Source organism: Bacillus salipaludis (assembly GCF_030938565.1).
GTDB classification, from domain to species: Bacteria; Bacillota; Bacilli; order Bacillales; family Cytobacillaceae; genus Neobacillus; species Neobacillus salipaludis_A.
In genome coordinates this window covers 5,070,297-5,185,177 of sequence record NZ_JAVGVR010000001.1, presented here as the reverse complement: position 1 = coordinate 5,185,177, position 114,881 = coordinate 5,070,297, and the positions used below count along the sequence as shown (strand labels likewise).

Genomic DNA, 114,881 nt, shown 5'->3' with positions numbered 1-114,881 from the left:
GACACTTGCAGGTACCAATATGTTTATGTTGTCTAGCGAAATGGATAAACTGGCCTTATACGCCCAAGATGAAAAAATGATTCATGCTGATTTGGTAGAAAAGCTGGTGTCGAGAACATTAGAACAAAATATTTTTACCTTGATTGAAAAAGTAGTGTCCCGGAAATTGGATGAAGCTCTAAGAATTTATTTTGATTTACTAAAACAAAATGAAGAGCCGATTAAAATTTTGGCTTTACTTTCCGGACAGTTTCGCTTGATTTATCAAGTGAAGGAGCTTTCAAGAAGAGGCTACGGACAGCAGCAGATTGCCGGTTTTTTAAAGACTCACCCCTTTAGGGTTAAATTGGCTGCCGGTCAGGCAGATAAATTTACGGATGAGGAATTGACAAACTTAATGAATTTGCTTGCCGAGGCAGATTATCAGATGAAGACCGGCGGGATGAATAAATCGCTGCTGATTGAAATGCTGCTATTCCGCCTGAATAAGTAAGTGAATATAAGAAAAAAACGATTCCAAGGAGGAATCGTTTTTTTTGGCTAATTATAGAGCGTTCGCTTTTTTAGCAAGGCGAGATTTTTTACGAGCAGCAGCGTTCTTATGGATAAGACCTTTTGCAGCAGCCTTGTCTAATTTACTTGCAGCAGTAACGAAAGCTTCCTTTGCAGCAGCAGCATCATTCGTTGTAACAGCAGCTTCTACTTTTTTAACAGCAGTACGCATTGCAGATTTTGCAGTTGTATTTTGAGCGTTACGTGCTTCGCTTGTTTTCACACGCTTAATAGCAGATTTAATGTTAGGCATTACATTCACCTCCTAAAGAGAATCGAGACTATATGAACTCGACTTTAACATTCATTCACAATTATTCAGAACAAGAGATATTTTATCAAACGAACGCTTATATTGCAATACTAGAATTATCGCTTGCATGTTTTTAAGTAAAAGGGGAAAAAATAGGAAATAGTATTTTTGGATGGGAGCGTTGTCTACTATGAAGGAGCAATCAATTGATCTTAGTAAATACTCTATTCGAACAGACCTGGCTATTGAGGCACGGGAGATGGTACTTGCCGGACGAGGGGACTCAGTTCAGCAGGAGGAAAATCTATCCCAAATTGAAGGCGTCATAATAAAAGAAAAAGATGTGGATGATATAAAAGTTTCATTAGTAGAAGTTACCAAAGAAGGAGAAAAACAATTAGGAAAAAAAGCTGGGAGATATTTAACACTCGAAGTGCAAGGAATACGTGGGCAGGACACAGAGCTGCAGAAAAAAGTAGAAGAGATTTTCGCGCATGAATTTGCCCATTTTTTAGAAGGGACAGGCATTAAAAAAACACACTCCTGTCTTGTGGTAGGGCTCGGGAATTGGAATGTTACTCCTGATGCACTTGGGCCGATGGTTTGTGAAAATTTGCTGGTAACCAGACATTTATTTCAGCTTCAGCCTGAGAATGTGGAAGAAGGATATCGCTCTGTTAGTGCATTGTCACCAGGTGTTATGGGCTTAACGGGGATTGAGACAAGTGACATCATTTTCGGTGTGGTTGAAAAAACAAAACCTGATTTTGTCATTGCCATTGATGCCTTAGCCTCTCGATCGATTGAGCGTGTAAATTCGACGATTCAAATTTCTGATACAGGTATTCATCCCGGGTCAGGGGTTGGTAATAAAAGAAAGGAATTAAGTAAAGAAACTTTGGGAATTCCTGTCTTTGCAATTGGGGTGCCAACCGTTGTGGATGCGGTTTCGATTACGAGTGATACGATTGATTTTATCCTTAAACATTTCGGAAAAGAATTGAAGGAAGGAAATCGTCCGTCGAGATCGCTTGCACCCGCCGGTATGAGCTTTGGGGAAAAACGAAAGTTGACGGAAGAGGATTTACCGGAAGAAAAGCATCGAAAAACCTTTTTAGGGATCATTGGGACATTATCGGATGAAGAAAAGAGAAAATTAATTTATGAGGTTCTATCGCCGATTGGCCATAATTTGATGGTCACACCAAAGGAAGTGGATGTTTTTATTGAAGACATGGCGAATTTAATTGCCAATGGTTTGAATGCATCGCTTCACGGGGCAGTCAATCAGGAAAATGCCGGGTATTATACGAGGTAGTTTTACTTTAGGCTTCCTACTTCTACTAAGAGCCCTTTTGGTGTCTAGTTAATAAATCGGTTCTATTAACTCTAGCATCGACATAATATTTAGTAGAAAAGTCTATGGGGAATCTTGTCTGTTGATTTGCGCTTCAGGCGCTTCGCTTTCCGCGGGCGGGTTCGGGGAGCCTCCTCGGCGCTAAAGCGCCTGTGGGGTCTCCCCTGTCCCGTGCTCCCGCAGGAGTCTCGCGCCTTCCGCTCCGATCAGCACAGAGTTTTAACACTGGTAAAGAATTTATAGAAAGAAAGGAAGCGGCTGTATGAAGTTGTTTATGCTTAAAAGTTTAGGGATTGCAGCTTTAATGTTTATCTCTGTTTTAGCGGGAATGCAGCTGGCGAATGACGGGATTCATCGAATGAAGGGCTATAATGATCCTAATTTTCAAAAGGCTGTTACGATAAATGATAAAGGGAATGACTTACATGCCTCGGTAATGGGAAATCAAATTACCAGCCATGATATCGAAACAAAAAAGAAAAAGCTAGAAGAGATGAATGCATTTAATTTATTTTCTTCAATGGGCAAAAAAATGTCCGAAGGAATTTCCGGTGCGTCTAAAAAATTAGTGGAAAGCATTTCTAAGTAACGCGAGTACGGTACCAGACGGCGTGTTGCCTTTTCTATTTTCACTTTTCATTGAATCTTGATTATCCTACTGCTATAATCAAAAATAGTGTACTTGTGTGAGTATAGTAGGAGTGAACGACCATGAACAGAGAAGACAAGCTCAAACGACAATCAAAGATTAGAAATTTTTCAATTATTGCCCATATTGACCATGGGAAATCAACGTTAGCAGACCGAATTTTAGAAAAAACGAATGCATTATCATCCCGCGAGATGAAAGATCAGCTTTTAGATTCAATGGACCTCGAGCGTGAGCGCGGAATTACGATAAAGTTAAATGCTGTACAATTAAAATACAAAGCAAAAGATGGAGAAGAATATATTTTCCATTTGATTGATACACCGGGACACGTCGACTTTACCTATGAGGTATCAAGAAGCCTTGCTGCCTGTGAAGGCGCGGTATTAGTCGTTGATGCTGCTCAGGGAATTGAAGCACAGACACTTGCAAACGTATACCTTGCTTTGGATAACAATCTTGAAATTTTACCTGTTATTAATAAAATTGACTTACCGAGTGCTGAACCTGAAAGAGTTCGTAATGAAATTGAAGAAGTCATTGGCTTAGATGCATCTGAGGCTGTTTTAGCTTCTGCAAAAGCAGGAATCGGAATCGAAGAAATCCTCGAACAAGTGGTAAAAACAGTACCAGCACCAACTGGAGACCCTGAAGCGCCATTAAAAGCCCTGATTTTTGACTCTCTTTACGATGCCTATCGCGGCGTTGTTGCCTATATTCGTGTGGTAGAAGGATCCGTCAAGGTTGGCGATAAAATTAAAATGATGGCTACTGGAAAAGAATTTGAAGTAAATGAAGTAGGCGTGTTTACTCCAAAGGCTACGATGCTGGACGAATTAAACGTTGGTGATGTCGGCTTTTTGACTGCATCTATTAAAAATGTTGGCGACACCCGTGTCGGAGATACCATTACAAATGCAAAAAATGGCGCTGTTGAGCCGCTGCCAGGTTATCGTAAACTAAATCCAATGGTGTATTGTGGACTTTATCCAATTGATACTGCCAGATTTAATGATCTAAGGGAAGCACTTGAAAAACTTCAATTGAATGACTCTGCCCTTCAATTCGAACCTGAAACCTCACAGGCACTGGGCTTTGGCTTCCGTTGCGGTTTTTTAGGACTCCTTCATATGGAAATCATTCAGGAACGGATTGAACGTGAATTTAAAATCGATTTGATCACAACTGCACCGAGTGTTATCTATCATGTTTATATGACAGATGGAACACAATTAAATGTAGATAATCCGTCCAACATGCCGGAACCGCAAAAACTTGACCGTGTTGAGGAGCCGTATGTAAAAGCAACGATGATGGCTCCTAACGATTATGTTGGTGCGATTATGGAACTTTGCCAGTTAAAGCGCGGAATTTTCGTCGATATGCAATACCAGGGAGAAAATCGGGTAAGCATCATTTATGAAATTCCATTGGCCGAAATTGTTTACGATTTCTTTGACCAGTTGAAATCAAGTACCCGGGGTTATGCATCTTTCGATTATGAACTGATTGGCTATAAACCATCCAGTCTGGTAAAAATGGACATATTATTAAATACGGAAAAAGTCGATGCATTAAGCTTTATCGTCCATAAAGATTTTGCCTATGAACGTGGGAAAGTCATTGTTGAAAAGCTGAAGGAGTTAATTCCAAGACAGCAATTTGAAGTGCCTATTCAAGCGGCAATTGGTCAAAAAATTGTTGCACGTTCCACGATCAAAGCGATGCGTAAAAACGTATTAGCAAAATGTTATGGCGGCGACATTTCTCGTAAACGTAAGCTGTTAGAGAAACAAAAAGAAGGTAAAAAACGAATGAAACAGGTTGGATCTGTTGAAGTACCGCAGGAAGCCTTTATGGCGGTATTAAAAATGGATGACAACAATACAAAAAAATAAATGAAAGGGAGGTTAGGATCTGTCTGATATCAGGCAAGTCTAACCTCTTTTTGTTACTGAAATAGAAGGTGAAAAAATGATTAATGCAGCCTATCTTCATATCCCATTTTGTGAGCATATCTGTCATTATTGTGATTTTAATAAAGTGTTTTTAAAAGGCCAGCCGGTAGATGAATATTTGGACGCCCTGAATAAAGAAATGATTTTGACAGTAAAACAATTTCCATCCAAACAAATAGATACGATTTTTGTTGGAGGAGGAACACCCACTTCATTAAACGAGCAGCAGCTTTACCGGTTTTGTGAAAATATAAATCAGAACCTGCCAAAAAGCGAAAATTACGAGTTCACCTTTGAGGCGAATCCAGGGGACTTAACAAGGGAAAAATTAAAAATATTAAAGGATGCGGGTGTAAATCGAATCAGCCTTGGTGTGCAAACCTTTAATAATGAGCTTTTAAAAAAAATCGGCAGAGTACACCAGGCGAAGGATGTTTTTCAATCAGTTGCAAATGCAAAAGAGGTTGGTTTTGAGAATATTAGCATTGACCTAATCTTTAGCTTACCGACACAGACTATTACGGATTTAAAAGAAACTTTAACAGAGGCATTTTCTCTAGATATTACCCATTACTCAGCCTATTCTTTAATCATTGAACCTAAAACTGTTTTTTACAACCTATTGAAAAAAGGCAAGCTGCCAACTCCAGGCGAAGATACAGAAGCTGTGATGTATGAATTGATGATGGAAGAAATGGACAAACATGGTTTTAAACAATATGAAATCAGCAATTTTTCAATTCCGGGCTATGAGAGCAGGCACAATCTAACCTATTGGAATAACGACCATTATTATGGATTTGGAGCAGGAGCACACAGTTATGTAAATGGGGTCAGACGATCCAACCTAGGCCCCTTAAAAAAATATATCGATCAAATAAACAATGGAAATCTTCCAGTCCTTGATGAACATCCTGTATCGTTTGCGGAACAAATGGAAGAGGAAATGTTTTTAGGTTTAAGGAAAACAGAAGGTGTTTCCATATCTAAATTTACATCTAAGTTTGGAAAAAATCCTTTTGAGTTGTTTCGGAAAGAATTAGAGGATTTAATAAATAAAAAGTGGCTGGAAATCAACGATGAATATATCTTTTTAACGAAAGAGGGACGCTTTTTAGGGAATGAAGTTTTTCAATCATTCTTGGGAGTTGTTTAGCCCTAAGGTTATTCTTCTTTTCGATTACAAATGATTGACACCTTCCCCCCTTTTTGATAATTTATTAGTAGAATTAGCACTCGATGGTTATGAGTGCTAACAGAGGTGATGCGTGTGTTAACAGATCGTCAATTGTTAATTCTTAAGGTGATTGTTGATGACTTTATTCGATCTGCGCAACCTGTTGGCTCAAGAAGTTTATCGAAGAAGGAAGAAATTTCGTTTAGTTCGGCAACGATTCGGAATGAAATGGCTGACCTTGAGGATTTAGGCTTTCTAGAAAAAACTCACACTTCATCAGGCAGAGTTCCATCAGAATTAGGTTATCGTTATTATGTTGATCATTTGCTTTCACCACAAAAGCTAAATCAGCATGATGTTTCCATTATTCAATCGCTTTTTGCAGAAAGAATTTTTGAGTTTGAAAAGATTATTCAAAAATCTGCAAAAATCCTATCTGAATTAACGAATTATACATCGATTGTCCTAGGACCAGCTGCAAGTATTAATAAACTTAGGAAGATTCAAATTATCCCATTAAATAAAGAAACAGCTGTTGCCATCTTTGTTACGGATACAGGACATGTAGAAAATCGTACTTTTTATTTGCCGCCTTCTGTTGATGCGAGCGATTTAGAAAAAACCGTTAACATTCTAAATGAACGGCTGACAAATGTTCCCCTTGAGGAATTAACCGGTAAAATTTATAAAGAAGTTGCCCTGTTACTTAAACAGCATATTCATAATTACGATTTTATGATGAAGACCATCACTGAATCCCTGAAAATGCCTGTGAATGAAAAACTTTTCTTGGGCGGTAAAACCAATATGTTAAGTCAGCCTGAATTTCACGATCTATCCAAAATTCGCGGCTTGTTAACAATGATTGATCAGGAGGATTGGCTTTATAACCTAATCAGAAAAGAATCGGAAGGGCTAAATGTTAAAATCGGCCGTGAAAATGAAAATAGTGCAATGGAGAATTGCAGCCTGATAACGGCTACCTACTCTGTTGGGGCTGAAAAATTAGGGACGATTGCCATCCTCGGCCCGACCCGCATGGAATACTCTCGTGTCATTAGTTTACTTCAGTTAGTTAGTAAGGATTTAAGTTCAGTCCTTACGAAACTGTATCAAAACAATTAGCACTGGTAATATTGAGTAAGGGTGAAATGTCCTAGTGTTTCGCCCCTCTTACCATGAATTGGGATATTTTAATAAATGATGATAAATGCTTTAAGGGAGGTGAGTAAGTTGACGAACGAGAATCAAAATACGATTAATGAAGAAATGGCTGAACAGACACAAGAAGCAAATCAAAAGGTAGAACTTACTGAGGAAAATACAGCAGAGACTGTATTTGCTGAGGAAGGGACAACAGGTGAATCAACCGTTCAGGACCTTTTAAAAGAAATAGAGGGATTGAAAAGCAAATTAGATGAAGCTGATAACCGTTATCTAAGGCTTCAAGCTGATTTTGATAATTTCCGCCGTCGTTCTAGATTGGATCAAGAAGCGAGCGAAAAATATAGAGCACAAAAGCTAATCACAGATTTATTGCCTGCATTGGATAATTTTGAAAGAGCCATGAAAGTGGAAGTGGACAATGAACAGGCAAAGTCACTGCTTCAAGGTATGGATATGATTTACCGCGGTATAGTGGACGCCTTGAAAAAAGAAGGCGTGGAACCAATTGAAACAGTTGAAAAAGAGTTCAATCCACATTTGCATCAGGCTGTGATGCAGGAATCAAACGAAAACTATGGTTCAAATATTATCATTGAGGAGTTCCAAAAAGGTTATTTATTAAAAGACCGAGTGATTCGCGCATCAATGGTAAAGGTAAATCAATAAGCCTACATATTATTTTAGGAGGAAAAGGCAATGAGTAAAATTATTGGTATTGACCTTGGTACAACAAACTCATGTGTTGCTGTACTTGAAGGCGGCGAGCCAAAAGTTATTCCAAATCCAGAAGGAAACCGTACGACTCCATCTGTTGTGGCATTTAAAAATGGTGAACGCCAAGTAGGGGAAGTGGCAAAACGCCAAGCAATTACAAACCCTAATACGATTATTTCAATTAAACGCCATATGGGTACTACTCATAAAGAGGATGTGGAAGGAAAGAGCTATACTCCACAAGAAATTTCAGCCATCATCCTTCAATATTTAAAATCTTATGCAGAAGATTATCTTGGCGAGCCGGTAACAAAAGCGGTTATTACTGTTCCTGCATACTTTAATGATGCAGAGCGCCAAGCAACAAAGGATGCAGGGAAAATTGCCGGTCTTGAAGTTGAACGTATTATCAACGAACCAACTGCTGCCGCTTTAGCGTACGGCTTAGACAAAACGGATCAAGATCAAACGATTCTTGTTTATGACCTTGGCGGCGGTACTTTTGACGTTTCCATTCTTGAACTCGGAGACGGTGTATTTGAAGTTAAAGCAACGGCTGGTGATAATCGCCTCGGCGGTGATGATTTTGACCAAGTCATTATTGATTATCTTGTAGAACAATTCAAAAAAGAAAACGGAATTGATCTTTCTCAAGATAAAATGGCTCTTCAGCGCCTTAAAGATGCTGCTGAAAAAGCAAAGAAAGATTTATCAGGTGTTACTTCAACACAAATTTCCCTGCCATTTATTACGGCTGGTGCTGCTGGACCACTTCATTTAGAAGTAACGATGTCTAGAGCGAAATTTGAAGAATTGTCTGCATCACTTGTAGAACGTACAATGGGACCTACTCGTCAGGCACTAAGTGACGCTGGCCTTTCTCCATCTGAAATTGATAAGGTCATCCTAGTTGGGGGTTCAACAAGAATTCCAGCTGTTCAGGAAGCGATTAAGAAAGCAACTGGAAAAGAGCCGCACCGCGGTGTTAACCCTGATGAAGTTGTGGCAATGGGGGCTGCTATTCAAGGCGGTGTTATTACTGGGGATGTAAAAGACGTAGTATTACTAGACGTAACTCCTTTATCCCTTGGTATTGAAACAATGGGCGGGGTGTTTACCAAGTTAATCGACCGTAACACAACAATCCCAACATCTAAATCTCAAGTATTCTCTACTGCAGCTGACAATCAAACAGCTGTTGACATTCATGTTCTTCAAGGTGAGCGTCCAATGGCAGCGAATAATAAAACATTGGGCAGATTCCAGTTATCCGATATTCCACCAGCACCACGTGGAATTCCGCAAATCGAGGTAACATTCGATATCGATAAAAACGGTATTGTTAATGTCCGCGCTAAAGATCTTGGTACTAATAAGGAACAGCAAATTACGATTAAATCTTCTACCGGCCTTTCTGATGAAGAAATTCAAAAAATGGTGAGAGAAGCAGAAGAAAACGCTGAAGCGGATAAGACACGAAAAGAAGAAGTAGAGCTACGCAATGAAGCAGACCAGCTTGTCTTTACAACGGAAAAAACGTTAAAAGACCTTGAAGGCAAAGTCGATGCAGCTGAAGTGGCAAAAGCAAATGATGCCAAGGATGCATTGAAACAAGCCATTGAAAAAAATGATTTGGATGAAATCCGCAGCAAAAAAGATGCATTACAAGAAATTGTTCAGGCTTTATCTGTTAAGCTTTACGAAGAAGCTGCGAAGCAAGCACAGGCACAGCAAGGAGCAGAAGGTGCTAGCGCTGGCGGTAAAGATGACAATGTAGTAGATGCAGAATTTGAAGAAGTAAAAGACGATAAGTAATAAATGAAAGAGAACATATGGAAAAGGTCAAAGTCAGTCTAGCGGCTTTGGCTTTTTCTTTGATTATTTATTATAAGGACATTAAGCTTTTTATTCTTGCAATATAAATCTTTAGAGTGTTAAAATAATCTTTATGTGAATGATTCGGGAGTGGTAATCATGAGTAAACGGGATTACTATGAGGTGCTGGGAGTTAGTAAGAGCGCTTCAAAGGATGAAATAAAAAAAGCTTACCGTAAGCTCTCCAAAAAATATCATCCAGATATTAATAAAGAGCCGGATGCAGCGGATAAATTTAAGGAAATAGCTGAAGCTTATGAAGTATTAAGTGATGATCAAAAAAAGGCCCACTATGATCAATTCGGCCATACTGATCCAAATCAAGGATTTGGCGGCGGAGCTGATTTCGGAGGCGGCTTTGGCGGATTTGAGGATATCTTTAATACGTTCTTTGGCGGCGGCGGTTCTAGAAGAAGAGATCCAAATGCTCCAAGGCAGGGTGCTGACCTTCAGTACACGATGACGGTAACTTTTGAGGAAGCAGCGTTTGGTAAAGAAACCGATATTGAAATTCCCCGCGAGGAAACGTGTGGAACCTGCAGCGGTTCCGGTGCTAAGCCGGGAACAAAGCCGGAGACATGTAACCATTGTCATGGAACAGGTCAATTAAATGTTGAACAGAATACTCCGTTCGGTCGGATTGTTAATCGCCGGACATGTCATTATTGTAATGGAACAGGGAAAGAAATTAAAAATAAATGTTCAACCTGCGGCGGAACAGGAAAAGTGAAAAAACGGAAAAAAATCCATGTAAAAATTCCTGCTGGTATTGATGATGGCCAACAATTAAGGATGGCTGGTCAAGGAGAAGCAGGTATTAATGGAGGTCCAGCAGGAGATCTTTATGTAGTTTTCCATGTGCGTGACCATGAGTTTTTTGAAAGAGATGGCGATGACATTTATTGTGAAATGCCAATCACTTTTGTTCAAGCGACATTGGGGGATGAAATTGAAGTACCTACCCTGCATGGAAAGGTTAAGCTAAAAGTGCCTGCAGGAACTCAAACAGGAACCCAGTTCCGCTTAAAAGGAAAAGGTGTTCCAAATGTTCGCGGCTATGGTGTCGGTGATCAACATATCATTGTCAAAATCATTACGCCGACCAAGTTGAATGATAAGCAAAAGCAGCTTCTTCGTGAGTTTGCTGATATTAGTGGAAATGCACCAATTGGTGAACATGAAGAAAGTTTTTTCTCTAAAGTAAAACGTGCCTTTAAAGGTGAGTAAGGATTGGAGTTGGTAGTATGAAATGGTCCGAAATTAGTATCCATACAACAAATGAGGCAGTCGAACCTATTTCTCATATATTGCATGAGGCTGGAGCAAGCGGTGTAGTCATTGAAGATCCATTTGAGCTGACAAAGGAGAGGGAAGACCAATTCGGGGAAATCTACCAACTTAATCCCGACGATTATCCGGAGGAAGGGGTAATTGTCAAAGCGTATTTACCTGTAAATAGTTTTTTAGGGGAAACGGTGGATGCCATTAAGGAATCAATCAATAATTTGATTATTTATAATATTGATATTGGCCTAAATAAGGTGACCATCAGTGAAGTGAATGAAGAAGAATGGGCAACCGCCTGGAAGAAGTATTATAATCCAGTAAAAATTTCTGAGAAATTCACGATTGTTCCAACATGGGAAATTTACACTCCGGTGAGCAGTGATGAACTAATCATTGAATTGGACCCTGGGATGGCATTTGGAACTGGAACACACCCGACAACCGTTATGTGTATACAGGCTCTAGAAAGAACCGTTAAGCACGGCGACAGAGTAATTGATGTTGGTACAGGTTCTGGCGTATTAAGTATCGCAGCAGCCATGCTTGGTGCTCTTGACGTGAGAGCCTATGATCTTGATGAAGTCGCAGTTACCCAAGCTAAATTGAATATCAAGCTGAATAAGGTAAGTGAGTCTGTCTCTATTTCGCAAAATAATTTGCTTGATGGTGTAGAAGAGACTTCTGCGGATGTCGTTGTGGCTAATATTTTAGCTGAAGTGATATTAAGGTTTACCGATGATGTGGCGAAGGTCTTAAAACCAGGTGGGTGCTTTATCGCATCCGGCATCATTCAGCAAAAGAAAGACCAGGTCAAAGAGGCTCTTGTTGAGTCTGGCTTTGAAATAACAGAAACGATTTTAATGGAAGATTGGGTTGCGCTAATTGCTAGAAGGGTATAATGGATAAAAAAGGAGCTTAGACTCCTTTTTTTAATTTCATGGCTTTAATAATCAATATTTTTTTAGTAAAATAAAGAGTAAAATGTTTTTAAAGAGGGTGCATCGTGTGCAACGCTACTTTGTTAAAGACCGAGCAAACGGAAATCGTTTTATGATTGATTCCGAAGATCGACATCATATTTTAAAGGTCATGCGCATGCATATTGGTGATCAACTCATGTGTGTGGACCCGCAGGGGAAAACGGCTGTATGTGAAATTGCAGAAATTACCGATGAACAAGTCGTTGCAGACGTTGTACAATGGAAAGAAGAAAATTCTGAGCTTCCGATTTCTATTACAATCGCCAGCGGTCTGCCAAAAGGAGACAAGCTGGAGTGGATTATTCAAAAGGGGACTGAGCTTGGTGCCCATGGATTTATGCCCTTTTCAGCGGCAAGGTCCGTTGTAAAATGGGATGACAAAAAAGCAGCGAAAAAAATAGAGAGATGGCAAAAGATTGCCAAAGAAGCTGCGGAACAATCCCATCGTGCTATTTTACCAGAAGTGTCCAACTTGGTAAGCTTTAAAAATTTGCTTGCGGAAAGCAAAAACTTTGACTATAAATTAGTTGCATATGAAGAAGAAAGCCGAAGCGGGGAAACTTCGATTTTTTCCTCCACTCTTCAAAAAATGGAAAATGGTCAATCACTTTTATTCGTTTTTGGACCGGAAGGTGGATTAACGGAGGAAGAGGTTCGGCTTTTAAAAGAAAATGGTTTTTCTATTTGCGGATTGGGTCCGCGGATTTTACGAACGGAAACGGCGCCTTTATATTCACTTGCGGCGATTTCCTATCATTTTGAATTAATGAGGTGAGTTCTAATGGCAACAGTCGCGTTTCATACACTTGGATGTAAGGTAAATCATTATGAAACTGAGGCCATTTGGCAGTTATTTAAACAAGAAGGTTACGAACGGGTCGATTTCGAAGCGATTTCCGATGTATATGTGATTAACACTTGTACGGTAACAAACACGGGTGACAAAAAAAGCCGACAAGTGATTAGAAGAGCTGTAAGGAAAAATCCGGATGCTGTTATATGTGTCACCGGTTGTTATGCACAAACATCCCCGGCAGAAATTATGGCCATTCCCGGGGTGGATATTGTAGTGGGAACACAGGATCGGATTAAAATGCTTGGTTATATCGAGCAGTATAAAAAAGAGCGTCAGCCAATTAATGGCGTAGGGAACATTATGAAAAGCCGTGTTTATGAGGAACTGGATGTACCTTCATTCACAGATCGAACGCGCGCTTCATTAAAAATCCAAGAAGGCTGCAATAATTTTTGTACCTTCTGTATTATTCCATGGGCACGCGGCTTAATGAGATCACGTGATCCAAAAGAAGTCATTCATCAGGCACAGCAGCTTGTGGATGCCGGCTATAAAGAAATCGTGTTGACAGGTATTCATACCGGCGGTTATGGAGAGGACATGAAGGATTATAACCTTGCAGCGCTCCTTCGTGATTTAGAAGCGCAGGTGAAAGGGTTAAAACGCCTTCGTATTTCATCGATTGAGGCAAGTCAGATCACTGACGAAGTCATTGAAGTCATTAAATATTCAAATATTATTGTCCGCCATTTGCATATTCCGATTCAGTCCGGATCGAATACGGTCTTAAAGCGGATGCGCCGGAAATATACAATGGAATTTTTCGCTGAAAGATTGGATCGTTTAAAGGAAGTACTTCCAGGTCTAGCTGTTACATCCGATGTAATTGTTGGTTTCCCGGGTGAAACAGAAGAAGAGTTTATGGAAACTTATCATTTTATTAAGGAGCATAAATTCTCTGAACTCCATGTCTTCCCGTATTCTAAAAGGACTGGTACTCCTGCTGCACGAATGGAAGATCAAATTGATGAGGAAGTTAAAAATGAGCGGGTTCACCGTCTCATTACTCTTTCCGATCAATTGGCGAAAGAATATGCTTCACAATTTGAAGACGATGTTCTTGAAGTTATACCGGAAGAAGAATATAAAGAGGAACCAAATTCCGGTTTATATGTTGGATATACAGATAATTATTTAAAAGTTGTACTTTCGGCAACAGAAGAAATGGTTGGGAAAATTGTAAAAGTGAAAATTACGAAAGCCGGATACCCTTATAATCAAGGGCAATTCGTTCGGATTGTTGAGGATACTACAGTAAAAGAATTGTTTATAGAAGAAGAAGCTGCCATGTAAGGACCCTATATTCGGGTCCTTTTTTCTTTGAAAGGGGTATCCTATATTCAGCAGCAGATTTCATTTTACTTCGCCATATCCATTGAATCGTGAAGGGAGCAAACAAATGACAACTGTCAAGATTGCTGCAATGATTGATCATACTTTGTTAAAACCGGATGCAACCAGGCAACAAATTGAAACCCTTTGCCAAGAGGCAATAGAGTATAAATTCTTTTCCGTTTGCGTGAATCCTGCATGGGTAAAAACTTGTAGTGATTTATTAAATGGAAGTGATGTTAAGGTTTGTACGGTTATTGGTTTTCCATTAGGAGCGACAACATCCGAAACAAAGGCATTTGAAACAAAAAATGCGATTGACAACGGTGCTGATGAAGTTGATATGGTTATTAATATTGGGGCATTAAAGGACCGTAATGACCAATTAGTGGAAAGTGATATTCGGGCTGTTGTGGATGCTGCAGAAACAAGGGCGTTAACGAAAGTAATCATTGAAACAAGTCTTTTAACTCAGGAAGAGAAGATTCGTGCCTGCCAGCTTGCCGTTCAAGCTGGTGCTGACTTTGTAAAAACCTCTACAGGTTTTTCTTCCGGTGGGGCTACAATAGAGGATATTTCGTTGATGAGACAGGCTGTGGGTCCGGAACTGGGTGTAAAAGCATCCGGCGGGGTTAGAAGCACTGAGGATGCACTTAAAATGATTGAGGCAGGCGCAACAAGAATTGGAGCAAGCTCAGGTGTTGCCATTCTTAAAGGGCTAACCGTTACAAGCTCCTATTAAAAAAGACGGCCTTCATGGCCGTCTTTTTAAGCTTTTTTTCCATGTAAATATAAAATCATTTCTCCAAATTTTGTCGCAAACGGCAAAACAATAATGGAAGTAGCCACATTAAAGATCACGCTAATATGTGCAAGTTGTACATCTTTATGGCTGGCCAGCAGATCTGCATGTTCGGTTAGATAGGGGATGAGCGGGATAAACAGTGCAACCCCAAAGACGTTCAGCCAAACATGGGCATATGCCGCAAGCCTGGACTCTTTACCACCGCCGATAGAAGCAATAATAGCTGTAATACATGTCCCAATATTGGCTCCAAGCATGATGGCAATTCCGGCGTCGAGTTGAAGGAGCCCGGCTGTTAAAAATCCCATTGCAATCCCAGTCATGGCGGTGCTGGATTGAATTATTGCAGTAATGAATGTTCCTGTAAGCAAACTAAGGAAAATATGATCATTAATTAAGAGAATATATTTATTTATATAGCTCAGCGATGTTAAAGGATGTGCTAATAATTCAAATCCTTTCATTGCCGTGAAAACAGAGGCAATTCCAAATAAAAGCATTCCTATGCTTCTCGCCTTTCGATTTTTAAGGATGATTAGAAAGGCGCCCAAAATAGCTAATGGTGCTAAAATAGCATCTATATCAAAAGTAATTAACTCAGTCTTAAAGGTTGTTCCAATATTTGTTCCTAAGATAATCCCAATCGATTGCGGGAAGGTCATAATCCTTGCTGAAATCAATCCAATTGTGATGACCATTACGGCGGAACTGCTTTGGAGCAGTGCTGTGATAAATGTCCCTGTTACCATCCCTTTTAAAGGGGTCCTCGTTAATTTAATCAGCCATGTCCTCAATTTTTCTGCAGATAAATTAAATAATCCAAACCTTATAATGGTCATTCCAAATATAAATAATAAAATACAAAGAACAAATAATATGATGTATAGCATGTCTTTAGGCCCCCTCGCTTCATTCTATGGCCTATATTGTTAGGACATGCCACTTTTAGGGGAAAATTAGACATATTTTCATTAATTATTCTTGTCAATTATGAATAAAAAATTAAAAAGCTTGGATAAGCACCTGTAATTAATATTGACCTTGTTTCAAGGTTATATTATAATTGCAAGGTACATGGATTGAATGTAAGTGTGTTGTGTTTCGGAGGGAGGGAAAGAGAATGTCTAAAACCGTCGTTCGTAAAAACGAATCGCTTGAAGATGCTCTTCGTCGCTTCAAACGTACTGTATCAAAAACAGGTACTTTGCAAGAGGCAAGAAAGCGCGAATTCTACGAAAAACCAAGTGTAAGACGTAAGAAAAAGTCTGAAGCAGCAAGAAAACGTAAGTTCTAAGAGAGGGTGTAATTTATGAGTCTTCTCGAGCGTTTAAATAATGAAATGAAACAAGCAATGAAAAACAAGGAAAAAGACAAACTCAGTGTGATTCGGATGGTGAAAGCTTCACTGCAAAATGAAGCGATTAAGCTTGGTTCAAGTGAGCTGTCTGAAGAACAAGAGTTAACAGTACTTTCTCGCGAAGTAAAACAACGCAAAGACTCCCTCCATGAATTTGATAAAGCAGGTCGCGAAGACCTTGTTGATAAATTGCGCACGGAACTCTCGATCGTTGAGTTGTATATGCCAAAACAGCTTACTGACGAAGAGGTATCGGATATTGTAAAAGAGACAATCGCTGAAACCGGTGCAACATCAAAAGCGGATATGGGAAAAGTGATGGCTGCGATTATGCCGAAGGTAAAAGGTAAAGCAGATGGATCACTTGTAAATAAACTTGTACAACAACACCTTTCATAATTATTCTGACATCAAAGCCGCAGGCATATAATGCCTGCGGTTTTTATTTTTAATAATTATGCTATGTTAAAGGAGAATGTTGATTTTTGAACAGTGTTGATTGGAGTGGAAGGCACGAAGACTCCTCGAAAATGCTAACGCATTTTCTTCGTGCGTGGGCGGATTCAAGGAAGCAATTCAGTGTCCTGGGGGAGTACGGGTACAGGGGAGACCCGCAGGAGCGAAGCGACGAGGAGGCTCCCCGAACCGCTTGTGGTTGGAGTGGAAATCAACAACTAAGTTTAACAGCCAATAATTTATGCATTCTGGTTTTAAATATCCAAGAAGGTGAAACTTTAACCAATGTCGAACGTAAATATAGCAATAGATAGAGAAGGGGGGATTTAATTGGTTGCTTTTCTTACGGATCCAATTGTCATAACCGTTCTATTAACCATCGCTGGTGTTGGTATTGTCATGGAACTTTTTTCTCCCAAATTTGGGATACCTGGGTTTATTGGTGTGTTTGCCCTCCTATTATTTTTTTACGGACATTATCTCGCCGGACTTGCTGGGGTTGGTTCATTTGTCCTTTTTGTTGCCGGAATCATCCTCATATTTTTAGAACTATTTCTGCCGGGGGCAATCTCCGGGACCCTTGGTTTGGCAGCGCTTATCTTCAGTCTCTTCTTAGCTGGTGGAGACACCCTGCAAATGGGCATCTCCATATTAATCGCTTTATTTTTTTCGATTTTGATGTTTTTTATTATGATCAAAATTTTTGGTAAAAAACTTGTTCTCTTTAATAAAATGATACTCTTTGATTCAGCAAGAAAAGAGGATGGGTATGTCTCAAATATCAATCGAACAGATCTTTTGGGCATGGAAGGGACAGCTCTCACCATTTTACGCCCGGCTGGTACTGCCATTTTTAACACTGAACGGGTGGATGTGGTCAGCGAAGGAGGCTTTATTGATCAAAATGCAAAAATAAAGGTCATTAAGGTTGAGGGAGCACGTATAGTTGTGAGAGAAATTAAATAATTAGGAGGTTGTTTCATTATGCCAAGCGGAACGATTTTTGTCATTGCAATTATCATTGTCGCACTCATTTTCTTAGGGATCTTATTATCCTTTGTTCCTGTGATGCTTTGGATTTCAGCACTTGCTGCCGGTGTACGTGTAAGCATCTTTACACTGGTTGGAATGAGACTTAGAAGGGTAACGCCAAGCAAGGTAATTAATCCGTTAATAAAGGCTCACAAAGCGGGGTTAAACGTAACGACCAATCAGCTTGAAAGCCATTACCTGGCCGGAGGTAACGTTGACAGGGTTGTAAACGCCCTTATTGCCGCACACAGGGCAAATATTGAATTATCGTTTGAACGCTGCGCAGCCATCGATCTTGCGGGCCGTGATGTGTTAGAGGCTGTTCAAATGAGTGTCAATCCTAAAGTGATTGAGACCCCCTTTATCGCGGGTGTTGCAATGAATGGGATTGAAGTTAAAGCCAAAGCAAGAATTACCGTTCGGGCCAATATAGAGCGCCTTGTCGGGGGGGCAGGTGAGGCAACCGTCGTGGCTCGTGTAGGAGAAGGGGTTGTATCAACCATTGGTTCCTCTGAAAGCCATAGTAAAGTGTTAGAAAACCCTGATTCCATTTCGCAAACCGTTTTATCTAAAGGACTAGATGCTGGAACAGCTTTCGAAATTCTTTCCATTGATATTGCGGATGTTGATATTGGTAAAAATATTGGTGCGGAACTTCAGATGGAGCAAGCGGAAGCGGATAAGAAAATTGCCCAGGCAAAAGCGGAAGAACGCCGGGCTATGGCTGTAGCCCAAGAACAGGAAATGAAGGCAAAAGTCCAGGAAATGAGGGCCAAGGTGGTCGAGGCTGAAGCAGAAGTACCGCTTGCTATGGCCGAAGCGCTTAAGTCTGGAAATATTGGGGTTATGGACTATATGAATATTAAAAATATCTCAGCGGATACGGATATGAGAGGATCGATAGGCAAGATAACGGGTGATAAAAAAGACGATCTCTAAAACGGCCGCCATCCATAAGGAATAATCTAAGGAGGATCGGTCATGGAAACCATTATTTTTTTAATTATTATCGGTGTTCTTTCATCTGTTTTTGGAAAGGCAAAAGCAAATAGGACACCATCAAAGAATAAATCTTTCACGTTTAATCAATTTGATGAATTTCGTGAAATTTTTTCGGAAAAAGTTACGCCAAAACAAGTAAAATCTATTAACAGAATAGAAGAACCTACTGTCACTCCGCGGAATATCGAAATCAACTATGACCAAATTAAGCAGGAAGCTGAATCTATCACCACCGGGGTCAGCAGGGTGCATGAGAGGCAAAGGGTTGAAGATCTGAAGCCCCAAGCATTGGATAAAGAAGATCATAATGAATTAATTTCGGATAGTCCTGATGCGCAAACCCTAATTAATGGAATCATCTGGTCAGAGATCTTGGGTGCTCCTAGAGCAAAAAGACCGTTTTATTCAAGAAGACGCTAAAATAATAAACCTGGTTTTGAAAAGGAAAAAGATGTGCTAGAACTTCCTTACATTTCATAAATATGAGATGAAAGGGGGTTCTTTTTTTATGGCAAAAAAATGGGGGCAACTTGTCCGGAATTGGATGACAAAGAATATGGATCTTCCTCAAGATGTCATGATGGATTTACCCCGTATCACGATGATTGGCCAGATTCATATCTATATCGAGAACCATAAAGGTTTATTGACCTTTACTGATAAAGAACTCCGCCTGCTTTTAAAACAAGGGCAGCTTTTGATAAAAGGTAAGTCCTTCGTGATTAAAACCATTTTACCTGAAGAGATTTTATTGGAAGGAAGAATTGATCAGGTCATCTATATAACTGAAAATCCGGGAGGAACAAAATGAAAAACCAGTGGATTGAATTTTTATTTGGCAGGGTAACAGTAAAAGTTACGGGGAGAGGAATTGAAAGATTCTTAAATGTACTAAGCAGAAATGGCCTGCTCGTTTGGAATGTTAAAAGGCATGGAACTGAAACGATTACGTTTAAAATGAGGCTGCAGGATGCACTGAAAATAAGACGGTTTGCCCGAAAAAGTGAATGTTCCATCAGCTTCTTACAGCGGAGCGGTGTTCCGTTTTTATTTAAAAGATTATTAAAAAACAGCGGCTTTTTGGCAGGAGCTGCTTTGTTCTTACTTATCATTTTAGTGTTATCCAATGTTATCTGGGGAATTGAAATAAAAGGAGCTAAGCCTGCAACAGAGCACAAAATTCGCAAAGAATTGGACAAGATGGGGGTGAAAATTGGCAAACTACAGTTCTTTGTTGATAACGTGGAGGGTATTCAAAGAAGGCTGACAAACAATATCAACGACCTTACATGGGTCGGTGTGGAGTTGAACGGGACAACCTATCACTTTCAAGTGGTTGAAAAAAACGAGCCAAAGAAGCCTAAAAAATTTGCTCCCAGGAATTTAGTCGCAAAGAAGAAAGCCATAATTGCTAAAATGTATGTTGAAGATGGACAACAAGTCGTTAATATCAATGATCATGTTGAGCCAGGTCAATTACTGGTTTCAGGGGAAATCGGGATGGAAGGCAAAACAAAAGCGATTGCTGCAAAAGGAGAGGTATGGGGAGAGACGTGGTATAAAAGTCACGTAGAACTCCCCTTTGAAACCAATTTTACTGTATTCAACGGTAAGGAAAAGGAGAAACATTTTGTAAAGGTAGGAAATTTTGAAATTCCTGTATGGGGGTTTGGAAAACCGGAATTTAAGGAATATGAAACAGAAACGAATGAACACAAAATTCACTTTTTAAAATGGGAATTGCCTGTTTCCTTTGTTAACAAAACTCTCCGTGAACGTGAAGAAATTAAAAGAAGTTATACTGTAAAACAAGCTGAACAAATTGCACTTGAGATGGCTAAAAAAGAAATAAAAAGTCATTTAGATGAAGATGCTATTATTAAGGATGAAAAAATTTTACACAAGTCAATTAAGAATGGTAAAGTTATACTAGATATCCATTTTAAGATAATCGAAAATATAGCAATCGGACAACCAATAACCAAGGAGATACATGAATGACAGTAAACCTAAAAACAATCAATATGCAGCTGGAAAATCCAAATGAGGCGATTGCGCTTTTAGGAAATGCAGATGCTAATATTAAAATTATCGAACAAGAGTTAAATGTTTCAGTCGTCACTAGAGGGGAATCTGTTAGCTTATCCGGGGATGAAGAAAAGGTTATTCTTGCGGGACAGGTTCTTGACAAACTAGTTGTATTAATTCGTAAAGGAATAAACATTAACCAAAGGGATGTTCTTTATGCCCTTCGAATGGCTGAAAAAGGAACACTAGAGTACTTCGTCAATATTTATGATGAAGAAATTGCCAGGACAGTAAAAGGAAAATCTATTCGGATTAAAACAATTGGTCAAATGCAGTATGTAACAGCAATCAAGAAGAATGACCTTGTGTTTGGAATTGGTCCGGCAGGTACCGGTAAAACCTACCTAGCGGTTGTCATGGCTGTCAACGCGCTAAAAAATGGTCAAGTAAATAAAATTATTTTAACCAGGCCTGCTGTTGAAGCGGGTGAAAGCTTAGGATTTTTACCCGGTGATTTAAAGGAAAAAGTTGATCCGTATTTAAGGCCGCTGTATGATGCGCTTCATGATGTTTTGGGAGCAGAGCATACCGGTAGGCTGATAGAGCGTGGTACAATTGAAATCGCCCCGCTTGCATATATGAGGGGACGGACATTAGAAGATGCATTCGTTATTTTAGATGAAGCCCAAAATACAACGAATGCCCAAATGAAAATGTTTATAACCCGTCTCGGATTTGGTTCGAAAATGGTTATTACAGGAGATCAAACACAGGTTGACCTTCCAAAAGGGGTTAAATCGGGTTTAATTGTTGCAGAGGAAATTTTATTAAATGTTAAGGGCATTTCATTTATTTTCTTAGAACAAAGTGATGTTGTCCGTCATCCATTGGTAGGCAGGATCATTGAAGCGTATGAAAAGAAAACAGTAAAACATTAAAAATGGGGATAGACCTTAAAAAATGGGTTTATCCCTTTTTTTTATTTTGTTATAATGATTAATCCATTCTATTTTGCAGATGAAACTTATCTTAAAAACTGTTATCATTTTACATAAAGCTTGCATCAAGAAAAACAGCTAGTTATTGATAAATTTTTATCCGATTAAAATGAAACGTACATAACGATTTGATTTTTATGGTTTTAAAAACCCATAATAATGGTGAAGGAACCTTGCATTTGGGTCTTTTAGGGAGGATAAAGATGGAAAAAATGCAGCAACATTTTATTCGAATACGTAAGCTGTTAGATTATACGTTTTTTCGTGTATTATTTTTTCTTGTTTTAGGATTAGCTTTATATGCTTCAATGTACAGTAATGTAAAACCTGAAAAATTGGACTTAAGTTTGTTTTCTGTTGCTGAAAAAACTATACGCTCGCCTGCGACCATTGAGGATAAGAAAAGTACAGAAATTAAGAGGCAAGAAGCTGTAGACCAAGTTCAGGATGTCTATACTCTAAAGAAGGAATATACGCAAAACAGAGTGGATTTAATTACTTCCATTTTTGATACGGCTTCAGAAATTAATGATGAGGAAAGTAAGAGCACAAAAAAAGAGAATGACGTAAAAACCACTCATGACGAGGAGCCTAGTGTATCTGAAAAGGTATCGAAGTTAAAAGATAATTTAACTGAAAATGTTACAAAGGATTTACCTGATTCTGTTTTTACTGCACTTGTACAGGCTGATAAAGATGAACTCTCTATCACCAAGGATCTAACCGTTACCGCGATTAATAATGTTATGACGAAAAGAATTTCTACGAATGATGTGGAGAATGCCAAAAAAAGGGTGGAAGAGGAATTAAAATATTCGACATTGAATGATGACCTTAAAAGTGCAGCCATAGAACTCGGCAGATATGCAGTTGTGCAGAATGAATTTTACGATCCAGTGGCAACGGAGGATTTAAGAAAGCAGGCTGCAGAAGGTGTGGAATCTGTGAAAATCCTTCAAGGGCAAATTATCGTGGAGGAAGGGGAATTAATTAATCAGGAAATTTATCGGCAGTTAAAGCTTGTCGGTTTATTAGATAATGAAAAATCCTATAAACCATTCCTGGGATTATTTATTCTGATTACCATTATTCTTTTAGCTGTTAACTATTATTTTTATCAAACAAAAACCCAGCAGGAAAAACGTCAGACAAATCTGCTTTTGTTTGGGATTATTTTTGTCCTGTCCATCTTTATTTTAAAGGTCATTAGCATGCTGCAAATCTTTAATTATTCAGGGATTGGCTATTTATTCCCGGCAGCAATGGGCGGGATGCTGATTAAGATTTTAATTGATGAAAAGCTTGCGATTCTAACATCGATCATTATGGCGGTTTGCGGCAGTATTGTCTTCAATGAAGGTGTAACTGGAACCCTGAATTTTTCAGAAGGAATTTATATTCTTTTTAGTTCACTTGCAGGGATTTTGTTCTTAAGTTCCCATAACCAGAGGTCAAAAATATTACAGGCCGGTTCGATTACAGCAGGTGTCAATCTTATAACGATTTGGGCGTTAATGTTCCTTCCAAATGGCCAATTTTCTGGTCTGGAATATGGGTATTACTTTTTAACTGCACTCGTTTCAGGCATTGCCTCTGCTGTTTTAACCATTGGTTTGCTTCCTTTATTTGAAGCTAGTTTTGGGATTCTTACAACCATGAAGCTGATAGAATTATCAAATCCGAATCATCCGCTTTTAAGAAAAATATTAATGGAAGCACCAGGTACTTATCATCATAGTGTCATGGTTGCTAACCTTTCAGAATCAGCCTGTGAAGCGATTGGGGCAAATGGTTTGTTAGCACGGGTCGGTAGTTATTATCATGATATTGGGAAAACACGGAGGCCAAACTTTTTTATTGAAAATCAAATGCATCTTGAAAACCCGCATGACAAACTGCCGCCGGAAAAAAGTGCGAATATCATTATTGCCCATGTGACGGATGGGGCCAATGAATTAAAGAAATATCATATGCCAAAAGAAATTATCGATATTGCAGAACAACATCATGGAACCTCTTTACTAAAGTTCTTTTACCATAAGGCACTGCAAAATGAAGAGGAACCTAAGGAAGAGGATTTTCGCTATCCTGGTCCAAAAGCACAAACAAAGGAATCGGCTGTCGTTGGAATCGCCGATAGTGTCGAGGCCGCTGTCCGCTCTCTTACACAGCCTACTCCGCTATTAATCGAATCCCTTGTTAAAAAAATTGTCGCGGATCGTCTCCAGGATGGGCAGTTAAATGAATGTGATTTAACTTTAAAAGAACTTGAAGCGGTAACCCATACTCTATGTGAAACATTGAAGGGGATTTTTCACTCGAGAATTGAGTATCCAGAAATGACTAAGAAGGTGAAGCAAGCATGAATTTAGTGATTGATTTTTTAGATGAAACGAATGAATTGTCTGATGAACAAATCAAAGAGATTGAAAATCTGTTAACCTTTGCTGCTGATAAACAGAAGATTGAAGATGGAAGCGAAGTTTCTCTAACATTTGTTTTGAATGACAGGATACAAGAAATAAATCGTGAATATCGCCATAAAGATTCCCCAACAGATGTCATATCCTTTGCAATGGAGGAGCCTGGGGAAGGGGAAATTGAATTAGCAGGTATGGAAATGCCGCGCGTTTTGGGTGATATTATCATCTCGATTCCAAAAGCGAAGGAACAAGCCGAGGAATATGGGCATTCTTTTTTACGGGAGCTTGGTTTCCTCTCCGTTCATGGATTTTTGCATTTATTAGGCTATGATCATATGACGGAGGAAGATGAAAAGGAAATGTTTACGCTGCAAAAGGAAATTTTAGATGAATATGGACTCACGAGGTAAGGGTAAGACGATTCCATTACTACGTTCCTTTGCCTATGCAATAGAAGGGATTAGGACAGCTATAATAGCTGAAAGAAATATGCGGATTCATCTCCTTTTTTCTTTCCTTGTAATCGGAGGATCATTTTTCTTTTCGATAACAAGAATGGAGTGGCTGTTTATCATTTTAGCAATTAGCGGCATGTTTGCCTTAGAGCTAATCAATTCAGCAATTGAGCGTGTTGTTGACCTTGTGACGGAGGAATATCACCCGCTTGCCAAACAAGCTAAGGACCTTGCTGCGGGTGCTGTCTTCCTTTACGCCATTTTTTCGGTTATCATTGGAATCATTGTATTTTTTCCATATATCCGAGAGTTATTTTCGTAAACTTTTTCAACCATTCTTAAAAAATATTGGAAATTGTGAAGTTGTTTACAAATAATTGACTTTTGGGAAAATTCTAAATTTTTTTATTACGTTTTTGCTACAAGTAATGATTTTATTTGGAAAATGAGGTAAAATAAAGTAAGCAGAAATTTCCTGCTTGAAAGGAAGAAGATTTGTGAACATTCAGCAACTAATTGAAGAAGCAAAAAAAGCAAGAGAAAAAGCCTATGTTCCTTATTCAAAATTTGGTGTTGGTGCTGCACTGCTGACAACTGATGGAAAAGTTTATCATGGCTGTAATATCGAAAACGCTGCATATAGCATGTGTAATTGCGCTGAACGAACGGCCCTTTTTAGTGCCTATGCGTTAGGAGATCGTGATTTTCAACTGCTGGCAGTTGTTGCAGATACCGACCGTCCTTGCTCTCCTTGTGGTGCATGCCGCCAAGTTATTTCTGAGCTATGCCCTAGGGACATGAAAGTCGTATTAACGAATCTAAAAGGTGATACTTTAGAAATTACAGTGGAAGACTTACTTCCTGGTGCTTTTTCACAGGAGGATCTGCATGCTGAATAATTGGAACGAAAACAAAGGCTATAAATCAGGGTTTATTTCCATCATAGGAAGGCCAAATGTAGGGAAATCAACATTTCTAAATCGAGTTATTGGTCAAAAAATTGCCATTATGAGTGACAAACCGCAAACGACTCGAAATAAAATTCAAGGTGTGCTCACACTCGATGATACCCAGATGGTTTTTATCGATACACCTGGAATTCATAAACCAAAACACAAATTAGGCGACTTTATGATGAAGGTTGCTCAAAATACACTAAAAGAAGTGGATTTAGTTTTATTTATGGTAAATGCAGAAGAAGGATTTGGCCGTGGCGAGGAATTTATTCTTGAAAAATTCCAAACTGTCAACACACCGATTTTTCTTGTGATTAATAAAATTGATCAAATTCACCCTGATGATCTATTGCCGATTATTGAGTCTTATAAAGAAAAATATCCGTTTAAAGAGATTGTTCCAATCTCAGCCCTTGAAGGAAACAATGTCGAGCGTCTTTTAGATCAAATAAAGACATATTTGCCGGAAGGACCGCAATATTATCCAGCGGATCAAGTAACTGACCATCCGGAAAGGTTTATTATTACAGAGTTGATAAGAGAGAAAGCGCTTCATTTAACAAGAGAAGAAATCCCTCATTCCATCGCAGTCGTTCTTGATAAAATTGAACGTCCAGCGGGGAAAGATATTATTAATGTAATGGCGACCGTTATAGTTGAAAGAGACTCGCAAAAAGGGATTATTATTGGAAAACAAGGCAGTATGCTCAAGGAAATTGGTAAACGTGCCCGTGTGGATATTGAAAATCTCCTTGGGTCAAAGGTGTTTTTAGAGTTATGGGTAAAAGTCCAAAAAGATTGGCGGAATAAAATGTCCCAGCTTCGCGATTTTGGCTTTAATGAAGATGAATATTGAACGAATCACCCTAACTAAAATATTATCCTTTCAATCAAATTATGCATGGACAACATTAACAAATTTTTCGTCTTATGATTTTGGCAAAGGCAGGCTATGATAAGTGTAAGGTTTGGGATATTTAAGGCTAGTCTAAATAATGAAAGGTGGGGTTTTCGATGATGGATTTTACGTGGAAAGTATTTACCCAAACAGGTAATATTGACACATATCTTCTCTTTAAAGAGCTTGAGAAGGAAAACCAAGAAATACCCGGAAATCAGAATGAAGATCTAGCGGAACTTGATTTTCCCATTTCATAAGCACGTCTTTCGCATCCATTGGATGGTGATATCATGCTTCAGAAATGTGAAGGCATCATCATTAGAACGACTGATTACAGTGAAACAAATAAAATTGTAACCATATATACCAGGGAATGGGGGAAGGTTGGCGTTATGGCTCGAGGAGCAAAAAAGCCTAACAGCCGGCTATCCTCCATTACCCAGCTTTTTACACATGGATATTTTCTTATCCAAAAGGGTACTGGCCTAGGGAGTTTACAGCAGGGCGAGTTGGTTACTTCAATGCGTTCAATTGGTGAAGATATATTTTTAACCGCATATGCGAGTTATATTGTTGAATTAACGGATAAATGTACAGAGGACCGAAAGCCAAATCCTTATCATTTTGAATTGTTATTTCAAACATTAAATTATTTAAATGAAGGTTACGACCCTGATGTTCTAATGAATATTTATGAGATGAAAATGTTAAATGTATTGGGATTGTATCCAACATTAAATCAATGTTCCGTTTGTGGCAGTACAGACGGGCATTTTTCTTTTTCTATTCGAGAAGGCGGGTTAATCTGCCATCGTTGCTTGGAAAAAGATCCCTATCATTTAAAAATTTCACAGGCTACAGTAAAATTACTGCGCTTATTTTATTATTTCGACTTATCAAGGTTAGGCAATATTTCAGTAAAACCAGAAACAAAAGCGGAGTTAAAAAAGGTCATTTCAACATATTATGATGAATATTCCGGACTTCATTTAAAAACAAAAAAGTTTTTAAGTTCTATGGATCAATTTCGAAATCTTTTATGATTGTTGTGTTGACTTTTTACCTTGTTTTAGGTAATATTTTCTTTAAAATAAATAATTGCCATGATGGAAAAGAGTACTTAGAAACTTCTATAAAAGCGAACCTAGGATGGTGGAAGCTAGGTTATAGAACTCCAAGGAAGGGCGTTCCTGAGCAATCATGTGCTGAAATGCACATTTAAAGAGGCTGACTTTATTTTCAGCAAATAGGGTGGAACCGCGGGTTAACTCTCGTCCCTATGCTTATTCAAGAGCATAGAGACGGGAGTTTTTTATTTTATTGGCTTTGTTAAAGAACAATGATGATTTTTAAACAAAGTTGATTGGAGCGGAAGGTGCGAGACTCCAGCGGGAGCAGCGGGACAGGTGAGACCCCACAGGCGCTTTTAGCGCCGAGGATGCTCACCGCCCGCCCCGCGGAAAGAGAGCATCCTGGAGTGTAAATCAACAACCAGTATAACACAGCCATTTTATTAAAAAAGGAGACGAAAAAAATGAGTGTAACAATGGACCAAATTGTATCCCACGCTAAACATAGAGGCTTTATTTTTCCGGGATCTGAAATTTACGGAGGACTTGCAAATACATGGGATTACGGCCCATTAGGTGTTGAATTTAAAAACAATATTAAACAAGCTTGGTGGAAAAAATTTGTACAGGAATCTCCCTATAACGTAGGTTTAGATGCAAGTATTTTAATGAACCCTAGAACATGGGAAGCTTCCGGCCATATCGGTAATTTTAATGACCCAATGATTGACTGTAAGAATTGTAAAGCTAGACACCGCGCCGATAAATTAATTGAAAATGCTCTTGAAGAAAAGGGTATTGAGATGATTGTAGACGGTCTATCTTTTGATAAAATGGAAGAGCTCATTAAAGAGCATAACATTGCCTGTCCTGACTGTGGAAGCCACGATTTCACTGGCATCCGTCAATTTAATTTAATGTTTAAAACTTTCCAAGGGGTAACCGAAACAAGTACGAATGAAATTTTCCTTCGTCCTGAAACAGCCCAAGGAATTTTTGTTAACTTTAAAAATGTGCAAAGAACGATGAGGAAGAAACTTCCATTTGGTATTGCGCAAATTGGCAAGAGTTTCCGTAATGAAATTACACCGGGTAATTTCACCTTCCGTACAAGGGAATTTGAACAAATGGAATTAGAGTTCTTCTGTAAACCGGGAGAAGAGTTGGAGTGGTTTAATTATTGGAAGGGATTTGCTGAAAAATGGCTGCATTCATTAGGTTTAACTAGAGAAAACTTGCGTCTTCGCGATCATTCGGAAGATGAACTTTCACATTATAGTAATGCAACCACTGATTTTGAATATAAATTCCCGTTTGGCTGGGGAGAACTATGGGGCGTAGCTTCAAGAACTGATTATGATTTGAAACAACATATGCAATTTTCCGGTGAAGACTTTAATTATATTGATCCGGAAACAAATGAAAGATATATTCCGTTTTGTATTGAGCCTTCATTGGGAGCGGACCGTGTAACCCTTGCATTCCTTATTGATGCTTACGATGAGGAACAGCTTGAAGATGGAACATCACGTACAGTGATGCATTTCCATCCTGCTTTAGCTCCAATCAAGGCTGCAGTTCTTCCGTTATCGAAAAAACTTTCTGAAGAAGCAAAAGAAGTGTTTGGCACATTATCTAAATATTTTACTGTGGATTATGACGAAGCAGGTTCAATTGGTAAAAGGTATCGTCGCCATGATGAAATTGGTACGCCTTACTGCATTACCTATGACTTTGACTCAAAAGAAGATCAGATGGTTACAGTAAGAGATCGGGATACTATGGAACAAACACGTATTCCAATTGCTGAACTTGTAAGCTTTTTACAAGAAAAGATGGTGTTTTAAGAAATTTAAAAAGGTGCGGGATTCCGCACCTTTTTGAAATGTTATCTTTTTAACTTAAGATAAAAATCGTATATAATATTGCTAAAGAAGATTAATTGTCGCTATATTCATGAGCGAGTAAGGCGGTGAGGAAAATCGAACTGACAAAAAGGCAAGAGCACATTTTACAAATTGTTCAGGATAATGGTCCGATAACGGGAGAACATATTGCTGAACAATTAAATCTGACAAGGGCCACACTTAGACCAGACTTAGCGATTCTTACGATGGCCGGGTATTTAGACGCACGGCCTCGCGTTGGCTATTTTTATACAGGCAAATCTGGAACTCAGCTTTTAACGGAAAACTTGAAAAATTTTTTAGTAAAGGATTATCAGTCTATTCCCGTTGTAGTGAATGAGAATGTTTCAGTATATGATGCGATTTGTACTATGTTCCTTGAGGATGTAGGTACATTATTTGTGGTGGACCAAAACACCCTTTTGGTAGGGGTTTTGTCCCGAAAGGATTTATTGCGAGCGAGTATAGGAAAGCAAGAGCTGACATCCATACCCGTTAACATCATCATGACAAGAATGCCCAATATTACAATGTGTGAAAAAGAGGACCTATTAATTGATATTGCCCAAAAATTAATTGATAAACAAATTGACGCTTTACCGGTGGTAAGAAAGACTGACAAAGGTTTCGAAGTAATTGGCAGAGTTACGAAAACAAATATTGCAAAAGCTTTTGTTGCTCTTGGGAATGAATAAGGTAAAGAATTTGCAGAGGAGCTGTTTAAGGGGAATGAATATACCGATTATTTACGTTGTATCTGATTCAGTGGGGGAAACAGCTGAATTGGTAACCAAAGCAGCAATTAGCCAATTTAATGGATCAGGGATGGTTTTAAAAAGATATCCCTATGTTGAAGATAAGGAACATATTGATGAAGTGATTTCGCTGGTATTAATGGATCAAGCGATGATTGCCTTCACGTTGGTAAAACCTGAAATGCGTACATATATGATGGAAAAGGCAAATGAATCGGGAATCCATACGGTTGATTTAATGGGTCCATTGATGGATCAAATTCAGGTTTTTAGCGGGAAAACACCTTTATGTGAACCAGGGTTAGTAAGAAAACTAGATGAAGATTATTTTAAAAAGGTTGAGGCTATTGAATTTGCTGTAAAGTACGATGATGGAAGGGACCCGCGCGGAATTCTCAAGGCGGATATCGTGTTAATTGGGGTATCAAGAACTTCAAAAACGCCTTTATCGCAGTATCTTGCTCATAAACGGTTAAAGGTTGCCAATGTTCCTTTAGTACCGGAAGTAGACCCTCCTGAAGAATTATATAAGGTTCCCGCCGAGAAATGCTTTGGACTAAAAATCAGCCCTGAAAAATTGAATAATATCAGAAGAGAACGCTTGATTGCCTTAGGGTTAAATGATAGCGCCAGCTATGCGAACATTGAGCGGATTAAGGAAGAATTATCTTTCTTTGATCAAGTTGTACAGAAAATCAGCTGTCCGGTAATTGATGTAACCAATAAGGCAGTAGAAGAAACCGCGAATGTCATTTTAAATTATTTTCATAAAAATAGACGGTGACACATAATCTCTTTTGATTATGTGTTTTTTCTGTAAACAATTGGCTTGAAAAAAAGAAAATAAAATGATGGTAAAATCAAAATGAATATACTATAATAAAAAATTGTGATAAAAATGAATCTTTTAGGTTTAGACTTGCATGTGAACGAATAAACTATTTATTGTTAGATGTCAAGGAAACTCTCCTAAAAAAAATTCGACATAATTCCTTTTATAAAAGTTACCGGCTAAAGAAGGAATATGTGGGTTGATGTAGAATTATTACTACTATTAACGGCAGTCCGACTATTTTTGTCGATGCGACTCTTGCCCAGTAAAAGAGGAATTTGTCGAAATTGCTTCTGGTTTTTCTGATAAAGTTCTTTTTGTCACTTCCTATGACTCATCATAGAATAAAGGTTTCTACATACTCAGTTTGGAAATATGTTGATTCTAGGATAGAAACCGCTGATTTGGGAAAGGACAAAACCTTTTAGTTCACAAGACCGGGCAAAATTTATCATGCATTAAGAAAAAAATGTCGAAAATTGCAGGAATTTAATTATTCTTTGTAGAATAATTGTTTGAACAAATGGAGTTGTTTTTCATGGCTGACCGAATTGCAGATGAAAAAATAGACCAAATTCGTCAGGCTGTTGATATTGTTGAAGTAATCAGTGATTATGTTCAACTTAAAAAACAGGGTAGAAATTATTTTGGATTATGCCCATTCCATGGAGAAAATACCCCATCATTTTCCGTTTCATCCGATAAACAAATTTTTCATTGCTTTGGATGTGGCGCGGGCGGAAATGCTTTTACATTTTTAATGGAGCTTGAAGGTATTTCTTTTCAGGAAGCTGCTGTGAAGTTGGCAGAAAAGGCGAATATTGAGCTTCAAGTGAATTTCTCCCATGATGGAAAAGAGAAACGAATTTCAAAAGATCTTCAATCCATGCAAGATGCTCATGAACTTTTACGTAAATTTTATCATCACTTGCTTGTAAACACAAAAGAGGGTCAGCATGCATTAGAATATTTGCTTAAAAGAGGCTTTACCAGGGAATCGATTGATAAGTTTCAAATAGGCTATTCTTTAAATTCTTGGGATTTTGTTTATAAATTTCTTACAAAAAGAGATTTTCCACCGGAATGGATGGAGAAAGCCGGTTTGATTATCAAGCGTGAAAAGGACGGAACCTATTTCGACAGATTTAGGGATCGTGTCATGTTTCCAATTTTTGATCGAAATGGTAAAACGATTGCTTTTTCAGGGAGATCTCTAGGGGCTGACGAGCCCAAATATTTAAATAGTCCCGAAACAGCAATCTTTAATAAGAGTAAAATTTTATATAATTTTCATTTGGCAAGGCCAAGTATGAAAAAAGCTCAGCAGGCTGTTTTATTTGAAGGCTTTGCAGATGTTATTGCTGCAGACCGGGCCGAAGTTGAAAATGGGATTGCTACCATGGGTACGGCGCTGACAGAGGAGCATATATCCTTGTTAAGGCAAAATGTTCAATCTGTTTTGATTTGCTACGATTCCGATAAGGCTGGAATTGAAGCAGCCTATCGTGCAGGGAGATTGCTTGGCGATACGGGTCTTCAGCTTAAAGTAGCAATGATGCCCGAAAACAAAGACCCAGATGAATATATTAATAAATTTGGCCCTGAAAAGTTCCGCAATGAAGTAATAAGCGCAAGCTTAACCTGGATGTCTTTTAAGTTCCTTTATTTTCGAAGAGGAAAAAATCTTCAGCTTGAAGGAGATAGGCTAACCTATATCGAAGAAATAATTAAGGAAATAAGTAAATTACAAATGGCTGTTGAAAGGGATCATTACCTAAGACAGCTTGCGGCTGAATTTTCGTTATCGCTCGATGCTTTAAAGCAACAGCAAAAACAAATCTTTTTTGCAGAAAAAAAGAAATCAAATGCGACCAATGTACCGCTTAATAAAACAATTATTAAGCCGGTGAAAGTGAATGATTTAAAACCTGCACACATCAATGCAGAACGGTACTTAATTGCCCATATGCTTAAAAATAGAGATGTTGCCTACAAGGTACAGGAATTATTGCAGGGGCAAACGTTTAATGTGGATGAACATCAGGCAATAATAACCTATCTGTTTGGATTTTATGAAGAACATCTCCAGCCTGACTCAAGTGCTTTTTTATCCTATATCCAAGATGATAATCTCAGAAGTTTGGTTGCAAACATTGAAATGATGTCCATTAATGATGAATTAAGCAGCCAAGAATTAAATGATTATATCAAACAGGTGTTGAATTATCAAAAAATGTTAAAGATAAAAGAAAAAGAACTTGAAGAAAGAGAAGCTGATCGAAATAAGGATTACAAGAAGGCAGCTGCAATTGCAATGGAAATTATTCAATTACGAAAATCACTTTAGTACTCATTATAGTGTCTTTGATTTCTGGAAGGAGGGGGACATATGGCTGAAAAATCTGCCCGTTCAAAAGAGGTTGAAAATGAATTAACCCTTGAACAAGTAAAAGACCAGATTACCGAGCTGGGAAAAAAAATTGGTGTCCTTGCCTACGATGATATTGCTGAAAAAATGGCTAATTTTGATCTGGAATCTGATCAAATGGATGAATTTTATGAATTCCTAGGTGATCAAGGAATAGAATTAGTCGGAGAAAGTGACGAGGAAGACCCAAATGCTAATCAATTAGCAAAAGAAGATGATGATGAATTTGATTTAAATGATCTTAGCGTGCCTCCTGGAGTTAAGATTAATGACCCTGTCCGTATGTACTTGAAGGAAATTGGCCGAGTTGATTTACTTTCAGCTGAAGAGGAAATTTCCTTGGCAAACCGGATTGAACAAGGTGATGAAGAAGCGAAACGACGTCTTGCAGAAGCAAACCTGCGACTTGTTGTTAGTATTGCCAAACGTTATGTTGGCCGTGGAATGCTATTCCTTGATTTAATTCAAGAAGGAAATATGGGTCTTATTAAAGCGGTAGAAAAATTTGACTATCGCAAAGGCTTTAAGTTTAGTACGTATGCCACTTGGTGGATTCGTCAGGCTATTACACGCGCGATTGCCGACCAAGCTCGTACAATCCGTATTCCGGTTCACATGGTTGAAACCATTAATAAATTAATTCGAGTTCAGCGACAATTACTACAGGATCTTGGCCGCGAACCAACTCCTGAAGAAATTGGTGAGGATATGGATTTAACTCCTGATAAGGTAAGAGAAATCCTTAAAATTGCGCAGGAACCCGTTTCCCTCGAAACTCCAATTGGAGAGGAAGACGATTCGCATCTTGGCGATTTTATCGAGGATCAGGACGCAACCTCTCCTTCTGAGCATGCAGCATATGAATTGCTTAAAGAGCAGCTAGAGGACGTTTTAGATACATTAACCGACCGCGAAGAAAATGTTCTTCGTTTGCGTTTCGGCTTAGATGATGGACGTACCCGTACTCTAGAAGAGGTAGGTAAGGTTTTCGGTGTAACTAGAGAACGTATCCGCCAAATTGAAGCAAAAGCATTGCGTAAATTGCGACATCCTAGCCGCAGTAAGCGTCTTAAAGACTTTTTAGAATAAAACCCCTCTAAATAGTTTACTTCTTTATTGAAGTAAACTATTTTTTTTACTTAAAAGACTTTTGTTTTTTATTTTACTGAATTGTCTTTCATTTTGCAAATAGACGCCAAAATACTTTTTTGCCTTAAATGAGTTAAATGTTTTTCTGGAAAAGGAATTATTTGGGTTTTTGCGAACGAAGAGTAGGTTTACACTTCTAATTTCACGTATACCTATATAATAATATTTGTATAAAATTTTTAAATATTGGAAAAAAAGTCCTTGCGTAATATAATTAGAAAGCGCTTATAAAAGATTCCTTAAAGTGGATTAAAATTACCAGAAAAATTGGTTGTTAAAAAGAAAATAGGGAAAAATAGAAAGAGGCTGAGTGGGGATAAAATTTCGGTCTCTTTTATCTTTTTTATAAAGAATATTGGACAAAGTAAGATTAGGACTTTTCCTTCTGTCAATTTTCAAGTAAAATAGTAGTTGTTTGTAGACGTTCTATTATTTAACAGCAGTACTTACATAAGGGAGGTTATAGCATGAAGCGAAATCCGGTTATTCCTTACATTTTGATCTTTGTTTTTGGAATCGGATTAACATTCTTATTATCCTTTAAAGGCCTCGGCGATATGAAAGAGGTTGCGAAGGATAAAAATGGAGGTAAAGGCGCCGAAAAGACAGAAACGGTCGCTTCTAAACCTGAAGACATTTATAAACAAACATGTATTGGCTGCCATGGTGATCAATACCAAGGTGTGGTAGGTCCTTCATTAAAAGGTATCGGCAGTAAGATATCTAAGGATGAGATTATTCACATCATCACAAAAGGTAAAGGCAACATGCCGCCAAACTTAGTTCCACAAGAACAAGCTGAAGCAATGGCAGAGTGGGTATCAAAGATTAAATAAAAAATGTAATTTAAAGAAAGTCCTTTGCATCTGTAAAGGACTTTTTTTATACTTAGAAAAGCGGATAGGTGCTTAGCTTTAAGCGACAATCGAGACAATGGCGCCTAGAGCTGGACAATTCTCGAAGTAGAATGTCTTATTCAGATTATTTATAAGATGGAATTCTAAAAGGTGTGGTGAAGATTTTTGAACACAGATAAATTATCTAACCGTTTGGCGACGGTTGCAAAATATGTTCCAAATGGAGCAAGGCTTGCCGATATCGGCTCAGATCATGCCTATTTACCTTGCTTCCTTGCAAAAAACGAAGCAATTTTATTCGCTATAGCTGGTGAAGTGGTGGAGGGACCATTTAAATCCGCCGTCGGAAATGTACAATCAGAGGGTCTGTCGGAGATTGTTTCGGTTCGTTTCGGTAACGGCTTAGAAGTCATCGAGGTTGGTGAAGTCGATTGCATAACCATTGCGGGGATGGGCGGAGCCCTGATTGCAAATATATTAGAAAATGGGAAAGAGAAGCTACAGACCGTTAGGCGGCTTATTTTACAACCGAATATAAGTGCTGCTTCCATACGAAAATGGCTTATCGAGCACCAATGGGAGCTTATTGCGGAAGAAATTCTAGAGGAAGATGGAAAAATATACGAGGTTTTGGTAGCTGAAAATGGCGACACTTTTAAACCATATAAAAACACCCAATTAGAACTTGGGCTTTTAGTAGGTCCCTTTTTATTAAATAAAAAAGATGAAGCATTTAAAAAGAAATGGCATTTGGAAATGGAAAATTGGAAAAGAATTTATTCCCAGCTTGAAGGGGCGGCAACTACCGAAGAAACTGAGCTGAAAAAACAGGAACTTTTAGAGAAAATTAAAATGGTAGAGGAGGCGCTAGGGGATGAAGATAGCGAACGGTCATGAAATTATCCAATTATTTGAACGATTTTCTCCAAAAGGTTTAGCAATGGAGGGCGATAAAATTGGTCTGCAGATTGGCAGGCTCAACAAAAAAATAGACCGAATTATGATTGCCCTTGATGTTCTGGAAGAAGTCATTGACGAAGCGATTGAAAAAAATGTTCAGCTCATTATTGCTCATCATCCTCCTATTTTTCGGCCGCTAAAAAATCTGCTTACAGATACAACTCAGGGAAGAATGATTGAAAAACTGTTAAAACATGATATTGCTGTTTATGCAGCTCATACCAATCTTGATGTGGCTAAGGGGGGGGTTAATGATTTACTTGCAGCAGCTCTTGGCTTGGAAAATTCAAAAGTCCTTGTCCCTACTTATGAAACCCCATTAAAGAAAATGGTTGTTTTTGTACCGAAAAGCCATGAGGAGCAAGTTAGAAAGGCACTTGGAAATGCAGGTGCAGGCTTTATCGGAAATTATAGCCATTGTTCCTTTTCAACAGATGGTACAGGAAGGTTTTTACCTGGTGAAGATACAAAACCATACTTGGGAGTACCCGGACAATTAGAAGAAGCAGTGGAGGTACGGATTGAAACCATTATTCCGGAGCCGTTGCTTAAAAAAGCCATTTCGGGGATGATTAAAGCCCATCCATATGAAGAGGTTGCCTATGATGTCTATCCGGTTGAAAATACAGGTGAAGTACTTGGATTGGGCAGAATTGGAACAGTTCAAGAGATGACATTAAGGGAATTTACCGAGAAAGTAAAAAACGCTCTTGAGGTAGATCAGGTAAGAGTGGTTGGTGATTTAACCGCTAAGATTAAAAAGGTTGCTGTGTTGGGCGGCGACGGAAATAAATATTTTACACAGGCAAAGTTTAGCGGAGCAGATGTCTATGTTACCGGGGATATTTATTATCACACAGCACATGATGCAATGATGTTGGGATTGAATATGATTGACCCAGGTCATAATGTTGAAAAGGTAATGAAAAAAGGAGTTACCGCCGTACTTCAAAAAATGTGTGAAGAATCCGGCTACCAAGTAGAGATATTTCCTTCTGAAATCAATACTGATCCATTTACTTTTGTTTAAGAGTAAAGTTCATGGAAACCGATAATTTATATAAAGCGAAAACCGGTCCATGACCGGTTTTTGTTAACTTTTTTTCACTTTAGGAAGAATCTTGTTCAATGGGACGTTTTTTCTTCGTTCCCATGTGGCTTCATTATTTGGGTCAAATTGTTCAAGAAAACTAATTACTTCTTTGGTGATTGGTGTTGGTGTGGAAGCACCGGCTGTTACAGCCACTGTTTTAGCGTCCTTAATCCATTCAATTTCCAGCTCTTCGATATTCGCAATACGATATGCTTTTGTTCCGGCAATTTCCTCTGAAACCTGTGCAAGACGATTTGAATTATTACTTTTTGGATCGCCAACAACAATTGTCACGTCCGCTTCAGTTGCTTGACCAGCCACCGCCTCTTGACGGATTTGTGTAGCATGACAAATTTCATTATGGACCTCTACATGCGGATACTTTTCCTGAACCTTCTTCATTGTATCTGCGACATCCCATTGGCTCATCGTAGTTTGATTTGTAACGATCAGTTTGTTACTATCGATGTTTAATGCTTCTACATCCTCAGGAGTCTGAACTAAGTGGACAAATCCCGGAGCAACGCCAACAGCACCTTCTGGTTCTGGATGTCCTTTTTTTCCAATATAGATTGTTTGGTAACCCTGACTAGCTTTTTCATGTATTAAATCATGGGTCCTTGTTACGTCCGGGCATGTAGCATCAATCGTAACAAGCCCTTTTTCTTTAGCAATCTGACGAACCTCTGGAGAAATACCGTGGGCTGTAAAAATTACGGTACCTGATTCCACTTTATCAAGGATGTCCTTGCGATTTTCTCCGTCAAGGGTAATAATCCCTTCCTCGGCAAAAGCATCTGTGACATGCTTATTATGAACGAGCATTCCGAGAATATAAATCGGACGTGGTAATGTTTTATCTAATGCGGCATTTCTAGCGATGACCATGGCATCGACAACGCCATAACAATAACCGCGTGGTGATATTTTTATTATTTCCATATAAGTAAGTCCTCCCAAAAAGAACATGAAATTCACAATCTATGTATTTATTATATAAAACTAATAGAAATAAAACAAAGATACATTTTTCCTTTATTTTTATTAACGCCAATAAGGACGTGGCTTCACTGTCCTTTTTTCGACAATAAAAATAAAAAGAATGCTGTTCCCAGCATTCCTGGTTTAAATATAGAGTTTAGGAACTGAAGTTCCTTTCTGACGCTTTGTTTCCTGGTGGTCTGGGCGTTTTCTTGATTCTGATTTTTGACTGCTGGAATGTTTCCTCGTTGTGTGCTGTTTTTTTGGCTGAGTCCGTTTTTTACCTTCTTTAGTAGTGTTAGAGGTAGTTTTTGAACTCGATTCATCCTTGTCTGTGCTTTCGTCAACTTTTGCTGATTCTTCCGTGTGGTCAGGTGCATTTTTTAAACCCCTGTATAATTTCCACATAGCCGGCAAATTTTTGACGAGCGGGCCATACTGCTGGATCATCGGGCCAATGGTTTGCGCCGTTTTTAACACTTGCTGGGTGTTATTTAATAAGCCGTTAATACTACCTGGATTACTTAAGGACTGCAGTAGACCTCCACCACCGGAAGCTGCTCTACCGGCGCCCTGTATAGCTCCAAGTCCATTCATTCCGCCTGCTGGATTGCCTCTTCCTAAAATCCTTGAAAGCAGTCCTCCGCCTCCACCTCTTCCCATTTGTCCGGCCCCGCCCATCATAGGGTTTCCGCCGCCGAACATATTAGTGCCTGGTCCAGCCATCGGATTTCTGCCGCCAAACATACTTGCACCTGGTCCGCCCATTGGGCTTCTGCCGGCAAACGGGTTCATCATTGGTCCGCCTCCGCCAAATGGACTTGATCCTGGTCCCATCATTCGGGGGCCCATTCCCCCTTGCATTCCGTTCATAGGTCCTGGTTGCATCTCTATACCTCCCCCCAAAAAACGTCTTCATGCTTTAAAATATGCATATAACCAATTTTGGTTTAGGTCTAATGCACAGGACAACAGGAATTTTTCTGATTTAAAATGTGATAAAAGGTAAATGATGTAAATAGAAAAAAGATTACTGGAGTTTTGGATGATTATTTACTATAATTGCATGATGGACGAAAAGCGGAAACTCTTGTAAATGCAAGAAAACCATTCCTAAAACAGATTAATTTAATGAGGAGCAATTAAATGAAGGAAAATCAATTTGATCGTTTTAAATTTCAACCTTTTATCATAGAAGCACTAAATCAACAAGGTTTTTATCAGCCAACTGAAATTCAAGAAAAGATGATTCCACTGGTTTTAAAATCAGAAAGCGCCATTGGGCAATCACAAACCGGAACAGGTAAAACACATGCTTTTGTTTTGCCTATTCTTGAAAAAATTAAACCGGAGGTTCAGCAGGTTCAAGCAGTCATTACCGCCCCAACAAGGGAACTAGCCTCGCAAATTTATCATCAAATTTTAAAAATGACAGAACATTGCAGCGCAGAACAAGCGATCATGACTAGATGTTATATTGGTGGAACGGACAAGCAGCGGACAATTGATAAATTAAAGGTGCAGCCTCATATTGTGGTAGGGACACCTGGAAGAATTAAGGATCTTATGACAGAGCAAGCCTTATTTGTGCATACTGCGGATACTCTCGTTGTCGATGAAGCAGATATGATGCTCGATATGGGATTTATTGAAGATTTGGATCAAGTTGCGGCGAAAATGCCGGAAAAATTACAAATGTTAGTTTTTTCTGCAACCATTCCCGAAAAGCTGAAACCGTTTCTTAAAAAATATATGGAAAACCCAAAAATTATCCAAATTGATTCAAAACAAAGGGCAGCAGTTAATTTAGAGCATATTCTTTTACCATCAAGACATCGAAATAAAAAACAATTGGTTCATGATGCATTACTAGCTTACAATCCTTATTTGGCTATTGTTTTTACGAATACCAAAAAAATGGCGGAAGAAGTCGCTGGTTTTTTAATTGAAAAAGGGTTAAAGGTTGGTAGAGTCCATGGGGATTTAAATCCGCGTGAACGTAAGAAAATGATGAAACAAATTCAAGACCTTGAATTCCAATATATTGTTGCCACCGATTTGGCTGCAAGAGGAATTGATATTGAAGGGGTCAGCCACGTCATTAACTATGAATTGCCGACGGATTTAGATTTTTATGTTCATCGGGTAGGGAGAACGGCAAGAGCCGGAAATTCGGGGATTGCTCTTACCATCTACGATCTTTCCGATGAAGATGCCCTTAACCGTTTAGAAAAAATGGGGATCCAATTTAAATATGTAGATCTTAAAAATGAAGAATTTGTTGAGATAGAGGACCGAAATAGGCGTAAAACAAGGGTTAAGCAAGAAGACGAGGCGGATAAAATTGCTAAGTCAATGATTAAAAAACCGCAAAAGGTTAAACCGGGCTATAAAAAGAAAATGCAATGGGAAATGGATAAAATTAAAAAACGGCAGCGAAAATTAAACCAGAGAAAAAAATAACGAGTGAATGGAGAGGGACAAATGTTGAAAATTGGATCTCACGTTTCCATGAGCGGCAAGAACATGCTTCTGGCTGCAAGTGAAGAAGCTGTATCATATGGTGCAAATACGTTCATGATTTATACCGGCGCTCCACAAAACACACGAAGAAAAAAGATTGAGGATTTGAACATCGAAGCCGGAAGAAGACATATGGAAGAGAACGGGATTTCTGAAATTGTTGTTCATGCCCCCTATATTATTAATATTGGGAATACAACAAATCCGGATACCTTTGAATTAGGTGTAAGATTCCTTCGGTCAGAAATTGAGCGGACAGAAGCACTCGGAGCAAAGCAAATTGTTCTCCATCCCGGTGCACATGTCGGTGAGGGAACAGAAGCAGGTATTAAAAAAATTATTGAAGGATTAAATGAAGTCTTAACTGGAAAAGAAAATTTGCAAATAGCATTGGAAACAATGGCGGGGAAAGGCTCGGAATGCGGGAAATCCTTTGAGGAACTTGCGATGATAATCGATGGAGTTACCTATAGTGATAAGCTTTCAGTTTGTTTTGATACCTGCCATACCCACGATGCCGGCTATAATATTGTCGAAGATTTTGATGGTGTATTAAATGAATTTGATAAAATAATTGGAATTGACCGCTTAAAGGTTCTGCATATTAATGATAGTAAGAATGCTGTCGGAATGAGAAAGGACCGTCATGAAAATATTGGATTTGGGCATATTGGTTTTACTGCCCTGAACTATATTATTCACCATCCGCAGCTTACGGACATTCCTAAAATTTTAGAAACTCCATTTGTCGGCGAGGATAAAAATAATAAAAAGGCTCCTTATAAATTTGAAATTGCTATGCTTCTTGAACAGAAGTTCAATGACAATCTACTTGATGAAATCATGCAATCATAATCAAAAAAGCTGTGCGACTTTGCACAGCTTTTTTGAATCCTAATTAGCTTTTGTTAATTGCATAAATAGTTTATTTACTTCACGTGCTGTTTCCGGTCCGGCGGCTTTGGCTATTTCTTTTACTAATGCAGCGCGTTCACGGTCATCAAAAATATTAATATTTTTTCCTCGTAAGTATTCAGCGATTTTTTTCGCTTGGGTTCGGTTTACCGAAATATTAAATTGCATGGCATACTTTAATAATTCTTCGGCAGTAATGGTATTAATTTTATGATTAATGATGTTTTCAAATATCCTCACCTTCATCACTCCTCTGTGCTAATGTATGAAAAAGGAGGAAGAATGTGACTCATCCTAAAGAATTTTATGGGCGTATTTTGAATTACTTTACAACTGGGAAGACCTATTGTATACTACATGATATTAAATCGGAATGATTCTTAAAATTAAAGGTGAGAGTTCAGCATATGCAATCAATCATTGAAATTAAGCATCTTTTTTATCGTTATGAAAAAGATACGGTCCTTGAGGACATTAATCTTTCAGTTCCAGACGGCTCTTTTTTAGCGATTGTCGGACCAAACGGTTCAGGAAAGTCAACGCTTTTAAAGCTAATCCTAGGTCTTTTGAAACCGCAAAAAGGCGATATTTATTTATTCAACCAAGAGCTAAGTAAATTTAAAGATTGGCAAAAAATTGGTTATGTCTCCCAAAAGGCCAATTCTTTTAATACCGGATTCCCGGCAACTGTATTCGAAGTCGTCTCGAGCGGCCTAACAAAAAAAATAGGGATGTTCCGGTTCTTTAAGAAAGAACATTCACAAAGGGTAATGGAGGCACTCGAGGCAGTCGGAATGGATAAATTCAGCAGGCGGAATATTGGTGAGCTTTCAGGTGGTCAACAGCAGAGAGTATTCATAGCACGTGCACTTGTCAGCGAACCGAAGCTCTTAATCCTAGATGAACCGACGGTCGGAGTAGACGCACAAAATGTAAATTCGTTTTATCAAATGCTGGGAAATTTAAATCACAAGAGGGGAATTACCCTTTTACTGGTGACCCATGATATTGGCACGATATCAGAAAAGGTAACACAAGTCGCCTGCCTAAATAAACATATGCATTTTCACGGGGATACAGAGGAATTTGAGAGGTATAGAACAGAAGGTATCTCGGATTTCTATGGGCATGGTGTTCACATGCTATCCCATCAACATGATCATGGAGGCGAGTCAGATTGATTCAAGGAATTTTTCATTATGAATTTTTACAAAATGCCTTTTTAACCGGAATCATGATTGGCTTCCTCGCTCCTTTATTAGGTGTATTCATTGTTGTAAGAAGACTTTCCTTAATTGCCGATGCCTTAAGCCATGTTACGCTGGCAGGAATTGCAGCAAGTCTTTTAATCGAAAAATACTTCACGGTGATGGCGGGGTTAAATCCACTTTATTTGGGGATGGCCTTTTCAGTGGGCGGCTCCTTATTTATTGAAAAGCTAAGAGGAGTTTATAAACATTACCAAGAATTAGCGATTCCGATTATCCTTTCAAGCGGGATTGGACTTGGAGTTATCTTTATTTCACTTGCCAATGGATTCAACACTGATTTATTTAGTTATTTGTTTGGCAGTGTATCGGCGGTTAGCCGTACTGATTTATGGGTTATTTTTATTATTTGTCTTTTAGTCGTTCTTGCAATTATTTTATTGTATAAAGAATTGTTTTTATTATCATTTGATGAAGAGCATGCCAAGGCATCTGGAATTGCAGCCAAAAGTATTCATTTTATTTTTATCGTAATGGTCGCACTTGTCATAGCGGCTTCGATGCGGATTGTCGGAATTCTATTGGTTTCCTCGTTAATGACTTTACCTGTTGCTGCAAGTATCCGAATTGCCAAGGGGTTTAAACAGACTATTTTCTTTTCAGTGCTCTTTGGGGAAATCGCTGTAATGGGAGGACTCTTTACTGCTTATTATTTAGATTTGGCACCAGGTGGAACGATTGTCATGATTGCAGTTCTTATTTTAATTTTTTCCATTCTTTCTAAAAAAATGACCGTTCATAAACAGGTGCAATAGAGGTGAAACACGTGAACGTTAATGATGCAATACAATATTTAAAAGAAAAGGGTTTTAAGCACACAGGGAAAAGGGAAGAAATGCTGCAGCTATTTGCGGATAGTGATAAATATTTAACGGCTAAGGATGTGTTAGACCGATTAAAAGAAGGGTATCCTGGATTGAGTTTTGATACCATCTACCGCAATCTTTCTTTATTTGTAAAAATGGGAATCCTGGAAATGACTGAATTGTCGGGGGAAAAGCATTTTCGTTTTACCTGCTCCCATCATAGCCACCACCATCATTTTATTTGCCTTGACTGCGGAAAGACAAAAGAGATTGAAACTTGTCCCATGAATGAGTTAAGTGAGGATTTAATCGGGTATGATATATCGGGCCATAAATTTGAGATTTACGGAAGATGCCCGGACTGTATCCAATAAAGATAATAAAAAAACAGTTTGTTTAAATAAGCTGTTAGGCTGTCGAAAATCTTTCGATAGCCTTTTATTTTATTTGTTACTTTAATAATTCACAGCGTTAATTTATTCTAATTTTAGAGTTTTGTCGTGCAACAAGTTTGTTGATTTCCCCTCCAGGACCTCCCCGTGGAAAGCGAGTGACCGGAGCGGAAATCAACAGGCCCTTTTGCAGGGACAATCAATAAATTTGACAAAGTAAAAAATTGAAAATACCCTTTCTGTAAAAAAAACAGCTTGTCATTGATCTGCCCCCCCTAAGTTGGATTATTAGTCCAACCTAAGGGGGTCACTTCATCATAACAAGATGTTTTTTTTGTAATTAAACGGTTAGTATCGCTTTTTTTTCTTCATGATTTGTTTTTAACCAATGTTCAACCCATTTAAATGCTTCAAACCAATTGTTGACACGGACCACCCCAGATGGAATTGGATCTTGGTTATAGGGGGTATTAAATAAAATAACCGGGATATGACATTCTTCATGTATCATTACAGCATTATCGTGCTTATCCTCAAAAAATATGTCAACCCGATGTTTTTTTACCGTCTCAACTTTATCATGTGATCCAATTAAATCAATGTTATGGTAGGTTAACCCTTTTTTTCTGAACCAATTTTTTGTATTTTCTAGTAAATGTGGGCCGCGGGCGCTGATGAAATATAGTTGATGTTGATCCTTCCACATATTTAGAATATCGTCAGCACCGTCTGAAAGAGGTGACTCCTCATAGATCTTTGGCTCGTTTTCACTAAACCATTTTGAAAATTCCTCTTCCGGAACATTTACAAAGGGAGTCAAATCGTATTGGTTTATATCGGAAAGGTGAAGATTTAACCCAAAGTCTTTATTTATAAAGGGTAAAAGCGCTGAAGGACTTGTTACCGTTCCATCAATGTCAATGCCAAATTTTTTTTTCATTGCCGTCACCTACATTGCTAATTAGTATCTTATTTTATTGTACCAAAGAGAGTTATTACACTAAAGCTAAATATTTTTGAAGTTCTTGAAGAAAAACCCTATTGCAGACAAACATTAACAAACTAAAAAGAAAAAGAAAACAAATACTAATAAGGCTCCTATAACTGAAAGTGAGGGATCAAGATGGCAGACCAAGAGAGAGACACTGGGGTGCGTGAAAATACCGAAAGTGCATACATTGGACAAGACATCCCAAATAACCCTTCAGACTATAGGGAAGAAACGGCAGCAGAAATTGCTGCACCTATACCTGTTGCTAGGCGGAGGGAACATGATGATATTAGAGGCCGGGCAGAGGCTGGAACGGGTACTGGTTATGTTGCATTAGCACTATCGATTTTATCTCTGTTTGTATTGCCGATTCTTTTTGGTGCAGCAGGTATTGTGTTAGGATTCATTGCTAGAGGCAGAGGTGCAACTGGTCTCGGTGCATGGGCAATCGGGATTGGTGTCGTATCGATTATCATCGGTATTTTTATCCTCCCATTCTTTTAACCAATAACCTGCAATAGGGGCAATTGATACGAAAAAACCCGGTAGTTTTTAATTAACTACCGGGTTTTTTCTTATCTCGTCACTTTTTCTTCTGCAGCTTTTTTCCTGAAATATTCCTCTGCGACTTGGTCTATTTCTTTTTTCAATTCTTCGACCATTTGGTCTTCTGGAACTTTACGGACAATTTCTCCTTTTCTAAATAACAGGCCTTCACCGCGGGCACCTGCAATCCCAATATCAGCTTCCCGTGCCTCACCAGGACCATTGACAGCACATCCCAGCACAGAAACCTTGATAGGGGCCTTAATGTTCTGAATGTATTCTTCCACTTCATTAGCAATACTAATTAAGTCGATTTCAATCCGTCCACATGTAGGACATGAAATGAGTGTTGCGGCATTGGAGGAAAGTCCAAATACCTTTAAAAGTTCTCTTGCTACTTTGACTTCTTCAACAGGGTCCGCACTTAAAGATACTCGAAGTGTGTTTCCAATCCCTTTGTTGATGATTGCTCCTAATCCAGCTGCACTTTTCACTGTTCCGGAAAAGAGTGTCCCCGATTCTGTAATCCCCAAATGTAGTGGATAATCAAAAGCACGAGCAGCTTTTTCATATGCTTCAATTGCAAGATTGACATCAGATGCTTTCATGGAAACAATGATGTCGTGGAAATCGAGATCTTCAAGAATTTTGATATGATGGAGGGCGCTTTCGACCATTCCATCAGCAGTTGGATAGCCGTATTTTTCAATGATTCGCTTTTCAAGAGAGCCGGCGTTTACACCGATACGGATTGGAATCCCGCGTTCTTTTGCCGCTTTTACAACAGCTTCAACTTTTTCTCGTTTTCCAATATTACCAGGATTGATACGGATTTTATCTGCTCCGCCTTCAATCGCCTTTAATGCCAATTTATAATCAAAATGGATGTCAACTACAAGTGGAATATTAATTCTTTTTTTAATTTCAGATATAGCATTGGCAGCACGCTCATCCGGACAAGCTACCCTGACAATTTGACATCCGGCTTCCTCTAGTCGCTTGATTTCGGCTACTGTAGCCTCGACATCATGTGTTTTAGTGGTTGTCATACTTTGTATAATGATTTCATTGTTTCCGCCAATCGTTAAATTACCAACTTTAATTGGCCGGGTTTTCGTACGATGTATAATTTCACTCACGTGGAATTCGCTCCTTTAAATTGGAATTCGAATAAAAGGTAAATAATAATCAAATCAATTTATTTTATCAGTCATTTACTAATCTTGACAAGACAAACGGTTTTATCCCGATTACTTAGATTAATCAGAACTTGATTAATTTGAATAATCAGGAAATTGATAAGTGGCCCCAACTTGAATTTTTTCGGGTGAATATCCAGGATTTAAAAGTTTGAAATCCTTTACTAAATCGGTAATCGACACGGGCAGGGGCTTCTTTAATTGATGTTCAACAATGGATATCACCGTTTCACCTGGTTCAACGGTTGCTTCAAAAGAAGGAATAGCTGATTTTTTTTGTGAATTAGGTTCGACCTTTGCCTCGACTGTTTGGATTGAATCGCTTGGCAGCGTACCGACCGTTAAGTCAATGTATATAACATATATAATCAAAGCAGTAAGCACTAGACCAAATAATTTCTTCATATGTACAGACCTCCAAAAGGAAAGTTTGTACATTTTTATGCTTGTCCACTTTTAAATAGACCAAAAAACACACCAAAAATGGTGTGTTTAGTCGATTTTTTTCGGTTTTGGTATTTCATTGATTGCTAAATATAACACAATGATGATGACAAACCAGTTAATTAAAAAGCTGTTTGGTACAGAGGTCTTTAATGCAGCCATAATGGTGAAGAATAGGGTCGGTAATGTTTCACTATAAGCAGCCATTCTCCATAAATGACGGTAATTTAATTTTCTTCCTAGAAGGTTTTTTAATGCTAATCCAATAAAGGCTAAAACGGAAACCTCAATAAAACTTGCCGCACTTGAAAATAAATAAATTAAAAGAGCAGCGATCGGAATAATGATCGTTTTCATATCGTCTAAAGCTTGAATGAAGTCCATTAAATCATTTTGAGCTATGTGTAATCCTTGAAGCATTGAATAAGGATAGGTTTGGACCTCTCCACCGGAGGCTAATACAAACTCGTCCTTTAATAAGGCAAAGGCATTTTCCTCATCGGCAACATCCTTTTCAGAGACAGCTCCTGTCGGATCAAGCATGATGGAGAATTGATTTTTATTGATGGTAATGGGAACTTTCGTATCTGCTTCAAGTTTGCCGTTCTTAATTTCAAATGAAGGAATTTCATCTTTAATAACAGTCCTTGCCGTGTCAATACCGTTTGCAAGGGAAGTACTTAAATAATATACAGACGGGAGAATAGAAATGAAAGTAAGGAAAAATACATATAAAATTGTTTTTCCAATACCCTGAAACCGAAATAGAGCTATATCCTTAGGGGAATATAAACTTTTATAAAATTGTTTAAAAATATTCATAATGACCACCTTTATATTGATTCACCATTCTATTGTAGCCGCTTAAAGCGTTATATACAAGAATGATCAAAGTTAACAAAGGTAAATTGAAAATTCCTCGCTTAATTAATTCCGCAAATTTCATTTTTACAATTCTGGCAGTCAACTTCTTGTTTCAGGTAACTTAATTTTTTGATAATGAATTTTTGCTGATCATAGGAAATGATTTCTTTCTCTCTCAAATCTTTTAATAATCGTTGAATGACTTCCCGTGTTCCAAATGTTAAATTGGCTAGCTCCTGATGGGTTATGGGGATGTCGATGAGAATTCCATCAGGAGTTGCAACCCCGTAGGAATTGCTAAGACGAATTAAAATTGAATATAAACCGCCCCTTTTTCCATTCATAATTAAATCCATGCATTTTATTTGGGCCTTGATATAACTGATGCTCAACCAAGCGAAGAGAGCATTCATGGCATCTGGATCTAAGGAAACAAATTCTTCAAATTGCTCCTTTTTAATCATGATTAGTTCACAGTCTGTGTGTGTTTTTGCGTTAAATTGGTAATAGGGGTTTTTAGAAAAAAGCTGATACTCTACCAGAATTTCATGATGACTTAAAATTTTTAGTGTAAAGTCCTTGCCGCTTTCATGAACCCTCCCAATAGCGATACTTCCTTTAACTATTAAGTATATATAGTTTACAAGCTCCTTTTCTTGAAATAGAATCGTGCCAGCTTTAACTTGTTGAATGGGCTCATTTATAGAAAAAAAATTATGTAATAACTGATAGATCATCATATTTGATTTTTGCATATTCTCCACTCCTCAATTTGATTTAAATGCGGAAAGGGTATCCTGTCAATAAGTGGTTTTTCATTAATTAGAGACAGGTTTTTCTCATTTAGCTCTAAATGTTGATAGAACAACCTTTTGAAATCATGACAACTTTTTGAAAAATTCCAGGGATAGCAATATGTTTTTTTATTTACCTTTTTGATGAATAAAAACTGATATTCAGGGGATTGTATCTTTGTGGTATTAGCGCAGGCATTTCATTTGAAACCGGCTGATATATTTGGTAATCTTAAGGAGAAAAGCTTTAGAAATATTCTAATATCATTATGATTTTAGTTTACTAAGGCCCAAAATAAAAACGTATACATAGGAGGATGTAACATGGCATTCGAATTACCACAATTACCTTATGCAGAAGATGCACTTGAGCCACACATCGACAAAGAAACAATGAACATTCACCACACTAGACACCACAATACGTATGTAACAAACTTAAACAACGCTTTAGCAGGAAATGAAGAGTTATTATCTAAGTCTGTTGAAGAAGTAATCTCTAACTTAGATGCAGTTCCTGAAGCTGCACGTACTGCTGTACGTAACAATGGCGGCGGACATGCTAACCACTCTTTATTCTGGACAATTCTTTCTCCAAACGGCGGCGGTGCACCATCTGGCGAATTAGCTGATGCCATCAACAGCAAATTTGGCAGCCTTGAAGCTTTCAAAGAAGAATTTGCTAAAGCAGCAACTACTCGTTTCGGTTCCGGCTGGGCTTGGTTGGCTGTAAATAACGGAGAATTAGAAGTTACTAGCACTCCTAACCAAGACTCTCCATTAATGGAAGGTAAAACTCCAATTCTTGGTCTTGATGTTTGGGAGCATGCTTACTACTTAAAATATCAAAACAAGCGCCCTGACTACATCGGTGCATTCTGGAATGTAGTAAACTGGGATGAAGTAGCGAAGCGTTACAGCGCAGCGAAATAATTATGTATTGAAAAGGACAGCTAACTTTTAGCTGTCTTTTTTAATGGAATTGTTTGCAGAAAGGTGAATAAGAAAATCTTGCTTGTTAAAGACTACCCTTATGAAAAAGGGGAGTTTTTATGGCAAAAAAATTTAAGTTTTTGGGTGAAGTAGAACTAACAAAGGATCTCACATTATTGCTATTAATTGGTGGATTATATTCCCTAAGCGTTGCTCTTTCCAACACATTTGTGAACATTTACTTATGGAAACAAACAGGACAATATTCTGATTTGGCATTGTACAACCTATCCATTGTTGTTCTTCAGCCATTGACCTTTATTTTAGCCGGAAAATGGGCGAAGAAAATTGACCGAGTCATTGTTCTTAGAATTGGTGTAATCTTTCTGACATTCTTTTACGTAACTGTTTTAGTAGCCGGGAAACATGCATCAACCTATCTTCTGCTTTTAGGAAGCCTTTTGGGGATTGGCTACGGGTTTTATTGGCTCGCCTATAATGTTTTAACATTTGAAATAACCGAGCCGGAAACTCGAGATTTCTTTAACGGTTTTTTAGGGATTTTATCATCGGCAGGAGGTATGATTGGTCCTCTAGCAGCAGGGATTATCATCACACGATTTGAGAAATTTGCTGGTTATTCCATTGTCTTTGGCTTATCACTTAGTTTATTTGCTCTCGCTGTTTTCTTAAGCTTTTCTTTAAAACGCAGGCCAGCGCATGGAAAGTATTGTTTTACGAGAATTTTGGCGGAAAGAAAACAAAATGAAAATTGGCGTCTCGTAACGAATGCTCATTTTTTTCAGGGCTTAAGAGAAGGGACGTTTTTGTTTGTCATTTCTGTATTCGTGTACATTTCAACAGGCAGTGAAATGGCCTTAGGAACTTATGGCCTCCTTAATTCCGGTATTTCCTTTATTGCCTATTACTTTGCCTCAAGGTTAATTAAAAAAAGAGCCAGAAAAAAAGCGATTCTCATTGGCGGCATCCTTCTTTATTTAGCGATCTTGTTAATTGTTTGGGATGTGAATTTCGTTAAATTGTTAATTTATGCAGCCACCATTGCGATTGCTTACCCACTTTTGCTGGTACCATACATTTCAACTACATATGATGTCATTGGTACAGGGTGGAAAGCAGCTGAAATGAGGATTGAATATATTGTTGTTCGGGAAATTTTCTTGAATGTTGGCAGGGTTGTTTCGATTTTATTATTCTTAGTCGCCATTACTTGGTTTAATGAGAAAAACAGTATCCCGATCCTCCTATTAATATTAGGGGCGGGACATACATGTATTTATTGGTTTATCAAACGAGTTCAAATACCTACTGCCTAAAGCGATGAGAAGAAATTTACTCATCGTTTTTTCCATTTTTTATAAAGAATATGTGACTTTAGTCGATTGTTGTAAATTGGTAAGGGTTGATAATAGTAAAAGTGAGCTTTTTCTTATAGAATAAAGAATGTTATGTTGAGCAATAAGGAAGTGAGAATCGATTTTGAATCAAAAAAAGAAAAAGAAGAAGACACATGTTCCCTTTCGGTTAAATATGTTATTCTTTGTTGTGTTTTTACTTTTTTCTATACTTATCCTGCGTCTTGGTGTAGTCCAAATTGTCTATGGGGATGATTTTAAACGGGAAATTCAGCGGACGGAAGATATTACAGTCAATAATCCTGTCCCCCGCGGTAAAATGTTTGATCGAAATGGGAAGGTTATTGTTGATAACAAGCCATTAAATGCGATCACCTATACGAAATATCAAAATACAAACCAAGAAGAAATGATCCAAACAGCTGAAAAGCTGGCTAGATTAATTAAAGTGGATACGTCTAAAATTCGTGACCGTGATAAGAAGGATTTTTGGATGATCAAGAATCCAGAAAAGGCGAAAGAAAAAATAACAAAAAAAGAATGGACATTATTTGAACAGAAAAAATTGGATGATAAGGATCTTTATCAATTACAACTTCAAAGAATTACTGACAAAGACCTTAGTAGTTTTTCTCAGGAGGACCTAAAAACATTAGCGATTTATCGGCAATTTAACAGCGGCTATGCTTTAACTCCGCAAATCGTGAAAAATAAAAAGGTGTCAGACAAAGAGTTTGCGGTCGTAAGTGAGAATTTGGAGAATCTGCCTGGTGTAGATACGACAACCGATTGGGATCGCAAATATCCATTTGGGAAAACGTTAAGAACGGTCTTAGGCAATGTCACTTCTTCTGAGGAAGGTATTCCAAAGGAACAGATTGAGGAGTATCTTGCCCGGGATTACAGCCGAAACGACCGAGTGGGAAAGAGTTATATTGAAGCGGAATATGAAGATGTACTTCATGGTCAAAAGGCTAAAGTGAAAAACCAGACTGATAAATCTGGAAATGTTTTATCTACAGAGCTTCTTTCGCAAGGTAAACGCGGCAAAGACCTCGTTTTAACCATCGACATGGATTTGCAGCTAAAGGTTGAAAAAATTATTGAAGAAGAACTATGGAAAGCAAAAGCTTATCCAAGAACCGGATTATTAGACCGTGCCTTTGTTGTTTTAATGGACCCTCATACTGGTGAAGTGTTAACCATGGCTGGTAAGCAAATTGCCCGCAATGATAAAACCGGTAGATTGGAAATGAGGGACTTTGCCCTGGGAAATATAACAACCTCTTATAATGTTGGTTCTGCAGTTAAGGGTGCTACAGTTTTAACAGGATATAAAACAGGTGCAATTCATCCAGGGTCAATGCAATTGGATGAACCGTTAAGAATTGCCAGCACGCCAATTAAAGCTTCATGGAAAACCTTTGGGTGGATTAATGATTTACAAGCACTTCAAGTTTCTTCCAACGTCTATATGTGGAAAACTGTTATTGCCATGGCTGGGGGACATTATGCTCCCGGGCAGCCGTTGCCATTGGACTTAACAAAAGTTAATACAATTCGGCAATCCTTTAATCAATTTGGCTTAGGATCTATGACGGGTATCGATCTCCCTAATGAAAGCGCAGGGTTTAAGGGGATTGTAAGACAGCCAGGTAACCTTCTTGACCTTGCAATTGGTCAGTTTGATACGTATACCACTATGCAGCTTGCTCAGTATATCTCTACTATTGCTAATGGTGGGTACCGCGTACAGCCGCATCTTGTAAAGGAAATACGTGAACCAATTATGGAAAAAAATCAATTGGGGCCGATTGTTCAAGAAATTCAACCGAAAATATTAAATCGGATAGATGAAAAGGATTCGTGGATTAATCGTGTAAAAGAAGGATTTAGAATGGTCATGCAGACAACAGGAGGTACAGCTTACAGTTATTTTAAAGGTGCTGATTACAGTCCTGCAGGGAAAACTGGAACGGCTCAAGCATTTTACGATGGACCTGACCGTCAGAAATTTGGGAAAATCCCTCCTGAGGTGATGAACTTAAGTCTTGTGAGTTTTGCGCCATCTAATAACCCTGAGGTCGCTATGGCTGTTTTAGTTCCATGGGTTTATCAAGGAAATAGCGGACCAAGTGTAAACAACTATATTGGCCGCCGAGTATTAGATGCTTATTTTGATTTAAAGAAGGAACGGGCAAAGAAAAGTCAAAAAGCGCTATCGGCTGATAAAAATAATGGTTAATAAAAACCTTGTCTCATTTAATTTGAGGCAAGGTTTTTTTGCTTTTTACACATTGATAAAAGTAAAAAAATCGACATGGATTTACAAAAGGTTTACATTCCCTTAAAACACAGTTAACAGTCAGGTATTATCATGAAACATGTAAGCAAAACAAAAAACCACCAAATTTCTTAGGGGGAATTACAGAAAATGAAAAGCTTTAAAAAAATTAGTCTTGCAACAATTTTAGCAGCTTTAATGGTAGTGATGGCTGCCTGTGGAAGCACAACATCCAAGGAAACAAAAGAATCTGCAAAGAATGATCAGTCGAATACAAAAGAACTTTCCGGTTCATTAGTTATCTCCGGTTCAACTGCATTACAGCCATTAGCGTCTGCGGCGGCTGAAGAATTTATGAACAAAAACTCAAAAGTAAGCATCCAAGTAAACGGCGGTGGATCCGGTACTGGTCTATCACAAGTTGCCCAAGGTGCGGTCCAAATTGGTAACTCTGACCTTTTCGCTGAAGAAAAAGGTGTCGATGCAAGCCAATTAGTTGACCATCAAGTTGCTGTAGTTGGTATTACTGCTGCAGTAAACTCTAAAGTTGGTATTAAAGATATTAAAAAAGCTGACCTTATCAAAGTTTTCACTGGTAAAATTACAAACTGGAAAGAGCTTGGCGGAGCAGACCAAAAAATTACGCTTGTAAACCGTCCTGATTCTTCAGGTACACGTGCAGTATTCAATAAGTTAGCATTAGATGGAGCTACTCCTGCTGAAGGCGTTACAGAAGATGCATCAAATACAGTTAAAAAGATTATTAACGAAACTCCAGGTGCAATTGGATACCTTGCATTCTCATATTTAACTGACAACACAGTAACAGCTCTTTCAATCGATGGTGTAGAACCAACTACAGAAAATGTAACAACTGGTAAGTTCCCAGTTTGGGCTTATGAGCATGCTTATACAAAAGGTGAGCCAAACGAAGTAGCAAAAGCATTCCTTGACTACATGATGAGCGATGAAGTTCAAACTAATATTGTAACTAAACAAGGCTATATTCCTGTAACATCAATGAAAGTAGAACGTGATGCAAAAGGGAATGTTACGAATAAGTAATCAAAACAAAGAAAAATGGGGTACCCAGTAATTGGGTACGCCATTTTTCTTGTAATCAATTATTTTTTAATGGGAGGGTTGTTTACATCAACATGAAAGGGTAATGAGTTTATTCCTTTTTCTTTACCATAGAACAGCTCTTGAATTTTTTGATTAGCCTCTTCTGCCTCTGAGTTTACAGATGCTGAACTCCGAGCACCATAGTCTTTAAATCCTTCATTCATTTCTCGATTTGCTTCCTCTGCTTCATTTTCAAATAGACGATCTTTCCTCACTGTAATTCCTCCTTTTTTCCATAGTTATATCTTCTCTGCTTCGGGATATATTATTAATTTTTTATACTCACTACCAACGTATGGATTATTGTTATTTGTTAAAAACTATTTCTGTTCCATTTCATCCGAATTGTAAACTTATGTAAATGTTTTTACAAAAAATTAATATTACTTTACGTAGCGTTTACACAGAATTCAAATGCAGTTAACACTTCACCGTTACTATGTAATATGTAAGGCAGACAAGTAATCAAAATCCTTAGGGGGAATGAATAAATGAAAAGCATAAAAAAGTTTAGCCTTGTAACAATTTTAGCAGCTTTAATGGTAGTAATGGCTGCCTGTGGAGGCGGAACAAATAAAGATCAATCAAAGAATAATGACGGAGCTAACACAAAAGAACTTTCTGGTTCTTTAGTAATTTCCGGTTCGACAGCATTGCAGCCTTTAGCGTCTGCAGCGGCTGAGGAATTTATGAACAAAAATTCAAAAGTAAGCATCCAAGTAAATGGCGGTGGGTCTGGTACAGGTCTATCACAGGTTGCACAGGGTGCGGTTCAAATTGGTAACTCTGACCTTTTTGCTGAAGAAAAAGGAATGGATGCAAGTCAGTTAGTTGACCATAAAGTCGCTGTAGTTGGAATTACAGCTGCAGTAAACCCTAAAGTCGGAATCAAAGATATTAAAAAAGCGGATCTTATCAAAGTTTTCACTGGTAAAATCACTAACTGGAAAGAACTTGGCGGTGCAGACCAAAAAATTACGCTTGTAAACCGTCCGGATTCTTCAGGTACTCGTGCAGTATTCAATAAATTGGCTTTAGATGGTGCAACTCCTGCTGAAGGAATTACAGAAGATGCTTCAAATACAGTTAAAAAGATTATTAATGAAACTCCAGGCGCAATTGGATATCTTGCTTTCTCATATTTAACTGATGATACAGTAACAGCTCTTTCAATCGATGGAGTAGCACCAACTACTGAAAATGTAACAACTGGTAAATTCCCAGTTTGGGCTTATGAGCATGCATATACAAAAGGTGAGCCAACTGGAGCAGCAAAAGCGTTCTTAGATTACATGATGAGCGATGAAGTTCAAACGAATATCGTAACTAAACAAGGTTATATTCCTGTAACACAAATGAAAGTAGAACGTGATGCAAAAGGGAATGTTTCGAACAAGTAATTGAAATACTAAATGAAAAGGGTGTGTCATCAAAAGTAAACCTTTTGGTGCACACCTTTTTTAGTTACATTTTCATATACCGATCATGAAATACATTGAGGAAAATTAATCATCTTTACAAAAACTTAATATTACTTTACCTATCCTTTACATTGAATTCAAATTAGATTAACACTTTGACGTTAATATGTAACAAGTAAGGCAAACAGTAAATGTATCAGGGGGTACCCTGTTAAAACGTAAGATAGGGGTGTTTTACTTTTATATGGAAAAAGTGATTCCAGCAAAAGATAGATTATTAAAATCACAAAAGAATTGGATGAACGGGGAAGTAAGAGGAAAGATCATTGTTTTTATATGTGCGATTATCATGATATCAGCAACGATTGCGATTACAATTTTTCTAGGGCAAAAAGGATTGCAATCTTTTATCAAAGATGGTGTAAATCTTTTTGATTTCGTAACCGGTAAGATTTGGAATCCTACCGACCCAGCAAAGCCGCTGTACGGAGCACTTCCATTTATTTTGGGATCTTTCGCAGTAACGTTTCTTTCGGCACTTATTGCTGCACCATTAGGAATTGGCGGAGCCATTTTTATGACTGAAATTGCGCCATCTTGGGGAAGAAAAATACTACAACCCGTAATAGAACTTTTAGTAGGTATTCCTTCTGTTGTTTATGGATTCATTGGACTTACAGTATTGGTACCATTTATAAGAGGACATGTTGGTGGACTCGGGTTTAGTTTGCTTTCAGGAATGATTGTGCTTTCGATTATGATCTTACCGACTGTAACAACAATTGCTACAGATGCTATGAGTTCTCTTCCGAATAATCTTCGAGAAGGATCATATGCGCTAGGTGCAACTCGTTGGCAAACCATTCGAAAAGTGTTAATTCCGGCAGCCTTGCCAAATTTATTGACAGCAGTTGTTCTAGGGATGTCTAGAGCATTTGGAGAAGCGTTAGCCGTACAAATGGTTATTGGAAATGTGAAAACCATGCCTCACAGTCTTTTAGATGCATCAGCCACATTAACAACGATTATTACTTTAAATATGGGCAACACGACGTTTGGAAGCCCTGAAAATAATGTTTTATGGTCTTTGGGGTTAATTTTATTAATAATGTCATTCGCTTTTATTCTTTTGATTCGCTACCTTTCATCTAGGAGGAAGATTTAATGAATTCGAGAGTAGCCGATCGGATCGCAACAGGTGTTTTTGTTCTGATTGCCGTCATTATCATTGCAGTTTTAGTGGGTTTATTTGGTTTTATTTTATTTCACGGTTTGCAGCATGTTTCTTTCAAGTTTCTAACCACCCCATCAAGTAATATGATGGCTGGCGGAGGAATTCGCGATCAATTATTTAATTCATTTTATGTCCTGTTTATTACGATGTTGATTACTATTCCTCTAGGCGTTGGCGGCGGGATTTATATGGCTGAATACGCTAAACCGGGGAAAGTGACAAATTTTATTCGCTCTTGTATCGAGGTTTTGGCTTCCATGCCTTCGATTGTAATTGGGATGTTCGGTCTATTAATGTTTGTTACCTTAACAGGTTGGGGCTACACCATTTTAGGGGGAGCACTTGCACTTACTGTTTTTAACTTACCTGTAATGGTAAGGGTTAGTGAAGATGCGATTCGTACGGTTCCACGGGAGTTAAAGGAAGCGAGCCTTGCACTTGGAATCACTCATTGGCATACGATTAAGACGGTTTTATTGCCAAGTGCCTTTCCGGTTATTTTGACGGGTGCAATCCTTGCTTCAGGTCGTGTCTTTGGTGAGGCAGCAGCTTTATTGTTCACAGCTGGATTATCAACACCAAGATTAGATTATACGGATTGGAATCCTTTTTCTGATGTGTCACCATTGAATATCTTCCGTCCTGCTGAAACTTTGGCAGTTCATATTTGGTCGGTTAATACCCAAGGGTTAATTCCGGATGTTAAAGACGTTTCAAACGGTTCAGCAGCTGTTTTAGTACTTTCTGTTTTAATTTTCAACCTGCTTGCCAGATGGATTGGCAGTCTAATTCATAAAAAGATTACTGCTACTAAATAAAGAAAAAGGTGAGATTGGATGGTTACAGCCATGAAAGAAAGAGAAACAGTAGAAACTGCAGCAAACCTAGAAGAGTATATTACTCCAATACCAAAAGAAAACATACTAAAGGTAGATAATCTTGAAATTTTTTACGGTGAAAAACGTGCAGTGAACGGTATTTCAATGGATATTGAAAAAAACTCCGTTACAGCACTAATAGGTCCTTCAGGGTGCGGAAAGTCTACATTTTTACGCAGTATTAATAGAATGAATGACCTTATCCCAGGAGCGCGGGCAGAAGGGGAAATTAATTATGAAGGTCTCAATATTTTATCGGATCAAATCAATGTAGTTGCATTGAGAAAAGAAATTGGAATGGTTTTTCAAAAGCCAAATCCATTTCCAAAATCAATCTACGAAAATATTACCCATGCACTAAAGTTTAGTGGAATAAGAAAGAAAAGTCAGCTCGACGAGATCGTAGAGGAGAGCCTACAAAAAGCAGCTCTATGGGATGAAGTGAAAGACAGACTTCACAAATCAGCTCTTTCTCTTTCAGGTGGGCAGCAGCAGCGTCTTTGCATTGCACGGACGATTGCCATGAAACCAACGGTTATGCTTTTGGACGAACCTTCTTCTGCGCTTGACCCAATCTCGAATGCAAAGGTAGAGGACTTGATTGTTGAATTGAAAAAAGATTACTCCATAATCATTGTAACCCATAATATGCAGCAGGCATCACGGATTTCCGATAAAACAGCCTTCTTTTTAAATGGTGACTTAATCGAGTACGATGCAACAGAAAAGATATTTACAAATCCTTCAGTACAAAAGACAGAGGAATATATTTCAGGAAGGTTTGGCTAAGGAGGATATTATGACTTCAATAACAGTTCACAGACAAGCTTTTCAAATAAATGATTTAAACTTGTGGTACGGAGATCACCACGCACTCAAGAGTATAAACTTTCCAATTAACAAAAAAGAAGTAACGGCGATTATTGGTCCTTCAGGATGCGGGAAATCAACGTTTATTAAAACCTTAAACTTAATGATTAACTATGTACCAAATGTAAAAATGACTGGGGAAATTAATTATAATGACCAAAATATCTTAAATGAAAAAACGGACCTTGTAGACCTGAGAAAAAATGTTGGTATGGTTTTTCAAAAAGGTAATGTTTTTCCTCAATCGATTTTTGATAACGTAGCATATGGACCTAGAATCCATGGAGTTAAACGAAAAGTCCATTTGGAGGAAATTGTCACAAAGGCATTAATAGATGTAGCGTTATGGGATGAAGTAAAGGACCGTCTACATGCACCGGCACTAGGTCTTTCCGGTGGACAGCAGCAAAGATTGTGCATTGCAAGGGCACTGGCAACTAAACCGGATGTTCTACTTATGGATGAGCCTACTTCCGCTCTTGATCCAATTTCCACCTTGAAAATTGAGGAATTAATCCTAGAATTGAAAGAAAAATATACCATTGTTATTGTAACACACAATATGCAGCAGGCATCCAGAGTATCAGATAAGACTGCCTTCTTTTTAATGGGAGAGTTAATTGAGTTAGACGAGACAGCTAAAATATTCTCGCAGCCTTCAGACCAACGTACTGAGGATTATATTTCAGGAAGATTCGGATGATAGAGGTGATAAAATGAGTACAAGATCGAATTTCGACAATCAATTAAATGAGTTAAAAAAATTAGTATTGGATATGGCAAAAAAGTCGGAAATTGCCATTAAGGATGCAATGGATGCCCTCATCCAACAAGATCTTGAAAAGGCTAAAGAGATTATAAATGCAGATAATATTATTGATGATTTAGAGCAAGACATTAATAATAAAGCAATCATTCTTATAGCGAAAGAATCACCAGTAGCAACAGACCTCAGAAGAATTATTGCAGCCTTAAAAATTTCTTCAGAGGTGGAGCGTATAGGTGATTTAGCCGTAAATATTGCAAAATCCTCACTTCATATTGGGCAGGAAAAGCACGTTAAAGAAATCATCGATATTCCGAACATGATGAATCTGGCACTAGAAATGTTGTCTGAAGCCTTATCAGCCTTTTATACTGAGGATATAACACTTGCACAAAGCTGTGCAGAGAAAGATGATATAGTAGATGAAATGTACGGGAATTTGGTCCACGAATTAATGGGCTATATTCCCAAAAATCCGAATGCAACCAATCAGATTACTCAATTAGCATATGTCTGCCGCTACATTGAAAGAATTGCTGATCATTCCACCAATATTTCAGAAAATGTTATCTTTTTAGTAACAGGAAACCGTTATAATTTGAATGCTTAAAAATCAATGTAAACACCCAAGGATGAGGCCATAAAACGCCTCATCTTTTTTATTTTCACTTAAAAAAATGTCGTAACCATTCATTCGGATATGAGGAAAATGTTAATTTCTTATTGATAGAAGGTGTTTGTTCTCAAAAATAAATTTTTTCCAAGTCATAATTAACTATGTCATAAGGAATAGCAAGATACGACAAAATGTGTTTATTGTGCCTTTTACGTTCAAGTGATACGATAAAATTATAAAAAATATGAATAATTTGGAATTTTAAGCATAAAATGATTGTTTACCATTAGGAGGGCATTATGATTGATGAAATAATAAAACTACGAGAGGAAGGATTATCGTTTAGAAAAATCGCCTCAGAACTAGACACAACGGTAGGAAGAGTCCAATATCGCTGGAATAAATGGATCAATAGGAATGAAAGAAATACGAACGATGAACCGGATATACAAAACAATAAGGAAAACCAATCCTCTGCAAGCGGGTCTCCTTCGGCCTTTGTTCCCGTAAAGGGGGAGTTGACAGCAAGGCTTGTCACACCACAGAAAATGATCCTATTCTGGGAAGTTTCCGAATTACCTCGAAATGTTATTCAACTATTCTTTGATCAGCCATTTGATGATTTCATATCCGTTGTTCGGATTTACGATGTAACTGACATGACCTTTAATGGCAGAAATGCACATCATTTCTATGAGATAGCCGTACCTTACCAAAATGGTCATTGGTATGTAAAGGGGTTACTTTCTAATCGTCATTATATTGCTGAACTTGGTGTCAAACTCGGAGCGGGCTTTTTTCCAATTATTCGATCCAATACCATTCAAACTCCATCAATGGAGACGGTAAGTGGATATCAAATAAGTGATAACCTAAACCAGTTTCAAAAAATAGAGACACAAACTCCAAAATGGATTGACCATGTAAGCACCTATACTTACTATGCACAAACAGAAAACATGGAGGAGAACAATGGATAATACAAAATACTCGCTCACTGATATGGAGCGGATATCTCAGATTCATCGCCCATTAAACATTTTGATGTTAAGTTGGGAGTACCCTCCGCATGTAGTGGGTGGGCTTTCAAGGCATGTATATGGATTATCTGTTCATCTTGCCGAATTGGGTCATGAGGTTCATGTTGTCTCATTGCTAAGAAATGACTTGCCTTCTTATGAAAAAATAAATGATGTTCATATACATCGCGTTAAGCCATTGAACGAACAGGATGAGGATTTTCTATCCTGGATCGGCGGACTTAACTTGGCGATGGCGTATAAAGTGGCAAAATTGGCTGATGAATATAGCTTCAGTATGATTCATGCTCATGATTGGCTCGTAGGGACCGCAGCCATTGCCTTAAAGGATTCGTTATCCATTCCATTACTAGCTACCATTCATGCTACAGAATATGGAAGGAATAATGGGATTTATACTGAAATGCAGAAGTTTATTCATAGCAAAGAGCAGCAGCTTGTATCAGCGGCTCACCAAGTTATTGTATGCAGCGAATATATGGTTGAGGAAGTGACCTCTATTTTTGATGCAGCTGCTGAAAAATTAGCCATTATTCCAAATGGGGTTGATTTGTTAACCAATAGCGAAGAATCAGTTGATTTTCCCCATAATCTCCAAGATAAAAAATATATCTTTTCAATGGGAAGAATGGTGAAGGAAAAAGGATTCGAAACGATAATCGAGGCGGCAGCCATTGCAAAGGAGCTAAAGCTTGAATACACCTTTGTAATTGCCGGAAAAGGCCCGATGCTGGATACCTATCGTAAGCTGATTCAAGAAAAACATTTGGAAGACAAGATCACGTTTATTGGCTTTATATCCGAGCAGGAGCGAAATACTTTCATACAAAATTGTGAAATGGTCGTTGTTCCAAGCTTGTATGAACCTTTTGGAATTGTTGCACTTGAATCAATGGTTCTTGGAAAGCCGACAATTGTTTCAAAAACAGGCGGATTAAAAGGGATTGTGAAACATTTGCAAACGGGGTTGCTAATGACTCCTGGAGATGCCAAAAGCTTATTGGAACAAATTTTATTTATTTACAAAAATCCTAAAAAGGCAGCGGAGATGGCTAAAGAGGGTCAGCTGGTGATGAAAAGCTTATATAGCTGGAAACGCGTTGCAATGGAGACAAGCAGATTAATCGAAGATCTATTATTAATCCAATTAGTGGATGAAACAGAATGCTAAGTAAATACCCTATTTAGGGCAAAAAGGTGGTGTTAATCCGATGAGCCTAATGGAGCCGTTAAAGATTGTTCCAACCTCCCTTAATCATTTCGTTATCGAGCAGCTGCAGTTAATTCCGGGAATATGGGTAAATGGTAAAGTTTATTGGATGCAAAATTGTACAGAAAAAGTAATTTACGATGAAGAATTGGTAATTAAGCTAAAACTTGAGCATATCCATTCAAAAATTTCCTTCGCAAAAATCTACATTAGTAATCACAGCATAGCAACAAAAGAAATCAAAGTTTTAGTTATGCATCATAATCCGAATTTAACGGGGGAGAATTTTACGTTTATCTCTCCGGTGGAGAATCGTATTTTTCATCTTACCAATGAAAAGCTAATCCTCGTAAATGGTAAATACAATGGTTCTGACATGAAAGAATGTACTGTTCATCCGTCATGGAATATCTTTACTGATAAACTATGGAGTAATTTAAATAAAGGCAGCTTAGTGTACCAGCCTATGGCAAAGGGTCCGGCTGCAAGTGTTTTTACGATGAAAATGTCAATAGGGCCTCGTGATACCAATAAAATCAGTACTTGGGCAATCAATGGGAGCAATAAAAATGAGCTTATTTCTATGGAATGTGCACTTTTAAAAAACACACTAGCATTTCCTTTCGAAAAATGATATTATAGAAAAGTCGTATGAACGAACTAGCTTAATGGTTTGGAGGGAAATCAACATGCGTGTAAATATTACGCTAGCTTGCACTGAGTGTGGAGACCGTAACTATATTTCAACAAAAAATAAACGTAATAACCCAGATCGTCTTGAGCTTAAGAAATATTGCCCAAGAGAAAAACGTACAACCGCACACCGCGAAACAAAATAAGCAGTAGGAGCTTCCTGCTGCTTTTTTTGTTGTCCTAAAATAAGGAGGAATCCGATAATGATCGATAAAAGATCCTTTCGAAAACAAATGATGGATAGATTATCACAAGTTTCGAGGCCTATTTATGAAGACCTCTCTTATAAAATTGCCAATCGGATGTTTGATGAACAAGATTGGAAAAATGCACGCGTTATTGGAATTACCATTTCTAAAGTACCTGAGGTAGATACATATCAAATTATCAGAAAAGCTTGGGAATTGGGAAAACAAGTGGTTGTCCCTAAGTGCCTGCCTAAAGAAAAATTGCTATCTTTCCGAATCTTGACTGAATTCTCGCAGCTTGAATCCGTATATTATGGTTTATTTGAACCAAAAGAGGAACTTACCAAAGAGGTTGAACCTGGCTTAATTGATTTATTAATTGTACCGGGTTTAGCTTATACAAAAGAAGGATATCGAATAGGTTTTGGTGGAGGGTATTATGATCGATTCTTATCAAATTATAGCGGTAAGACAACATCGCTTGCTTTTGATATGCAAGTAGTTCCCGAGTTTAGCATTGAGGAACATGATTTACCGGTTTCAAAGATTATTACGAACCATGAGGTTATTATTATAAAATGATGGAAAAATGGATCATTATTGCTATCATTATCTTTGCCGGAATTCTCGCCTACCTTGTTAAAGCACTTACGAAATCGGGGGCTCTAGCAGCTATAATTGTAGGGGCTGCAGTCATGCTCGGTTTTGGTTTAAATGGTCTTTTTCTCCTTGGGACTTTTTTTGTTTCTTCAAGTTTATGGTCTGAGTATAAAAGCTCTGTGAAGAAAACCATTGAAGAAAAATTAGCAAAAGGAGCAACAAGGGACTGGAGGCAGGTTGCTGCTAATGGTGGTGCTGCAGCTCTTTTCAGTCTAATTAACTTCCTTCAACCTAACATCATTTGGCTGCTTGCTTTTGCTGTTTCACTTGCAAGTGCTAATTCGGATACATGGGCATCGGAAATCGGATCATTAAGTAAAAAAAATCCGCTTTTTATCCGAACATTTAGGCCAGTGGAAAGAGGGACCTCGGGTGCAATCAGTTTTTTGGGTACTAGTGCTGCATTGGCAGGGGCGTTGTTAATTGCTCTTTTAACATTATGGCTATTTCATTTACATATTTTTCTTGCCTTCCTTATTTTTCTATTCGGTTTTTTGGGTAATTTGATTGATACGTTATTTGGGGCTTTTTATCAACAATTATACAAGTGCAGTCAGTGCGGGATTGAGACGGAAAGACGAATTCATTGTCAAAAGGAAACCTTACGGATAAAAGGTATTAACTATATTGATAATGACATGGTAAACTTTTTATCGGGTTTAATTGCAGCATTATTGGCATTGGGTATAGTGCTTTTAGTAGTATGAAAACTATTTTTTAAAGGTGGGTTTGAAATGGTCAATCGAGTGAATCGGGTTGCGCTTATTGGAACAGGTTTTGTTGGTTCAAGTTATGCTTTTGCTCTTTTAAATCAAGGGATAACAGAAGAGCTTGTCCTGATTGATTTAAATAAGGAAAAAGCTGAGGGTGATGCCATGGATTTAAATCACGGTCTGCCTTTCGCCCCTTCCCATACAAAAATTTGGTATGGAAGCTATAAAGATTGTGATCAAGCTGATCTTGTAGTCATAACCGCTGGGGCTAATCAAAAGCCCGGTGAAACAAGACTGGATCTTGTTGAAAAAAACACAAGGATTTTTAAAGGCATTGTCCAAGAGATTATGTCTTGCGGTTTTGATGGGATTATTCTTGTAGCAACAAATCCTGTAGATATCTTAACTTATGCTGTTTGGAAATTCTCCGGTCTTCCGAAAGAAAGGGTTATCGGTTCAGGCACAATTCTCGATACGGCCAGATTCCGGTATTTATTAGGCGATTATTTTAGTGTGGATGCCCGTAACGTACACGCTTATATCATTGGAGAACATGGTGATACGGAATTACCTGTCTGGAGTCATGCTGATATCGCGGGTATCTCCATTTCAGAATGGACAAAAAATAAAGAAGGCTACACAAAAGATGACCTTAATCAAATCTTTTTAAATGTTAGGGATGCTGCCTACCAGATCATCGAACGAAAAGGAGCAACCTTTTACGGAATTGCTATGGGACTTGTAAGGTTAACCAAAGCGATATTACAAAATGAAAATTCTGTCTTAACCGTTTCGACGTATCTCGATGGGGAATATGGGCATAGAGATCTATATATCGGGGTTCCTGCAGTGGTTAACCGTAATGGTATTCGAGAAGTTGTAGAGTTGGATTTAAGTGAGGAAGAAAGAAATAAATTTGCAAATTCAGTCGCTGTTTTAAAGAAAACAATGGGGCCGGTGTTAAAAAATATTTAACCTATAAGGTTTGAGTTCCTCCATTGATTTTGTCCCATTATTATTGGTAACAATGGATAAAACTTATATCTATTACACAGAATAGTTGTAGGAGGGATCTATTATGTCTCGTGCTATTACATCTATTTTTTTAATTGGTTCCATCGGGTATTTTGGATTTCGTTACCGATATCGGCTTATTAATTTGCTGCTGGCATCCGGCTGGCTACGCCGCCTTGCGGTAGGTTCCATTATGAGTTTCCCAGGAGTAAAAAATAAAATGCTGCAAACTGTTTTTGGAGGACCATCTGAAAGGTGAAAACCGCAGATGGTTTTTTTTATTCTGTAGAAACCATAATAAAATTGCCGGAATGAGGACATTTAGTCATGGATTTGAATGGATTTCGGTTATAATGAAACCATCCAATAATTATTCATTCTATATAGCTATTACTTAGATAGAAAGTGGGAGGAGTATTGAATAAAGAGGAATTCATCTTTTGGCGCTTAGCTCATTTCTTTATTACAGAACAAGGTTATCGCATCATTCAATTATTTGATAATCAAAAAGAGCTATGGCTAGAAAAATTAGAAAATAAGAACGCACCTATAGTACGTTTATACAATCAAGACCTTAATTGGAGCAATTCCATGCAAAGGGATATCGAATTTACCGCAGCGAATGGAGAGAATATTCGTAAACAACTTCGTCGTGGTGATTTGATTATGGCGAACATTTATATCAGTTCCTATCCACCAGTAGATGAATATGAATATCGTCTGGAAAAGCCTTATTTTTATCCGGAGGGAAATAAAACCTCAATTGTCTCTATTTTATTTGCAAATGAGAATTATGAAACAGGCTTTCAAACTCTTTCTCGTCTACTAGAGAAGCAGGTATTCTTCGATATTAATGACTCGTATACAGAAGAAACCATCCAGGCTTTAAAAAAATCTACACTTGAGTCTGCTTTAAATCAGGCAGAAGCGGAAAAAGCTGTTTTTGAAAATGGTAGGCCGTTATTTACCTATTTATTCATGATTGTGCAAGTCCTCGTCTTTTTTTGGCTGGAAATGCACGGAGGAAGTACCAACAATTCCACATTAATTAAATATGGGGCCAAATTTAATCCTCTTATCTATGAAGGTCAGTGGTGGCGTTTTATTACACCAATCTTCCTTCATATTGGTTTTTTGCATTTAGCTATGAATACACTTGCATTATATTATTTAGGAGTTGCCGTTGAAAGATTATATGGTAATCTACGATTCCTTTTTATTTACTTGTTCGCTGGTATTGTTGGGGTTATTGCCAGTTTTATTTTTAGCCCAAATCTATCAGCAGGAGCCAGCGGCGCCATTTATGGATGTTTTGGAGCATTGCTTTATTTTGGAATGATACAGCCAAAGCTTTTTTTCAGAACAATAGGCCTCAATTTAATTGTTGTTCTGGGAATCAATCTTGTTTTTAGTTTTACAGCTTCGGGTATCGATAGTGCTGGTCACTTGGGGGGCTTAGTAGGAGGATTTCTTGCAGCCGGAGTGGTTTACCTTCCAAAGCAGAAAAAAGTATTCCTCCAAGCAGTATTTTTCCTATTGGCTGCAGCTCTTATTTGGGGGTCCTTATCTTATGGGTATAGTTCTGGCGCAAGGACAAGAGATGAAAGCTCCAGTTTAGCCCTTGCCCAAGAATATATAAAGCAGGATAATTATGATCAGGCTTATCAGGTATTAAGGGAAACAGAAAAAAAATTAAAGAGTCCTTCGGCAAATGTTTATTTTCTTCTATCTTACACGGAAATTAAAAAGGGAATGCTTTCGGAGGCAAAAATTCATTTAGACAAAGCGATCCAGTTGTACCCTGATTTTGAAGAAGCTTATTATAATCTTGCGCTGATTAATATCGAGGAAGGGGACTTTAAAGAAGCGAAGGTAAATGCGGAAAAAGCCGTTAAGATAAATCCAAACCGCAAGGATTACTCGGATTTAGTCCAAAAAATTAACCAACATCTTCAATAATCTTTTGTCCGGAATAATTCGGATTTTACTGTTGCTGTTACAAAAATATTTTCTTGAGGCGTGAATTGGCATAAGGTATACTTTTTTTGTACGATTCATTGTATTTCCAATTTATAGAATTTTAAGGGGCAGGAAATGAAAACAGTTTACGAGATTCAGCAATTTTTAAAACAATTTGGAACGATTATTTATATTGGTGATCGAGTGGCCGATATGGAACTGATGGAAACGGAATTAAAAGAACTTTATCAATCTCAATTAATTGAACCAAAAGAATACCAAACAGCAGTATTGATCCTAAGACAAGAGATTCAATTTCAAAAAGAAAAAAGTCGAAGATAGGTGAATAAATTGCAAGATAAATGGATTGTAGGCGTGGACCTTGGCGGCACAACGACAAAATTAGCATTTCTGACTACTAGTGGAGAGATCCTACAAAAGTGGGAAATACCAACTGATAATTCAGATGAAGGCCGAAATATTACCTGTAATATTGCAAAGGCGATTAATGAAAAATTAGCAAGTCTCGGTGAAAATAAAAATAGATTAATCGGAATTGGGATGGGTGCTCCAGGTCCGGTTGACTATGAAAATGGAGTAATCCTGAATGTTGTCAATTTAGGATGGAAAGAGAACTATCCCCTTAAGGAACAACTAGAAGTAACGACCGCTCTTCCTGCTGCAATTGAAAATGATGCGAATTGTGCAGCGCTAGGTGAAATGTGGAAAGGGGCGGGTGGTGGAGCAAAAGATTTAGTTTGTGTCACGCTTGGTACCGGTGTTGGCGGCGGAGTCATAATCGGCGGGAACATTGTCCAAGGTTCTAATGGTGCTGCTGGGGAAATCGGACATATTACGGCTATTCCAAATGGCGGTGCACCTTGTAATTGCGGGAAAACCGGTTGTCTTGAAACGGTTGCTTCAGCAACGGGGATTGTCCGGTTAGCAACGAAAGAAATTTTAAAAGGCGATTTAAAAGGTGAATTAGCTGCGAAACAGGCTGCAAACGGTAAAATAACGGCAAAGGATGTTTTTGACTCTGCAAGAAATGGAGACCAGATGGCAGTAAAAGTATTAGATGAGGTAACATTTCATTTAGGTCTCGTTTTAGCAAATATCGGAAATACCCTGAATCCGCAAAAAATAGTTATAGGCGGCGGTGTTTCAAAAGCTGGTGATATCCTCTTAAACTCTGTGAAACAACAATTTAATCAATTTGCATTTTCTTCCGTTAAGAAATCAACAGAGCTCGCATTAGCGACATTAGGAAATGATGCAGGTGTCATCGGTGCAGCATGGCTGATTAAAAATAAATTAAATTTATAAATCATCGGAAACCTGCCATCGCAGGTTTTTTGTTTTATAAAATTCATCTTTTTCTTTTCTTTTCATATGATTTTTATGATGGGAGGGGGAAAAATGGAGGTCCTGTTTCGATCTGAAGACTCCTTATGGTATTATAGCAGGCTATTTATGGTACCGTTAAATTTGATTGAGGACTCAAATCGTGATATAAATCCGAAGAATATCGAAACCTCAAAGAAAATAATCATTCCTGGTTATGAAGCAGTCCCATACAGAATAAAAAACGGGGATACGTTAGCCGGAATAGCTGCTTCAAATAATTTTCCACCAGATGCCTTACTTTTACTAAATCAAACACAAAAACCTGATCAATTGCTCCCGAATGAAACCATCCTACTACCTGAAAGAGTCACAATGCCTTTTTTAACTACCACAAAGCCATGTTGTTCTGCAATTCTTTACGACGCAATCTCTTCACTAGAAAGGGTTTACCCTTTTATCAACGTGTCTATCATAGGGAAAAGTGTCTTAGGAAACCCAATCCATGAAATCAGAATTGGGAAAGGAACAAAAAAAGTTCATATGAATGCATCCTTTCATGCAAATGAATGGATCACCACCTTGATTTTGATGGATTTGTTAAATCATTATTTACTCTCGGTAACAAATGGAATGGCCTTTAGGGGAGTTTCTTCTTTACAATTGTACCAAAGTGTAGAGCTTTCTATTGTACCCATGGTTAATCCGGATGGGGTTGACCTTGTTATAAATGGGCCGCCTGAATCAGTTCGCAAGAAAGTGATGAAAATTAATAATGACAGCGATGATTTCGTTCACTGGAAAGCGAATATTCGCGGGGTGGATTTGAATAATCAATATCCGGCAAAATGGGAGATTGAAAAAGAGCGGAAACTGCCGAAGCTGCCGGCTTCAAGAGACTTTCCCGGGAATGCTCCGTTAACTGAACCTGAAGCGATTGCCATGGCTAAATTAGCGAAAAGCACTCCTTTTGACTGTGTTGTCGCTTTTCATACCCAGGGAGAAGAATTTTATTGGGGATATGAGGGTTTGGAACCACCTGAAGCTGAGAAGATTGCAAAAGAAATGGAACGATTAAGCGGGTATAAAGCCATTCAGTATGTTGACAGTCATGCAGGGTATAAGGATTGGTATATTCAGGAATTTAAGCGTCCTGGCTTTACCATTGAGCTAGGAAGGGGGATAAATCCGCTTCCTCTTTCAAAATATGAAGAAATTTACTTACGGGCTGAGGCGATTTTTTTAGCTGCGCTACTTCATTCATAATTTAAAAAACACGCCTTGTAAAATTAAAAAATTCTCATTAAAATAATCGGTAATGGATCTTTTTATTTACTTTGGAAAGCCGTTAAAACGGCTTTTTCATTTTTTGGGGACTGAAACATTCTGTTAATATGAACGTCTTAAATTATATATAGAATTTTTAAACGGAGGGGTTTGGATTGGTTCATTTTGGAATACAAAAAGCTGTCCGATATATTTTTCCAATCATTTTGTTTCTTTCCCTCCTCCTTGGAGCTTGTAATCTTCAAACGCAAAAAAAATCTAATCAGACTCCCCAAAAAAAAAATGGAACTACTTTCTCCATAAAGGATTGGAAGCTCCCGCTTACTGTCTCGAAGGGTGAGTTTTTTAAGATCGCAGGCTGGGTTTCTGAAAATCAAATCCTATATATTACGAATATAGAACAATCCTCAAATATTTATATTTATGATTTCTTAACGGGGAAAAGTAAGTTTGTTTTTAAAACAGATTCCCCAATTGTTAATGTTCAAATAAGTCCGTCTAAAAAGTACTTCTTAGTACAGTCCTCCCCTTCTACCTATGAAGGTTTGATTGAGATTATAAATCAAGAAGGGAAAGTATCTTGGAAACACCCCATGGCATCTTATGAATTAGAATTTGAATGGAATCCCTACGACGAATCAAAAATCCTTATTTCAAACTTTAATGAAGACTGGACCTTTAAACTTTTTTTAATTGAAATGAATCATTCAAAAATGAAAGGGATTTCTGTGCCCCAGCCTTTTCTTCAATGGGTAAATCGAGACCGGATTGCCTATTTAAAATGGGATGAAAAAAAATCAACACTATCTGCACCGCTAGTTTTTAAGGACTTGGAGAATGGAGAGGAAAGGCCAGTGTTCTCTGGTGTGTTTCATTTTACCGTGTTTCCTGATTTGCTTTTAACCATCGAAGCAAATAAGGTGGATAAAACAAACTCGACATATACATTTTTTGACAAAAAATTAAAGCCTATTTTCTCATTTTCCATTCCACAGCTTACTAACTATTCGGATTGGGTCGTGCCCAATTATGATTTTATCGAAAATAAAAAGGAATTTATTGCTTTTAGTCCATTAGAAAGTACCGAGGCTGACTCGTATACGGAGGGGTTTAATCTTGTTACATATAATCTTAAGGATGGAAAACACCAGTTAATCCTCTCTGGGATGAACGATGCTCCGCTAAGTTGTTCACCATCGGGGAATGCTTGCTTATATGGGAACAGCTTTGAAAAGCTGATTGATTTAAATACCAAAAAAATTTACGATTTGATAAAAGAATGACTGTGAAAAGCCATTCTTTTTTTCTTGCTTTGCCAGGTATGATAAAATCACACTGTACTAAAAATTAATGAACCAAGCAGGTGATTAGGATGGCAATTGTTGATGTTACCGTTATTCCACTGGGGACTGAAACACCTAGTGTGAGTAAATACGTGGCTAGTGTACAAAAGGTATTAAAAAGATATGAGGCAGAGGGGAAAATTCATTACCAGTTGACCCCCATGAATACGATTATTGAAGGGGACCTGCCCGTTTTATTTGAAGTGATTCAGGCGATGCACGAAGCACCATTTGCAGAGGGGATTCAGCGGGTAGCAACAAATATCCGTGTGGATGACCGCAGGGATGTAAAAAGAAGCATGGAGTATAAGGTAGATAAAGTAAATAGCCTTTTGCAAGATTAATAAAAAAGACTGCCTAAAGGGCAGTCTTCTCTATATTGTCTTAGTGCGTTCCAGTCGGAATTCCGTGGTGAATGATGGTCATGACAACAAACCAGCCAAAGACCAAGAATGAAGCGACTCCCCAAAATGCAGCTAATAAATTTTTATTTTTTAGTGCACGAAGTCCAGCAAAGAAAGCAAGGATGGTTACTAAAGCAAAGATAATAACTAAACCCATGAACAAATCCCCCTTTATTGGTTATTTACCAGGCAGTATGCCTAACATTTTAAAATAGTTATGTAAGAATATTATATACATTCGTTTCTTATTTTATAGTTTTTTCATTCGTTTGTCGAGGACAAAAAAGAGACAACTTTATGTTCGAGGCTTTAAGTTGCTTTTAAGAATATCATTCGTTTCTTTATCTACAATTAAAGAATAGTGTAAAATGTTATTATTGCATTTATTAACTGGAGGTATACAAAATGAAGTGGTCGCAAATCCCCTTAGGGGTTCTGCAAACAAACTGTTACATAGTTGAAAATCCTGATCAAACATGTCTAATTTTTGACCCAGGTAGTGAAGGGAAAAAGTTGATTAATTGGTTGACCAAGCGTGAATTAAGGCCGGTGGCCATTTTCCTGACTCATGCTCATTTTGACCATATTGGGGCAGTAGATGAGGTAAGAGATTTTTTTAAGATTCCTGTTTATGTCCATGAGGAGGAGGAAGAGTGGCTAAGTGATCCAAAATTAAATGGTTCAAAATTTTTTATGATGAAGGAAAGCGTTAACGCGCGGCCAGCAGAGTTTGTTTTGAAAAAGGAAGAGGACATAAATATAGCTGGTTTTGAATTCAAACTGTTTGAAACTCCAGGCCATTCACCGGGCAGTGTTTCTTATTATTTTGAACATGACGGATTTGTCGTTTCTGGAGATGCCTTATTTAAAGGAAGCATTGGCCGAACAGATCTACCAAAAGGAAATCAAGCACAACTATTAAAAAGTATTCACGAAAAGTTGTTATTTTTGCCAGAGGAAACAGTGGTCTTACCGGGGCATGGTCCTGAAACCACTATTATCGAAGAGATGGATAGCAATCCTTTTTTAAATGGTTTTTGATTACTCAAATAGAAAAGCCCTTCTCTCGAGGAGAAGGGCTTTTCGGGGGATGTTCTATTCATATAATGGGAGGGGATATAGTTAAGCTACTGATTTAACAATAATATATAGTAATCACTATGTCAATAGTGGAAAATCAAAAAGGAGCAAAAGATGATTACATATTTTAAAAAAATTATTTCGGAATCACCCAATCATTTTATTTCCTATGCAGATTTCATCAGTGCAGCCCTTTATCATCCCGATTTTGGCTACTATATGAAAGAAAAGGTGAAAATCGGGCGCAATGGTGATTTTATCACAACCAGCAATATTTCAGATATTTATGGCCGGCTTTTTGCAAAATGGTTTTCAAAAATATATAAGCAATACGAATTACCGGTTGTATTTTGTGAAATTGGGGCGGGAAACGGCCGCTTTGCTAACGCTTTTTTAACGGAATGGTATGAATCAGTTCAAATTCCGATTGAATATATGATTGTCGAAAGCAGTCCTTATCATAGGAAATTACAAAAAGAGCTTCTCGGTTCTTCCTTCTCTGTTACTCAGTTAGAAACGCTAGATGAAATCAAAGGCTTTACAGGAATGATTTTTTCAAATGAGCTTTTCGATGCACTTCCTGTCCATGTAATCGAGAAGGAGAATGGCAGGATTTTTGAAGTGATGATTGGAATTGAAAATAATAAATTGTTTGAGAAAAGGGTTCCGTTATCGAATCAGGAAATTGTTCAATATTTATCAGAGTATAAATTGGAGTTACAGGAGAACCAACGGTTTGAAGTTCCTCTAGCAATGGAAAAAATGATTGGGGATATTTCGAAATTTATTACAGAGGGTCTTGTTGTTAGTGCTGACTATGGTTATACCAATCAGGAATGGATGCAGCCTGCGAGATCGAGGGGGAGTTTACGGGGATACTATCAGCATCAAATGTTCGATAATATTTTGCAGCATCCCGGGGAAATCGATATTACAACACATATTCAATTTGATCAGCTTATTCAACATGGAGAAAATGCTGGCCTAAATTTTGTTACAATGCTTAGGCAGGATGAATTTTTACTAAAAGCAGGCATTCTTGAAGAATTACAAAGTCATTTTGATCCTAACCCGTTTTCTGAACAAAGCAAGCAGAACCGGGCAATACGAAGTTTAATAATGCCTTCGGGAATAAGTTCCTATTTCCATATCATTATTCAACAAAAGGGTTTGAACGTTGATTTTACTAAAATATTTTAAAGAAAGGCGTTGTTAAAGAACAATGTTGATGTTTAAACAAAGTTGATTGGAGCGGAAGGTGCGAGACTTCTCGAAAATGCTAACGCATTTTCTTCGTGCGTGGGTGGATTCAAGGACGTAATTCAATGTCCTGCGGAAAGCGAGCATCCTGGGAGCGGAAATCAACAACCAAATTTAACACAGCCTAAAGAAAAAAACACTGGAGGCATTTCCAGTGTTTTTTATTTCTTATTCTGCTGCACCTAGAGGCATCATGAAAGTTGTCCAATAAGTGAAACCTGCAAAGAAAATGGTTAAATATGCTCCGAAAACGTACATGTACATACGTTCGGATAGTTTTAGATAGCTGAGCAGAACGAAGAATCCTGTTTGGGCTAAAAATAACATTGCCGTTTTATCCAAATCTCCTAGATAAAACATAACGGTAAAAATACCCGTCCAGAAACCCAATACTCTGAACATGCGATCCATATGTATCCCTCCTTTTACCCTACGAATACCATCATTACAATATTATAAGGTAAAAGTTAGGGTAATGTAAATAATGGTTTCGTATTAGTTTGTGACGAATGCTTGGTAGGAACATGTTTCACAGCCATTAAACATATTCTCTTTTTCAATCAACTCCACGGAAGAGAATAAGACCTCAAACATCCCCTTAAGGAATTCACGATGCATACTGCAAACGGTTTCGTGTTCCTCTGCCACTTCTTTAAATGGGCAATTATAAATCTGAAAATAGATTTTGGTTTGATCCCCGTTTACATCAAATTCCGGATAAAAGCCTGCAAGTGTTGATGCACTCTTTAATATATTTAGCTTTTCGTTAAAATCTAATTCATCACCGAAAGATCTTTTTGCCATTTCTTGTTCTATAATTTCAGTTCCAAAACGTTTTCCCGTTATATATAATGCTTTTTTTCCTTCCTCACCAAGTGTAAGCATGGTTTGAATCGCCACTTTGGATAACAGCATATAATCGCGGAATGGAAAATGCAGTTGAATTACATCATCTGATAAGCGGTACAACCGGCTAGGACGGCCGCCCTTACCAGTTTTCTTTGTTTCAGAAATTAACATATTTACATCTTCGAGCTTGGAGAGATGCAATCTTGCTACATTTGGATGGATATTAAAATTTTCAGCGACCTCTTGGACAGTTACCTCTTGGTGTCTTTTTGTAATGTATTGATAAATATAATAACGCGTTGGATCTGATAAAACATTTGTTATTTTTAACGTTTGTTCCATCTGGTTTCACCTCGAACCCCCATAATTTACACTCATTATAATACAGCGATTTTAACAAGGGAATGTGGTTAACAACATAAACACTATAAGTTTAGAAAATGTTCACAATTATCGTCAAAAATTTGTAATATTTAGCTCAAAATTCTTGTGCCTGAATGGTGTCCATTGAGTTATTCTAATAATGGTTAACAAATTATAAATAAGGGGGAATCCTGCTGAAACATGTTGTTTTCTGTCAGTAGTAATACCAAAAGGAGGTTATTCTCATTGTCAGCGCTATCGAAATTTTAGCCAATCGAATTATTAAAGATGCCACTCGAAACCAAGCAACTGATATTCATATCATTCCGAGAAAGAATGATACACTCGTTCAAATCCGCCTTACGAATAAACTTATTCCTCGGTTATCCCTTCCAAAAGAAGAATGCGACAAATTAATTTCACATTTTAAATTTACCGCAAACATGGATATTGGGGAAAGAAGATGCCCGCAAAGCGGTTCAATTTTTTGCGATGTCAACGGTCAATTGATGGGGCTCAGATTATCTACCCTGCCTTCAAACAATCGAGAAAGCCTTGTTATCCGGCTTTTACCTCAACAAGAACAGATTCCATTTCACCAGCTTTCCTTATTCCCTTCAATGACAAGAAAATTACTTGCTCTTCTTAAACACGCTCATGGCTTAATTATATTTACCGGGCCAACCGGCAGTGGGAAGACCACTACCTTATATTCACTCCTCAATGAAACTGCACACTTATTCCATCGGAACGTTATTACACTAGAAGACCCTATCGAAAAGAATTATGATACCGTCCTGCAGGTCCAAGTAAATGAAAAAGCGGGGGTTACCTATGCCACCGGATTAAAAGCTATTTTGCGGCATGATCCGGATATCATTATGGTGGGGGAAATAAGGGATAGTGAAACCGCAAAAATTGCTGTTCGAGCTGCGCTTACTGGCCATTTAGTACTTTCCACTATGCATACAAGGGATGCGAAGGGAGCGGTTTATCGGCTCCATGAATTCGGGGTGAATTGGCTGGAAGTAGAGCAAACGCTTATTGCCGTTACAGCACAGCGCCTGGTGGAATTGACCTGTCCATTTTGCCCGGACGACTGTTCCCCATTTTGTTATTCATATGGCAGATGGAAAAGAGCGAGTGTGTTTGAACTCTTATCAGGGAGGAATTTACATTCAGCGATGAGGGCTGCAAAGGGGGAAAATATTGAACCACGCTATAAGACGATCAATCAAGTAATCAATAAGGGAATTGCACTTGGTTATATAAAAGAGTCAGAATATGAACGGCTGGTATACAATTATGAAACATCGTAAATGGACGGTAAATGAACAAGCAACCCTTTTAAAAAGGACAGGTGAATTATTGGCGAGGGGATATCCGATTTCCGAGGCTCTTGAGTCCATTTCCCTTCACCTTTCTACCAACCGAAAGGAGGAGCTTCATAAATGCTTAATTGGGTTAAAAACTGGTCTATCGTTTCATGAGGTTTTAGATGGGCTTGGTTTTCACAAAGATTTAGTTGGTTTTGTTTATTTTGCTGAACAACACGGCAATTTTGCGGAGGCACTTCTAGAGGGGAGCGGGATGGCTTTGGTAAAGGATAAGGATTTGCAGAAGTTGTTAAAACTGCTTCAGTATCCGCTGCTTCTTATTTTCATTACCGGTTTTTTGTTTGTCTTTGTTGAAAATACACTGCTGCCAAGGTTTACAACTCTTTTTAAATCAATGGGACTTGAAGCTAATTTTTTCACGAAAGTAATTTATGCTTTTGACCAATATTTTCCTAAGATTCTATTGGGGATATTTACTATTTCTTTACTAGCAGCAATGTATTACTTTTTTGTATTCAGAAAAATGTCTATCCTTCTGCAACGGTCGCAGTTAGTTCGTCTCCCTATAGCAGGAAGGGTCCTCAGATTGTTATTTACCCACTATTTTTCCATTCAGCTTAGCTTTTTACTTGCAGGGGGAATCTCAGTCTCTGAAGCCTTACTGCTCTTTGAAAAGAACCACAGACAACCGTTTTACAGCCAGCTTGGGAAGGTGATTAAAGAAAAGCTGGTAACCGGAGAAAAACTCGAGTCTATTTTAGCCGCATTTTCTTTTTTTGAAAAAGAATTTCCGATGATTGTTAAGCATGGACAAGCGAATGGAAAGTTAGAACAAGAACTGCAATTTTTTAGCAGGCATTGTGTAAATACCATGGAAGAAATAATTGAAAAAAGCTTTAAAATGATTCAGCCGATTTTATATCTTTTTATTGGATTTCTTGTTGTGTCGATGTATTTAGCAATTCTTTTACCGATGTTCCATCTAATGGACGGAATTTAAAACTGGAGGTTAAAAAAAATGCTGAAAAAATTTAAGAATCAAAAAGGTTTTACACTAATTGAAATGATGATTGTTATGTTAATTATTTCTGTGTTGTTAATTATAACAATTCCGAACATCACAAAACATAATTCAAATATCAATGAAAAAGGGTGTCAGGCATTTGTGAAAATGGTACAAGCACAGGTTCAGGCTTATGAAATGGAAAAGAAAAAAATGCCTACAAGTGTTGAGGATTTAGTTGCTGCTGATTATTTAAAAGAGGATGCAAAGGGCTGTCCTGATGGAAAAACAAAGGTAGAAATACAAGCTGACGGAAAAGTTGTTGCAGTGGCAAATACATCTGAATGAAAAATCATCAACAAGGATTTACTTTAATCGAATCATTACTGGTTCTCGCGATCTTTTTAATCCTATCCTCGATTACTGTCTTTTCTGTAAAGCCACAAGCGAATCGGATGGAAGACGAAACCTTCATTTCCCAGCTCAAAGCAGACTTATTTTTCGCCCAACAATATGCTATTTCCCATCAACATGAGGTCTATGTAGCCTTTTCGGAAAACGAATATAACTATTATATTTATGAGCGCAATGATCTTCCACGGCTGGTCGAGCGATATTATTCAAACAATATTCATGTTTATCCGGGGACACTGTCTTTATATTTTCGATTTCTGCCGGATGGGAATATAAGTAAATTTGGTTCGTTTACGATTGTAACGAAGGATAAGCAATATCGTGTTACCTTTTTGATTGGAAAGGGAAGGTTTTATGTCACGGAAGAATAGAGGCTTCTTTTTACTTGAACTGTTATTGTCGCTATCGGCCTGGTTTATGATGTGTCTGTTTTTTATGCCAATTATCATTGAATTAAACAGTCAATCAAAAAAACTCCAAATCGAAAAAATGGCCAGGCAGCTTGTATATCAGGAACTCGAGGCTAAAATAATCGAGGGGAAATTAGACACCAATTATTCTGTGTTAAAGGATGGAATAGAATACAAAATCAGCTGGAAAGACACTGCATTTTCCGGAGCAAAGGAGGTGTGTGTAAATGTTGAGGAAACCGCCGTTCATTCCAAAACAGAAATTTGCGGTATGCAAGAATGAAAAAGCTTTTACATTGATTGAATCTCTATTTGCCCTAGCGATATTTTCTATCCTTGTCTTTTTCATGGCACCACTAATGCAAATAGTTTTAAATAGTAAAGCAACACAAGGGGAAGACCAACCATTGGAGTGGGAGGTTTTTAGCAGTCAATTAAAGAGGGAAGTCCGATCTTACATGAAGGTAGGGGTCCTTTCAGGAAGACTGTTTTTAACGAAGGATGCCGAAACCGTTCAATATGAAAGGTACGGCACTAACCTCCGAAGAAGGGTGAATAGTACTGGAAATGAAATCGTGTTACAAAATGTATCTGAGGTAGTTTTTGTGCTATTAAATAACGCTGTAAAGGTTACTGTAAAGGACACATGGGGAAAACAATATTCAAACGTTATCTACTCCTTCATTAATTGGAATTCAAGTCCATGAAAAAAATTCAGGCAGGCTTTACCTATCCCCTTACATTGTGTGTCCTCCTTATTTTTTTCTTATTTTTATCCATACGTGTTGAACAGCTGTTAGCTGAGAGGAAGGTTGCAAATCAAACTGCGATCCTGTTACAAGAAGAGTATTATTTCCTTAGCTCCATCAAAAAGGTTGAGAACATGCTAACCTCCACCGGAACCATTCAAACAAAAGGGTCTTTTAAGTATATAAACGGGACGATGGATTATCAGGCCGAGGTTCCTGTAAGTAGTGTTCAAAAGGTTAATTTCACACTTCGTTTTAGTTCAGGAATAACTGTTGTTGGAATTGGCTATTTTGATATTAAATTAAAAAGGATGATCAAGTGGACAGATAGTAGAGCTTGAAAAAGGTCGTTTGAATTTGTAAAACATGGACATACTTGTATTGAAGGATAAAGGCAGGTGTGTCGATGAAAACAAATGATTATGTAAAATATATGACGCAAACAATTGTTAAATATGCGGACCAGCCAAAGGATGAACGAAAAAGAATTCGTACAGAGCGGAAGCAAGCGCAAGCATCTTTGTGGTATCGTTGGTTCGGAATCCTTCCTTATATTTTTTACTCAGAAATGAAAAGAAGAAGAAAAAGGTAAAGAAGCAGATGCACCGTCTGCTTCTTTACCTTTTTAGATTGCCTTATCTGTCAAATAAAACAGTCCTCCGTTGATCAACGAGATATTAATTTTGGGTTCATATTGTTCCTGCAGCGCTTTTTTTTCTATTTCATAGCTCTCATTTTCTTCTTCACAATCCTCATAAAAATGGTCTAAAAGCTTCCGGTCCTTATCCCATCTTTCACGAGCTTCCTCAGCCCATGTATGATCATCACCTTCAATGACATTTCTTAGATAATTTTCAATTCTGGTCATTCCACTTTTTGGTTTAACTAATGGAGATAAGGTAAAGGAGTAATCCGGAATTTTGGGCGTTAGCTTTATTTTCAATAAGCGCTCATGGAAATCTTCGACCATTTGACCATTTATTAGCTGCAAACCAATCGATTTAAAAATATCTCTTTTTCGATCACACTGGTAGGATATTTTCACATTCATACAAAGCCAAGGTAATAACGGTGTTTGTCTATTATGCAAGCTGTGATTTTCATAGAGCCGAATAAAACCTGCAAGGTTTTTTGTAGAAGTAAATATTTGATGCAGTCTAGGTGATCCCAAATAAATGGTTTCCCCTTTAACATGATCAGGTGCCCGCTGGTGATCTGTAATAAAGGTAAGCTTCATCGGATTGGGAATTCCGCCTGTTTTCTCAAGATAATGCCAGTAAAAGGGGCGATTCATCAATTCTTTATCAAGTTCAATGGTTAATTGAGTAGTTAAATATCCAGGTTGGTTTTCGACAATTTTACATTCGTTGGCTTCAAAATACTTTATTAAAAAGTTATGAATTTCCTGCTGCTGCATGTGAATCTCCTTCCTTTAAGTCTCTTGCGAACTCAATCATCGATGAAAGGTTTTCCATTTTTATCCTCATTTCCCCTTCAGAAGAAGATTGCCCAAATATGTCGATTAAATGATCCTCGATATTACCAAAATCAAGTTTTGTTAAAATATCATCAAGTTCGCCAATTACCTTCTCAAACAAATCAATTTTTTCGTATAGAAGTTTTAAAATATGTTCTTCGACCGTATTTTTGATGGCAAAATTATAAATCATCACATCTTTTTCTTGGCCGAGACGGTGAATCCTGCCTATTCGCTGTTCGAGTCTCATAGGATTCCACGGTAAATCAAAATTAATGATATGATTACAAAATTGAAGGTTAATTCCTTCTCCACCGGCTTCTGTTGCAATTAAGACTTGAACATGCTTTTGAAAGAGCTCACGCATCCAATCTTTTTTACCGCGTTTAAATCCTCCCCTGAACGGTACGGAAGTAATTCCATGCTGTTTTAAATACCATTGCAAATATAATTGTGTGGCCCGATATTCTGTAAAAATTATGACTTTGTCATTTACATTCTGGATTAACTCAAGCGCTTTTTCAGCTTTTGAGTTTTGCTGGACGGACTCAACTTTTTTAATCAAATAATTAATTTGTTCTTCAAAGGCAGGAGATGGATTTTCCTTTTTTTGCAGCATGTTTTTTAGTGTATAAAAAACGGCTTCGCGGCTGCTGCATGCTTCTCTTTGTAATGTCATTACAGAAAAGGCACTTGTCTGAACCCAATCTCCTTCGCTTCTTAAATCGTTAATGGCCTCATATAAATCCTTTTCTGAGGGTGAAAATTCAATTGGAATGGTTTCAACATGCCTTTTTGTCCATTCAATCCCGGTGTCAGCTCTCCGATTACGTATCATTACTTTATTGACTAATTCCTTTAAATGTTCATTATCATTTAAAGAACGGGCGTCCCGTTTATATTTTTCATAAAAGGCTGTTTCGCTTCCCAAATGCCCCGGTTTTAAAAGGGATACTAGGTTGAAGATTTCTTCAATTCTGTTTTGAATCGGGGTTGCTGTTAACAATAAACAAAATTTCTTTTTTAAATTTTGAACAAACTCATAGTTTTTCGTTTTATTATTTTTCAGCTTATGGGCTTCATCGATGATAATAAGGTCATAGTTTTGATTGTATATAATATCACGATGCGGATTCCGTTTTGCGGTATCAATGGAGGATACCACCACATCACATTGTTCCCATACATAACTCTTTCTTTGAGAAATCGCTGGAATAAAAAACTTGCTGTTTAGTTCCATTGCCCATTGTGTAACCAGGGAAGCAGGGACTAGGATCAATACTTTTTTAACCAAACCGCGAATCATGTACTCTTTTAAAATAAGACCAGCTTCGATGGTTTTACCTAGCCCAACCTCATCGGCAAGAATTGCTTTTCCATTCATGTTTTCAATTACTTGTTTAGCAGTTTCGAGCTGATGCGGAAGTGGAGTTAAGTGCGGCAGATGGCTGGGTGCCTGCAGACCCTCAAATTCGGGTATTACAAGATGTCTTTCAACCTCTATTGCAAGTTTAAAAAGATCCCAATTTCCCCATGGACCATCATGTTCAATCCTATGTAAAAAGTCATCTTGCCAAGAGGAATCGAATTCTATGTGAACAGACATGGTTTTCAGCTCCTTTTCTAACTTGTCTAGTTTCAGCGCCTAGGGGCTCTATGGTCTACAGCCAATCCGTCCTGAAGGTTAAAGAACAACCTTCATGCCGGCTTGTCTTATGCTTGTCGCCCCTGAACCAGGCGCTTACACTTTTCTTTAATAACCTATTGCTCAAAATATCATTTTAGGGTAGGATGTTAGTAGCTTAGAAAGTTTTAAATTTTTGTAATATAGTAAATGATTTTGAAGATGTATTTATTTTAGTATTACCCATATGGAAAATATTATAAATGCGGATGATAACAAGGGGAGAGACTACTCGTGTAGCGCCGAAGGAGCAAACAGAAATGTGAATCTCTCAGGCAAAAGAACTCTTGTTTGACGCAGCTCTGGAGAGTGCTTCAGTTAAAAAGGAGCCACCAAAGGGGAAAGCCATTAATGGTAAACTTTCAGGTGCAAGGACAGAGACCTTCTTTTATTAAAAAGGGGGGACTCTGTCTTTTTTTCTGGGGAAAAATAGCTTAGAAAAAATGTAAAACTTATTCGTCTCTTATGGATAGGTTTTCTCTACGCACCATCTTGTTATTTTTCTAATAAAATTTTCTGAAAAAGGGGAATTCAATTTGGCTGATTTAAAACGCACTCCATTATTTGAAACCTACAAGCAATACGGGGGTAAGACAATCGATTTCGGCGGCTGGGAACTTCCTGTCCAATTTTCAAGCATTAAGGAAGAGCATGAAGCCGTTCGTACAAAAGCAGGTTTATTCGATGTATCTCATATGGGGGAAGTTGAGGTTAAAGGACCTGACAGCTTATCCTATTTGCAAAAAATGATGACGAATGATGTTTCTAAACTGAAGGATGGCGGCGCTCAGTACACAGCGATGTGCTACGAAAACGGCGGTACTGTGGATGATTTGCTTGTTTATAAAATGGAAGACAATCATTATCTACTCGTAGTAAATGCCTCCAATATTGAAAAAGATTATAAGTGGCTTGAAGACCATCTTGAAGGTGATGTTACCCTTAAAAACTTGTCTGACCAAACAGCTCAATTGGCCATTCAGGGACCACTTGCAGAAAAGGTACTACAGAAGTTGGTTAATGAGTCCGACCTAAGTCAAATTGGCTTTTTCAAATTTCAGCAGGAAGTTAAAATCGATGACAAAACGGCCCTTGTTTCTAGAACTGGTTACACTGGGGAAGATGGGTTCGAAATTTATTGTCAGTCAGAAGATGCAGTTGACCTTTGGAATGCTATTTTGGAGGCAGGTAAGGAAGAAGGAATTCTTCCTTGTGGATTGGGTGCACGTGATACGTTACGCTTTGAGTCCGTTTTACCACTTTACGGTCAAGAACTTTCTCCTGAAATCTCACCACTCGAAGCAGGAATTGGTTTCGCCGTTAAGTTAAATAAGGAAGCAGATTTTATTGGTAAAGAAGCATTAAAAGAACAAAAAGAAAATGGTCTTCCTAGAAAAACGGTTGGGATTGAAATGATTGACCGTGGTATTCCACGCCATGGGTATTCTGTTTATAAAGGGGAAGAGCTCATCGGTGAGGTAACTACTGGTACGCAGTCCCCAACATTAAAGAAAAATATCGGGCTTGCACTTATTCCAACTCAATATGCCGAATTAGATGGTGAAGTTGAGGTTGAAATTCGCGGAAAACGTTTAAAAGCAAAAGTAATTCCAACACCTTTTTATAAAAAAGAAAAGAAATAACGGAAGGGAGTTAGGTTTATGAAACATCGCTATTTACCTATGACTGAAGAAGATAAGAGAGTAATGCTTGAAACCATTGGCGTTTCCTCCGTTGATGAACTTTTTAGCGATATCCCGGAGCAAGTACGTTTTAAAGGTGAATACAACATTAAAGCAGCTAAATCAGAGCCTGCTTTAATGAAAGAACTATTTAAAATGGCAGATCGTAATGCAGATTTGAAAAGAAATGTTTCCTTCTTAGGAGCAGGCGTTTATGACCATTATATGCCTGTTATTGTCGACCATGTTATCTCACGTTCAGAATTCTATACAGCCTATACACCATATCAGCCGGAAATTTCTCAAGGGGAGCTTCAAGCAATTTTTGAGTTCCAAACAATGATTTGCGAATTAACGGGAATGGATGTTGCCAACTCTTCGATGTATGATGGCGGAACGGCATTAGCTGAAGCAGCAATGCTTAGTGCCGGTCATACAAAGCGGAAAGTAATTTTAGTTTCAAATGCGGTTCATCCTGAATATCGTGAAGTTCTTAAAACCTATGCAAAGGGTCAGAACTTGTCTGTTGTAGAAATACCGGTAAAAGACGGGCTAACAGATTTAAATGAATTAAAAGGCTTAGTAAATGCCGATGTTGCAGCGGTAATTGTTCAATATCCAAACTTTTTTGGCAGAATTGAGCCATTAAAAGAACTAGAAGAAATCATTCACGCCAATAAATCAATGTTTGTTGTATCAAGCAATCCACTATCTCTTGGAGTATTAACACCTCCAGGCAAATTTGGTGCTGATATAGTCATTGGGGATGCACAGCCTTTTGGTATTCCATCCGCATTTGGCGGTCCGCACTGTGGATACTTTGCTGTTACTGAAAAACTAATGAGAAAAGTTCCGGGTCGCCTTGTCGGACAGACAACAGATGACGAAGGACGCCGTGGTTTTGTTTTAACCCTGCAGGCACGCGAACAACATATTCGCCGTGAAAAAGCGACTTCAAATATTTGTTCTAACCAAGCATTAAACGCACTTGCAGCTTCTGTTGCAATGACTGCTCTTGGCAAAAAAGGTGTTCGTGAAATGGCAGCAAACAATTTGCAAAAGTCTCAATATGCGAAAAATGCCTTTAAAGCGGCAGGCTTTGAAATTGTCAATGATGGTTTTTCATTTAATGAATTTGTAGTTAAATTGAATCACCCGGTAAAAGAAATAAATAAACAGCTTTTACAAAAAGGAATCATCGGCGGTTATGATTTAGGTCGTGATTATTCAGAACTTACCAATCATATGCTGATAGCTGTGACTGAACAAAGAACGAAGGAAGAAATCGATACTCTTGTAAAAGAATTGGGGGATTTGCATGCATAATCAAGATCAGGCGCTCATTTTTGAACTTAGTACACCTGGCCGTGTCGGATACAGCCTCCCAGAGATGGATGTTCCGGAATTAGAATTAAATGACCTTCTTCCTGAAGGATATTTACGCGCAGATGAGCCTGAGCTTCCTGAAGTTTCTGAGCTTGATATCATGCGTCATTATACAGCACTTTCAAAACGAAACCATGGCCTTGATTCAGGATTTTATCCACTAGGCTCATGTACGATGAAATATAATCCAAAAATCAATGAAAATGTTGCCCGCTATAACGGTTTTGCTCATATTCATCCCCTTCAGGATGAAGACTCTGTACAGGGTGCATTGGAGTTAATGTATGACCTTCAGGAGCATTTAATCGAAATTACAGGGATGGATGAAGTAACCTTGCAATCGGCTGCAGGTGCCCATGGGGAATGGACCGGGTTAATGTTAATCCGTGCTTTCCACGAGGCTAATGGTGATTTCAACCGGACAAAGGTTATTGTTCCGGATTCAGCCCATGGTACAAATCCTGCGTCTGCAACGATTGCTGGCTTTGAAACCGTAACAGTTAAGTCTAATGAAAACGGTCTTGTTGACCTTGAGGATTTAAGAAGAGTGGTTGGCGAAGATACAGCAGCGTTAATGTTGACGAACCCAAATACACTTGGACTTTTCGAAGAAAATATTGTAGAACTAGCTGAAATTGTTCATGATGCAGGCGGAAAGCTTTATTATGATGGAGCAAACCTTAACGCTGTTCTTTCAAAAGCAAGACCGGGGGACATGGGATTTGACGTTGTTCACTTAAATCTTCATAAAACGTTTACTGGTCCACATGGCGGCGGCGGTCCTGGTTCGGGTCCTGTTGGGGTAAAAGCTGACTTAATTCCATTCCTGCCAAAACCAGTTGTCGCAAAACGCGGGGAAGATTATGTGCTTGATTATGATCGTCCACTCTCAATTGGGCGCGTGAAGCCATTCTACGGAAACTTTGGTATTAATGTCCGTGCATACACTTATATCCGTTCAATGGGTCCTGACGGCTTAAAAGCTGTTACTGAGAATGCGGTTTTAAATGCGAACTATATGATGAGAAGACTTGCAGATCATTATGATCTTCCATTTGATAAGCATTGTAAGCATGAATTTGTATTAAGCGGTAGACGCCAGAAGAAGTTGGGTGTCCGTACATTAGATGTTGCAAAACGTCTGCTTGATTTCGGATATCATCCACCAACCATTTACTTCCCATTAATTGTGGAAGAATGCTTGATGATCGAGCCGACTGAAACCGAAGCAAAAGAAACCCTAGACGCTTTCTGTGATGTGATGATTCAAATTGCCAAGGAAGCAGAGGAAAATCCTGAAATCGTTCAAGAAGCACCACATACAACGATCGTGGGCCGTATGGACGAAACAAAAGCAGCACGTAAACCTGTGTTGAGATATAAAAAGAATTAATTGATTTTCGGTGGGTGGATTCTATTAAGGAATTCACCCTCATCTTTTTATAGAAGTTAAGAAATTATTACCATGAGCTAGGAAAGTAAAGGCTCTCGGAGCCACTAGCAGCTCTTAGAGCCCGTGATTGGGTTAAAATCAGTGTAGTAAGAACCATCAAGGGCTTATCGTGCCCGTAAGCGGAGAAAAAGCAAGAGAGTGGGAGCTATCAGGGGCTCATAGTGCCCGTATGTGAGGGAAAAGCAAGAGAGCGGGAACTATCAAGGGGTCATAGTGCCCGTAAGTGAAGAATAATGGGGGACAGGGAATATAAAAAGACCACCGTTTCAGCGAACAATGGTCTTTTTGAAAAATCCTCATTATTTTGCTTTAACTTTACCTGTCCATTTTTTAAAGCCGCCTTGTAGCTGGGTAAGATCTTTGTATCCTTTGCGATATAAGAACTGTGCTGCCCGGCCGCTGCGCATTCCGCTTTGGCAATATAGATAAACTGGCATATCAGGGCGGATTTCTTTCATTCGCATTCTAATTTGAGACATTGGAATATTACGAGACCCTAAAATATGACCGGCATCAAATTCATTTGGTTCGCGCACATCAATTAATTGCGCTTTACGATAGCCTGCACGAAATTCTTCTTCCGAAACGGTTTTGACAATCTTCTTCTGATAAAAATAGGTGAATACAGTGTAAATCGCAACCGCAACGATAATGATTAATAGTGGAATAAGTGAGTTCAATTAAAATGCTCCTTTCAAGCTTTTCTGCACTAATTTTTATTATATAAGTCAACCCTTACATCAGTAAAGATACATTAGAAAAAATCTTTTTTTGCCCACAAAAAATATTATAGCAGAAATATATCATTTTGAATTCATATCAGATTTTGGTAGACTAGGAATCGCCAAAGAAAATTATTATAAATAAAAATGAGGTCTAGAAAATGGAAAAAGAAGTATGGCGTTTTATCGATTCGGGAAATGGCTCCCCATCATTTAATATGGCTCTTGATGAAGCCTTACTTGATTGGCACAGTGAAGGGAAGATTCCTCCTGTGATCCGATTTTATGGCTGGAATCCGGCAACACTTTCCGTTGGTTACTTTCAAAAGGTAGAAAAAGAAATTGATATGGAGGCAGTAAAAAAACATCAATTGGGTTTTGTCAGAAGACCTACTGGCGGACGCGGTGTTCTTCATGATCATGAACTTACATATAGTGTTATAGTTTCTGAAGACCATCCTGAAATGCCTCAATCGGTAACAGAGGCCTATCGGGTCATCTCTGAGGGGATTTTGAAGGGATTTCATCATTTAGGTTTAGAAGCTTATTTTGCCGTACCAAAGACAGCGGAGGAACGGGAAGCATTGAAAAATCCACGCTCTGCAGTTTGTTTTGATGCTCCTAGCTGGTATGAACTTGTTGTTGAAGGACGAAAGGTAGCAGGGAGTGCTCAAACCAGACAAAAGGGCGTTATATTACAGCATGGTTCGATTTTATTGGATATAGAGGAAGATAAGTTATTTAGCTTATTTAAATATCCAAGTGAAAGAGTAAAGGAACGGATGCAAAAAGCATTCAAGAATAAAGCTGTAGCCATCAATGATATTAGTAAACGAAGAATTACCTTAGAGGAAGCAAAAGAGGCATTTTATAAAGGCTTTGCAGAAGGACTCAATATTGAGCTAGAGCCCTATCAATTAACTGAAGAAGAGCTTACATACGTTCAGAAAATAGCAAAAGAGCGTTATGAAAGTGATGAATGGAATTTTAAAAGGTAACCGATTAAAAGGCGGCGCAATGTCGCTTTTTCTTTTTTTGAAAAAAATTGGAGAAATAATTTATGGGCAAACTGCGAAATTTGTTAAAATTACTCGTTTTACCTCGAAAACCAAACGAAAACTTTAATTTGCTCTAAAATCTAGTTTTTTTTAAGTTTGACAAAATAAATATTTTTTGCGTCAATTACAATATGTAGTAGTGTCGAAATTAATGCGAACACTATATGTTGATTTTTTGTGTGTCGATATGGTACCTTAAATGTATTAAACCAACTAGGTCTAGCATGAAACTACTAGAACTAGCACAATAGATTGATTTTATTATTTGAAGGAGTTGTTCTCATGTCGGTTGTGTTTAGACAAAAAATGAATATTGATTTCGAGAGGTTGAATGAGGAGATCCACTTATTTCCCCAGGTACACCCAGTTACCCCTGATATGAAAATAACTCACAAGGGTGTTTCACGCTTGGTCATGCTGGACCGTTACACCTTTAAAGACACTGAAAAAATTACCCTCAAAAATGGTGACTTTGTCGTTCTTACAATCAAGGAAGATCCAAAATTCCCAGCACGTGGTTTAGGATACATCACGGATATAGACTGGGAGAATAAAAAGGCTAAAGTTTTAGTGGAAGAGGAATTCAGAGGAGTTTTAGATGATCCGGAAGAGGCGAGCACAGGTATTATTTCTCGCTCACTTGATGTTATTGAGAAACCTTTAGAAATTTTTTATGAGCAAATTGCGAAACGTAATGCCACAGGACTTGCTTCCGTTGAAACGACAGAGGAAAAGCGGAGAGAGTGGTTTGAGAGGTTTTATAATGAACTCGTAAATATGAATTTTATTCCTGCCGGGCGTGTTCTTTACGGTGCAGGGGCGAATACGGATGTAACGTTTTTTAACTGTTACGTGATGCCTTTCGTGGCGGATTCTCGTGAAGGGATTTCGGATCACCGAAAGCAGGTAATGGAAATCATGAGCCGCGGTGGCGGTGTCGGAACCAATGGTTCCACCCTAAGACCACGAAACACCTTGGCAAGAGGCGTAAACGGTAAATCATCAGGTTCTGTATCTTGGTTGGATGATATTGCGAAATTAACGCATCTAGTGGAACAAGGTGGATCGCGCAGGGGTGCGCAGATGATCATGCTGGCTGACTGGCATCCAGACATTATTGAATTCATTATTTCAAAAATGCAAAATCCAAGAATTCTGCGATTCTTAATTGAAAATACAAAAGATGAAACGATCAAAAAGCATGCGAAAGATAAGTTGAAGTTTATGCCATTAACACTTCAAGAAACTGCGATGTACCAAGGAATTGTAAATTATAAAAACATCCCTGGAATGGGTGGATTTAGCGAAGGAATTATCGCTGATGCAGAAGAAAAGTTAGAAGTCGGAGGAACTTTTGCAGTCCATAATTCAGAATTCTTAACAGGGGCAAATATTTCTGTTTGTTTAACAAAAGAATTTATGGAAGCAGTTGAAAATGATAGTGATTATGAACTGCGATTCCCATACGTTGAACATTACGATGAAGAAGAAATGAAGGTATACAACGAAGAATGGCACAAAGTTGGAGACGTTCGTGAGTGGGAAAAACTTGGTTATAAAATTCGGACCTACAAAAAGATTAAGGCCAAAGAACTTTGGAACTTAATCAACATCTGCGCAACCTATTCAGCAGAGCCAGGGATTTTCTTTATTGACAATGCAAACGACATGACAAATGCAAAAGCATACGGACAGAAAGTAGTTGCAACAAATCCGTGTGGTAAAGTGGCTTAGTTTGCCTCACGTTAAAAACTGCGGAATAAAGCGGGGACTCTGAGATTGAGAATCCGAACCGAAGGCTGGATGTAAAGGTTCAGTCAGGGGCAACGCATAGATGGTGAACCTCGAAAGAGAATATAACCCATCCACGAGGCCGCAGCATTACATTGTGTAATGAAAAGATATGCTGAACTTACGGGAAGTGAACCGTAAGAACTATCGGATAAAAAGCCGATGGGATAACAAACTGGAACAACCACTTGCACCGTTTTCCGTGTGTAACCTTGCCGCTGTGAATCTTGCAGAAATGGCTAATAAGGAAACCAAAACGGTTGATTTTGAAAAACTTAAGAAAACAGTTTCTGTAGGAGTAAGGATGCAAGATAACGTAATTAACGCGACTCCTTACTTCTTAGATGAAAACAAAAAGCAAGCACTTGGTGAACGACGTGTTGGTTTAGGTGTAATGGGCTTGCACGACCTACTCATTTATTGTGAAACAGAGTATGGCTCTGAAAAGGGAAACCAGCTTGTAGATGAAGTTTTTGAAATGATTGCGACAACAGCTTATAGAACATCTGTTGAACTGGCGAAAGAGAAAGGAAGCTTCCCATTCTTAACAGGTGAAACTACTGAAGAAACAAATCATTTAAGACAGGCATTTATCGAAACAGGTTACATGAAGAAAATGCCAGAAGATATCCGCCAGTCTATTTTAGAAAACGGTATTAGAAATTCCCATTTACTAACTGTTGCTCCTACGGGATCAACCGGTACCATGGTTGGGGTTTCTACAGGATTAGAACCTTACTTCTCATTCTCTTACTTTAGAAGTGGACGCCTTGGTAAATTTATTGAAGTAAATGCAGATATCGTTCAAGAATATCTGGAACAGCATCCAGAAGCAGACAAGAACAATCTTCCAAATTGGTTCGTAACAGCGATGGAACTGGCACCGGAAGCACATGCAGATGTTCAATGTGTCATCCAACGCTGGATTGATAGCTCAATCAGTAAAACAGTCAACGCGCCTAAGGGCTATAGTGTTGAACAGGTAGAAAAGGTTTATGAGCGTCTATACCGTGGTGGTGCCAAAGGTGGTACTGTCTACGTGGATGGTTCACGTGATTCTCAAGTGCTAACACTTAAAGCCGAAGAAAACACAGAAGAACAATTATCCATGTTTGAAGATAAACCAAAGCAGCATGTTGTACTAGTCGATACCATAACTGACCTTCGTTCAACAGATGTAACAATTGGATCTGAAGTAGGCAACACCTGCCCAGTTTGCCGCAAAGGAAAAGTAAAAGAAATTGGCGGCTGTAACACCTGTACAAACTGCGGTGCACAATTGAAATGTGGTTTATAAAATTTTACAAAGAGGTTGTCTCAATAAGAGGCAGCCTTTTTCTGTTTTTCGAGTCGAAAAAACGAATTAACTCCATAAAAAATGACAAAACCTCCTATATTTATAACAAACTAGACAGCTTTCTTAGTGAAATTTTTACAAGAAAAGTCGAAAATTGTAATATAACTGTAATCTACCTGTGATGTAAACGTTATCTTTATTTTATATAGTAAAAGTAACAAAACACCTCACAGGGGGATCAAACATGATGTTGAAAAAACTTATCGCAGTTCTCGTCTTTGCAATTACAATAAGTTCATTGTTTACACCTATGGGGGATAAAGCAGAAGCGGCATACTATCATAAGAAAGCGATTTCAGTAGCAAAGGCAAATCTTGGTGTTCCATATAGATGGGGCGGCATGAGCCCTAGAGGTTTTGATTGCTCAGGGCTTGTAAGTTACTCTTATCATAAAGCAGGAAAGAACTTACCACATTCAGCAGCGCAAATGTTTTACACAAAAGGAAAACGAGTTAAATCATCTTTAAGAGTCGGAGATTTAATGTTTTTTGGTCCAAATAAAGCAAGCCGTCCAACCCATGTTGCTATCTACATTGGCAGCGGAAAAATGATTCAGTCCGTCACATCAAATGGTGTTTCCATTACCTATACAACGAATAGCTATTGGAAGCCAAGATTTATTGGGGCTAAACGTATATAAAATAAAAAGAAACATCGGGGACGCCACGATGTTTCTTTTTATTTAGCAGCCATTTCATTTTCCACGACTATTCCCACATAAATTTTCTCCCTGTCCACCGTACTATTTTTTTAACATTGTGCTTAAAGATGTAACAGTGAGTATATCAACTTTGGGAGTGGCTGCCATGAAAATAGACGGCGTTTTTTCTGGAGGGGGTATTAAAGGATTTGCACTAATTGGTGCATGTGAGGAAATTGAAAACCAAGGATTTCAATTTGAACGGGTAGCCGGAACGAGTGCAGGCTCAATTGTGGCTGCATTACTTGCTGCTGGATACTCAAGTAAAGAAGTTTATCAATTGCTTGAAGAGTTAGATATTACAACTATGCTGGATGCAAGAAAAACCTTACTTCCTTTTTCATTGGCGAAATGGCTGCTAGTCTATTTCAAACTTGGACTATATAAAGGAAATGCATTTGAAAAATGGATGAAAGAAAAATTAGAGGCAAAAGGAATAAGGACATTCTCAGATCTTCCTCCAAAAAAACTTAGAGTCGTTGCTTCCGATCTTTCAAATGGCCGGTTAATTGTCCTGCCAGATGACTTGGATAAATATGGTATCACACCAGGTTCCTTTTCAATAGCAAAAGCAATTAGAATGAGCTGCAGCATTCCCTACTTTTTTGAACCGGTAAAAATGCGTTCCATTGAGGGTATAGACGTAATAGTAGATGGCGGGGTCCTAAGCAACTTTCCAATGTGGCTGTTTGATACAGATGACGGTAAGATTAGGAGGCCAGTAATCGGAATCAAACTAAGCACAAGCGAATATGAACACCAAAAACATAAAATCCAAAATGGTATCCAGCTATTTGGCGCATTATTTGAAACAATGAAGGATGCCCATGATGCACGGTATATATCCAAAAAGCATGCAAGGAATATTATTTTTATCCCAGCGGAGGGTGTAAACTTAATTGAATTTGGCTTGACTGATGAAAAAAAGCAAAAAATAGTTGAGATCGGGAGAGCACATGCTGAAAAATTTTTAAAAGTATGGGCATATTAGGCAAAAAAAAGAGCGTTAAAGTGACGCTCGATTTTTCTTTTTGCCTTTTTTTCCGTCAATTACGGTTAAGTGAGCAGGAGATTTCTTTTTAATTCGGTTGCTTTTCTTTAAAGATGAGAGGGTCCCAAGGGAAGAACTCTTAATTCCTGAGTCCTTCCCTTTATGCTGCAAGCGTTTTTTTGACTGTTTCGCTGCCTTAAGAAATGCCCGCTGCTCTTTTTTCTGAGGGCTCGAATTTGAAAACCTTCGAACAAGGAAAAAGATAACGAGACCAACCAATGCAATGACAAGTATATTCTGAAGAAAAGCAGAAGGATTATTAGTAAATGTTGCAAAAATCCCCAATAAAGCAAGAAGTATTAGCCCGCCAACAATGATAACGGGTGTCCGATTTTTCAAGAAAGCCACCTCCCTATGAGCATCTTAAGCATTTTTTTTATCTTTTAAACACGGAAAAGGCAAAGATTAGACAATTTCCTCTATCTCTACTTGCTTCTCTGTTGCCTCTTCCATTTTTAAGAGTTCCTTAAAGGACAAAATAGCCACTTCAACCTGGTCATTATAGGGTTCTTTTGTTGTTAACAATTGAAGCCATAAACCAGGGAGACCTAAATACTTTAATACAGGAATATCTCTAAGCTTATTGGTAAGCTGTAAGACTTCAAAGGCAATCCCAAGCACAACTGGAATTAATGCCAGCCGGTCAACAATACGTAACCATAAAGGCGAAGTAGGGACAAGCATATAAACAAATACCCCAACAATAACCGTAAACAAGATAAAACTGCTGCCACAACGGTAATGAAGCCGGGAATGTGCTTGCACATTTTCCACCGTTAGTTCCGCTCCGGATTCGAAGGTATTGATTACTTTATGCTCAGCACCATGATATTGAAACACCCTTTTAATCAAAGGTGTAAGGGAAACAAAATAAATATAGCAAAGTAATAAGATTAGCTTAAAAAAGCCTTCAACAAGCACCTGTGCAAAATCGGATGGGAAAATGGTTCTGGTTAATTCGGCAAGGAAGACAGGGATTAACGTAAAAGCAAATTTCCCAAACAAAAAGGAAATAACCCCAATTACAGCGACCCCCAGGTACATACTAAGCTTCGAACCTTCTTTTTCTTTTATTGTATGATCATCTTTTGGGTCCACATCAAATCTTTCTGTTGAAAAATTTAAATGTTTGGAACCATTTGCACTAGCTTCAATGATGGCAATGATTCCACGGAGAAATGGAATCTTTTTAAGATTTGCCAATTGAGGGTTTACCTTCCGAGGTAAACGGAAATATTCAACAGAATGGTCCTTTCTGCGAATGGCGGTAACATAATGATGCTTTCCGCCGAACATAACGCCTTCGACAACCGCTTGGCCGCCGTAAACTGGTTTTTGAGTTTTAGACATGTACATTACACCAACCTTAACAAAGTTGCACATTAGCAGAAAGTAAATCTGTATGTACTTAAATTTATTCTACTAGAAAAAAGAAAAAACCTCTATTGATGTAATAATTTTTCCATTTAAATTAAAAAAATTTTTATATGCAAGGGAATGAAATCCGAAGGACATAATAAAAAGTAATAACATGATGGGAGCATACTCAGAAAAACTCAGTATATCCATTTGATAAAGATAAAAGGAGGTCTATTCCATGGAAAACGATCGTAAGGAAAAAACGTATCCAAAACCAATGTCTTTCCCAATGATGGTTTTTTGGACAGGGCTAATTGGGGGACTTTTTTGGAGTACAATCGGCTGGTTAGCTTACTATTTTAACTTTACGGAGATTCGCCCAAATATCCTTCTAGAGCCTTGGGCCCTTGGCAGTTGGAAATACGGTTGGATTGGAACGCTAATCTCCATACTATTACTTGGCTGCATTTCCGTTGTAGCCGCATTTATTTATTATGCTGCTTTAAGAAAGTTTACCGGCTTTTGGGTTGGACTAGGTTACGGGGTTGTTTTATTTTTATTGGTATTCTTTGTATTAAATCCGCTTTTTCCAAGTATGGATTCAATTGTTGACTTAAACAGAGATACCTTGATTTCTTCTGTTTGTTTATATATCGTATATGGAATTTTCATAGGATATTCCATTAATTATGAGTACCAAAATACCGAAATGAAGCGAAAAGAGACAGCCAGTTAATCATCATGATTAGGCGTATTTAATCTATTATGATAAAATAATTTTGTTGTGCAACCCAAGTACATAGTTCTAAAACTGCCTTTTAAAAGGAGAGTAGAAACCCATGGTGAAATTAGAGAAATTAAGAGAAAGTTTTGCGGCAAACGGGATTGAGGGAATACTGATTACAAGCCCATATAACCGCCGATATGTTTCAAACTTTACCGGAACAGCAGGAGTCGTTTTAATAAGTTCTGAAAAAGCATTATTTATAACTGATTTTCGCTATATTGAGCAAGCTTCAAAGCAATGTCAAGGATTCGAAATTATTAAATTTTCAACTACGATTCCAGAGGAAGTGGCGAAACAGGCCAAACAGCTTGGAATCAACAAGCTCGGTTTTGAAGCGGACTATTTAACTTTTTCTGAATTTAAATCATATGAGAAAGAAATTGAAGGGGAGCTGCTGCCGGTTTCAGGGGTAATTGAAAAATTACGCTTGATTAAGACGGATGCAGAGATTAAGATATTAAAGGAAGCAGCAGATATTGCTGATGCTGCGTTTAAACATATTTTAGATTTTATTCGCCCCGGGAAGACTGAGCTTGAGGTAGCGAATGAATTAGAGTTCTTTATGAGAAGGGCCGGAGCAACGTCTTCTTCATTTGATACAATTGTAGCTTCAGGGAAGCGCTCTGCACTTCCACATGGTGTAGCAAGTGATAAAGTAATTGAAACTGGGGATTTTGTTACCCTTGATTATGGTGCATATTATAAAGGGTATGTATCCGATATCACAAGGACAGTAGCAGTGGGACAGCCGGATGAAAAGCTTAAGAATATTTATGAGATTGTTCTGGATGCGCAGCTCAAAGGAATGGAAGGCATTAAACCTGGGATGACAGGTAAAGAAGCTGACGCGTTAACGAGAGACTACATAACAGAAAAAGGATTCGGTGAATATTTTGGACATTCAACCGGCCATGGAATTGGTCTTGAAGTTCATGAAGGTCCTGCTCTTTCATTTCGTTCTGACCTTGTTTTAGAACCAGGAATGGTGGTTACATGTGAGCCGGGAATTTATATTCCAGGTCTTGGCGGCGTCCGAATCGAAGATGACACATTGGTCACGAAGACTGGTAATGAAGCTCTGACTCACTCAACAAAAGATCTAATTATTTTGTAATGTATATAGGAGGATTTATTGCATGATTTCTGTTAACGATTTTAAAACAGGCTTAACGATTGAAGTGGATGGCGGTATTTGGCGCGTCATTGACTTCCAACACGTAAAACCAGGTAAGGGTGCAGCTTTTGTTCGTTCCAAGCTGCGTAATCTTCGTAACGGAGCCATACAAGAAAAAACGTTCCGTGCCGGTGAGAAAGTTGAAAAGGCCCAAATTGATAACCGCAAAATGCAGTACCTTTATGCAAGCGGAGATCAACATATATTTATGGATATGGAATCTTACGAGCAAGTTGAGCTTCCGGCAACTAGCATTGAGTATGAATTAAAGTTTTTGAAAGAAAATATGGAAGTTCACATTATGATGTTTAATTATGAAACCCTTGGAGTGGAATTGCCAAACACAGTTGAACTTGAAGTTACTGATACAGAGCCTGGAATTAAGGGTGATACTGCTTCAGGCGGTACAAAACCAGCAACACTTGAAACTGGTTTAATTGTTCAAGTCCCATTCTTTATAAACCAAGGTGACAAGCTAATCATCAATACTACAGAAGCATCATACGTATCAAGAGCATAATTTATTTTTAAAAGCCTTAGAGCGGTTCAGCCGTTCTAGGGCTTTTTTTCTTTTCCTTCGAAAAGGCCCATATTTGAAAAGTTTGTGAAATATAAAGGGATAAGTTTTGAACAATTTATTAAACTCATTCTTTATCACTAGTGTGGACATGGCTTGAAGAATAAAATGGAGTTGTATAACGAGGAGCATTTTAGTGTGTTAATTTGCCTTTTTAGATTAGGGGGAGTCCAATGGATAAAATCAAAATTCTTATAGCTGATGATTATCATTTGTTTATCCGCGGCATGGAAAGTATTCTTTCTGAAGATGCATCTCTTCAAATCGTCGGGAAAGCATACAACGGCAAACAAGCCTATGAAATGGCTGTAGAACGCAAACCCGACGTGATTTTATTAGATATGAATATGCCTATTATGAATGGTCTTCAATCCTTAAAAATGATTGTAGGGGAATTGAAGGATGTAAAAGTTTTAATGTTGACGCTGAATGATCGGGAAGAATTATTAGTTGAAGCGCTAAAATCAGGTGCTAAGGGATATTTATTAAAAGATTTACTTCCTAATGAATTGCTGACATTTGTACATATGGTGCATAGAGGAGAAAACATTATTACGGGACAACTGGCTGGGAAAATCATTGAAAACAGCTCGAAGCGGGCAATAAATGGTAAAAATCAAGTAGAATTTATTTTTACTAAAAAGGATGTTTTGACTAAACGAGAGAAGGAAATTTTGTTCCATGTAATGAAAGGCCAGACCAATCGTGAAATAGGTCAAGCATTGCTTATTTCAGAAAATACCGTAAAAAATCATTTGAGAAATATTATGGAAAAGCTTCACATGAATAATCGTGTCCAAGCAGCTGCCTATGCATTCCAGGAAGGCTGGCTGCAAAAAGGGTCATGACCAGCTGAACTAATGACTACAAAAATAATTAAAACCATAAAACTTCACTAAATAGTAAGAATTAAGGGACGTTTGCAAAAAATGTTTTGCTAAAATGAACATGAAATTAGGTTTAGGAAGGAGGGAATTGAAAATGAAGCGAATTGGCTATTTATTTTTGATGGGTATAATAATTGCATTTATTGCTGCCGGATGCAGTTCAAATCAAGCGAACACACAATTTGATAAAAAAAATGCTCCTTTACCGGATTATGTTCTAAACTCTTCCGCAAAAATAAAAGAAACCTATGTAATGGCCTCGAACTATCCAAAGGTATTGGCACAGGTTCCGTGTTTTTGCGGCTGTGGTACGGACGGGCATGATAGTAATTTAAGTTGTTATATTGATAAATTCGATTCAAATATGAAAGTAGAACAATGGGATTCGATGAGTATATCGTGAGACATTTGTATCAATATCGCCCGGGAGGCGGTACAAATGCATCTGGATGGTAAAAATCCAAAGGAAATTTATCGATTAATTAATGAAAAATATAAAGAATATGGGGATCCAACATCCACACCTGAACCAAAGTAGGGATAGCCTTTGAAGAAATTATTCGTTGGAGTTTTTGCTTTGATTTTAATTGCTGCTGCTTTCCTTGGAAAGGGCGTTATTCCTGTTCATAAGGACACCAAAGCGATTGCAGCAGGTGAAAAAATATATCGTCAGCATTGTCTTGCCTGTCACGGACAAACTGGTAAGGGTGAAGGCACAAAGGTCGGGACAGCCATTAATAATCAGCAATTCTTAGGTACGGTGACAAATCGAGATCTATATGAGTATGTGAAATCTGGTAGGAATGGGACAGATATGCCTGCCTACAGAACAATTTTGTCCGAAAAAGATCTAAACCAACTCGTTACCTTTATCCGAAGTTGGCAAACCGACCAAATTAAATTTGCTGCGCCAAAAACTATCTCTGGAAATATCGAGAGGGGAGAGAAACAATATAATCTGTATTGTCTTAATTGTCATGGAGAGGCAGGCACGGGAAAATTAAAAATGGGGACAGCTCTTTCAAATCCACAATATTTAAAATTCACTTCCAATAAGCAAATTTGGATTAGTACGGCTTATGGCCGTGAAGGCACCCGCATGGGTCCATCCTTAAAAGGGCTAGACGGGGTACGGCAATTAAAAAAGGAAGATATTATGGATATTGTTTCCTATATTCGGTCATTAGAAAAGAAAAAGTAGAAATCTGAATCAACTGGATTCAGATCAGATTGTCGAGAAAGGGTATATTTCTCGGCAATTTTTTATTATGCCTGAATCTAAACTACCTCTTTTTCATTAAATATTTATACTGCTAATTGGTCTGTTGATTTCCTCCCCGGCACGCCCGCGGAAAGCGAAGCGCCTGGAGCGGAAATCAACGGACCTGTTAAAAAGCATATATATTAATAATTTTAAAATAAATTAACGGTGAATTGTTAAAAGAATAAAATAAAGGCTATCGGAAGATTTTCGACATTCTGACCTGAATCAATTGGATTCAGTTTTTTTGTATTCTCATTTCATTACATGTGAAAATTTTGTGTTGTTTTTTTGTCAAAAACAGGGCGATTTTCCTCGTTTAACAAAATGTTCAAGAGTGAATCAACCATCGAGTGCTAATACGGATTATATTTATTCCGAAGAGGGCTATGGTGGAAAATAGTACTTTCTGGTGATGAGTTTTCCAATTAAGGGGGATCTAAATGCTAAAAAAGAAATTTGTCCTATTCATTCTTGCCTCATTTTTATCCAGCTTTTGTTTACAAAAAGCAAGTGCAGAAATGGAATATAAGGCAGAAAAATTTCCGTTTAAAGAAATGCAAATTCAGGTAATGCCGGAGTTTGATTACCCGGAGGATTGGCCAAAAGACACTCCATCCTTACTAGTAGGTCAATACGGAACGATTACTAATAAAAGCGGACAAGATTTTAACGGTAAAGTTGAAATTCCTGTGCCTGCAAAGGAAAAAAACTTTCAGGCCTATTTAGTGGCAGAATTTCCTGATGTAAATAAGCCAGAGATTCAGCGGCCATATGATGTTGATCAAGAAAAAGGCATCGTTACCTGGAAACCGAAAAATCCAATTAAAAATAACCAAACCTATCGATTTGTCATCGAATATTACACAAATTCAATAAAAGTTGCAGATAAAAAAAGTTTTACATACGAATTAAAAAATACTGCAGAAATTAAGCAGCTCGACGTAATTTTTTATGCACCAATGAAAGCAAAAGAAATTCAAATGAATCCTAAACCACAAAATACTGAAAAAAGTGAGTATGGAGAAGACCTTTTCTACTACCAATACAAAAACGTTAAATCTGGAGATTTAATGAAATATTCGTTCTCTTATAAGAAATCTGGATCTGAATCAACAATGGCTGCCATGAATAAACAGCAAGCTCCAAAAGATGAAAACCATAAAGGGGTTAGCAGTGGTACTTCAACCGATCAAGTGCTCAATAACAGTACAAGCACTGAGAGTACAACCCCAAAACCGATTATCGGGGTTGGCGGTGCTTCTATAATCGGATTAGCAATTATCATTGCAGGTGCTTTTGTATATATGGGATTCAAAGGGAGATCGCAAATAGAAGCAAAGGGAGCAACTAAAAATAAACAGCAACAATCAAAACAAACCGTAAAAAAAGATAGTATGTCTGCACATGCAGAACAAAAAAAGGAGCTTCGCAAAAAGCTATTGATTGGAAAAATTGATCAAGAGACATACGACGAACAAATGAAAAAATTAATTTGAAGGGGTGATGGGAATGAAGAAAAACACACTCGTATTGCTTGGAGGCTTTGTAATTGCAGGGGCGATTATTTTTCTCTTAATGGCCGCAACGCCGGGGTCAAGCGGGATTGAATTAACGATGAAACAATTACTTGCAACACAGGACCAACATAATGATGATTTTGTCACCGTCGAAGGCTTATTACAGGAAAAAACCATTCAATGGAATCCTGACAAAATTGAATTGAAGTTTGATTTAAAAGATAACGAAGGTAATACGCTTCATGTCATCCATAACGGACCAAAACCGGATAATTTCACTCAAGGAGTCATTGTCATTCTCCAAGGGTCACCGACAACAAAGGACCATTTTAAAGCTGAATCGGTAAAAACGCGATGCCCATCTAAATATGAGGGAAAAGATATGAAAAACTATGATCCTAAAAAACACGCAAAAATGTTAAATAAGCCACCAAAAGAAAACTAAGAGAGAGACATAAGAAGGTGACAAAATGTATTTATTCGCGAATGCAACAATTTATATTGGATTAGCACTTGCCATATACGCTCTTCTCATTATGACACTAGGTATTAGTACAAAGAATCAGCGGTTTATCAATAGTGGTAAGGGTGCAATGGTTGCCCTATTTACCTGCGCAGCGTTTGCTATGATTTCATTGCTGTATCTATTAGCAACCTCTCAATTTCAATATGAATATGTAACAGACTATACAAGCAGTGAGCTTCCGATTATTTATAAACTCACGGCTTTATGGGCAGGAAATTCCGGTTCCCTGCTATTATGGACTTTTTTCTTAACATTGTATTCGATCATGATTGTTTTTTCTAAAAAAATGAAAGGGAACCCAATGGTTCCATATATTTCTGCCATTCTATTAGCCAATGCGGTTTTCTTCTTTTTCGTACTTGGCTTTGTAGCAAAACCGTTCGCAGTACTGACAGAAATACCTGCAGAAGGTAAGGGCCTAAATCCGATGCTTCAAAATCCAGGTATGATTATTCATCCTGTGACCCTTTACCTTGGCTATGTTGGATTAGCTGTTCCCTTTGCATTTGCTATGGCTGCGTTAATCCTGAAAAATGTCGATGATTTTTGGATTAAAATGACAAGACGGTGGACGATTATTGCTTGGTTGTTTTTAAGCTTAGGCAATATCTTCGGGGGGCAATGGGCGTATGTTGAACTAGGCTGGGGCGGATACTGGGCATGGGATCCGGTAGAGAACGCTTCGTTTATGCCATGGTTAACGGCTACCGCTTTTTTACACTCTGTTATGATTCAAGAGCGAAAAAATATGCTAAAGGTTTGGAATATCAGTTTAATTATTGTTTCCTATGCATTGACACTATTTGGAACATTCCTGGTCCGAAGTGGAGTTCTTACCTCTGTCCATGCTTTTGCAAACTCAAATCTCGGATTATACTTCCTAATCTTTATGGGGGTAGCCGTTATTGGGGCATTATATGTGCTGATGAGCCGCTATAGCCTTCTTAAAAGAAGTGCAGGTGAATTTACATCATTTGTTTCAAAAGAAAGCAGTTTCTTAGTTAACAATCTATTATTAGTTGGAGCAGCTTTCGCCGTGTTCTGGGGAACCATCTTTCCGCTTGTTTCAGAGGCTGTTCGTGGTACGAAGGTAACGGTTGGGCTTCCTTTCTTTAATAAAGTAGAAGCGCCAATTCTTTTATCGATGATGTTTGTGATGGCTGTTTGTCCTATGCTTGCCTGGCAACGTTCCACTGTGAAAAATTTAAAGAAAAACTTTATGATTCCCGCGATCCTTGCAGTGGCTGGTATGGTGTTAATGATTGTGCTCGGTATCCAGAAAGCATGGGCGGTTATCGGCTATGGAGTTATTATTCTATTATTTATTACCCACTATTTAGAGTTTTATCGAGGCGTAAGGGCAAGGAGAAAAATGACGAAGGAAAGTCCATTCGTTGCACTTTACCGTTTAATGATTAAAAATCGCCGTCGCTATGGAGGTTATCTTGTTCACCTTGGGATTGCTTTTATCACAATGGGGATTATTGGTTCGCAAAACTACGATTTGCAGACGATGAAAACCGTTCCTTTAGGCGGCTCTATTGACATTAAAGATTATCGTATCAATTATGAACGGCTAGATCAGAAAAAAGAAGGAATTAATGATATTGTCTACGCAGATGTTACGGTCTTTAAGGAGGGGAAAAAGCTTGGCACCTTTGAACCACAAAAGGTCTTTTACGGTAACTGGGAAGAACCCTCTTCCGAGGTAGCAATTATTTCTTCTTTAAAAGAAGACTTATATATTGTCCTAAGCGCCTGGGAAGATGATGGCAAGGCCACATTTGTCGTTAAAGTAAATCCAATGATGGATTGGTTATGGATTGGGTCTTTCATGATTGTGATCGGGGCATTGTTTGCTGTATGGAATGGAAAGTATCAAAATATTACTCCGAGATACACAGGAGTAAAGAAAGAGGTGGCTTAGTATGAGATACAAATATTCTATTGGGCTTATCCTCATTGCTTTTATCTTTCAAGCATCTTTCTTTCGTGTAGATGCCAGAACCATCGATTATAAATCAGCTGAATTTAAAGCGGTAGCTTCACAATTTTCCTGCACATGCGGCTGTGGACAAGATCATTTTGAGTGCGATCCAAATACTTGCAGTCTCACGAAAGAGTTTAAGAAGGATCTAGTTGGCATGATGAATAAGGGCTGGGACAAGGATAAAATCCGCGATTATTACATCAATATCTACGGTGAAGAAATTTTAACTGCTCCCGAAAAAAGCGGTTTTAGCTTGACTGCCTGGATTCTTCCTTTCGTCGTGTTAGGATTTGCTGCCGCTTCATTATTTTTCGTCATTAAAAAATGGGTGAGGAAAAAGGAAGGGGATGAACCTGTCCTTGAAGCTGAAACAAATAAGGATGAAGTTGAAGGAGAAATCCTTTCCTCCATGATTGATGAGGAACGTAAAAAGTATCTCTAGGATGTGAACAAAATGCACGATATCTCAATCATATCAATCATTTTTACAGTTGCATTATTACTGGTCTGTTTATTTTTAACCATATCACCACTTTTTAAATGGGATTCTTATTTGCCGGGCAATGCAAAACCGGAACTGGCTGGGATGAAAGAAGCACTGCTGACAACACTCAATGAATTAGAGTTTGAGTATAAGATGGATAAAATATCGCAAACCGATTATCAACATTTAAAGAAACAGTACGAGATTCAGATTGCCGTGTTGATGAAAGAAGACGAGCATGTCGATGAACAGAAGATGAATCAAGCGCTAATGGCTGAAATAGAACGAGAAATTGAAGCAACTATGAAAAGCTATAAAAAGAAAAAGGGGGAAGGGAAGTGACAAAGAAGATCACCATTTTCTTCCTTGGGTTGCTGATGCTTCTACCCTTAAATGGAATGGCAGCTTCCAATTCAAAGATTTCAATTGATATGCATTATCTTGTAGTAAGCCCTGCAGAAGATGGCTCCACGAATATGATGAATATGGTCAATTACTCTAATGAAACTGCCCAGGAATTTAACGGGGATGGAAAAAGTGAAGGAGTATTAAAGGTGACCTTACCGGCAGGAGCTGCAGATTTAAACTTTTTAGATAGTAAAATAGCAATAAAACAGATGGATACAGGGTTTATTACAAAGGATCCAATCCTGGCTAATCAAACACAGGTTCTTCCCTACAGTTATCGGATGCCAAAGGGTAAGGAAATTAACCTTTCATTTGCTTATCCTGTGCAAACGATGCAGGTCCTAGTCCCTGAAGGCATGGGAAGTGTTGAATTTAAGGGTGTGGAAGCAACAGAACAGGGACTCTTTAAATTTGAAAATCAAAACTATTGGGGCTATAGCGTCGAAGGCATTAAAGTGGACCAGTCCTTTACGATTTTTTATAACAAGGATAAACAGCCTTCCACAGAAGGAACTGCGGCAGCTGCAGAGAAAAATAGCGCTAAAACAACATCCGTTACACGAACGGCACCTGCGTTTCATAATCCCGGGCATATTCGAATGTGGGAGCAATCGGCACTAAAGCGCTTCAACCCGCACATCTTTTTAATCGTATTGCTTGCCATGATTATCGCAGGAGTCTCCTATTTTGCCTACTTTAAAAGAAAAGCGAGACTGGAAGAGGATAGGTTTGATGGAGATAAGGATGAAAAAGCGTTTAAGCTGTTAATGGCAAAACAAAAGGCAATTTTGGATAAAATTCTTGAGCTCGAAGAAACCTTCGGGGATGGAAGCCTGTCTGAGGATGATTATCAGGCAAAACTCAATGCATATAAACAGCATTTGGTCCATGTGAAATTGAGTTTACGGAAATATATAGAGTAAGCTTCTAGTTTGGGGGGACTGCAATGATAGAAATACAAAAACTTACTAAGCAAGCGGACAACAAATTAATTTTACGTGGAGTAGACCTCTCTATTAAAAAAGGAGAAACAGTAGCCATTCTTGGACCAAACGGTGCGGGAAAAAGTACCCTGTTAAAAGTGCTTGCTGCCCTAATAAAACCAACATCGGGAATGGTCAAAGTAAATGGTTTGGATTTAAAAAAGAACCAAACCGAGATTAAAAAAATATTAGGATACCTGCCCCATTCAAGCTTGCTTTATGATCATTACTCGCCTTTGGAAAATCTCGTATTCTATGGCAATGTTTATGGTGTGCAAGAGGTCGAAAAAAAAGCGGTTGAACTGGTAAAAGATGTAGGATTGTCTTTCTTTTTAAATGAACCGGTAAAGAATTTTTCCCGTGGGATGATCCAAAGAATTGCAATTGCCCGAGCGATTATTCATGATCCGGAAATCCTGCTTCTCGATGAGCCGCATACTGGATTAGATCAAGGGGCGATAACGATATTAAACAAAGCAATCCTTTCCATGAAAGAAAAAGGGGCAACAACCTTGATGGTTACACATGATTTTAAACAAGCTGCTGAAATTTGTGACCGAATTATCATTGTGAAAAATGGGAAACTTGTCGATGATTTTCACATCAGCGATCAGGCCCTTAGCATCGTTGCTCAAAAATATGAGCTGCAGGTGGAGGGAGCCTCATGAACCTTTTTCAAACAGCGCTCATGCTAGCAAAAAAAGATTTACTCTCAGAATTAAAAACAAAGCAAATATTAGTAACTCAGATTATTTTTGCCGGACTTGTCATCGTGGTTTTCAGCTTCGCCTTTGATCCGGCAAATAATACAACCAAGGCTGTTATTCCCGGGATTATTTGGGTGATTATCGTTTTTGCCGGTATCTTAGGCCTTAACCGCTCGTTTATTTCCGAGCAACGAAATGATACGATTCAGGGTTTATTGGTGGCGCCGATGGAAGCTGCTAGTATTTTTTTAGGAAAATTCATGGCAAATTTTACGATGATTCTAATTGTTGAACTGGTTTCCATCCCGTTTTTATTCTTATTATTTGATTTCAAAATGCTTGGAAGTGTCGGTTATTTTATTCTCGTTATCTTTGTCGGCAGCTTTGGGTTTATTTCCATTGGTACTTTTTTAGCTGCCTTGGCTGCGAATTCCAGAAGCAGCGAAATGTTGTTGCCTTTATTATTATTTCCAATTACAAGTCCAATCCTAATTGGGGTTACCCAAGCAACTAGGATTATTTTAACGGATATGAGCAAATTATCAAGTGCACTTTCATGGACGCAAATGGTCACAGCTTACGATATTATTTTCTTCGTGGTTTCGTTTTTATTAATCGATTATGTATTGGAGGTTTAAGAAATGAGTATGAATCTCGAACGGGAAAAGGTCACGCTTCCTTTACCTCAATTGGACGAAGCAAAGAACTCGAGGTTACCTAAAATATTATTTAGCAGTACGGTTATTGCAATGCTTTTATCCCTTTATTTTATCTTCTTATATGCGGAGGAAGAGAAAACAATGGGTGCGGCACAAAAGATTTTTTATTTCCATGTAAGTTCCGCATGGGTGGCCTTTTTTGCCTTTTTTATCACCTTTTTGTTTAGTATATTGTTTTTGATCAAGCGGAAAAGAATCTTAGATACATATGCCTATGTTTCCGCGGAAATTGGGGTTGTGTTTACGCTAATTGTATTAACAACTGGCCCTATATGGGCAAAATCATCATGGAATACTTGGTGGGTATGGGAGCCCCGTTTAATTACGACGTTAATCCTATTCTTTATATATATTGCCTACATCATGATTCGTCATATGGATGGTGTCTGGGATAAAAAGGCAAGGCTGTCTGCTGTATTCGGAATCATTGGGTTTGTTGATGTTCCGATTGTATTTTTTGCGATTCGCTGGTGGCAGACAAAACTTCATCCAATTGTTTTTGGAGAAGGTCCTTCTCAAAAAGGAGAGGGGATTGCCCCAACGATGCTTGTAACTTTGTTGGTTACGATTGCGACGTTTACACTTCTTTATTCCTATTTACTTAACAAAGGCGTAACACTCGAAAATATGAAAATTAAAGTAGATCAATATAAAGAAAAATTAAGAGAAAGCATAGAAAATTAGGAGGAATGTAAAATGAATTATGAATTTATGTATGCTGCTTATTCGGTTGCCTGGGTGATCATATTCTCATATTTGTTTTTGATTGACAAGAAACAAAGCAAACTAAAAAAAGAAATCGAGTTCTTGAAACAGCTGGACAAATAAGAAGTGAATTTGGAGGATATGCAATGAACCAGCGTGTCATCAAATCAGTCGTGTTGACCCTTTTAATTGGAATGTTTTCGTTTTTCGCCTATAGTTTAGTGAGTAAGGCAAAGCATACAGATGTAGGGGATCAAGCCTATAATTTTAAATTGCCAAATTTGGCAGGCAGTAATACAAGACTTTCTGATTTTCGCGGTCAAGTGGTTGTTTTGAATTACTTTGCAACATGGTGTGCACCATGTAAGGAGGAAGCGCCGGAACTAGAAGCTTTTGCAAAAGATTACGGTGATCAATTTAAATTGATTATGGTAAACAGAGGCGAAACAATTGACCGGGTTAAAAGGTTTTTGAAAAAATATAATACACCCGCAACCTATGTTTTTGATTATAATGCTAAAATATCAAAATTATATAATGTCACAGGACAGCCTGAAACCTTTGTGATTGACAAAAAAGGTGTGATCCGTGAACACTATAATGGACCGGTAACTGAAATGCAGCTTTATAATTTTGTTAAAAAGTATGACTAGTAAATGAAAAAAGGATGGAATCGTCTATATCCCGATTCCATCCTTTTTTAATATTCGAATTCAGCTGAAATTGTTGCTTTGACTATAAGTTCGCCGGGTTCAAATTGAGTGGAGCTAATCCCTTTCACATAGGTCATTTGTGGATTCAAAATAGGCGGTGGAAGCGTTCCGCCTTCAATGACCAAATAGGGAGTGGGATTCAATGTTACCCTTAACGTGTTTGCAATGGTTTTAGCTTTTTCAATCGCCTTATTTAATGCGAGGGAAAGTGCTTTTTGATAATTCCCATCTTGATTTTTTAATGAAAAATGGACATTTGCTACATAGTTAGCCCCGTTTTGAACGGCGGTATCGATTACCTTGCCAATTGATGTTAAATCCTCTATTTTCACTTTAAGTATATAGGTCACTTTATATGCGCGAAAAGTTTGTTTCCCTTGATCAAAATCATATTCGGAATCAATTCGATAATCAAAGGTTTGTAGATTTTTCCGAGGAACCCCTAAGGATAATAGTGATTGAATCAACTTTTTAACCGCCTCTGAATTTTGCTGCTGTGCCTCCATCAATACCTTATTCTCGGTCATGACACCTAAATTTACGTTGGCCATATCAGGCAGCACCGCAAGCTCCCCTTCACCGGTAACTTTTATGACATGGTTTTTACCTATACGTTCCGGTTGTTGGTAACGATACATTGTTGCCCCCCCCTCCTTTGTTCTTTTTATAAAATACTGTTGCAAAGCTGGAAGTATTCCTTAGGGGTTCTTACCGTCTATCATTTAGGCTGAAAAAAATAGAAGGAAAGGAAATTTTGAAAGAATTGCCTGATTTGAAAGTCATATTGCGCCTTAAAAGGCATACATTTTAAATAATGAGACAAGCAACAACAAGGAGGATACATTGTGGAAACGATTCTTCATTTTTTACCAAAAAATATTGCAGACCTTATCAGTAAACTCCCTCCTAATCAAAAAGAAGAGCTTGAAGAAATCCGAATTCGCATAAATCGGCCGATTGAAATTACGACAAAAGGAGCTCCCCAGTTCCTATCGTACCGGATTCAGCCCGAGGATGCCTTCCATTTAATGAATAAAATAAGCCACTTTTCCATCTACACCCTTGAGGAAGAGCTAAAACGGGGATATATCACCGTTTCCGGCGGGCATCGGATTGGTCTTGCCGGAAAGGTCATTCTCGAGGATGGAAGGGTCAAGGCAATTAGGGATATTTCTTCTTTTAATATTCGAATTGCCAGGGAGAAGGTGGGGATTGCTGAACCATTCATTTCCTATATTTATAAGGATACCTGGATGAATACGATGGTGATTGGGGCCCCGCAAACAGGGAAAACAACCTTGCTGCGTGATTTTGCCCGAATCATTTCCACCGGGGTTTATTCAAAAGGTATCCAGGCAAACAAGGTAGGTATTGTGGACGAACGAAGTGAAATAGCTGGGTGTGTAAACGGTGTTCCGCAGTTGACCTTTGGGAATCGTGTGGATGTTTTAGATGCCTGTCCAAAAGCAGAGGGAATGATGATGATGATTCGTTCGATGAGTCCGGATGTTTTAATTGTGGATGAAATTGGCCGTAAGGAAGATGCGGAGGCAATCCAGGAGGCAGTTCATGCAGGAATAAAACTAATGATGACCACCCATGGAACTAGTCTTGAAGAGATAAAAAATAGGCCCTCACTTAAAGGAATACTTGAGCAAAACATCTTTCGCCGATTCATTGTCCTTAGCAGAGATAAAGGACCTGGAACGGTTACACATCTATTGGATGGAGAAGGAAAAGAACTGATTCAAAAAGTGAGAGTGACATAAATGATTAAAATTATCGGTGCCATTTTCATTATTATTGCAACCACTTGGACAGGTTTTGAAGCATCACGAAATTTCAGTGAACGTCCAAGGCAGCTTCGAATGCTGCGTTCTAGTCTGCAATCACTAGAAGCTGAAATTATGTATGGGCACACACCATTGCATGAAGCGGCGAGAAGGCTCTCTGATCAGCTCTCAAAACCTTTATCCGGTTTTTTCGAAGCCTTTGCAAAGAAGCTCACAGATTCGGAAACAACAGTAAAAGAGGCTTGGGAATCAAGTTTGAAAGAGGTATGGAAATCAACAGCCTTAAAGCAAGGTGAATTTGAGATTATGAAGCAATTTGGGGAAACGCTTGGCCGACACGACCGCTATTCCCAGCAAAAACATATTATGCTGACTCTTTCACATTTAGAGAGAGAAGAAGCAGATGCGCTTGATAGACAGTCAAAATACGAAAAAATGGTAAAAAGCCTGGGATTCCTGACAGGATTATTATTAATCATTTTATTATTCTAGGGGGAGCTGCAATGGGGTTAGAAGTGGATATTATTTTTAAAATAGCTGGGGTGGGAATTGTTGTTGCCTTTTTGCATACAGTTCTAGACCAGGTTGGTAAAAAGGAATACGCCCAGTGGGTGACGTTATTTGGTTTTATCTATATTTTATTTCAAGTGGCATCCATCGTAGATGATCTTTTCCAAAAAATAAAATCTGTCTTCTTGTTCCAATAGAAAGGGGGGCTCTGCCATTGAAATCGTAAAAATAGTCGGGTTAGCTCTAGTGGCAACCTTTCTTGCCTTAATCATTAAAGAGCAGAAACCCAATTTTGCCTTTCTCTTAATTGTATTTGTGGGCTGTACCATTTTTTTATTTTTAGTGGACAAGATTTACGAAATTATCCATATGCTTGAGAAGCTGGCTGTAAATGCAAATGTAAATCTGGTTTATGTGGAAACCATTTTGAAAATCATCGGTATTGCTTATATTGCTGAATTTGCTTCGCAAATTACAAAGGATGCAGGCCAAGGAGCACTCGCTTCAAAAATTGAATTAGCAGGGAAAATTTTGATCCTTGCTATGGCCATACCGATTCTAACTGTCATGATTGAAACGATTATAAAACTGATTCCCAGCTAAAGATGCCATTAAATTGAGGTGAAATTTTAAATGAAGCAATGGTGGCAGATTATTCCTATTATTATTCTTTTCGTATTTTTTTTAAATGTTCCAAATGTCCAAGCCTCACAGGATCTATCGCAGGATACAAAAGAAACATCAACGCCTCTTGCACCTCAAGAATTGGTAGATTCCCAGTTAAAATCAATGGATTTAACAGAGTTGAAGCAATTTTGGGAAGATATCCAAACTAAATATGACGGATTTCTGCCAGAAAGCCAAAAAGGCAGCCTATATGATTTTATCAAAGGAGAGAAAAAGTTTTCTTTCAAGCAATGGGGACAAGGGGTTTTAAAGTTTGCATTTCATGAATTTGTAGCCAACGGAAAGCTCCTTGGATCAATCATCATGCTTACTGTTTTCAGTATGTTTCTGCAGTCCATGCAGAATGCTTTTGAGAAAAGTGCCATCAGTAAAGTAGCTTATGCGATTGTTTATATGGTCATGGTGATTCTTGCTTTAAATAGTTTTCATGTTGTGATCAACTATACAAACGAAGCCATTGGGACGATGATTTCATTTGTACTGGCCCTTATTCCGCTTCTATTAGCTCTAATTGCCGCTACAGGCGGGGTTGTCTCAGCAGCATTTTTTCATCCGGTGATCCTTTTTTTAATGAATACAAGTGGTTTGTTTATGCAATATGTGATTCTTCCGCTTCTTTTTTTGGCGACATTGCTAAGTATTGTTAGCACCATGTCAGATCAATATAAGGTCACTCAGCTTGCGCAGCTGCTTCGAAACTGGAGTATTGGATTAATGGGTCTTTTTTTAACGGTTTTTCTTGGAGTTATATCCGTACAAGGGGCATCGGCTGCAGTTACTGACGGTGTCGCAATTCGAACAGCAAAGTTTATAACGGGGAACTTTATCCCTGTGATTGGCAGAATTTTTACTGATGCTTCTGACACAATCATCAGCGCCTCAACTTTGCTAAAAAATACGGTCGGAATAGCCGGTGTGGCAATCTTGTTAATTATCGTCGCATTCCCGGCTCTAAAAATACTAATGATTGCGTTTATTTATAAATTTGCAGCTGCTATTTTACAGCCATTGGGCGGAGGTCCGATAATCAGCTGTCTTGATATTATCAGTAAAAGTGTAATCTATGTTTTTGCTGCATTGGGTATTGTTTCATTGATGTTTTTTTTAAGTATAACGGTAATTGTTGCGGCAGGAAATCTGACCATGATGATGCGATAGGGAGGGGAGCGATATGGAGTTTATAAAAGAGTGGGTAACAAATATTATTCTATTTGTCCTCCTGGCAACTGTAATCGATATGCTTCTTCCCAATTCCAGTATGCAAAAGTACGTAAAGATGGTAACAGGATTATTGTTAATCGCCATTATCCTTACCCCCATTTTTAAATTAATCTCCAAGGACTTTGAAACAACGCTTGTGTCCATCCCATCAAATCAAACGCCTGGAGAAAAAAATATAAAAAATTTAATAGATTCAAAGAAAAAAGAAATACAAGACTCCCAACATGCATATATTTTAGAACAAATGCGTGTCCAATTAAAAAAGGACGTTAAGGAGGAGTTGATGGAAAACTACGGATTAGAGATTGCAGACTTAGACATCGCAACGAATGAAGAAAGTGACCAAGCCTTCCCTGAAAACATCCAAAAGATAACGGTTCTTCTGAAGCATCCAGAAACATCGGTACAGACAGTCGAAGCGATCAAACAAGTGGACATCAACACAGAAACACCTCTTTCAGCCAATGTTTCAGCAGAAGACACAGCAAAGGTTGCTGCATTTCTTTCTCAGAAATGGGATGTTGCTGAGAAATCACTAGAAGTTTCGATTGAAGGGGGGAATATGAACAAAAATGGATAAAAACCAAGGACCATTATCATGGTTAAAGAATTTACTTAAAAAAGACGGAAGCCCAAATAAAAAAGCCGGAAAATATCAATATATGCTTCTTGTTCTCTGTATCGGGGCTGCCTTCATGCTTGTAGGGAATGTCCTATTTAAAACGGACTCAGCTGCACCGGATGTTCCAGCTATGAAAAGTGATAACCAGCCAGCGAGTGATGTACCCGCCTTTGGATTGGGGAAATCAACTGGAAATAAAACCATCCATGAATATGAACAAGCATATGAAGATCAGTTGAAGAAGGCATTAGAAAATATGCTAGGGGTCAAAGATGTCACTGTCGTTGTAAATATTGATTCCACGGATCAGCGAGTGCTTGAAAAGAATAGGGTAACAAAATCGCAAACAACAGAAGAAACCGATCGTGAAGGTGGACAACGAAAGGTTCAGGAATCTTCTACAGATGAACAGCTTGTTATCATCCGAGACGGCGAAAAAGAAACTCCAATTGTGACAGAAACAAAAAAGCCTGAAATTCGTGGTGTCCTTGTTGTTGCCCGAGGTGCAGAAAATATTCAAGTGAAAAAATGGATTATTGAAGCAGTAACAAGAGCGCTTGGGGTCCCAAGCCACCGAGTTGCTGTCATGCCAAAAAAATAAGAGGGGGATTTATTCATGCTTTTGAAAAAACAAACGGTTTGGTTATTAACGATGTTAAGTTTGGTGGTTGTATTATCGGTGTATTATATTACTTCACCGGAGCAAAAAAATAGTAATGA

Annotated in this window: 128 protein-coding genes, 2 pseudogenes, 1 riboswitch and 1 other annotated feature (2 of these 132 cut by a window edge); of the genes and pseudogenes, 110 read left to right on the top strand and 20 right to left on the bottom strand. The window is 38.1% G+C overall.

Annotation, left to right across the window (positions count from 1 at the left end):
* Window positions 1–493 carry the 3' end of a DNA polymerase III subunit delta gene (gene holA, locus RCG21_RS25835; RefSeq protein WP_133334719.1) on the top strand. It extends 524 nt beyond the left edge of the window, so only the last 493 of its 1,017 coding nucleotides appear in the window; the start codon falls outside the window, past its left edge; the stop codon is at window positions 491–493.
* Window positions 494–544: 51 nt separating this feature from the next.
* On the opposite strand, the gene rpsT is transcribed toward holA, so the two are convergent.
* Window positions 545–805 (bottom strand): 30S ribosomal protein S20, encoded by a 261-nt coding sequence (gene rpsT, locus RCG21_RS25830; RefSeq protein WP_133334496.1) that lies wholly within the window; start codon window positions 803–805, stop codon window positions 545–547.
* A 190-nt stretch (window positions 806–995) separates the two neighbouring features.
* On the opposite strand from rpsT, the gene gpr reads away from it, so the two are divergent.
* The 12 genes from gpr (at window position 996) to deoC (ending at window position 14,899) form a co-directional block, all read left to right on the top strand.
* Window positions 996–2,123 carry a GPR endopeptidase gene (gene gpr, locus RCG21_RS25825; protein ID WP_133334497.1) on the top strand — a complete coding sequence of 376 codons (1,128 nt, stop codon included), beginning with the start codon at window positions 996–998 and terminating at the stop codon, window positions 2,121–2,123.
* Between the two features lie 301 nt (window positions 2,124–2,424).
* A complete protein-coding gene (locus RCG21_RS25820; RefSeq protein WP_133334498.1) occupies window positions 2,425–2,751 on the top strand; it encodes a DUF3679 domain-containing protein in 327 nt (108 codons plus the stop codon).
* A gap of 122 nt (window positions 2,752–2,873) precedes the next feature.
* Window positions 2,874–4,709, top strand: a complete 1,836-nt coding sequence (gene lepA / locus RCG21_RS25815; protein ID WP_133334499.1) for a translation elongation factor 4 — start codon at window positions 2,874–2,876, stop codon at window positions 4,707–4,709.
* A gap of 76 nt (window positions 4,710–4,785) precedes the next feature.
* Window positions 4,786–5,925, top strand: coding sequence for a radical SAM family heme chaperone HemW (gene hemW / locus RCG21_RS25810; RefSeq protein WP_133334500.1), 1,140 nt, complete (start codon window positions 4,786–4,788; stop codon window positions 5,923–5,925).
* 114 nt (window positions 5,926–6,039) lie between these two features.
* The gene (hrcA, locus tag RCG21_RS25805; RefSeq protein WP_133334501.1) at window positions 6,040–7,071 is read left to right on the top strand and encodes a heat-inducible transcriptional repressor HrcA; all 1,032 of its coding nucleotides are present in this window, start codon (window positions 6,040–6,042) and stop codon (window positions 7,069–7,071) included.
* 108 nt (window positions 7,072–7,179) lie between these two features.
* The gene (gene grpE, locus RCG21_RS25800) at window positions 7,180–7,779 is read left to right on the top strand and encodes a nucleotide exchange factor GrpE (RefSeq protein ID WP_308913888.1); all 600 of its coding nucleotides are present in this window, start codon (window positions 7,180–7,182) and stop codon (window positions 7,777–7,779) included.
* A gap of 30 nt (window positions 7,780–7,809) precedes the next feature.
* A complete protein-coding gene (gene dnaK / locus RCG21_RS25795) occupies window positions 7,810–9,642 on the top strand; it encodes a molecular chaperone DnaK (protein ID WP_133334502.1) in 1,833 nt (610 codons plus the stop codon).
* A 159-nt stretch (window positions 9,643–9,801) separates the two neighbouring features.
* Complete coding sequence (dnaJ, locus tag RCG21_RS25790) at window positions 9,802–10,929, top strand: molecular chaperone DnaJ (RefSeq protein WP_026572401.1); 1,128 nt, start codon at window positions 9,802–9,804, stop codon at window positions 10,927–10,929.
* A 17-nt stretch (window positions 10,930–10,946) separates the two neighbouring features.
* Window positions 10,947–11,888, top strand: a complete 942-nt coding sequence (gene prmA / locus RCG21_RS25785; RefSeq protein ID WP_133334503.1) for a 50S ribosomal protein L11 methyltransferase — start codon at window positions 10,947–10,949, stop codon at window positions 11,886–11,888.
* A gap of 106 nt (window positions 11,889–11,994) precedes the next feature.
* A complete protein-coding gene (locus RCG21_RS25780; RefSeq protein WP_133334504.1) occupies window positions 11,995–12,744 on the top strand; it encodes a 16S rRNA (uracil(1498)-N(3))-methyltransferase in 750 nt (249 codons plus the stop codon).
* Between the two features lie 6 nt (window positions 12,745–12,750).
* Window positions 12,751–14,118, top strand: a complete 1,368-nt coding sequence (gene mtaB, locus RCG21_RS25775; RefSeq protein ID WP_133334505.1) for a tRNA (N(6)-L-threonylcarbamoyladenosine(37)-C(2))-methylthiotransferase MtaB — start codon at window positions 12,751–12,753, stop codon at window positions 14,116–14,118.
* 106 nt (window positions 14,119–14,224) lie between these two features.
* Window positions 14,225–14,899 (top strand): deoxyribose-phosphate aldolase, encoded by a 675-nt coding sequence (gene deoC, locus RCG21_RS25770; RefSeq protein ID WP_133334506.1) that lies wholly within the window; start codon window positions 14,225–14,227, stop codon window positions 14,897–14,899.
* Between the two features lie 26 nt (window positions 14,900–14,925).
* Here deoC and RCG21_RS25765 read toward each other — a convergent pair whose 3' ends face one another.
* Window positions 14,926–15,852 (bottom strand): Na/Pi symporter, encoded by a 927-nt coding sequence (locus RCG21_RS25765; RefSeq protein WP_133334507.1) that lies wholly within the window; start codon window positions 15,850–15,852, stop codon window positions 14,926–14,928.
* A gap of 230 nt (window positions 15,853–16,082) precedes the next feature.
* Here RCG21_RS25765 and rpsU point away from each other — a divergent pair, with 230 nt between their 5' ends.
* From rpsU to RCG21_RS25645, 24 genes are all read left to right on the top strand, one after another.
* Complete coding sequence (rpsU, locus tag RCG21_RS25760; protein ID WP_026572407.1) at window positions 16,083–16,256, top strand: 30S ribosomal protein S21; 174 nt, start codon at window positions 16,083–16,085, stop codon at window positions 16,254–16,256.
* 15 nt (window positions 16,257–16,271) lie between these two features.
* Window positions 16,272–16,718, top strand: a complete 447-nt coding sequence (locus tag RCG21_RS25755; RefSeq protein WP_026572408.1) for a GatB/YqeY domain-containing protein — start codon at window positions 16,272–16,274, stop codon at window positions 16,716–16,718.
* 86 nt (window positions 16,719–16,804) lie between these two features.
* Complete coding sequence (locus RCG21_RS25750; protein WP_308913887.1) at window positions 16,805–17,089, top strand: hypothetical protein; 285 nt, start codon at window positions 16,805–16,807, stop codon at window positions 17,087–17,089.
* Between the two features lie 16 nt (window positions 17,090–17,105).
* A complete protein-coding gene (locus RCG21_RS25745) occupies window positions 17,106–17,741 on the top strand; it encodes an NfeD family protein (protein WP_133334508.1) in 636 nt (211 codons plus the stop codon).
* 18 nt (window positions 17,742–17,759) lie between these two features.
* Complete coding sequence (floA, locus tag RCG21_RS25740) at window positions 17,760–18,746, top strand: flotillin-like protein FloA (protein ID WP_308913886.1); 987 nt, start codon at window positions 17,760–17,762, stop codon at window positions 18,744–18,746.
* 42 nt (window positions 18,747–18,788) lie between these two features.
* Window positions 18,789–19,229, top strand: coding sequence for a YqfB family membrane protein (locus RCG21_RS25735; protein WP_133334509.1), 441 nt, complete (start codon window positions 18,789–18,791; stop codon window positions 19,227–19,229).
* 88 nt (window positions 19,230–19,317) lie between these two features.
* Window positions 19,318–19,620 carry a sporulation protein YqfC gene (yqfC, locus tag RCG21_RS25730; RefSeq protein ID WP_026572411.1) on the top strand — a complete coding sequence of 101 codons (303 nt, stop codon included), beginning with the start codon at window positions 19,318–19,320 and terminating at the stop codon, window positions 19,618–19,620.
* Window positions 19,617–20,810 (top strand): sporulation protein YqfD, encoded by a 1,194-nt coding sequence (yqfD, locus tag RCG21_RS25725; RefSeq protein WP_133334510.1) that lies wholly within the window; start codon window positions 19,617–19,619, stop codon window positions 20,808–20,810. The genes yqfC and yqfD overlap by 4 nt, the downstream gene beginning before the upstream one ends.
* Window positions 20,807–21,775 (top strand): PhoH family protein, encoded by a 969-nt coding sequence (locus RCG21_RS25720; protein ID WP_133334511.1) that lies wholly within the window; start codon window positions 20,807–20,809, stop codon window positions 21,773–21,775. Before yqfD ends, RCG21_RS25720 begins: the two co-directional genes overlap by 4 nt.
* Before the next feature lie 263 nt (window positions 21,776–22,038).
* On the top strand, window positions 22,039–24,201 hold the full coding sequence (locus RCG21_RS25715) for an HD family phosphohydrolase (protein ID WP_133334512.1): 2,163 nt from the start codon (window positions 22,039–22,041) through the stop codon (window positions 24,199–24,201).
* Window positions 24,198–24,668 carry an rRNA maturation RNase YbeY gene (gene ybeY / locus RCG21_RS25710; RefSeq protein WP_133334513.1) on the top strand — a complete coding sequence of 157 codons (471 nt, stop codon included), beginning with the start codon at window positions 24,198–24,200 and terminating at the stop codon, window positions 24,666–24,668. Before RCG21_RS25715 ends, ybeY begins: the two co-directional genes overlap by 4 nt.
* Window positions 24,646–25,035, top strand: coding sequence for a diacylglycerol kinase family protein (locus tag RCG21_RS25705; RefSeq protein WP_133334514.1), 390 nt, complete (start codon window positions 24,646–24,648; stop codon window positions 25,033–25,035). Before ybeY ends, RCG21_RS25705 begins: the two co-directional genes overlap by 23 nt.
* Window positions 25,036–25,210: 175 nt before the next feature.
* Window positions 25,211–25,612, top strand: a complete 402-nt coding sequence (locus RCG21_RS25700; RefSeq protein ID WP_026572417.1) for a cytidine deaminase — start codon at window positions 25,211–25,213, stop codon at window positions 25,610–25,612.
* Window positions 25,602–26,525 (top strand): GTPase Era, encoded by a 924-nt coding sequence (gene era / locus RCG21_RS25695; RefSeq protein WP_133334515.1) that lies wholly within the window; start codon window positions 25,602–25,604, stop codon window positions 26,523–26,525. Before RCG21_RS25700 ends, era begins: the two co-directional genes overlap by 11 nt.
* A 158-nt stretch (window positions 26,526–26,683) precedes the next feature.
* Window positions 26,684–26,827, top strand: coding sequence for a YqzL family protein (locus tag RCG21_RS25690; RefSeq protein ID WP_081810619.1), 144 nt, complete (start codon window positions 26,684–26,686; stop codon window positions 26,825–26,827).
* Between the two features lie 33 nt (window positions 26,828–26,860).
* Window positions 26,861–27,613, top strand: coding sequence for a DNA repair protein RecO (gene recO, locus RCG21_RS25685; protein ID WP_133334516.1), 753 nt, complete (start codon window positions 26,861–26,863; stop codon window positions 27,611–27,613).
* Window positions 27,614–27,664: 51 nt separating this feature from the next.
* Window positions 27,665–27,852: a binding site (T-box leader), on the top strand.
* 252 nt (window positions 27,853–28,104) lie between these two features.
* Window positions 28,105–29,487: a glycine--tRNA ligase gene (locus RCG21_RS25680; protein WP_133334517.1), complete on the top strand. Its 1,383-nt coding sequence runs from the start codon at window positions 28,105–28,107 to the stop codon at window positions 29,485–29,487.
* 125 nt (window positions 29,488–29,612) lie between these two features.
* Window positions 29,613–30,242, top strand: a complete 630-nt coding sequence (ccpN, locus tag RCG21_RS25675) for a transcriptional regulator CcpN (protein WP_035423590.1) — start codon at window positions 29,613–29,615, stop codon at window positions 30,240–30,242.
* Window positions 30,243–30,276: 34 nt separating this feature from the next.
* A complete protein-coding gene (locus RCG21_RS25670) occupies window positions 30,277–31,086 on the top strand; it encodes a pyruvate, water dikinase regulatory protein (RefSeq protein WP_133334518.1) in 810 nt (269 codons plus the stop codon).
* 586 nt (window positions 31,087–31,672) lie between these two features.
* The gene (gene dnaG, locus RCG21_RS25665) at window positions 31,673–33,481 is read left to right on the top strand and encodes a DNA primase (protein ID WP_133334519.1); all 1,809 of its coding nucleotides are present in this window, start codon (window positions 31,673–31,675) and stop codon (window positions 33,479–33,481) included.
* Between the two features lie 42 nt (window positions 33,482–33,523).
* The gene (gene rpoD, locus RCG21_RS25660) at window positions 33,524–34,651 is read left to right on the top strand and encodes an RNA polymerase sigma factor RpoD (protein ID WP_026572424.1); all 1,128 of its coding nucleotides are present in this window, start codon (window positions 33,524–33,526) and stop codon (window positions 34,649–34,651) included.
* Between the two features lie 527 nt (window positions 34,652–35,178).
* Window positions 35,179–35,547 (top strand): cytochrome c550, encoded by a 369-nt coding sequence (gene cccA / locus RCG21_RS25655; protein WP_026572426.1) that lies wholly within the window; start codon window positions 35,179–35,181, stop codon window positions 35,545–35,547.
* A gap of 186 nt (window positions 35,548–35,733) precedes the next feature.
* Window positions 35,734–36,465, top strand: coding sequence for a tRNA (adenine(22)-N(1))-methyltransferase (locus tag RCG21_RS25650; protein WP_133334520.1), 732 nt, complete (start codon window positions 35,734–35,736; stop codon window positions 36,463–36,465).
* Window positions 36,443–37,558, top strand: coding sequence for a Nif3-like dinuclear metal center hexameric protein (locus RCG21_RS25645; RefSeq protein ID WP_133334521.1), 1,116 nt, complete (start codon window positions 36,443–36,445; stop codon window positions 37,556–37,558). Before RCG21_RS25650 ends, RCG21_RS25645 begins: the two co-directional genes overlap by 23 nt.
* 63 nt (window positions 37,559–37,621) lie before the next feature.
* Here the strand turns inward: RCG21_RS25645 and RCG21_RS25640 are convergent, their stop codons facing one another.
* Both RCG21_RS25640 and vrrA read right to left on the bottom strand, forming a co-directional pair.
* Window positions 37,622–38,563, bottom strand: coding sequence for a 4-hydroxy-3-methylbut-2-enyl diphosphate reductase (locus RCG21_RS25640; RefSeq protein WP_133334522.1), 942 nt, complete (start codon window positions 38,561–38,563; stop codon window positions 37,622–37,624).
* 183 nt (window positions 38,564–38,746) lie between these two features.
* Window positions 38,747–39,490 (bottom strand): VrrA/YqfQ family protein, encoded by a 744-nt coding sequence (gene vrrA / locus RCG21_RS25635; RefSeq protein WP_133334523.1) that lies wholly within the window; start codon window positions 39,488–39,490, stop codon window positions 38,747–38,749.
* A gap of 258 nt (window positions 39,491–39,748) precedes the next feature.
* Between vrrA and RCG21_RS25630 the strand changes: the two genes are divergently transcribed.
* Both RCG21_RS25630 and RCG21_RS25625 read left to right on the top strand, forming a co-directional pair.
* On the top strand, window positions 39,749–41,065 hold the full coding sequence (locus RCG21_RS25630; protein WP_133334524.1) for a DEAD/DEAH box helicase: 1,317 nt from the start codon (window positions 39,749–39,751) through the stop codon (window positions 41,063–41,065).
* A gap of 21 nt (window positions 41,066–41,086) precedes the next feature.
* On the top strand, window positions 41,087–41,980 hold the full coding sequence (locus RCG21_RS25625; protein WP_133334525.1) for a deoxyribonuclease IV: 894 nt from the start codon (window positions 41,087–41,089) through the stop codon (window positions 41,978–41,980).
* 39 nt (window positions 41,981–42,019) lie between these two features.
* Here RCG21_RS25625 and RCG21_RS25620 read toward each other — a convergent pair whose 3' ends face one another.
* Window positions 42,020–42,280 (bottom strand): DUF2624 domain-containing protein, encoded by a 261-nt coding sequence (locus tag RCG21_RS25620; protein ID WP_133334526.1) that lies wholly within the window; start codon window positions 42,278–42,280, stop codon window positions 42,020–42,022.
* A gap of 167 nt (window positions 42,281–42,447) precedes the next feature.
* Here RCG21_RS25620 and RCG21_RS25615 point away from each other — a divergent pair, with 167 nt between their 5' ends.
* From RCG21_RS25615 to zur, 3 genes are read left to right on the top strand one after another with little or no spacing between them, the layout of a single operon-like run.
* A complete protein-coding gene (locus tag RCG21_RS25615) occupies window positions 42,448–43,221 on the top strand; it encodes a metal ABC transporter ATP-binding protein (protein ID WP_133334527.1) in 774 nt (257 codons plus the stop codon).
* Window positions 43,218–44,063, top strand: a complete 846-nt coding sequence (locus tag RCG21_RS25610; RefSeq protein ID WP_026572435.1) for a metal ABC transporter permease — start codon at window positions 43,218–43,220, stop codon at window positions 44,061–44,063. Before RCG21_RS25615 ends, RCG21_RS25610 begins: the two co-directional genes overlap by 4 nt.
* Before the next feature lie 11 nt (window positions 44,064–44,074).
* The gene (gene zur, locus RCG21_RS25605; RefSeq protein ID WP_133334528.1) at window positions 44,075–44,488 is read left to right on the top strand and encodes a zinc uptake transcriptional repressor Zur; all 414 of its coding nucleotides are present in this window, start codon (window positions 44,075–44,077) and stop codon (window positions 44,486–44,488) included.
* A 358-nt stretch (window positions 44,489–44,846) separates the two neighbouring features.
* Here zur and RCG21_RS25600 read toward each other — a convergent pair whose 3' ends face one another.
* Window positions 44,847–45,446 (bottom strand): hypothetical protein, encoded by a 600-nt coding sequence (locus RCG21_RS25600; protein ID WP_133334529.1) that lies wholly within the window; start codon window positions 45,444–45,446, stop codon window positions 44,847–44,849.
* A 183-nt stretch (window positions 45,447–45,629) separates the two neighbouring features.
* On the opposite strand from RCG21_RS25600, the gene RCG21_RS25595 reads away from it, so the two are divergent.
* Window positions 45,630–46,001 (top strand): hypothetical protein, encoded by a 372-nt coding sequence (locus RCG21_RS25595; RefSeq protein ID WP_051590888.1) that lies wholly within the window; start codon window positions 45,630–45,632, stop codon window positions 45,999–46,001.
* A 71-nt stretch (window positions 46,002–46,072) separates the two neighbouring features.
* Here RCG21_RS25595 and ispG read toward each other — a convergent pair whose 3' ends face one another.
* From ispG to RCG21_RS25575, 4 genes are all read right to left on the bottom strand, one after another.
* On the bottom strand, window positions 46,073–47,173 hold the full coding sequence (gene ispG / locus RCG21_RS25590) for a flavodoxin-dependent (E)-4-hydroxy-3-methylbut-2-enyl-diphosphate synthase (protein WP_208025366.1): 1,101 nt from the start codon (window positions 47,171–47,173) through the stop codon (window positions 46,073–46,075).
* Between the two features lie 144 nt (window positions 47,174–47,317).
* Window positions 47,318–47,647, bottom strand: coding sequence for a protein YqfZ (gene yqfZ, locus RCG21_RS25585; protein ID WP_133334531.1), 330 nt, complete (start codon window positions 47,645–47,647; stop codon window positions 47,318–47,320).
* A gap of 87 nt (window positions 47,648–47,734) precedes the next feature.
* Window positions 47,735–48,508: a DUF1189 domain-containing protein gene (locus RCG21_RS25580; RefSeq protein ID WP_133334532.1), complete on the bottom strand. Its 774-nt coding sequence runs from the start codon at window positions 48,506–48,508 to the stop codon at window positions 47,735–47,737.
* A gap of 101 nt (window positions 48,509–48,609) precedes the next feature.
* Entirely contained in the window at window positions 48,610–49,305 is a 696-nt protein-coding gene (locus tag RCG21_RS25575) for a Crp/Fnr family transcriptional regulator (protein WP_308913885.1), read from the bottom strand.
* A 363-nt stretch (window positions 49,306–49,668) separates the two neighbouring features.
* Between RCG21_RS25575 and RCG21_RS25570 the strand changes: the two genes are divergently transcribed.
* The 4 genes from RCG21_RS25570 to RCG21_RS25555 all read left to right on the top strand — a co-directional run bounded on the left by RCG21_RS25570 (window position 49,669) and on the right by RCG21_RS25555 (window position 55,002).
* The gene (locus RCG21_RS25570) at window positions 49,669–50,277 is read left to right on the top strand and encodes a superoxide dismutase (protein ID WP_133334534.1); all 609 of its coding nucleotides are present in this window, start codon (window positions 49,669–49,671) and stop codon (window positions 50,275–50,277) included.
* A 119-nt stretch (window positions 50,278–50,396) separates the two neighbouring features.
* A complete protein-coding gene (locus RCG21_RS25565) occupies window positions 50,397–51,614 on the top strand; it encodes an MFS transporter (protein WP_133334535.1) in 1,218 nt (405 codons plus the stop codon).
* A 214-nt stretch (window positions 51,615–51,828) separates the two neighbouring features.
* Window positions 51,829–53,898: a peptidoglycan D,D-transpeptidase FtsI family protein gene (locus RCG21_RS25560; protein ID WP_133334723.1), complete on the top strand. Its 2,070-nt coding sequence runs from the start codon at window positions 51,829–51,831 to the stop codon at window positions 53,896–53,898.
* Between the two features lie 189 nt (window positions 53,899–54,087).
* A complete protein-coding gene (locus tag RCG21_RS25555) occupies window positions 54,088–55,002 on the top strand; it encodes a phosphate ABC transporter substrate-binding protein (RefSeq protein WP_133334536.1) in 915 nt (304 codons plus the stop codon).
* A gap of 59 nt (window positions 55,003–55,061) precedes the next feature.
* Here the strand turns inward: RCG21_RS25555 and RCG21_RS25550 are convergent, their stop codons facing one another.
* A complete protein-coding gene (locus RCG21_RS25550; RefSeq protein WP_133334537.1) occupies window positions 55,062–55,277 on the bottom strand; it encodes a hypothetical protein in 216 nt (71 codons plus the stop codon).
* A 276-nt stretch (window positions 55,278–55,553) separates the two neighbouring features.
* On the opposite strand from RCG21_RS25550, the gene RCG21_RS25545 reads away from it, so the two are divergent.
* From RCG21_RS25545 to RCG21_RS25450, 20 genes are all read left to right on the top strand, one after another.
* The gene (locus RCG21_RS25545) at window positions 55,554–56,462 is read left to right on the top strand and encodes a phosphate ABC transporter substrate-binding protein (RefSeq protein WP_133334538.1); all 909 of its coding nucleotides are present in this window, start codon (window positions 55,554–55,556) and stop codon (window positions 56,460–56,462) included.
* A gap of 265 nt (window positions 56,463–56,727) precedes the next feature.
* The gene (pstC, locus tag RCG21_RS25540) at window positions 56,728–57,648 is read left to right on the top strand and encodes a phosphate ABC transporter permease subunit PstC (protein WP_133334539.1); all 921 of its coding nucleotides are present in this window, start codon (window positions 56,728–56,730) and stop codon (window positions 57,646–57,648) included.
* Entirely contained in the window at window positions 57,648–58,535 is an 888-nt protein-coding gene (gene pstA / locus RCG21_RS25535) for a phosphate ABC transporter permease PstA (RefSeq protein WP_133334540.1), read from the top strand. Before pstC ends, pstA begins: the two co-directional genes overlap by 1 nt.
* A gap of 30 nt (window positions 58,536–58,565) precedes the next feature.
* Window positions 58,566–59,384 carry a phosphate ABC transporter ATP-binding protein PstB gene (pstB, locus tag RCG21_RS25530; protein ID WP_133334725.1) on the top strand — a complete coding sequence of 273 codons (819 nt, stop codon included), beginning with the start codon at window positions 58,566–58,568 and terminating at the stop codon, window positions 59,382–59,384.
* Between the two features lie 10 nt (window positions 59,385–59,394).
* Complete coding sequence (gene pstB, locus RCG21_RS25525; protein WP_133334541.1) at window positions 59,395–60,168, top strand: phosphate ABC transporter ATP-binding protein PstB; 774 nt, start codon at window positions 59,395–59,397, stop codon at window positions 60,166–60,168.
* A gap of 13 nt (window positions 60,169–60,181) precedes the next feature.
* A complete protein-coding gene (gene phoU, locus RCG21_RS25520; protein ID WP_133334542.1) occupies window positions 60,182–60,841 on the top strand; it encodes a phosphate signaling complex protein PhoU in 660 nt (219 codons plus the stop codon).
* Between the two features lie 305 nt (window positions 60,842–61,146).
* Window positions 61,147–61,827, top strand: a complete 681-nt coding sequence (locus tag RCG21_RS25515; RefSeq protein WP_133334543.1) for a DUF4912 domain-containing protein — start codon at window positions 61,147–61,149, stop codon at window positions 61,825–61,827.
* Complete coding sequence (locus tag RCG21_RS25510; protein ID WP_133334544.1) at window positions 61,820–63,058, top strand: glycosyltransferase family 4 protein; 1,239 nt, start codon at window positions 61,820–61,822, stop codon at window positions 63,056–63,058. Before RCG21_RS25515 ends, RCG21_RS25510 begins: the two co-directional genes overlap by 8 nt.
* 40 nt (window positions 63,059–63,098) lie before the next feature.
* A complete protein-coding gene (locus tag RCG21_RS25505) occupies window positions 63,099–63,731 on the top strand; it encodes a hypothetical protein (protein ID WP_133334545.1) in 633 nt (210 codons plus the stop codon).
* Between the two features lie 55 nt (window positions 63,732–63,786).
* Window positions 63,787–63,936, top strand: coding sequence for a 50S ribosomal protein L33 (gene rpmG, locus RCG21_RS25500; protein WP_015594975.1), 150 nt, complete (start codon window positions 63,787–63,789; stop codon window positions 63,934–63,936).
* Between the two features lie 57 nt (window positions 63,937–63,993).
* Entirely contained in the window at window positions 63,994–64,560 is a 567-nt protein-coding gene (locus RCG21_RS25495) for a 5-formyltetrahydrofolate cyclo-ligase (RefSeq protein ID WP_208025361.1), read from the top strand.
* Window positions 64,557–65,345 carry a DUF92 domain-containing protein gene (locus RCG21_RS25490; protein WP_133334547.1) on the top strand — a complete coding sequence of 263 codons (789 nt, stop codon included), beginning with the start codon at window positions 64,557–64,559 and terminating at the stop codon, window positions 65,343–65,345. The genes RCG21_RS25495 and RCG21_RS25490 overlap by 4 nt, the downstream gene beginning before the upstream one ends.
* 27 nt (window positions 65,346–65,372) lie before the next feature.
* The gene (locus RCG21_RS25485) at window positions 65,373–66,326 is read left to right on the top strand and encodes an L-lactate dehydrogenase (protein WP_133334548.1); all 954 of its coding nucleotides are present in this window, start codon (window positions 65,373–65,375) and stop codon (window positions 66,324–66,326) included.
* 103 nt (window positions 66,327–66,429) lie between these two features.
* Window positions 66,430–66,624, top strand: coding sequence for a protein YqgO (gene yqgO / locus RCG21_RS25480; protein ID WP_133334549.1), 195 nt, complete (start codon window positions 66,430–66,432; stop codon window positions 66,622–66,624).
* 158 nt (window positions 66,625–66,782) lie between these two features.
* Window positions 66,783–68,324 (top strand): rhomboid family protein, encoded by a 1,542-nt coding sequence (locus tag RCG21_RS25475; protein ID WP_235824793.1) that lies wholly within the window; start codon window positions 66,783–66,785, stop codon window positions 68,322–68,324.
* Window positions 68,325–68,459: 135 nt separating this feature from the next.
* A complete protein-coding gene (locus RCG21_RS25470) occupies window positions 68,460–68,666 on the top strand; it encodes a YqgQ family protein (protein ID WP_133334551.1) in 207 nt (68 codons plus the stop codon).
* Window positions 68,667–68,675: 9 nt separating this feature from the next.
* Complete coding sequence (locus RCG21_RS25465) at window positions 68,676–69,650, top strand: ROK family glucokinase (RefSeq protein ID WP_133334552.1); 975 nt, start codon at window positions 68,676–68,678, stop codon at window positions 69,648–69,650.
* Window positions 69,651–69,743: 93 nt separating this feature from the next.
* A complete protein-coding gene (locus RCG21_RS25460; RefSeq protein ID WP_133334553.1) occupies window positions 69,744–70,934 on the top strand; it encodes a M14 family metallopeptidase in 1,191 nt (396 codons plus the stop codon).
* 176 nt (window positions 70,935–71,110) lie between these two features.
* Window positions 71,111–72,238, top strand: a complete 1,128-nt coding sequence (locus RCG21_RS25455) for a YqgU-like beta propeller domain-containing protein (RefSeq protein WP_133334554.1) — start codon at window positions 71,111–71,113, stop codon at window positions 72,236–72,238.
* Between the two features lie 89 nt (window positions 72,239–72,327).
* Complete coding sequence (locus tag RCG21_RS25450; RefSeq protein ID WP_133334555.1) at window positions 72,328–72,642, top strand: MTH1187 family thiamine-binding protein; 315 nt, start codon at window positions 72,328–72,330, stop codon at window positions 72,640–72,642.
* A gap of 40 nt (window positions 72,643–72,682) precedes the next feature.
* Here the strand turns inward: RCG21_RS25450 and RCG21_RS25445 are convergent, their stop codons facing one another.
* Window positions 72,683–72,859, bottom strand: coding sequence for a DUF2759 domain-containing protein (locus RCG21_RS25445; RefSeq protein WP_026572464.1), 177 nt, complete (start codon window positions 72,857–72,859; stop codon window positions 72,683–72,685).
* Between the two features lie 248 nt (window positions 72,860–73,107).
* On the opposite strand from RCG21_RS25445, the gene RCG21_RS25440 reads away from it, so the two are divergent.
* Window positions 73,108–73,743: an MBL fold metallo-hydrolase gene (locus RCG21_RS25440; RefSeq protein ID WP_133334556.1), complete on the top strand. Its 636-nt coding sequence runs from the start codon at window positions 73,108–73,110 to the stop codon at window positions 73,741–73,743.
* A gap of 153 nt (window positions 73,744–73,896) precedes the next feature.
* Entirely contained in the window at window positions 73,897–74,982 is a 1,086-nt protein-coding gene (locus RCG21_RS25435; RefSeq protein WP_133334557.1) for a class I SAM-dependent methyltransferase, read from the top strand.
* Between the two features lie 228 nt (window positions 74,983–75,210).
* On the opposite strand, the gene RCG21_RS25430 is transcribed toward RCG21_RS25435, so the two are convergent.
* A complete protein-coding gene (locus tag RCG21_RS25430; protein WP_026572467.1) occupies window positions 75,211–75,453 on the bottom strand; it encodes a DUF2626 domain-containing protein in 243 nt (80 codons plus the stop codon).
* Window positions 75,454–75,537: 84 nt separating this feature from the next.
* Window positions 75,538–76,233 carry a helix-turn-helix transcriptional regulator gene (locus tag RCG21_RS25425; protein WP_133334558.1) on the bottom strand — a complete coding sequence of 232 codons (696 nt, stop codon included), beginning with the start codon at window positions 76,231–76,233 and terminating at the stop codon, window positions 75,538–75,540.
* A 260-nt stretch (window positions 76,234–76,493) separates the two neighbouring features.
* Between RCG21_RS25425 and comGA the strand changes: the two genes are divergently transcribed.
* From comGA to RCG21_RS25385, 8 genes are all read left to right on the top strand, one after another.
* Window positions 76,494–77,573 carry a competence type IV pilus ATPase ComGA gene (comGA, locus tag RCG21_RS25420; RefSeq protein ID WP_308914296.1) on the top strand — a complete coding sequence of 360 codons (1,080 nt, stop codon included), beginning with the start codon at window positions 76,494–76,496 and terminating at the stop codon, window positions 77,571–77,573.
* The gene (comGB, locus tag RCG21_RS25415; protein WP_308913884.1) at window positions 77,539–78,591 is read left to right on the top strand and encodes a competence type IV pilus assembly protein ComGB; all 1,053 of its coding nucleotides are present in this window, start codon (window positions 77,539–77,541) and stop codon (window positions 78,589–78,591) included. Before comGA ends, comGB begins: the two co-directional genes overlap by 35 nt.
* An 18-nt stretch (window positions 78,592–78,609) precedes the next feature.
* The gene (gene comGC / locus RCG21_RS25410; protein ID WP_133335612.1) at window positions 78,610–78,942 is read left to right on the top strand and encodes a competence type IV pilus major pilin ComGC; all 333 of its coding nucleotides are present in this window, start codon (window positions 78,610–78,612) and stop codon (window positions 78,940–78,942) included.
* Entirely contained in the window at window positions 78,939–79,379 is a 441-nt protein-coding gene (comGD, locus tag RCG21_RS25405; protein WP_133335614.1) for a competence type IV pilus minor pilin ComGD, read from the top strand. Before comGC ends, comGD begins: the two co-directional genes overlap by 4 nt.
* On the top strand, window positions 79,363–79,701 hold the full coding sequence (gene comGE / locus RCG21_RS25400) for a competence type IV pilus minor pilin ComGE (RefSeq protein WP_133335616.1): 339 nt from the start codon (window positions 79,363–79,365) through the stop codon (window positions 79,699–79,701). The genes comGD and comGE overlap by 17 nt, the downstream gene beginning before the upstream one ends.
* The gene (gene comGF, locus RCG21_RS25395) at window positions 79,646–80,125 is read left to right on the top strand and encodes a competence type IV pilus minor pilin ComGF (RefSeq protein WP_308913883.1); all 480 of its coding nucleotides are present in this window, start codon (window positions 79,646–79,648) and stop codon (window positions 80,123–80,125) included. The genes comGE and comGF overlap by 56 nt, the downstream gene beginning before the upstream one ends.
* Window positions 80,122–80,508, top strand: a complete 387-nt coding sequence (gene comGG, locus RCG21_RS25390) for a competence type IV pilus minor pilin ComGG (protein WP_133335620.1) — start codon at window positions 80,122–80,124, stop codon at window positions 80,506–80,508. Before comGF ends, comGG begins: the two co-directional genes overlap by 4 nt.
* Before the next feature lie 65 nt (window positions 80,509–80,573).
* On the top strand, window positions 80,574–80,759 hold the full coding sequence (locus tag RCG21_RS25385) for a YqzE family protein (protein WP_133335622.1): 186 nt from the start codon (window positions 80,574–80,576) through the stop codon (window positions 80,757–80,759).
* Between the two features lie 33 nt (window positions 80,760–80,792).
* Here the strand turns inward: RCG21_RS25385 and RCG21_RS25380 are convergent, their stop codons facing one another.
* Window positions 80,793–81,584, bottom strand: a complete 792-nt coding sequence (locus RCG21_RS25380) for a YqhG family protein (protein ID WP_133335624.1) — start codon at window positions 81,582–81,584, stop codon at window positions 80,793–80,795.
* Entirely contained in the window at window positions 81,562–83,250 is a 1,689-nt protein-coding gene (locus RCG21_RS25375) for a DEAD/DEAH box helicase (RefSeq protein WP_133335626.1), read from the bottom strand. The genes RCG21_RS25380 and RCG21_RS25375 overlap by 23 nt, the downstream gene beginning before the upstream one ends.
* A 287-nt stretch (window positions 83,251–83,537) precedes the next feature.
* Window positions 83,538–83,625: riboswitch (glycine riboswitch) on the top strand.
* 239 nt (window positions 83,626–83,864) lie between these two features.
* On the opposite strand from RCG21_RS25375, the gene gcvT reads away from it, so the two are divergent.
* From gcvT to gcvPB, 3 genes are read left to right on the top strand one after another with little or no spacing between them, the layout of a single operon-like run.
* Complete coding sequence (gcvT, locus tag RCG21_RS25370; RefSeq protein WP_133335628.1) at window positions 83,865–84,971, top strand: glycine cleavage system aminomethyltransferase GcvT; 1,107 nt, start codon at window positions 83,865–83,867, stop codon at window positions 84,969–84,971.
* A gap of 18 nt (window positions 84,972–84,989) precedes the next feature.
* Window positions 84,990–86,336, top strand: a complete 1,347-nt coding sequence (gcvPA, locus tag RCG21_RS25365) for an aminomethyl-transferring glycine dehydrogenase subunit GcvPA (RefSeq protein ID WP_133335630.1) — start codon at window positions 84,990–84,992, stop codon at window positions 86,334–86,336.
* Window positions 86,329–87,789, top strand: a complete 1,461-nt coding sequence (gene gcvPB, locus RCG21_RS25360) for an aminomethyl-transferring glycine dehydrogenase subunit GcvPB (RefSeq protein WP_133335632.1) — start codon at window positions 86,329–86,331, stop codon at window positions 87,787–87,789. The genes gcvPA and gcvPB overlap by 8 nt, the downstream gene beginning before the upstream one ends.
* 359 nt (window positions 87,790–88,148) lie before the next feature.
* Here the strand turns inward: gcvPB and RCG21_RS25355 are convergent, their stop codons facing one another.
* Window positions 88,149–88,529, bottom strand: a complete 381-nt coding sequence (locus RCG21_RS25355) for a rhodanese-like domain-containing protein (protein ID WP_133335634.1) — start codon at window positions 88,527–88,529, stop codon at window positions 88,149–88,151.
* Between the two features lie 203 nt (window positions 88,530–88,732).
* Here RCG21_RS25355 and lipM point away from each other — a divergent pair, with 203 nt between their 5' ends.
* The 5 genes and pseudogenes from lipM (at window position 88,733) to RCG21_RS25330 (ending at window position 94,468) form a co-directional block, all read left to right on the top strand.
* Window positions 88,733–89,569: an octanoyltransferase LipM gene (gene lipM, locus RCG21_RS25350; protein WP_133335636.1), complete on the top strand. Its 837-nt coding sequence runs from the start codon at window positions 88,733–88,735 to the stop codon at window positions 89,567–89,569.
* A gap of 342 nt (window positions 89,570–89,911) precedes the next feature.
* A pseudogene (locus RCG21_RS25345) lies at window positions 89,912–91,351 on the top strand (vitamin B12-dependent ribonucleotide reductase); the annotation flags it as partial.
* A gap of 247 nt (window positions 91,352–91,598) precedes the next feature.
* Window positions 91,599–92,717 (top strand): annotated as a pseudogene (locus RCG21_RS25340) (ribonucleotide reductase barrel domain-containing protein); the annotation flags it as partial.
* Window positions 92,718–92,961: 244 nt separating this feature from the next.
* Window positions 92,962–93,417, top strand: a complete 456-nt coding sequence (locus RCG21_RS25335) for a C40 family peptidase (RefSeq protein WP_235824830.1) — start codon at window positions 92,962–92,964, stop codon at window positions 93,415–93,417.
* A gap of 166 nt (window positions 93,418–93,583) precedes the next feature.
* The gene (locus RCG21_RS25330) at window positions 93,584–94,468 is read left to right on the top strand and encodes a patatin-like phospholipase family protein (RefSeq protein WP_133335640.1); all 885 of its coding nucleotides are present in this window, start codon (window positions 93,584–93,586) and stop codon (window positions 94,466–94,468) included.
* Between the two features lie 15 nt (window positions 94,469–94,483).
* Here RCG21_RS25330 and RCG21_RS25325 read toward each other — a convergent pair whose 3' ends face one another.
* Window positions 94,484–94,876, bottom strand: coding sequence for an SA1362 family protein (locus RCG21_RS25325; protein WP_308913882.1), 393 nt, complete (start codon window positions 94,874–94,876; stop codon window positions 94,484–94,486).
* A 57-nt stretch (window positions 94,877–94,933) separates the two neighbouring features.
* Window positions 94,934–95,878, bottom strand: a complete 945-nt coding sequence (locus tag RCG21_RS25320; protein ID WP_133335644.1) for a DUF1385 domain-containing protein — start codon at window positions 95,876–95,878, stop codon at window positions 94,934–94,936.
* A gap of 247 nt (window positions 95,879–96,125) precedes the next feature.
* Between RCG21_RS25320 and RCG21_RS25315 the strand changes: the two genes are divergently transcribed.
* From RCG21_RS25315 to RCG21_RS25235, 17 genes are all read left to right on the top strand, one after another.
* Window positions 96,126–96,623, top strand: coding sequence for a YqhR family membrane protein (locus tag RCG21_RS25315; protein WP_133335646.1), 498 nt, complete (start codon window positions 96,126–96,128; stop codon window positions 96,621–96,623).
* Window positions 96,624–96,726: 103 nt separating this feature from the next.
* A complete protein-coding gene (locus RCG21_RS25310; protein ID WP_133335648.1) occupies window positions 96,727–97,788 on the top strand; it encodes a M24 family metallopeptidase in 1,062 nt (353 codons plus the stop codon).
* A gap of 22 nt (window positions 97,789–97,810) precedes the next feature.
* Window positions 97,811–98,368 (top strand): elongation factor P, encoded by a 558-nt coding sequence (gene efp / locus RCG21_RS25305; protein WP_026572541.1) that lies wholly within the window; start codon window positions 97,811–97,813, stop codon window positions 98,366–98,368.
* A gap of 230 nt (window positions 98,369–98,598) precedes the next feature.
* Complete coding sequence (locus tag RCG21_RS25300) at window positions 98,599–99,273, top strand: response regulator (RefSeq protein WP_133335650.1); 675 nt, start codon at window positions 98,599–98,601, stop codon at window positions 99,271–99,273.
* A gap of 133 nt (window positions 99,274–99,406) precedes the next feature.
* Window positions 99,407–99,850 carry a PCYCGC motif-containing (lipo)protein gene (locus RCG21_RS25295; protein WP_372512725.1) on the top strand — a complete coding sequence of 148 codons (444 nt, stop codon included), beginning with the start codon at window positions 99,407–99,409 and terminating at the stop codon, window positions 99,848–99,850.
* 9 nt (window positions 99,851–99,859) lie between these two features.
* Window positions 99,860–100,513: a c-type cytochrome gene (locus RCG21_RS25290; RefSeq protein ID WP_133335656.1), complete on the top strand. Its 654-nt coding sequence runs from the start codon at window positions 99,860–99,862 to the stop codon at window positions 100,511–100,513.
* A gap of 503 nt (window positions 100,514–101,016) precedes the next feature.
* Window positions 101,017–102,072 carry a hypothetical protein gene (locus RCG21_RS25285; protein ID WP_133335658.1) on the top strand — a complete coding sequence of 352 codons (1,056 nt, stop codon included), beginning with the start codon at window positions 101,017–101,019 and terminating at the stop codon, window positions 102,070–102,072.
* Between the two features lie 13 nt (window positions 102,073–102,085).
* Window positions 102,086–102,538, top strand: a complete 453-nt coding sequence (locus RCG21_RS25280) for a cytochrome c maturation protein CcmE (protein ID WP_133335660.1) — start codon at window positions 102,086–102,088, stop codon at window positions 102,536–102,538.
* Window positions 102,539–102,563: 25 nt separating this feature from the next.
* Window positions 102,564–104,546, top strand: a complete 1,983-nt coding sequence (locus tag RCG21_RS25275) for a heme lyase CcmF/NrfE family subunit (RefSeq protein WP_133335662.1) — start codon at window positions 102,564–102,566, stop codon at window positions 104,544–104,546.
* A 1-nt stretch (window position 104,547) separates the two neighbouring features.
* A complete protein-coding gene (locus tag RCG21_RS25270; protein ID WP_133335664.1) occupies window positions 104,548–105,051 on the top strand; it encodes a cytochrome c-type biogenesis protein CcmH in 504 nt (167 codons plus the stop codon).
* 12 nt (window positions 105,052–105,063) lie between these two features.
* Complete coding sequence (locus RCG21_RS25265; RefSeq protein WP_133335666.1) at window positions 105,064–105,435, top strand: hypothetical protein; 372 nt, start codon at window positions 105,064–105,066, stop codon at window positions 105,433–105,435.
* On the top strand, window positions 105,432–106,424 hold the full coding sequence (locus RCG21_RS25260) for a hypothetical protein (RefSeq protein ID WP_133335668.1): 993 nt from the start codon (window positions 105,432–105,434) through the stop codon (window positions 106,422–106,424). Before RCG21_RS25265 ends, RCG21_RS25260 begins: the two co-directional genes overlap by 4 nt.
* A 23-nt stretch (window positions 106,425–106,447) precedes the next feature.
* Window positions 106,448–107,152 (top strand): heme ABC exporter ATP-binding protein CcmA, encoded by a 705-nt coding sequence (gene ccmA / locus RCG21_RS25255; protein WP_133335670.1) that lies wholly within the window; start codon window positions 106,448–106,450, stop codon window positions 107,150–107,152.
* Window positions 107,149–107,829, top strand: a complete 681-nt coding sequence (locus RCG21_RS25250) for a heme exporter protein CcmB (protein WP_133335672.1) — start codon at window positions 107,149–107,151, stop codon at window positions 107,827–107,829. The genes ccmA and RCG21_RS25250 overlap by 4 nt, the downstream gene beginning before the upstream one ends.
* Before the next feature lie 3 nt (window positions 107,830–107,832).
* Complete coding sequence (locus tag RCG21_RS25245; protein ID WP_133335674.1) at window positions 107,833–108,594, top strand: cytochrome c biogenesis protein; 762 nt, start codon at window positions 107,833–107,835, stop codon at window positions 108,592–108,594.
* A 12-nt stretch (window positions 108,595–108,606) separates the two neighbouring features.
* Complete coding sequence (locus RCG21_RS25240; RefSeq protein WP_133335676.1) at window positions 108,607–108,738, top strand: CcmD family protein; 132 nt, start codon at window positions 108,607–108,609, stop codon at window positions 108,736–108,738.
* Window positions 108,739–108,761: 23 nt separating this feature from the next.
* Window positions 108,762–109,268 carry a TlpA family protein disulfide reductase gene (locus RCG21_RS25235; protein ID WP_133335678.1) on the top strand — a complete coding sequence of 169 codons (507 nt, stop codon included), beginning with the start codon at window positions 108,762–108,764 and terminating at the stop codon, window positions 109,266–109,268.
* Between the two features lie 47 nt (window positions 109,269–109,315).
* Here the strand turns inward: RCG21_RS25235 and RCG21_RS25230 are convergent, their stop codons facing one another.
* Window positions 109,316–109,966 (bottom strand): SIMPL domain-containing protein, encoded by a 651-nt coding sequence (locus tag RCG21_RS25230; RefSeq protein WP_133335680.1) that lies wholly within the window; start codon window positions 109,964–109,966, stop codon window positions 109,316–109,318.
* Window positions 109,967–110,173: 207 nt separating this feature from the next.
* Here RCG21_RS25230 and spoIIIAA point away from each other — a divergent pair, with 207 nt between their 5' ends.
* The 8 genes in view from spoIIIAA to RCG21_RS25190 are tightly spaced (at most 30 nt apart) and all read left to right on the top strand, a layout consistent with a single transcriptional unit that may run on beyond the window.
* Window positions 110,174–111,097: a stage III sporulation protein AA gene (gene spoIIIAA / locus RCG21_RS25225; protein ID WP_133335682.1), complete on the top strand. Its 924-nt coding sequence runs from the start codon at window positions 110,174–110,176 to the stop codon at window positions 111,095–111,097.
* Complete coding sequence (gene spoIIIAB, locus RCG21_RS25220; RefSeq protein WP_133335684.1) at window positions 111,098–111,613, top strand: stage III sporulation protein SpoIIIAB; 516 nt, start codon at window positions 111,098–111,100, stop codon at window positions 111,611–111,613.
* A gap of 11 nt (window positions 111,614–111,624) precedes the next feature.
* On the top strand, window positions 111,625–111,828 hold the full coding sequence (gene spoIIIAC, locus RCG21_RS25215; RefSeq protein WP_007084610.1) for a stage III sporulation protein AC: 204 nt from the start codon (window positions 111,625–111,627) through the stop codon (window positions 111,826–111,828).
* A 16-nt stretch (window positions 111,829–111,844) separates the two neighbouring features.
* Window positions 111,845–112,234 (top strand): stage III sporulation protein AD, encoded by a 390-nt coding sequence (gene spoIIIAD, locus RCG21_RS25210; protein WP_133335686.1) that lies wholly within the window; start codon window positions 111,845–111,847, stop codon window positions 112,232–112,234.
* Window positions 112,235–112,264: 30 nt separating this feature from the next.
* Window positions 112,265–113,476, top strand: coding sequence for a stage III sporulation protein AE (spoIIIAE, locus tag RCG21_RS25205; protein ID WP_133335687.1), 1,212 nt, complete (start codon window positions 112,265–112,267; stop codon window positions 113,474–113,476).
* A 13-nt stretch (window positions 113,477–113,489) separates the two neighbouring features.
* Window positions 113,490–114,119: a stage III sporulation protein AF gene (gene spoIIIAF, locus RCG21_RS25200; RefSeq protein WP_133335689.1), complete on the top strand. Its 630-nt coding sequence runs from the start codon at window positions 113,490–113,492 to the stop codon at window positions 114,117–114,119.
* A complete protein-coding gene (spoIIIAG, locus tag RCG21_RS25195) occupies window positions 114,112–114,762 on the top strand; it encodes a stage III sporulation protein AG (protein ID WP_133335691.1) in 651 nt (216 codons plus the stop codon). The genes spoIIIAF and spoIIIAG overlap by 8 nt, the downstream gene beginning before the upstream one ends.
* A gap of 15 nt (window positions 114,763–114,777) precedes the next feature.
* Window positions 114,778–114,881, top strand: partial view of a SpoIIIAH-like family protein gene (locus tag RCG21_RS25190; RefSeq protein ID WP_026572561.1) — the start only. Its footprint extends 472 nt past the window's final position; 104 of the gene's 576 nt are visible here — the first part of the coding sequence; its start codon is at window positions 114,778–114,780; its stop codon lies beyond the right edge, outside the window.

Coding starts and splice junctions, on each gene's coding strand:
- pstC (WP_133334539.1), top strand. CDS start 56,728: ATGGAAAAAGTGATTCCAGCAAAAGATAGATTATTAAAATCACAAAAG.
- RCG21_RS25275 (WP_133335662.1), top strand. CDS start 102,564: ATGTATTTATTCGCGAATGCAACAATTTATATTGGATTAGCACTTGCC.
- lipM (WP_133335636.1), top strand. CDS start 88,733: ATGGAAAAAGAAGTATGGCGTTTTATCGATTCGGGAAATGGCTCCCCA.
- pstB (WP_133334541.1), top strand. CDS start 59,395: ATGACTTCAATAACAGTTCACAGACAAGCTTTTCAAATAAATGATTTA.
- RCG21_RS25715 (WP_133334512.1), top strand. CDS start 22,039: ATGGAAAAAATGCAGCAACATTTTATTCGAATACGTAAGCTGTTAGAT.
- spoIIIAE (WP_133335687.1), top strand. CDS start 112,265: ATGAAGCAATGGTGGCAGATTATTCCTATTATTATTCTTTTCGTATTT.
- gcvPA (WP_133335630.1), top strand. CDS start 84,990: ATGAAACATCGCTATTTACCTATGACTGAAGAAGATAAGAGAGTAATG.
- yqfC (WP_026572411.1), top strand. CDS start 19,318: ATGGCAAAAAAATGGGGGCAACTTGTCCGGAATTGGATGACAAAGAAT.
- RCG21_RS25720 (WP_133334511.1), top strand. CDS start 20,807: ATGACAGTAAACCTAAAAACAATCAATATGCAGCTGGAAAATCCAAAT.
- gcvPB (WP_133335632.1), top strand. CDS start 86,329: ATGCATAATCAAGATCAGGCGCTCATTTTTGAACTTAGTACACCTGGC.
- RCG21_RS25265 (WP_133335666.1), top strand. CDS start 105,064: ATGCACGATATCTCAATCATATCAATCATTTTTACAGTTGCATTATTA.
- yqfD (WP_133334510.1), top strand. CDS start 19,617: ATGAAAAACCAGTGGATTGAATTTTTATTTGGCAGGGTAACAGTAAAA.
- RCG21_RS25565 (WP_133334535.1), top strand. CDS start 50,397: ATGGCAAAAAAATTTAAGTTTTTGGGTGAAGTAGAACTAACAAAGGAT.
- vrrA (WP_133334523.1), bottom strand. CDS start 39,490: ATGCAACCAGGACCTATGAACGGAATGCAAGGGGGAATGGGCCCCCGA.
- RCG21_RS25470 (WP_133334551.1), top strand. CDS start 68,460: ATGAAAACAGTTTACGAGATTCAGCAATTTTTAAAACAATTTGGAACG.
- spoIIIAC (WP_007084610.1), top strand. CDS start 111,625: ATGGGGTTAGAAGTGGATATTATTTTTAAAATAGCTGGGGTGGGAATT.
- pstB (WP_133334725.1), top strand. CDS start 58,566: ATGAAAGAAAGAGAAACAGTAGAAACTGCAGCAAACCTAGAAGAGTAT.
- RCG21_RS25250 (WP_133335672.1), top strand. CDS start 107,149: ATGAACCTTTTTCAAACAGCGCTCATGCTAGCAAAAAAAGATTTACTC.
- RCG21_RS25435 (WP_133334557.1), top strand. CDS start 73,897: ATGATTACATATTTTAAAAAAATTATTTCGGAATCACCCAATCATTTT.
- yqgO (WP_133334549.1), top strand. CDS start 66,430: ATGTCTCGTGCTATTACATCTATTTTTTTAATTGGTTCCATCGGGTAT.
- spoIIIAF (WP_133335689.1), top strand. CDS start 113,490: ATGGAGTTTATAAAAGAGTGGGTAACAAATATTATTCTATTTGTCCTC.
- RCG21_RS25450 (WP_133334555.1), top strand. CDS start 72,328: ATGGCAATTGTTGATGTTACCGTTATTCCACTGGGGACTGAAACACCT.
- RCG21_RS25320 (WP_133335644.1), bottom strand. CDS start 95,878: ATGTCTAAAACTCAAAAACCAGTTTACGGCGGCCAAGCGGTTGTCGAA.
- RCG21_RS25485 (WP_133334548.1), top strand. CDS start 65,373: ATGGTCAATCGAGTGAATCGGGTTGCGCTTATTGGAACAGGTTTTGTT.
- RCG21_RS25765 (WP_133334507.1), bottom strand. CDS start 15,852: ATGCTATACATCATATTATTTGTTCTTTGTATTTTATTATTTATATTT.
- RCG21_RS25315 (WP_133335646.1), top strand. CDS start 96,126: ATGGAAAACGATCGTAAGGAAAAAACGTATCCAAAACCAATGTCTTTC.
- RCG21_RS25580 (WP_133334532.1), bottom strand. CDS start 48,508: ATGAATATTTTTAAACAATTTTATAAAAGTTTATATTCCCCTAAGGAT.
- hemW (WP_133334500.1), top strand. CDS start 4,786: ATGATTAATGCAGCCTATCTTCATATCCCATTTTGTGAGCATATCTGT.
- RCG21_RS25245 (WP_133335674.1), top strand. CDS start 107,833: ATGAGTATGAATCTCGAACGGGAAAAGGTCACGCTTCCTTTACCTCAA.
- RCG21_RS25235 (WP_133335678.1), top strand. CDS start 108,762: ATGAACCAGCGTGTCATCAAATCAGTCGTGTTGACCCTTTTAATTGGA.
- RCG21_RS25460 (WP_133334553.1), top strand. CDS start 69,744: ATGGAGGTCCTGTTTCGATCTGAAGACTCCTTATGGTATTATAGCAGG.
- RCG21_RS25680 (WP_133334517.1), top strand. CDS start 28,105: ATGAGTGTAACAATGGACCAAATTGTATCCCACGCTAAACATAGAGGC.
- RCG21_RS25545 (WP_133334538.1), top strand. CDS start 55,554: ATGAAAAGCATAAAAAAGTTTAGCCTTGTAACAATTTTAGCAGCTTTA.
- RCG21_RS25375 (WP_133335626.1), bottom strand. CDS start 83,250: ATGTCTGTTCACATAGAATTCGATTCCTCTTGGCAAGATGACTTTTTA.
- RCG21_RS25430 (WP_026572467.1), bottom strand. CDS start 75,453: ATGGATCGCATGTTCAGAGTATTGGGTTTCTGGACGGGTATTTTTACC.
- dnaJ (WP_026572401.1), top strand. CDS start 9,802: ATGAGTAAACGGGATTACTATGAGGTGCTGGGAGTTAGTAAGAGCGCT.
- RCG21_RS25595 (WP_051590888.1), top strand. CDS start 45,630: ATGGCAGACCAAGAGAGAGACACTGGGGTGCGTGAAAATACCGAAAGT.
- gpr (WP_133334497.1), top strand. CDS start 996: ATGAAGGAGCAATCAATTGATCTTAGTAAATACTCTATTCGAACAGAC.
- RCG21_RS25555 (WP_133334536.1), top strand. CDS start 54,088: ATGAAAAGCTTTAAAAAAATTAGTCTTGCAACAATTTTAGCAGCTTTA.
- RCG21_RS25755 (WP_026572408.1), top strand. CDS start 16,272: ATGAGTCTTCTCGAGCGTTTAAATAATGAAATGAAACAAGCAATGAAA.
- rpmG (WP_015594975.1), top strand. CDS start 63,787: ATGCGTGTAAATATTACGCTAGCTTGCACTGAGTGTGGAGACCGTAAC.
- mtaB (WP_133334505.1), top strand. CDS start 12,751: ATGGCAACAGTCGCGTTTCATACACTTGGATGTAAGGTAAATCATTAT.
- RCG21_RS25230 (WP_133335680.1), bottom strand. CDS start 109,966: ATGTATCGTTACCAACAACCGGAACGTATAGGTAAAAACCATGTCATA.
- RCG21_RS25630 (WP_133334524.1), top strand. CDS start 39,749: ATGAAGGAAAATCAATTTGATCGTTTTAAATTTCAACCTTTTATCATA.
- dnaK (WP_133334502.1), top strand. CDS start 7,810: ATGAGTAAAATTATTGGTATTGACCTTGGTACAACAAACTCATGTGTT.
- RCG21_RS25820 (WP_133334498.1), top strand. CDS start 2,425: ATGAAGTTGTTTATGCTTAAAAGTTTAGGGATTGCAGCTTTAATGTTT.
- RCG21_RS25735 (WP_133334509.1), top strand. CDS start 18,789: ATGGAAACCATTATTTTTTTAATTATTATCGGTGTTCTTTCATCTGTT.
- recO (WP_133334516.1), top strand. CDS start 26,861: ATGCTTCAGAAATGTGAAGGCATCATCATTAGAACGACTGATTACAGT.
- ccmA (WP_133335670.1), top strand. CDS start 106,448: ATGATAGAAATACAAAAACTTACTAAGCAAGCGGACAACAAATTAATT.
- RCG21_RS25385 (WP_133335622.1), top strand. CDS start 80,574: ATGAAAACAAATGATTATGTAAAATATATGACGCAAACAATTGTTAAA.
- comGC (WP_133335612.1), top strand. CDS start 78,610: ATGCTGAAAAAATTTAAGAATCAAAAAGGTTTTACACTAATTGAAATG.
- RCG21_RS25690 (WP_081810619.1), top strand. CDS start 26,684: ATGATGGATTTTACGTGGAAAGTATTTACCCAAACAGGTAATATTGAC.
- RCG21_RS25615 (WP_133334527.1), top strand. CDS start 42,448: ATGCAATCAATCATTGAAATTAAGCATCTTTTTTATCGTTATGAAAAA.
- RCG21_RS25310 (WP_133335648.1), top strand. CDS start 96,727: ATGGTGAAATTAGAGAAATTAAGAGAAAGTTTTGCGGCAAACGGGATT.
- comGD (WP_133335614.1), top strand. CDS start 78,939: ATGAAAAATCATCAACAAGGATTTACTTTAATCGAATCATTACTGGTT.
- spoIIIAB (WP_133335684.1), top strand. CDS start 111,098: ATGATTAAAATTATCGGTGCCATTTTCATTATTATTGCAACCACTTGG.
- RCG21_RS25495 (WP_208025361.1), top strand. CDS start 63,994: ATGATCGATAAAAGATCCTTTCGAAAACAAATGATGGATAGATTATCA.
- RCG21_RS25285 (WP_133335658.1), top strand. CDS start 101,017: ATGCTAAAAAAGAAATTTGTCCTATTCATTCTTGCCTCATTTTTATCC.
- efp (WP_026572541.1), top strand. CDS start 97,811: ATGATTTCTGTTAACGATTTTAAAACAGGCTTAACGATTGAAGTGGAT.
- RCG21_RS25300 (WP_133335650.1), top strand. CDS start 98,599: ATGGATAAAATCAAAATTCTTATAGCTGATGATTATCATTTGTTTATC.
- cccA (WP_026572426.1), top strand. CDS start 35,179: ATGAAGCGAAATCCGGTTATTCCTTACATTTTGATCTTTGTTTTTGGA.
- RCG21_RS25600 (WP_133334529.1), bottom strand. CDS start 45,446: ATGAAAAAAAAATTTGGCATTGACATTGATGGAACGGTAACAAGTCCT.
- pstA (WP_133334540.1), top strand. CDS start 57,648: ATGAATTCGAGAGTAGCCGATCGGATCGCAACAGGTGTTTTTGTTCTG.
- RCG21_RS25445 (WP_026572464.1), bottom strand. CDS start 72,859: ATGGGTTTAGTTATTATCTTTGCTTTAGTAACCATCCTTGCTTTCTTT.
- phoU (WP_133334542.1), top strand. CDS start 60,182: ATGAGTACAAGATCGAATTTCGACAATCAATTAAATGAGTTAAAAAAA.
- RCG21_RS25335 (WP_235824830.1), top strand. CDS start 92,962: ATGATGTTGAAAAAACTTATCGCAGTTCTCGTCTTTGCAATTACAATA.
- RCG21_RS25510 (WP_133334544.1), top strand. CDS start 61,820: ATGGATAATACAAAATACTCGCTCACTGATATGGAGCGGATATCTCAG.
- RCG21_RS25330 (WP_133335640.1), top strand. CDS start 93,584: ATGAAAATAGACGGCGTTTTTTCTGGAGGGGGTATTAAAGGATTTGCA.
- era (WP_133334515.1), top strand. CDS start 25,602: ATGCTGAATAATTGGAACGAAAACAAAGGCTATAAATCAGGGTTTATT.
- yqfZ (WP_133334531.1), bottom strand. CDS start 47,647: ATGAAGAAATTATTTGGTCTAGTGCTTACTGCTTTGATTATATATGTT.
- comGF (WP_308913883.1), top strand. CDS start 79,646: ATGTTGAGGAAACCGCCGTTCATTCCAAAACAGAAATTTGCGGTATGC.
- RCG21_RS25645 (WP_133334521.1), top strand. CDS start 36,443: ATGAAGATAGCGAACGGTCATGAAATTATCCAATTATTTGAACGATTT.
- RCG21_RS25380 (WP_133335624.1), bottom strand. CDS start 81,584: ATGCAGCAGCAGGAAATTCATAACTTTTTAATAAAGTATTTTGAAGCC.
- deoC (WP_133334506.1), top strand. CDS start 14,225: ATGACAACTGTCAAGATTGCTGCAATGATTGATCATACTTTGTTAAAA.
- RCG21_RS25670 (WP_133334518.1), top strand. CDS start 30,277: ATGAATATACCGATTATTTACGTTGTATCTGATTCAGTGGGGGAAACA.
- RCG21_RS25425 (WP_133334558.1), bottom strand. CDS start 76,233: ATGGAACAAACGTTAAAAATAACAAATGTTTTATCAGATCCAACGCGT.
- comGE (WP_133335616.1), top strand. CDS start 79,363: ATGTCACGGAAGAATAGAGGCTTCTTTTTACTTGAACTGTTATTGTCG.
- comGB (WP_308913884.1), top strand. CDS start 77,539: ATGAACGGCTGGTATACAATTATGAAACATCGTAAATGGACGGTAAAT.
- comGG (WP_133335620.1), top strand. CDS start 80,122: ATGAAAAAAATTCAGGCAGGCTTTACCTATCCCCTTACATTGTGTGTC.
- RCG21_RS25440 (WP_133334556.1), top strand. CDS start 73,108: ATGAAGTGGTCGCAAATCCCCTTAGGGGTTCTGCAAACAAACTGTTAC.
- RCG21_RS25490 (WP_133334547.1), top strand. CDS start 64,557: ATGATGGAAAAATGGATCATTATTGCTATCATTATCTTTGCCGGAATT.
- ybeY (WP_133334513.1), top strand. CDS start 24,198: ATGAATTTAGTGATTGATTTTTTAGATGAAACGAATGAATTGTCTGAT.
- rpsT (WP_133334496.1), bottom strand. CDS start 805: ATGCCTAACATTAAATCTGCTATTAAGCGTGTGAAAACAAGCGAAGCA.
- rpsU (WP_026572407.1), top strand. CDS start 16,083: ATGTCTAAAACCGTCGTTCGTAAAAACGAATCGCTTGAAGATGCTCTT.
- RCG21_RS25570 (WP_133334534.1), top strand. CDS start 49,669: ATGGCATTCGAATTACCACAATTACCTTATGCAGAAGATGCACTTGAG.
- prmA (WP_133334503.1), top strand. CDS start 10,947: ATGAAATGGTCCGAAATTAGTATCCATACAACAAATGAGGCAGTCGAA.
- RCG21_RS25240 (WP_133335676.1), top strand. CDS start 108,607: ATGAATTATGAATTTATGTATGCTGCTTATTCGGTTGCCTGGGTGATC.
- RCG21_RS25515 (WP_133334543.1), top strand. CDS start 61,147: ATGATTGATGAAATAATAAAACTACGAGAGGAAGGATTATCGTTTAGA.
- floA (WP_308913886.1), top strand. CDS start 17,760: ATGCCAAGCGGAACGATTTTTGTCATTGCAATTATCATTGTCGCACTC.
- RCG21_RS25505 (WP_133334545.1), top strand. CDS start 63,099: ATGAGCCTAATGGAGCCGTTAAAGATTGTTCCAACCTCCCTTAATCAT.
- RCG21_RS25575 (WP_308913885.1), bottom strand. CDS start 49,305: ATGCAAAAATCAAATATGATGATCTATCAGTTATTACATAATTTTTTT.
- RCG21_RS25560 (WP_133334723.1), top strand. CDS start 51,829: ATGTTATTCTTTGTTGTGTTTTTACTTTTTTCTATACTTATCCTGCGT.
- rpoD (WP_026572424.1), top strand. CDS start 33,524: ATGGCTGAAAAATCTGCCCGTTCAAAAGAGGTTGAAAATGAATTAACC.
- RCG21_RS25270 (WP_133335664.1), top strand. CDS start 104,548: ATGAGATACAAATATTCTATTGGGCTTATCCTCATTGCTTTTATCTTT.
- RCG21_RS25280 (WP_133335660.1), top strand. CDS start 102,086: ATGAAGAAAAACACACTCGTATTGCTTGGAGGCTTTGTAATTGCAGGG.
- dnaG (WP_133334519.1), top strand. CDS start 31,673: ATGGCTGACCGAATTGCAGATGAAAAAATAGACCAAATTCGTCAGGCT.
- RCG21_RS25640 (WP_133334522.1), bottom strand. CDS start 38,563: ATGGAAATAATAAAAATATCACCACGCGGTTATTGTTATGGCGTTGTC.
- RCG21_RS25625 (WP_133334525.1), top strand. CDS start 41,087: ATGTTGAAAATTGGATCTCACGTTTCCATGAGCGGCAAGAACATGCTT.
- lepA (WP_133334499.1), top strand. CDS start 2,874: ATGAACAGAGAAGACAAGCTCAAACGACAATCAAAGATTAGAAATTTT.
- RCG21_RS25705 (WP_133334514.1), top strand. CDS start 24,646: ATGAATATGGACTCACGAGGTAAGGGTAAGACGATTCCATTACTACGT.
- spoIIIAG (WP_133335691.1), top strand. CDS start 114,112: ATGGATAAAAACCAAGGACCATTATCATGGTTAAAGAATTTACTTAAA.